A 115,343-nucleotide genomic window follows, 5' to 3' on the forward strand; every position below is an offset into this window, starting at 1 on the left:
CCGGCCCGTCGCGGCCGTCACCGCGCGGCTGAACTTCCAGTCGGCATTCGCGACGCGCATCGGGCAGCGACTGTCGGACGCCAAGCAGGACATCGAGCGGGAGGCGAGCGTCGACACGCCCGGGGCGGCCCTGGCGCTGCGCGACAAACAGATCGAGCTGCGGGACTTCTACCGCAGCACGTCCGAGGCGCGCGGCAGCTGGCGCGGACCCGCGACGGGGGTGGGACACTCGTCCGACGCCCGTCGTGCCGGGGACCGAGCGGGGCGGCAGGCGCGCCTGGGTACCGGCCCGGAACTGCCGGCCGCGGCCCCGAGGTTGCCGCGGTGACCCGGCTGCGCGACACCCAGAGGACCGCCGTCTACGAGGCGGAATCGTTGGTACGCACGATGTTCGACCGGGCCGACGAGCGCGGCCTGCGGGTGGTGGAGCTGGCCGGATCGCAGGTCACGCTGCCGGTGGAGCGGCGCTTCGCCTCCCTCGAGTCCGTCCAGGCGTATGTGGACTCGGTGCTGGCGCTGAACTGGGTGCGGGCCCGCTGGCCGCGGGCGTCGGTGCGAGCACGCGTCCGGGCACGCGCCGGAAATTCTGCCGCCCACTACGAAAGTGATTGCGCCACAATCGCACTCCCGGAGCACCACGCCAATACCGCGTGGGCGTTCCGGGAACTGGTGGTGTTGCACGAGCTGGCACACCATCTGGACCCGTCCGATCCGGACGACCCGACCGAACCGCCGCACGGGCCCGCGTTCGTCGACCGGTTCCTGACCCTGGTCGGCGAGATCGTCGGGCCCGAGGCGGCGTTCGCCCTGCGCGCCTGCGGCATCGCCGCCTGCGAATGACGGCTCAGCGGAGATCGGAGCGATGTGACCTGTTCTTGAATCGCCCTTGGGCATTCCTTACCGCGTGCGTGAGATTGTCACCGAACCCCTTGATTCGCCCGGAGACCTGGCCGCGCCGACCCACGCTCTGCAGGTTCTTGTTTCCGGTCCGCTTGCCCAGGTTGTAGCGGGTCTTGCCGACCATCTCCTCGGCCTTGTGCATCATCCTGTTGGCGAGGTGAGCCATGGTGCCCTCCTTGTGGATTCCGGCGAGGACGGAGCCGCGCCCCGTCGAGTGTTGCGATACCCGCGGCGCACCGCCCGGAAACGCCGCTTGGGCATACCGATCGGTTCGTTATCACACCCCTGTCGTGACGGATGGGCATTCCGGTCGATCGTCAGCGAATCGATGTTTGAAATGCGTAGTGTGGGCTACATCACATTCGAACCGCACCGCGGGCCCACCGCATCGGACGAGACACCGTGCGCGACCGGAAACCTGCCCGCAACCGCGGCCACGTGCAGGCGAAGGAGAATGGTCATGAAAGGTGGGGCACGAGTCGCCGCCGGGGTGAGTATCGGATACTTCCTCGGACGCACGCACAAGATGCGGCTGGCATTGATGCTCGCGGGGGCAGGCCTGACGGGACGCCTGCCCAGCAATCCGCAGGACATCCTCAAGCGTGGGGCCTCGATGGTCGGGTCCTCACCGGAACTGGTCAAGATCACCGATTCGGTGCGGGGTGAGCTGATGAGCGCCGCCCGCGCGGCCGCGGTCACCGCCGCGAGCAATCGGATCGACTCGCTCAACGAGCGACTCCAGCAGCGGGCCGCCGGGCGTCCCAAGGTTTCCGAGGAGGAGCCGGAGGAAGAGGAGTACGCCGGCGAGGAGCCCGAAGACGAGTACGCAGAAGGCGAATACGAGGAAGAACCGGCCGAGGAGTCCGCCGAGGAGGAGTACCCGGACGAGGAGTCCGAAGAGGAGGAAACGCCGGAAGAGGAAGAGGGCGCTCCGGAGGAGGCGGAGGAAGAGGAGGCTCCCAAGCCCGCGCGCCGACGGCCGGCCGCCAGGCGACGCACTGCCGAATCCGCGAGCCGTCCCAAGACATCCCGAGCCCGGAAGGCGAAGGAACCGGAGGAGTCCGGCGACGAGGACGAGGAGCCGGCGAAGCCCCGGCGCCGCAGCACCCGTGCCGAGGCATCCGCCACCGGGCGCGCTCCGGTCCGGCGCACGAGGAAGTGAGTCCGATGACGCGATCACTCGAAGACGCCACCCGCCGGCTGGGCAAGACCGCCAGGGAGACGGCCGGCAAGGCCGGGAAGACCGCCACCGGCACCGCGGGACGGGCGGGAAAGACGGCCACCGGGGCGGCCGGCAGCGCCGGCAAAGCGGCACAGGATCTCTCGCCCACCAAGCACCTGCAGAAGTCGCTGCAGGGCCTGGCCGGCACCTTTGCCGAGCGTGCCCTGTCGACGGTCTCCGACAAGGTGACCGGAACGGCGGGACGCCTCAACGACTATGCCGAGGGCGGCGGCGGGAATCTGCTCGGCGCGATAACCGGTGTGCAGAAGTCCGCCGAGGGCAAGTCGCCGATCACCGCGGCGCTGAGCGGCGGGTTCGAGAACGTCAAGCAGACCGCCAAGGACAAGTTCGACGACGTCAAGGAATCCCTCGGCGGCGGCGAAGGCAAGGGTAAGGGCGGCGGCAACAAGAAGCTCAAGCTCACCAACATCGTCGAGCAGATCGACGTCGGTGTTTCGATCGACCTCGCCTACGACCTGTGGACGCAATTCGCCGACTGGCCGAAGTTCATGAAGAAGGTCGAGCAGGTCGAGCAGGCCTCCGACGAGAAGCTGCAATGGACCGGGAAGGTCTTCTGGTCCCGGCGCAACTGGGAGTCGACGATCCTCGAGCAGGTTCCGTTCGATCGGATCGTGTGGCGCTCGAAGGGCGCCAAGGGCTACATCGACGGGGCGGTGACCTTCCACGAGCTCGCCGACAATCTGACCCGGATCATCATGGTGCTCGAGTACCACCCGCGGGGGTTGTTCGAGAAGACCGCCAACCTGTGGCGCGCTGTCGGTCGACGAGCGCGCTTGGAACTCAAGCACTTCGAGCGGCACGTGATGACAGAGGCAGTTCTGCACCCGGACGATGTCGTGGGCTGGCACGGGGAGATCCGTGAAAGCAAAGTCGTCAAGGACGACGAGACCGCCCGGCGCGAGGAGGAGGAACGGGAACAGGAAGAGCAGGAGCAGGACGCCGGAGAGGAAGGCGCCGAGGACGAAGGCCTGCAGGACGAGACCGAGGACGAGGCCGAGGACGAAGGCGCCGAGGACGAGGCCGAGGACGAACTCCCCGAGGAGCAGGACGAGGAGGACGAGGGTCTGCAGGACGACGAGGACGAAGGCCTGCAGGACGAGACCGAGGAGGAGCCCGAAGAGGAGGACGAGGAGGAGGCACCGGCACGGCGGCGGCGCACGGGCACACGTAGGGGCGCCAGGCGAGGAGCACGCACATGACCATCCAACCCGCCGGCGGCGGGGGCGGAGGAGGAGGCGGCGGCACGATGGCCCGGCCGAACTCCTCCGGCCTCGCCGACGTCATCGACACCATCCTGGACAAGGGACTCGTCATCGACGCGTTCGTGCGAGTGTCGCTGGTGGGCATCGAGCTGCTGACCATCGACGCACGCATCGTCGTGGCCAGCGTCGACACCTATCTGCGGTTTGCCGAGGCGGTGAACCGGCTGGAGATCTCCGACAACGAACCGAAGGGCCTGCCCGACCTCGTCGGTGACATCACCCAGGGCGGGGCGAAGCACAAGACCAAGGGCGCGCTCGAGGCCGCGGGCGAGAAGGTGATGGACTTCCTCGGCGACGTCGAGGACAAGCGGCAGACGGCGAGCCGACCGAAGCGAAGGGGGGATTGATGTCCACCGATCAGGCCGCAGAGGCACCCGAGAGCGAAGGCGGGCAGAGCACCGCGATGTACGTCTACGGCATCGTGCCGGCCGACGTGGAGCCCGAGGAGCACGCGAAGGGCGTGGGAAAGCCTCAGAGCGACGTCGCGGTGGTGCGCCACGGCGACATCGCCGCCCTCGTCAGCGAGATCTCGGTCGACCGGCCCCTCGGCACGCCCGACGATCTGAAGGCCCACGCGGAACTGCTGGACGGTTCCGCGGCCGTCGCGCCTGTGCTGCCGTTGCGGTTCGGGGCGGTGATGACGGACGCCGAGGCGGTGGAGAAGGAGCTGCTCGAGGAGAACCACGACGAGCTGAAGGCGGCCCTCGACGAGCTCGAGGGCCGGGCACAGTTCGTGATCAAGGGCCGCTATGTCGAGAATGCCCTCCTACGCGAGGTACTCGACGAGAACTCCGAGGCCGCCCGGTTGCGCGAGGAGATCCGCGACAAGTCGGAGGATGCCACCCGCGACGCCCGAATGGCGCTCGGGGAGATCATCAACCAGGCGATCGAGGCCAAACGCGCCGAGGACACCCGTCGGGTGATCGACGCCCTCGAGGCCCTCGAACCGATGGTCAACGAGCGGCAGCCCACCCACGAGGAGGACGCGGCGCACATCGCCGTCCTCGTCGAGCTCGACCGGCAGGACGAACTCGAGGAGGCGGTCGGCTCGCTCGCACAGGAATGGGACGGCCGCGTCGAGATGACGCTGCTGGGCCCGATGGCGGCGTACGACTTCGTGATGAAGCGGGAACCGGAGGGCTGACGCATGGGACTGATCTCGGCCATCCTCACGCTGCCGCTGGCGCCGGTCAAAGGTGTGCTCTGGCTCGGCGAAGTCATCCAGGACCAGGTCGAGCAGAAGATGCACGACCCCGCGACCATCCGCAAGGAACTCGAGGAGATCGACGAGGCGGCGGCGGCCGGACATCTGTCGGAAGAAGAGAAGGAGAAGGCACAGCAGGCGGTGCTGGACCGCATGATCCGGCCGGGCGGCGGCACGACACCCGCCGCGAGGGGGGAGTGACAACCCGTGAGCGCCAAGGCCACGCCCGAGGATTCCGGCGACGTCCACGACGACGAGGAAGCGGGCGAACTGCCGCCCCTGACGGCAGCGCAGGCCGCCGCGGCCGCCCTCGAGCACCTCGTGGAGCTGACGTCGAAGGAGCCGCAGGGGGCCACGTCGGTGGAACCCACGGATCACGGCTGGACCGTGGAGGTCGAGGTGCTCGAGGACCGGCGCATTCCGTCGTCGGCGGACATGCTGGCCCTCTACGAGGTGGAGATCGACCTGGACGGAAACCTGCTGGCGTACCGCCGGACCAAACGGTACGGCCGCGGCAGCAGTGACATCGGCGAAAGGGACCGACGATGACGGTGGTGGGGGGCAGTTCGTCGCCGCAGCCGTACGGGGGCGGCCATCAGTCGACGAACCTCGGCGACATCCTCGAGCGGGTCCTCGACAAGGGCCTCGTGATCGCCGGGGACATCCAGGTGAACCTGCTCGATATCGAGTTGCTCACCATCAAACTGCGGCTGGTGGTCGCGTCACTCGAGACGGCGAAGGCGGTGGGCATCGACTGGTGGGAGTCGGATCCGTGGCTCAGCAGCAAGGCCCGCAACCGCGAGCTCGACAGGGAGGACGACAAGCTGGAACTCGAGAACCGGCGGCTGCGCGAGCGGATCGCCGAACTCGAGGCCGGGCAGGACCGGCGCGCGGCCGTCGAGAGCGCCCGTGACGAAGAGGAGGACCGTGACTGACGGAACGGGAGTGTGGCTGTACGCCGTGACGGACGACCGGCTCGCCGAGAAGGACCTCGGCGAGCTGACGGGCGTCGCCGGTGAGGCGGTACGCGCCGTGGGGTCCGGGGGGCTCACGGCCGTCGTGGGTTCGGTGCCACTCGAGGTGTTCGGGGCGGAAGCGCTGAAACGCCACCTCGAGGACATGCCATGGCTCGAGGCGACGGCCCGGACGCACGACGCGGTCGTCTCGGCCGTCGCCCAGCGCGGCCCGGCGATCCCGCTGCGCCTGGCGACCGTCTACCTCGACGACGCCCGCGTGCGCGACCTGCTGGACGAGCGGCAGGCGGATTTCGAGTCGGCGCTGACCCTCGTGACCGGCCGCACCGAATGGGGTGTCAAGGCGTACGGCGACCGTCAGGCGCTCGCCGACGCCGTGGCGGAGGCGCAGATCGCGAGTAGCGCCAAGGGATCGGGCACGGCGTATCTGCTCCGCCGCCGCGCGCAGCTGGCCGCGCAGGAGTCCGTCGAACGCGACGCCGCGGCCCGCGCCGACGAGATCCACTCCCGGTTACTGCGGCAGGCCGCCGCCGGCCGGCGGCAGGCCGCGACGGATCCGGCGCTGAGCGGCCGCCGGGACTGGATGGTGCTCAACGGCACCTACCTGGTGGACGACGACCGCGCGGACGAGTTCGCCACCGCAGTCGAGGAACTCGGCAAGGAGTACCCGGGAATCCGGCTCGAGCTGACCGGGCCGTGGCCGCCCTACTCGTTCGCCGGCGTCGAACGGGAGACCACATGAAGCACGTCGACCCGTCCGTGGACGGCGAGCGCCGCATCGCCCTGATCGATCTGCTGGACCGGGTGCTCGCCGGCGGTGTCGTCATCACGGGCGACATCAAGCTCTCGATCGCGGACGTCGACATGGTGCAGATCTCGCTGCGAGCGCTCATCTCCTCCGTCAGCACACTGTCGGTCACGGCGATCGAGCCGCCCGTCCCGCGGGACGCGTTGGAGCTTCCGGCCGATGACTGAATTCGAGGGCATTCCGCCGCGTATCGACTCCGATCCCGAGTCGGTCGAGCGCGGGCTGGTCACGCTCGTGCTCACCCTCGTGGAGCTGCTGCGGCAACTGATGGAACGGCAGGCGCTGCGGCGCGTGGACGAGGGCGACCTGAGCGACGAGCAGATCGAGCGGATCGGCACCACCCTCATGCTGCTCGAGGAGCGCATGGGGGAGCTGCGCGACCATTTCGGGCTCACCCCCGAGGATCTCAACATCGACTTCGGACCGCTGGGGACGCTGCTGCCCCGGGAGTGAGCCCGCATCGTCACATGCCGGCGACCTCGATGCGGTCGTAGTCCGCGACGGACCCGGCGAGCACCCGCACGTGGTCCTCCATGGTGCCGAGCGTGTGCTCGATCGCGGTCAGCCGGCTCACGTAGTGGCCCACCGGGTATTCGGCGGTGATGCCGATACCGCCGTGCATCTGGATCGCCTCGTGCCCGAGCTTGCGCGCCGACCGGCCCACCTGGAGCTTCGCCCGCGACGCGATGGTCGGGTCGACGATGCCGTCGGCGAGAGCCATGGTGGCGTACAGACTCATGCTCGACGCCAGTTCGAGCAGCACGTACATGTCGGCCGCGCGGTGGGTCAGCGCCTGGAAACGGGCGAGCGGAGCACCGAACTGCTTGCGCTGCTTGAGGTAGTCGGTGGTCAGGCGGAGCGTCTCGGACAGCGCGCCGACGGCCTCCGCGCACAGCGCGGCCTGAGCCCGCACCTGGGCGGCGGTGATCGCCGCGGTGGCGTCCGCGGCCTCACCGAGCGGCACGGCAGCCGCCGAGTCGAGGACGAGTTGCGCGGCGCGGCGCTCGTCGTGGGTGCGGTACGCGGTGCGGGTGACGCCGGTCGCGTCGGCGTCGACGAGGAACAGCCCGACCCCACCGTCCGGCAGCTGCGCCGAGACCAGGAACGTCTCGGCGCAGTCCCCGTGCAGCACAGGGTTCTTGCGGCCGGTGAGGGCCCAGCCGTCATCGCTGCGGGCGGCGCTCGTGGCGACCTCGGCTGCCGGCCAGCGGCTGCCCGGCTCGTCGTGGGCGAACGCGAGCAGCAGCGCGCCCTCCGAGAGGCGCGGCAGGATGTCCGCGCGCTGCTCGTCGGTGCCGATCTCGGCGACGAGGCCGCCCGGCAGAAACACCGCGTTCAGGAGCGGTTCGGGGGCCAGCGCCCGGCCGATCTCGCCCATCACGGCCATGATCTCCACCGGGCCGGCACCCATTCCGCCGTGCTCCTCGGCGAACGGCAGGCCGAGCACGCCGAGTTCGGCGAGCTGGCGCCACACGTCGGCGCTCCAGCCGCGGTCGGTGTCGGCGACCTTGTTACGGGTCTCGGTGTCGTAGGTGCCCGAGAGCACGTCCCGGACCGTCTTGCGAAGCAGGTCCTGTTCGGTATCGAGTTCGAAGTTCATGACAGTGGCTCACAATCCGAGGATCGAGGAGGCAATGATCGAGCGCTGCACCTCACTCGATCCGCCGTAGATGGACACCTTGCGGTAGTTCAGGTAGGTCGGGGCGGTGCGCTGCGCCCACTCCGGCGAGTCGATACCCTCCGCGCCGACCGGCAGCGAGTCGGGACCGGCGATGTCGGTGAGCAGTTCGGTGACCGCCTGCTGCAGCTCCGAGCCGCGCAGCTTGAGCAGCGACGACGCCGGATTGGGCTTGCCGTCGGCGGAACCGGCGACCACCCGCAGCTGGGTGAGTTCGAGCGTGAGGAGCTCGTTCTCGATCTCGGCGAGGCGCGCGGCGAACAGCGGATCGTCGAGCAGGGTGCCGGATCCGGCCCGGGTCTGTGCGGCGAGCTGCTTGGCGCGGGCGAGCCGGACCTTGGTGGCCCCGACGCGGGCGATACCGGTGCGTTCGTTGCCGAGCAGGAACTTCGCGTAGCTCCAGCCCGCGTTCTCCTCGCCGACGAGGTTCTCGGCGGGGACGCGCACGTTCTCGAAGAAGACCTCGTTGACCTCGTAGCTGCCGTCGACGAGCTTGATCGGACGGACGGTCAGGCCGGGGGTGTTCATGTCGATGAGCAGCATCGAGATGCCGGCCTGTTTCTTCGGCGCATCCGGGTCGGTGCGCACCAGGCAGAAGATCCAGTCGGCGTGCTGGGCGAGGGTGGTCCACGTCTTCTGGCCGTTGACGATGTAGTCGTCACCATCGCGCACTGCGCGGGTCTTGAGGGAGGCCAGGTCGGAGCCGGCCTCGGGCTCCGAGAATCCCTGGCACCACCAGATGTCGAGGTTCGCGGTGGCGGGCAGGAAGCGTTCCTTGAGTTCCTGCGACCCGAAGTGCGCGATCACGGGACCGATCATGGATGCGTTGAACGGCAGCGGATCGGGCACGGAGGCGAGCTGCATCTCGTCGAGCCAGATGTGGCGCTGGACGGGGGTCCAGTCCTTGCCACCCCATTCGACCGGCCAGTTCGGCACCGCCAATCCCTTGGCGTTGAGGATCTGCTGACTCCGGACGACCTCGTCGCGTTCCAGGTGCCGGCCGGCAGCGACTTTCTCTCGGATCTCGGCGGGGAACTCGGTGGTGAAGAACGTGCGCAGTTCGTCGCGGAACGCGAGCTCTTCGTCGGTGAGCTTCAGGTTCATGGGGGCCTTCCGTCACGGTTGTGCCTGTGCGAGCGCAACACCGGCGACGACCGATCCCCGCGCCGCGCTACCCGATTCGCCGGGACGCGGGGATGGTTCGCTCTGGTGCTGCCTACTCCCCGACTGTAACCTGACGGTGTAAGGTTGTCCAGGTTCCGGATCCGAAGAGGAGGGAGCGCCGATGGCCCGGCCCCGCACCCCGCTGCTCAGCCGCCCGCTCATCCGCGATACCGCGCTGCGCCTCGTCGACGAGCACGGCCTCGACGAACTGTCCATGCGCAAGATCGCCGCGGAGCTCGGTGTCCGCGCCCCGTCGCTCTACAGCCACTACGCGAACAAGGACGAGCTGCTCGACGACATCGCCGACCGGATCGGCGAGTCCGTCGACGTCAGCGGGTTCGACACCGACGACTGGCAGGACGCGCTACGCCGCTGGGCGAGGTCCTATCGCGCAGCCCTCGCCGAGCATCCGAATCTCGTCCCGTTCCTCGCACGCAGCCCCGGCCGGCGGGAGCTCGCCCTCGACCACGCCAACGCCGTGCACGGCGGCCTCACCCGGTGCGGCTGGCCCCCACGCACCGCAACCCTGATCGGCGCGTCGATCAAGTACCTCGTCGTCGGCTCGGCCATCGCCTCGTTCTCCGGGGGCTTCCTGGACGATCTCGCCATCTACCGGGAACGCTATCCGCATCTGTCGCAGGCACACCGGCTGCGCGAACACGCGGACGAGATCGACCGCGACGGCTTCGAACTGGCACTCGAATCGTTCCTGCAGGGACTGGCACAGCGGTTCGCGAGCCGCGCCGGGGCAGACCGCTGACGCGCCTCAGGTACGCCGCAACCGCACGAACCGCAGATGCCGGCCCGCCTCCCGGTAGTCGGTCTCGCTGCCGTCGACCTCGAACCCCATCGCCGCGCACAGCCGCGGCGCGACCTTCGGGTGCCGGCGCCCGTACCTCGCCATGAACTCCGCGGCCTCCTCCGGACCGAGAAACTCCGCGGTCACCGCGACGCGCTCACGACCCGACTCGACCCGCGCCGCGGGATGTGCCCGCAGGTTCCGGTACCAGTCGGTCTGCTGCCCGAAACCGACGGCCACGACGAACCCGCCGGACGTGTCCTCGTGGTTCACCACCTCGAGCACCGCCTGCCGGGGCGCACCGCTCCGCCGGCCGACGTGGTGCAGCAGCAGGAATCTGCGGCCCAGCACTCGTCCCAGCCCGATCCGGTAGAGGTGGACCGGAGCGCGCAGGAATCGGCGGCGCAGCCCGGTCGGGGGTGCGGCAGGCTCGGTGAGGCGCATTCCTCCACTGTGCGCCCGAGCCGTCGGCTGCACCACCGGAACGCGGCCGCGGATCGGCTGCGAGACCTGCGCGACAGCCCTACCGTTGACCCATGCACCGTCCCATACGCATCGGCCTCCAACTCCAGCCCCAGCACCAGCCCGACTACGGCAGGATCCGCGACACCGTGCGCCGCGCCGAGGACGCGGGCGCCGACATCGTCTTCAACTGGGACCACTTCTATCCCCTCTCCGGAGACCCGGACGGCGCCCACTTCGAATGCTGGACGATGCTCGGAGCCTGGGCTGAACAGACCGAGCGCGTCGAGATCGGAGCACTCGTCACCGGCGGTGGCTACCGCAACCCCGATCTGCTCGCCGACATGGCCCGCACCGTCGACCACATCAGCGGTGGCCGGCTCATCCTCGGCATCGGCGCCGGCTGGTTCGAGAAGGACTACGTCGAGTACGGCTACGACTTCGGCACCAAGGGCTCCCGGCTGAAACTGCTCGGCGAGTACCTGCCCCGGATCACCGCCCGCCTCGGCAAGCTCGAGCCGCAGCCCACCCGGCACATCCCGCTGCTCATCGGCGGCGGCGGGCCGCGTAAGACCATCCCGCTGGTCGCGCAGTACGCGGACATCTGGCACAGCTTCGGCGACCTCGACACCCACCGGGAGAAGGCCGAGATCCTCGCCGCGCGCTGCGCCGACGTCGGCCGTTCGCCGAACCAGATCGAGCGGTCCGTGCCGTGGCGCGGCACGGAGAACGCGGCCGCGCTGGTCGACGCCGGCGTCACCCTGTTCACGGTGGGCGTGAGCGGACCCGACTACGACCTGACGGATCTCGTCGAGGCGATCGGGTGGCGGGACGAGAACTCCGCGCCGCCGCTCTCCGGCCTGGCCTGACAACGGGGGTTCGCACCGCCGGGGACGCGGCGGCCGGGTGCCCGGTTCCCGACGACGCACCGTTGCGCCGGACCAGTCACTCTGTTTACTGTAGTTGAAACCACGGACGGTCGAACCCAGGCGGTGAGCGGCGTGAACCCTGAAGGCGTATGGATCGCCGGTGGATACCAATCCGACTTCGCGCGGAACCTCACCAGGGAAAATCTGACCGTCGCGGACCTCGTCGCCGAGACGGTGACGGAAACGCTGCGCGACGCCCGCATCGACGCCGCCGACGTCGGGGTGATCCACGTCGGCAACGCCTTCGGACAGCTCTACACCGGTCAGGGGCACCTCGGCGGCATGCCGGCCTCCGTGCTGCCCGAACTGTGGGGAATCCCGGCCACCCGGCACGAGGGGGCCTGCGCGTCCGGCTCCTTGGCCGTGCTCGCCGCGACGGCCGATCTCGAGGCCGGGCGCTACGACTGCGCCCTCGTCCTCGGCGTCGAACTCGAGCGGTGCGTCCCCGGCGACGCCGCCACCCGGGTCATGGATGCCGCGGCCTGGGTGGGACAGGAGGGCGCCGAGGCGAAGTACATGTGGCCGTACATGTTCGACAAGATCGCCGACGAGTACGACCGCCGCTACGGCCTGGACGACGAGCACCTGTGGGCGATCGCGGAACTGAACATCCGCAATGCGCGCGCCAATCCGAATGCCCAGACCCGCAACCGGACATACGGACCCGGCAGCTTCGGCCCGGACGAGACCGCCAATCCGGTGGTCGAAGGACGACTCCGCAGGGCCGACTGCAGTCCGCTGACGGACGGGGCCGCGGGCGTGGTGCTGCTGAGCAACCGCTACCTGAGCCGGCACCCCCGCACCGTCGACGACATGACCCGCATCCTCGGGTGGGGACATCGCACGGTCGGACTGTCCTTGTCCGGCAAGCTCACCCGCGGCGGCGACGATCCCCTCGTCATGCCGCACGTGCGCGCCACGATCGTCGACGCGTTCGAGCGGAGCGGCATCGGCGGCGTCCGGGACCTCGACCTGATCGAAACACACGACTGCTTCACCGTCGGCGAATACCTCGCCGTCGACCACTTCGGGATCACCGCCCCCGGACAGAGCTGGCGGGCGATCGAGAACGGCGACCTCGAGATCGGCGGCCGCATCCCCGTGAACCCCAGCGGCGGTCTCCTCGGCGGCGGACACCCGGTCGGCGCCACCGGAGTCCGGATGCTGCTCGACTGCCACCGCCAGATCACCGGGCGCGCCGGCGACTACCAGGTCCCCGGCGCCGCACGAGCCGCGACCCTGAACATCGGCGGAAGCACGACCACCACGGTCAGTTTCGTCGTCGGCTGAAAGGACATCCATGGAACTCGAGATCCTGGGACGGGCACTGTCCACCCTGCCCGCGGACGACGACCACCCGTACCGCACCGGTCCGTGGCGTCCGCAGCACACCGAGCATCGCGCCGACGACCTCGAGGTGGTCGGCGACCTGCCGGCCGATCTGGACGGCGTCTACCTGCGCAACACCGAGAACCCGGCGCACCCGGCACTCGAAGGTCTCTACCATCCGTTCGACGGGGACGGCATGGTGCACGTCGTCGGCTTCCGAGACGGAAAGGCCTTCTACCGAAACAGATTCGTGAGGACCGACGGTTTCCTGGCCGAGCAGGAGGCCGGCGGCCCGTTGTGGGCGGGCATCGCCGAACGGCCACAGAACTCGATCCGCCAGGACGGCTGGGGCGCTCGCGGCCGCATGAAGGATGCCTCCAGCACGGACGTCACCGTGCACCGCGGCGTCGCCCTGACCAGTTTCTGGCAGTGCGGCGACCTCTACCGCCTCGACCCGACCACGCTCGAGACCCTCGGCAAGGCCACATGGGACGGCCGGTTCCCCTCCGACTGGGGCGTTTCCGCGCATCCGAAGGCCGACGCCCGCACCGGCGAACTGCTGTTCTTCAACTACGGCACCGACGCCCCGTACATGCACTACGGCGTGGTCGATGCCGAGGATCGGCTGGTGCACTACGTCGACGTTCCCCTGCCCGGCCCGCGCCTGCCCCACGACATGGCGTTCACCGAGAACTACGCGATCCTCAACGACTGCCCCCTGTTCTGGATCCCGGAGGCTCTCGCATGCGGTAAGTACGTGCCGCGCTACCACCCCGACCTGCCGATGCGGCTCGGCGTCGTACCCCGGCGCGGCCGTGCGGACCAGGTCACCTGGTTCGACGCCGATCCGACCTACGTGCTGCACTGGACCAACGCCTACGAGGACGGCGACGAGATCGTGCTCGAGGGATTCCATCAGGAGACGCCGGAACCGCCGGACGACGGCACCGGAACGATCTACCGGCGGCTGTTCCGTTCGCTGGCGCTCGACCGCATGGGCACCCACCTGCACCGCTGGCGGTTGAACCTGCGCACCGGTTCGCTCACCGAGGAGCGGCTGTCCGAGTCCGTCACCGAATTCGGAATGATCAATCCGCATCACGGCGGCGTCCGTCACCGCTACACCTACGCCGCGACGGGGGTACCGGGCTGGTTCCTCTTCGACGGGCTCGTCAAACACGACGTGCAGACCGGTGCAGAGGAGCACTACTCGTTCGGCGAGGGCGTCTTCGGCAGCGAGACGGTGATGGCGCCCCGCACCGGGTCCGCGGGCGAGGACGACGGCTACCTGATCACGATCACCACCGACATGAACCGGGACCGGTCCGAATGCCTGGTCTTCGACGCACAGCGACCCGCGGACGGACCGCTCGCGCGGATCCGACTGCCCGAACGGGTCTCGAGCGGCACCCACTCGACGTGGGCGGCGGGGTCGGACCTCCCGGGATGGCGGGACGCGGACCGGGCCGGCGACGTCCTGAACCTATGATCATGTGTCGATGGCAGGTTCCGGCACGGTCACCGAACTCGAGCCGGGCGGTGACAACGCGATCGCGGTCACCCTCGGCATCCTCGGCGACGAATGGAACCTGTGGATCCTGCGGTACGCGTTGCAGGGCGACCGCCGCTACCGGGACTGGATCGAGCGGGGGGAGATCTCCAACGCGGTGCTGACCGCGCGGCTGACCCGCCTCACCGACTCGGAACTCCTCGAGCGGGTGCAGTACCAGACGCGGCCGGCCCGGCACGAGTACCGGTTGACGGCGCGCGGCCACGGCGTGTGGCCGGTCCTGCTCACCATGTGGGCGTGGGAACAGCAGTGGGCGCCGGACGACAGGGGGCAGCTCCCGGCCCGGAGGCACACGGTCTGCGCCGCCCGCTTCACCCCGGTCCTCGTCTGCGGCCACTGCGACCGTCCCGTCGGCGCACCCGACGTCGAGGCGCAGCTCGGCCCCAGCGGGCAGTGGTCGCGGAGCGTGCCGGCCGCGACCGGGCGCCGCCGGTCCGGCCGCGCCCGCTCGCCGGAGATCCTGCCGCACACGATGGAACTGCTCGGCGACCGGTGGTCGGCGGCACTGCTCGGGGCGGCGTTCCTCGGCGCCACCCGCTACGGGCAGTTCGCCGAGCGCATGGGTGCGCCGCCGACGGTGGTCGCCGGCCGGCTCCGGCGCTTCACCGAACTCGGCGTGCTTCAGGAACTGCCCAATCCCGCCCGCCCGGCGTGGGTGACCTACCACCTGACCGACAAGGGGCGCGCGTTCTTCCCCGTCGTCGCCTGCATGATCGACTGGGGGCTGCGCTGGTTCCGCGCACCGGAGGGACCGGCGATCGTCCTGTGTCACCGCGAGTGCGACCACACCTTCACCCCCGTCCTGGCGTGCAGTCACTGCGGGGAGCGGCTGCGGGCCTCCACGGTCTCGATCGAGCCGTCCGGCGGCTGACCCGCCCGGCGCCTCGATTCGGATTAGGCTCCCACCATGCCCGAATCCGTGATCGCGAAACGGAGCACCGTGGCAGCGCTGCTCCTGGCGGTGCTCCTGGCGCTGACCATGACGGCCTGCTCGTCGGGCGGTGATCGCTCGTCTGCTCCGCAAGACCTGTGTTCCCCGCCCGGAGTCGGCTCGGCGTCCGCGGCACCGGCGAACCTGGACACGTCGGCCGCCGCCGCGGAGGACCGGTACACGACGCCGGACGTGGTGCCCCTGGACTCGATCGACGTCGCGCGGCTGAACCTCATCACCCCCGGGGTGCTCACCGTCGGTACGCTCTCCGATGCGCCGCCGAGCATCTGCGTGAACTCGAGCGGCGAATTCACGGGCTACGACAACGAACTGCTGAAGGCGATCGCGGAAAAGCTCGGCCTGCGTGTGCAGTTCGTGGGCACCGAATTCGCGGGCCTGCTCGCCCAGGTGGCCGGCCGGCGCTTCGACGTCGGCTCGTCGTCGATCACCACCACCGACGAACGCCGCCAGTTGGTCGGCTTCACCAACGGCTACGACTTCGGGTACTTCTCGCTGGTCGTGCAGAACGGCAGCCCGATCCGCGGGTTCGGCGACCTGAACGCCGCCACGCGCGTGGGGGTCGTGCAGGGCACCGTGCAGGACGACTACGTCGTCAACACCCTCGGCCTCGATCCGGTGAAGTTCCCGGACTACAACACCGCCTACGCGAACCTGAAGACCGGCCAGATCGACGCGTGGGTGGCGCCGTCGCAGCAGGCCGAGGGTGCCATCGCCCCCGGCGATCCCACATCGATCGTGCAGAACACCTTCAGCCTCAACAACTTCGTCGGCTGGGCCGTCGCGAGGGAGAACCAACCGCTGATCGACGCCCTGAACTCCGGGCTCGACGCGCTGATCGCCGACGGCACCTGGGCCGAGCTGTACACCCAATGGGTGCCCAGGGAACTGCCCGAAGGCTGGAAACCCGGCAGCAGGGCCGCGCCGGAACCGGACCTACCGGACTTCGCGGCGCTGGCCGCCGAGAATGCCGCCACCGGCGAGGAACCGGCGTCGACTGAACCGAAGTCCACGCTCGAGCAGCTGCGCGAGACGTTCTTCTCGTGGGAGCTGTACCGGGATGCCTTCCCGGATCTGTTGAAGACCGGGTTGCCCAACACGCTGATCCTCGCCGTCACCTCGGGCGTCGCCGGGACGATCCTCGGCATGCTGCTCGCCATGGCCGGGATCTCCCGCACCCGCTGGCTGCGCTGGCCCGCCCGCGTCTACACCGACATCTTCCGCGGCCTGCCCGCCGTGGTGATCATCCTCCTCGTCGGCCTCGGCGCCGGACCGGTGGTGCAGGGCCTGACGGGCAACAACCCGTACTGGCTCGGCGCCGCCGCCCTGGCGCTGCTCGCGGCCGCCTACATCGGGGAGATCTTCCGGTCGGGCATCCAGTCGGTCGAACCGGGACAGATGGAGGCTGCCCGCGCTCTGGGCTTCAGCTACCGCCGGGCGCTGACGCTGGTGGTGATCCCCCAGGGCGTGCGGCGCGTGCTGCCCGCGCTGATGAACCAGTTCATCTCGCTCATCAAGGACTCGTCGCTCATCTACTTCCTCGGCCTGCTGGCCACCCAGCGGGAACTGTTCGCCGTCGGCCGCGACCTGAACGCCCAGACCGGCAATCTCTCCCCGCTCGTCGCGGCGGGCCTGTTCTATCTGATCCTCACGGTGCCGCTGACGCACCTCGTGAACTACATCGACCACCGCCTGCGCACCGGCCGGCCCGAGGCCACCCTCGACCCGCTCGAACAGGAACTCGTCGTGGAGAGGGGCTGACCGATGCCGACCACCGTCCCCGAGAGCGTGTCCCTCACCGGGACCGGGCTGCACCTGGCCTTCGGAACCAACCGCGTGCTGCGCGGCGTCGATATCCACGTCGACGCCGGGAAGACCGTCACCGTGGTCGGCCCGTCCGGCTCGGGCAAGTCGACGCTGCTGCGCGTGCTCAACCGGCTGCACGAACCCGACGCCGGCGACATCCTCCTCGACGGCCGCTCGGTGCTGAAGGACAACCCCGACGAGCTGCGGCAGCGGATCGGGATGGTGTTCCAGCACTTCAACCTCTTCCCGCACAAGACGGTGGCCGAGAACATCGCGCTCGGCCCGCACAAGCTCAAGGGGCTGTCGAAGGAACGGGCCCGGGCACTCGCCCTCGAACAACTCGATCTGGTCGGCCTGAAACACAAGGCCGACTCCCGTCCCGGCAACCTGTCCGGCGGGCAGCAGCAGCGCGTCGCGATCGCCCGCGCCCTCGCGATGGCCCCGCAGGTGATGTTCTTCGACGAGGCCACCTCGGCGCTCGATCCGGAACTCGTCAAGGGCGTGCTCGCCCTCATGGCCGACCTCGCATCGGGCGGCATGACGATGGTGGTCGTCACCCACGAGATGGGCTTCGCCCGCTCGGTGTCGGACACCGTGGTGTTCATGGACCACGGCGCGGTAGTCGAGACCGGCGCGCCCGAGGAACTGTTCGACGCCCCGAAAACCGAGCGCCTGCAGCAGTTCCTGTCCCAGGTGCTGTAGACCGCTCCGCGGCCGGTGTGTCCTTTGGGCGGCTGGGGCAGCCCAAAGGGCACACCGGACGTTCACCTCGTCTTTCCCTTCGCCTGGTTTCGGTCTCCTACGGTGCCCGCGTTGAACCGATTCGACGAGGGAGTACCTGTGAGTCCGAATTTCCTGCCGCTGATCGTCACGCACGACGGCAAGTCGTCACGCGCCGCCGTCACCTGTCGCTACAAGTGTGGCAACGCGTGTTCCCACGCCGTTCCCAACACCTCCGGCGGCGAGTACTTCGGTGACGTCGTGCGCACCGCCATGAGCCGGCGCGGCGTGCTGCGCGGCGGCGCGATGGCAGTGCTCGCGGTCGGAGCGGGCGGCGTGCTCGCCGCGTGTTCCGACGATGCGGGTAGCACCGGCGGCGCCGGCGCCACGTCGGGTCCGGCCGATCTCGGTCCTGTCCCCACCGGCACGGATTTCGTCGCGGTCGCGCCGAACACCGACGACGTCGTGACCGTTCCCGAAGGCTACGACCAGGCCGTCGTCATCCGGTGGGGCGACCCGGTGCTGCCCGACGCGCCCGCCTTCGACATCGGCAACCAGAGCGCGGCGGCGCAGGAGAAGCAGTTCGGCTACAACAACGACTTCGCCGGGTTGCTACCCGTCGACGGCGTGCCGAACACCTACCTGCTGGTGGTCAATCACGAGTACACGTCCGAGCCGTTCATGTTCGCCGGCTACGATCCCGACAACCCCACCGAGGAGCAGGTGCGCATCGGATGGGCCAATCACGGGCTGTCCGTCGTGCAGGTCAAGGGCGAATCCGGATCCGGTCGTCTCACACCGGAATTCGGTCCGTACAACCGCCGCATCACCGGTCTGACCGAGTTCCTCCTCACCGGTCCCGCCGCGGGCAGCGACCTGGTCCGGACCGCCGCCGACCCGACCGGCACCCGCGTGCTCGGCACCCTGAACAACTGCGCCGGCGGTCTCACCCCGTGGGGCACCGTGCTCTCCGGTGAGGAGAACTTCAACCAGTACTTCGCCAACGCCGAGAACGTCACCGACCCCGTCGCCGCCGAGCGACTCGCTCGCTACGGCCTCGAGGGCGGCGCGTCGGAACGCCTGTGGGAGCGCTTCGACCCGCGTTTCGACATCGTCGCCACCCCCAACGAGGTCAACCGGTTCGGGTGGGTCGTCGAGGTCAACCCCTGGGACGCGACGTCCGTGCCGGTCAAGCACACCGCGCTCGGTCGGTTCAAGCACGAGGCCGCGACGATCCACGTCACGGCCGACGGAACCGTCGTCTCCTACAGCGGCGACGACGAACGCTTCGACTACATGTACAAGTTCGTCTCCTCCCGCACGATGCAGCCCGGCACGTCGCAGGCGGCGATGCGGCACAACATGACGCTGCTCGACGCCGGAACCCTGTACGTGGCCAAGCTGACCGGTGATGCGCCGGACGAGATCGACGGCAGCGGTGCGCTTCCCGCATCCGGAGCGTTCACCGGCACGGGGGAGTGGATCCCGCTGCTGCGCACGGCCGAAGACGGCCGCGGCGAGTCCCTGGTCGACGGCATGACCGCCGAGGAGGTCGCGGTGTTCACCCGCCTGGCCGGGGACAAGGTCGGGGCCACGAAGATGGATCGGCCCGAGGACTTCGAGCCGAACCCCGTCACCGGCAAGGTCTACGTCGCATTGACCAACAACACCAAGCGCGGCGAGGACGGCAAGGCCGCGGCCGACGTGGCGAACCCCCGCAACAACAACAAGAACGGGCAGGTACTCGAGATCGACGACGATCACGCGGGCACGTCGTTCACCTGGAGCCTGCTGCTGGTCTGCGGCGATCCGGAGGCCGCCGACACCTACTTCGGTGGTTTCGACAAAGCGCAGGTCAGCCCGATCTCGTGCCCGGACAACCTCGCCTTCGATCCGCACGGCAACCTGTGGATCTCCACCGACGGCAACGCCCTGAAGTCCAACGACGGGCTGTTCAGCGTCGCACTCGACGGTCCGCGCCGCGGGGAGACCAAGCAGTTCCTCACCGTGCCCGTCGGTGCGGAGACGTGCGGTCCGATCGTGCAGGAGAACCGCGTCGTCGTGTGTGTGCAGCACCCGGGCGAGACCGACGACGCCACGTGGGACGCCCCGTCGTCGCACTGGCCCGACGGCGGCACCGCCCAGCCGCGCCCCGCGGTCGTCGCGGCCTGGAAGTCCGACGGCCTGATCGGCGCCTGACCCCGTGCGCGCTTTTGGTAGCAGCCGCTACCAAAAGCGCGCACGGGCGCCGTCAGGCGTCGAGGCGGCGGGCGAGGTCGATCAGGTCGTCGGCGATCACGTCCCAGTCCTGTTCCGCGTGCAGATCCGTGGCCTGGTCCGGGCCGTGCTCGGTGGGTCGCGCGAAGAACGCGGTCCGCAGGCCGCAGGCCCGCGCGGCCGCGAGGTCCCCGTTGTGGGCGGCGCACATGCACACCTCGCCCGGCTCCAGGCCGAGAACCTCGGCCGTGCGCAGGTACGCCTCGGGCATGGGCTTGTAGGCGCGCGCGACCTCGGCACCGAGGACGGCGTCCCAGGGCAGACCCGCGCGCTTGGCGATGTCCACCATCATGCCGATGTTGCCGTTCGACAGCGGCGCGACGACGAAACGCCGCTTCAGCCGGGTCAGTCCCTCGACCGCGTCGGGCCACGGGTCGAGCCGGTGCCACGCGAGGTTGAGCCGATCGAGCTCGTCCCCCGGGATGCCGGCCGGATCGACGCCGACCTCGCGCAGGGCGTCCTCGAGGTTCTCCCGATGCAGCACGTCCAGGCGGACGAACGGCCGCGCGCCCGCCCGCACCGCCTCCATCGCCGGTTGATAGCGGGCCCGCCACGCGTCGGCGAACACGGCCGGGTCGGCGGCACTTCCGTGGCGGGCCAGGAACGGCGCCGCCTCCCGCGCGATGCTGGTGCGCCAGTCCACCACAGTGCCGAACACGTCGAAGACCAGTGCCTTCACCCCGAAGATGCTCATACGACGCATCCTCCCAGAACCGCCGGGCCGGTGCGCGTCAGCGCAGCACCGCATTTCCGAGGAACTCGCACGCCTGCAGCGCCAACGCGATGTCCAGCTTGTCGTGCACCGCAGGTGCACTGGTCGGGTCGCCGAGCGCCTTGTTGATCCGGTACTTGACGGTGTTGCGGTGCAGGTTCAGTCGCTCCGCGGTGTGCAGGTGGCTCTCACCGGTGGCGAAGTAGGTGCCGAGGGTGACCCTCAGCATCGCGGCCTGCTCGGTGTCGTCAGCGAGCGGACCGAGGATCTCGCCCACCCACGCGCGCGCGGCGTCGAGGTTGCGGGCGAGCAGCGACACCACCGCGACCCCGCGGTCCCCGAAGCCGACAACCCGCCGGGTGCACGTGGCCTGAGCCACCGCAATCGAATACGCGGCCTGGGCCTGCTCGTGGGAACGCCGGAAGCCGGCCAGGCCGGAGCCGGGCAGACCGACCGCCAGGCGGCCGGCCGGATGGGAGCGCACGACGGCGTCGAGTGCCGCCGTATCGATTGCCGGCCGGCGCCGATCGAACGGGAGCCACGCCCACACCGTGCGCCGGTCGATGGCGGTGAGGATCGGCGGTGCGTCCGAGCCGAGATGCACTGCCACCGCGCGCACCAGCCGGTCCAGCGGATTGAGGGCGCCGTCTGTGGATTCGGCTGTGGTCCAAGCAATCACCGCGACGTGACAGCGGCCGAGCCGGTACCGGGTCTCCGCCTCGAACGCCGCGGCGTCGGTCTCGGACCCGTCGACGAGACCGTGGATGAGGGCCGAGTGCACGTTGCCGCGCACGGCCGACCACCGGCGACGTTCCTTCTCGTACGCGTCGAACACGTACAGGGTAATCCAGTCGATGTACCGGTAGACCACCGCGGAGATGTACTCGACGACGTCGAGCGTCACCTGCGGCGGCAGGTTCATCGACCGCACCTCGTCGAAGCACAGCCGCATGAGGTCGTTCTGCCCCATGTGGTACGCCCGGACGAGGGAATGCGACGGCACGTCGCGCTGCGCGAGCCGGAGCGCGTATTCCACTGCTGCCGTGGTGGGTTGGAGGTGGTCGGCGGGGATCTCGTTGGTGAGCACGTGGATGATCGTCGCGATGTTGCCGTGCACGCTCGCCTCGAGGAGTTCGACGAGTTGCGGATCCTCGTCGAGGTGGGCGATCTCGCGCGCCATCATCGCGGTCATGGACCGGGTGATCTCCCGCTGGCGGGCGTCGAACCGCCGCGCGACCTCGGCGACGACGCGCCGGACCTCGTCGGCGGCCGACGCTGCGCCCGCCGGCTGCCCCGAGAGCACCGGCTCAGTCACGGCCCGTGCTCCGCAGGTGCTGCAGCGCCGACTCGGCGGCGTTGTAGCCGCACATCCCGTGCGCGCCCGCCCCGGGCGGGGTGGAAGCCGAGCACAGGTACACCCCCGGAACCCCGGTGCTGTAGGGGTCCAGGGCAATCCGTGGCCGGAAGACCACCTGCAGGTCCGCGTTGGCGCCGCCGACGATGTCGCCGCCGATCTGGTTGGGGTTCTGCCGCGCGAGATCGGCCGGTGTGGTCGTCGAGGTCGCGACGACGCGGTCCCGGAACCCCGGCGCGAACCGCTCGATCTGCGCGACGATCGCGTCCGTCGCGTCACTGGTGTAGCCGGCCGGGACGTGGGCGTAGGCGTACACCGGGTTCAGGCCGCCCACCGAGCGGGTCGGGTCGGCGACGTACTGCTGGCCGAGCAGCACGAAGGGCTTGTCCGGCATGCGTCCCGTCGCGACGTCGCGTTCGGCCCGGGCGATCTCGGCGAACTCGCCGCCGAGGTGGACGGTCCCGGCCCGCCCGCAGTCCGGATCGGCCCACGGGATCGGACCGTCGATCGCGAAATCGACCTTGAAGGCGCCGGGCGCATGCCGGAACCTGCGGTAGGACTTGGCGATCCGCGGCGGCATCTTGTCGCCGAGGATGTCGAGGGCAGCGCCGGGCGCGACGTCGAGTAGGACGACGTCCGCCGGCGGCAGGTCCGCGGCGCGACGGACCCGGACGCCGGTGTGCACCTTGCCGCCGTGCTCGGCGAGCTGGGCTGTCAGGGCGCGCGCGATCGCGACGGAACCACCCTCGGCGACCGGCCACCCGTAGCGGTGTCCCGCGGCGGTGATCATCAGGCCCACGGCGGACGTCGCCGGGCGGTCCAGCCGGTGGTAGGCGTGGGCGGCGATGCCGCCGAACAGGGCTCGCCCCTTCGGGGTCCGGAACCAGCGGGCCGCGGCCGTCGCGGGCAGCAGGGCCCGCGGCCCGAACGCCGCCAGCCGCAGCGGATGCCGGGGGACGTTCAGCACCGGTCGCATCAGGTCCGCGGCCAGTGCGTCGAAGCCGGATGCGAGATCGGTGAACATCCGCCGCCACCGTGGGCCGTCCGCGCCGAGGCCCGCCGCGGTGACGTCGAGGGAGCGGTGCAGCAGAGCAGCCTCGCCCCCGTCGAGGGGATGGGCACAGTCGATCTCCGGCCACCGCCACCGCAGGCCGTACCGTTCGAGGCCGAGGGTCTGCAGGTAGGGGGAGCCGGCGCCCATCGGATGGAAGGCCGAGCAGTGGTCGTGGACCAGGCCGGGGACGGTGAGCTCGCCGGAGCGGGTACCGCCGCCGATCTCCTCGGCTGCCTCGAGGACCTGGACGTCCACACCGCGACGGGCGAGGTGGACGGCGGCGGCGAGCCCGTTGGGCCCGCTGCCGACCACGACCGCTGTACTCACGCCTTCACCTCCAGCTGCCCGTCGTCTGTGCGGTCCATTGTCCACTGCACGTCGAACGGGATGGGTCCGTTGGGCAACCAGGGCTGCTCGGCGACGGCGTCGGCCACCCGGTAGGTGCCGCGTTCGATCACGCCGAGGGCCGCGTCGATCACCTTGTACTCCTGGGTGCCCTTGTGGATGGGCTGCGATTCGATCCACGCGACGACGAACTCGCCGGGGGCGAAGTTGCAGCGGCGCTGGATGGCGGCGATGAGGTGCTCGTTGTGCAGGTGCCCGTCACCGAAGTTGAAGGCGACGATCGAGTTGCAGGAGAACTCGGCCTCGCGCAGGTCGTAGGTGTCGATGTCGTCCCCGAGGTGCCGCATCATCAGGGAGAACAGGGCCCGGCCCTGACTGTGCAGGGACCGCCAGCCGAGCAGCTGGTGCATCACCACGTCCGCGACGTCCTCCGGGTAGGTGGCGAGCAGCTGGGTGCGGGTGTTCTGCGCACCACGGACGATGTGCCGGTTCAGCTTCTCCTCGGCGCCCGGCGCGAACGCCCAGGTGGCCGACGCCCAGTTGCCGGCGTACTGCCGCATCGACGGCAGGAACGACACCAGGTCGGGCCGCAGGTTGCCCAGCACCGGGAAGAAGCACAACGCGGCGGTGATCGCACCGGCCAGCCACAGCGACGACATGTCGGTCACGGCGTAACCGTCCCAGGCGGGGAAGCCCCAGAACAGGAAGACCGTGGCGTAGGCGAACAGCAGGTTCCATTCCAGCGGCACCGCGAGCGGGAAGGTCGACGCGATGAAGAAGTGGAACGCCACCATCAGCAGCACGGCGAGCAGCGTGAGGGTGCGGTTCGTGGAGAACAGCAGCACGAGCGGGGTGGCGATCTCGACGAGGGTGCCCAGGACGTGCCCGACGCCGCCGGCCAGCACGGACGGGCGCAGATCGTTCGGGAAGTTGCGGTAGTGCGCGCGCTTGACCGTCTTGGACAGCATCCACGGCGTGTTGCTGATCATCGGCGGGATCACCATGGAGAAGTGGTGGCCGAATTTCGAGACGCCGGCGCCGACCCAGACGGTGACGATGAGCAGCTTGAGGGCGACGATCATGTCGACGAACGGCAGGAAGGTGAAGAACACGAGCGCGGGCAGGTACTGCTCGCTGCGCGCGGCGATGAAGATCACCTTGTCGCGCAGGCCGATCAGGACGAGCAGCACGACGACCGGTGCCACGACGGCGGGCCGGACCAGTCCCGCATTGTCGGCGACCACCGCGTCGATCGAAGCGGTGTGGACACCCGGAAGAACAATGGCGACAAGAAGAGTGACGATCAGCACGGCGTAGAGCGCGACGTCGCCGACGGTGCGGCGGTCACCGGCCGTGCCCGGCACCTTGTCCGGCCACGGTGGGAGCCGGATCGTGTCCGGCTTCAGCCAGGAATGGAATCCGCCGGTCATCGGCTTGAAGTGCCCGGCGAGCGGGCCCCACGAGCCGCCGACGCCGAGCCCCTCCACCAGCACCGTCCACAGGATCAGCTTCTGGTAGACGATCGGCTGGTTCCACCACGACGCCACGTCGAGCCAGGACAGGCCCGAGGTCAGCGTCGCGAGGGCGGTGCCGGCGCCGACGTAGAGGAACAGCAGCTTGAGGATGTAGACGGTGTGCACCATCTTCGGGGTGCCGAATCCGTGGTCGACCCAGTGGGTCGCCATGGCCCGCAACCGATCCCGGAACGGGAGCTGACGGAAGGTGGCGGAATCCACTTCCGGGAAGTGGCCGGTCTTGAAACCCATGGGAATTCGCCTTTCGGGTAGGGGAGGCCGCCCCACCGGCCCGGGGCCGGCGAGTCGGAGCGTGTGGTGTCTTCGGGAGCGATCAGGCGTGCACGGGAGCGTGGCTGCGCCGCAGGCCGGGCTTGTCGATCTTGCCGACGGGGTTGCGCGGCAGGGAGTCGACGACGTGTACCTCAGTGGGCACCTTGACCCTCGTCAGCCGTTCGGCGACGTGGGTGAGCAGTTCGGTCCCGGTGACGGCCCGGCCGGGGCAGGCCACGACGTACGCGACGGGGACCTCGCCGTACACCTCGTGCGGCGCGCCGATCACGGCGGACTCGAGGACCGCGGGGTGGGTGGCGAGCGCGTTCTCGATCTCCTTGGGGTACAGGTTCTCCCCGCCGCGGATGATCATGTCCTTGATGCGGTCGACGAGGATGAGGTAGCCGTCCTCGTCGAGGCGGCCGACGTCGCCGGTGTGCAACCAGCCGTCGACGACGGTGCGGGCCGTCTCCTCGGGCCGGCCGAGGTAGCCGCGCATCACGTTGGGGCCCTTGATGATCACTTCGCCGGCGACGCCGGGCGGCAGGTGTCGGCCGTCGGGTCCGGCGACGGCGATCTGCTGACCGGGCAGCGCGGGACCGACCGTGCCGAGTTTGCGGGGGCCGTCGACGGGGTTGCACGCCGACGCACAGGTACCCTCGGTGAGCCCGTAGCCCTCGACGACGACGAGCCCGAAGCGCTGCTCGACGCGGTCGAGGAGTTCCTTCGAGATCGGGGCCGCGCCGCAGATCGCGAAGCGCAGCGACGAGGTGTCCACCGGGGTGTCCTGCGGCTGGGAGACCAGCAGGGCGTAGATGGTGGGCACGGCCGAGAAGTAGGTCGGTCGGAGCCGGGCCACGTCGTGGAAGAAGCGATCCGGGGAGAACCTGCCGGTGATGCTGAGCTGCGCCCCGGCCAGCAGGGGTGCGAGGAAGCTGACCGCGATCGCGTTGACGTGGAACAGCGGCAGGATCAGCAGGCAGTGGTCGGTCTCGGTCAGCCGCAGGTGCGTGCGGAAGGAGTCCGCCATGAACTGCAGGTTCGCGTGGGTGAGCTGCACGCCCTTCGGGCGGCCCGTGGAGCCGGAGGTGTAGATCAGCAGGGCGGTGTCGTCGGGTTCCGGGTCGGCGCCGGCCGCCCATCCGGCGGGAGCGGCGACGGCCATGTCGTCCACGTGGATCACCGGGCGGCCGCCCGACGGGGCGCCGGGACCGGCGTTCACGACGAGTGCGGCTCCGGCGTCGGCGATCTGGTATCCGGCCTCGCTCGCGGTGAACGCCGGATTGACGGGGGTGGCCGTCGCGCGCAGCCGCCACGCCGCCATGAGGGCGACGAGCAGTTCGGCCCGGTTGGGCAGCATCACCGCGACGACGTCACCGGCCGCGATGCCGTGTTGCTGGAGCTGTGACGCGAAACCGTCTACTCTGCGGGCGAATTCGGCGTAGGTGAGCTGCCGGTTGTCGTCCCGCACGCAGGGCCGGTCCGATTCGTGGTGCCACACCAGATATTCGATCGTCACTACCGTCGGTCCTCTCCTTTTCGGCTGACTACGACGGTAGTGACGGGGATCACGTCCCGGCTACGGCCTCGCGGGCTCGAGTTCCGGCCGGGTGTTGTCCTCCGAGCACAACACCGCGCCGCCGGCTGCGGAAGGCAGCCGGCGGCGCGGAGCGGATCGTCAGTGGGCCGGATCGCCCGAGGAGGCAGGTTGCGGTGCCGCCTCGACGTGCATCGCCCGGGCCAGTGCCACCTCCTCGGGCGGAGTGGTGCGTGCACCGCCGCGCCGGCGCAGATACCGGGTCTTGAGGTGGTACGCGGCGAGGATGACGGCGAGCGCGATCAGCGACTGCACCAGTTCGGCACGGGCGCCGGTGAACCACATGCCGACGAGGATCGCGACGATGCCGGCCGTCACGACGACGGGCAGGGCCGGGTAGAGCCACACCCGGAACTGCAGGATCTCCGGCGACGTGCGCTCCCAGCGGCGGCGCAGCACCAGTTCCGACAGGCAGATCATGATGTACACGAACAGGCAGATCGCACCGGACGACGTGACCAGGTACAGGAAGATGGTGTCGGGCCAGACGTACGCGGCGACGATGCACACGTATCCGACGAACGTGCACGAGAGCACGCCCTTGAGCGGAACGCCCTTGGAGTTGACCGCCGTCATCCAGGCCGGGGCGTCACGATGCGCGCCGAGCACGAACAGCATCCGCGATGCGGTGTAGAGCCCGGAGTTCAGGCACGAGAGCACGGCGACGAGGACGACGAAGTTGAGGATCTCGGCCGCTCCGGGGATGCCCAGCAGGTCGAGGGCGGAGACGAAGGGGGATTCGCCGACGACATAGCTGTCCCACGGCTGCATGGTGACGAGCAGGAACGTCGCACCGACGAAGAACGCGAGGATCCGGAACACGACGGTGCTGGTGGCGCGGCGGATCGCCGCGGCCGGCTCCTTCGACTCGGCCGCGGCGATCGTGACCAGCTCGGCGCCGGTCATCGAGAAGATGACGGCGACCACCCCGACCAGGACGGGGGTGAAGCCGTTCGGCAGGAAGCCGCCGTGGGCGGTCAGGTTGCCGAACGACAGGTCGGCCCCCGGCCAGACGCCCAGCACGTAGAGACCGGCCAGGACGAGGAACGCGATGATCACCGCGACCTTGATTCCGGCGAACCAGTACTCGGCCTCACCGAAGTTGCCGACCGACAACAGGTTCACCACGGTCATGATCAACAGTAGACCGGCCGCCATCAGCCACAGCGGAACACCGGGGAGCCAGCGGCCGAGCAGGGTGGCCCCGACCACGGCCTCGATTCCGACGACGACCACCCAGAAGTACCAGAACAGCCAGCCGGTGGCGAAGCCCGCCCAGTTGCCCATGGCGTCGCGGGCGTACTCGGTGAACGAGCCGGTGCAGGGTTTGGCGACGGCCATCTCCCCGAGCATCCGCATGACGAGGAAGACGATGAGCCCGCAGATCAGGCAGGTGAGGATGGCTCCGGGGCCGGCTTGGCCGATGATCGCGCTGATGCCCACGAAGAACCCCGCGCCGATCACCCCGCCCATGGACAGCATGGTGAGATGGCGCCTCTTCAGCGCATGACCCAGGGTGTCGGACCTGTCGGCCGGTGAATCGGTGTGCACGGCACTCCCTTCGAGACCTGGTGTGCGGCGCCGTGGGGTGCCGGTTCCGGCGTCCCGGCGGCGCTGTCGCTCGGATGGGAGAACACTAAGACCACAATGTGACCCACGACATGTCCGCGATGTACACGTCTGTGGGTCACATTGGCCGCCGGGGCGATTGTCGGCCGGATTCAGACCGGTTGTGCCTCGTCCGGCGCCGCCTCGGGTTCCTGCGACACCTCGGGCTTCTGCGACGCCTCGGGCTTCTGCGACGGCTCGGGCTTCTGCGACGACTCGGGTTCCGAGGGCGCACGATCCGTCGGTGTGAGCAGCATGTAGCTGCCCGCGGCCAGCAGCACCGTCACCACCGGGGCGAGCTGCGCCCACGTCGCGCTGACCTCCTGCACGGTGAGCACGATGCCCGCGACGGAGGAGATCAGCCACGCCAGTGCGCCGCCGGACGCGGTGCGGGGCATGACGCGACGCCGATCGCGCAGCACGTAGACCACCGCGATCGCCACCCACGCGGTGATGAGCACACCCTGCCAGGCGAGGGCCTGCAGCAGGTATCCCAGCACGTCGGTGAGCATGAGCAGGTAGGCGAGCACGGCGGTGACCACCACCCACACCGCCCGGGGCACGTCGAGGCGCAGGGCCCGGTGGACGAACACCTGCAGGTTGGTGGAGGCGAGGTAGAAGTTGGCCGAGTTGATGCGGGTCTGGGACACGATGATCAGCAGCACGCCGGCGAAGCCGAGGGAGCCGACGACCGCCTCGACCACGCCGGTCTCGGTGCCGGCGATGTCCCAGGCGCCGAGGAGGTAGAGCCCGACGAGTCCGTTGACGCCGAAGGTCAGCGCGTAGAACACCCAGCCGAAGGTGACGGTGCCGTGGAAGCCGGCGTCGGCGCGGCGACCGAGCCGCGCGTAGTCGAAGGTGTACATCATCAGCACCCAGACACCCATGTAGACGAGGTAGGCGGTGAGCCAGCCCGGAAGCGGACCCGACGCCACCGTGGCGGTGAGCCACCCGGTGGGGTAGCCCTGTTGCACGGTCGCGGCCACCACCACGGCGACCATGCCGACGAGGTAGAACGGCAGCAGGATCCCGTTGAGCTTGTCGAGCCATGCGGCCACGCCGCCGATCACCACGGGGATCATGTACACCGTGCACAGCAGGTACCACAGCCTGATGTCGCCGCCGAAGTACTCCTGCAGGGCCACGGCGACGATGGATCCTTCGAAGACCCCGTAGTAGAGCGCGGTGGCGGCGAACAGGGCCGGGGCGAGCAGTGAGCCGACGGCACCGAACATGCGCCGCGACAGCAGCTCGACGGACAGGCCGGTGTGGATCGCATAGCGGGAGAGCAGCAGATTGACGACGCCGAAGGTGGCGACGGAGGCGGCCATACCGACGAGGGTCGCCGGCACCCCGACCGCGCCGGCCGAGGCGACCGCGACGTAGAGCCAGAACATGGCGCTGAACATGGCCCACCAGGCCATCGTCAACGACCATCGGGACAGCCGGCCGGATTCGGGCACGCGTTCGTGTTCCGCGGAGGATTCGGGGGCGGAGTCGGTGAGGTGATCGGACATGGGGTCGCCTCTCGAGGGGAGGGAATCCGAACCGGCGCAGGGGCGCACGACCGCCCGCGGCACGGGAGGTTCGGCAGGGGGAGTCTTCGGGGAGGGGAGAGCGGAAACCGAGGCGGGGCAGCGGGATTGCTGCCCCGCCTCAGGTCTCAGGACCAGTGCGCGACGGAACGGGTCTGCAGCAGGTCGCGGAACTGGGCGGTGGTGGTGGGCAGCAGCTCGCCGGTGCCCCAGTCGACGATCACGCCGTAACGGCGCACGAGGTCGAGCATGGACAGCTCACCGGTGCGGTAGCGGGCCGCGACGGATTCGGGGTCCTCGTCGAGCCAGTCCCGGCGTGCCGACCGGATCTCGGTCCGCATCCGGTCCGTCGCGTCCACGTCCAGCTCGTAGCGGTCGATCTCCGGGTCGACGGGGACGATCACCACGCCGTAGTCCAGGGCGGCGCGCTCGACGGAGACGTAGCCGTCGATCACGTCCTCGAGGACGGCCTCCGGGTCCCGCTGCAGCGGATCCCCGTAGCCCCCACCGCCCGCGGACGGCCGATCGAACGAATCACCTGATTGGACAGGAACATTGGAGAACACCGATCCGAGGAAACGCTCCTCGGGGGTGCCGCGGTTGAGCCAGACGCCGTGCGGGATGGACGGCAGACCACCTTCGATGCCCCAGGTGACCGAGCGGGAACGGTCACAGCAGTACGACATCACGCTGTTGTCACTGTCGGTGAGGACGCCACCCTTGGACAGGCCGCACCCACCACGGTATTCGCCGGGCCCACCGGAATCGGTGATGATGGCGTGCTCGGTGGTGAGCACGGGGGTGAGGCGTTCCTGTCCTTCGCAGGGCTGCACGGCCAGGCCGATGCCGAACACCGGTGCGGTGGCGCTCGATCCGTCCTTCGAGCTGCGGCCTCCCCAGCCGCCGGCCATCCAGTCGTACCACATGAAGAACGGCCGCTCCTCGGTGCGGGCGTCGCGCCCACCGACGAGCAGGTACTCGAGGTTGAACGAGCAGGCGATGGCCCGGGAGGGCACGACCTTCGACCACAGTTCGAAGATCGCGTTCATGATCTTCTCGTAGGGGCCGGAGCAGAACCCGGTCACCGCGTGCGGCCAGCCGGCGTTGACGACGGTGCCTTCCGGCCCGAGGTCGGTGTGAATCGCGTTGTACAGGCCCGAGTTCAGCGGCACGTCGGGGAAGAAGGACTTGGTGCCCGCCACGATTCCGGAGAAGGCGGTGCCGTAGCCGCTGTTGAGGAAGCTGGCGACGGCGGGTGCGCTGCCGGTCAGGTCGTAGCTGAGCTGGTCGCCCTCGATCGTCATGGTGACGCGGATCGGGACGAGGCCCTCGGGACGCGCCGGATCGGAGTCGAGGTAGTCCTCGGTGGTCCAGGTGCCGTCCGGCAGGTCGGCGACCCGGCTGCGCACGATGCGCTCGACGTAGTCCTGGACCTCGCGCATCGCATCGGTGACGGTGCCGCGACCGTATTTGTCCACCAGCCGGTGGATTTCGCGTTCACACACGCCCGTCGCCTCGGCCTGGGCATGCAAGTCGCCCATGCTGATCTCCGGCGACCGGGTGTTCGCGACGAGCAGTTTCGCGACGTCGGCGAGGAAGCGGCCCTCGTGCCACACCCGCACCGGGGTGATCCGCAGGCCCTCACCGAAATGTTCGGTGGCGGTCACGTCGAACGAGCCGGGGACGCTGCCGCCGATGTCGGCCCAGTGTCCCTTGTTCTGCGCGAAGGCGATGAGGACCCCGTCCGCGAAGATGGGCCGGATGAAGCTGACGTCGTTGAGGTGGGTGCCGCCCCGGTAGGGGTCGTTGACCATGAAGATGTCGCCGGGGTTGATGTCGGAGCCGAATTCCTCCAGCACGGCCTTGCACTGGAAGTGGAGGGTGCCGACGTGGACGGCGATGTCCTGGCTGCCCTGCATCACGGTGTTGCCCTCGGCGTCGCAGAGCGCGGAGGAGAAGTCCCGCGAGTAGATGACGAACGAGTAGCAGGTGCGCAGGATCTGCTCGGACATCAGGTCGACGGACGTGGCGAACGCGTTCTTGAGGACCTCGAACGTGACCGGATCGAGGGTGGGGGAGGTGGTGGTCATCAGGACTCCTGGATGTCGATGCGGATGTTCGCCCACTCGTCGATGGTGGCGGTGGTCCCCGGGGGGACGACGGTGGTGGAGTCGAGCTGGGTGATCACGGCAGGGCCGGGGATGCGCGTACCGAACTCCAGGGTGTCGCGGTCGAAGACGGGTGTGTCGAGCCGTCCGTGCGCCTCGTCGAAGTAGACGCTGCGCCGTTCCACGGGCACCGGCTCCGCCGTGGTGGGTTCGGAGGTGCGCGGGAAGTTCGGCTTCGGTGTGGTGCCCACCGCGCGCAGGCCGATCTGGTAGATCTCCACGGGCGTGTCGTCGCGCCGGAACGAGTAGTCCCGCTCGTGCTCCTCGTGGAATCGTTCGACCGCCTCCGCGAGGAAGCCGGGACCGCTGCCGGCGGTGACGGTGAGCGACCGCCACTGTCCCGCGTAGCGCATGCTGATGTGACGGTCGAGCACCATCCGATCGGGTGCGACCCCCTCGTGCCGAAGACGCTGTGTGCCCTCCTGCTCGAGGCGTAAGAACTCGCGTTCGAGTGCGGTCGTGTCGATCTCGTCGACCCGGCCCTGGAACATCGCCGACAGGTCGTGCCGGATGTCGACGAGCAGGCACCCCTGCGCCGAGGTGATGCCCGGGTGGGGCGGCACCACGACGGTGGGAATGGACAGCTCCTTCGCGAGGGCCGCGCCGTGCAGGGCGCCCGCGCCGCCGCAGACGACGAGGACGAAGTCACGCGGATCGTAGCCCCGGCGAATCGACAACAGCCGCACCGCATCCGCCATGTTGGCGTTGGCCACCTGGATGATGTTGCTCGCCGCGGTGTCGGCGTCGAGGCCGAGGGGTCCGGCCACGCTCTGCTTGATCGCGTTCTCCGCGGCCGCCACGTCCAGGGTGAGTCCACCGCCGATGAGGGCGGTGCCCAGGCGACCGAGCAGCACATTGGCGTCGGTGTTGGTCGGCTCGGTGCCGCCGCGCAGGTAGCAGGCCGGCCCAGGGGAGGCACCCGCGGACTGCGGCCCGTTGCGCAGCGAGCCCGCCTCGTCGAGCCAGGCCAGCGATCCGCCGCCCGCACCGATCGTGAGCACCTCGATGCTGGGGAAGGAGATCGGGAAGCCGTACTCGACCTGCCACTGCTTGGTGGTGCGGACCTCGCCGTCGTAGACGAGCGAGATGTCGGTGCTGGTGCCGCCCATGTCCAGGCCGATCGCGTTGGGGTATCCGCAGCGGGTCGCGATGTCGGCCACGGCGATCGCGCCGGCGGCGATGCCCGAGGCGGCGAGGCGGACGGGGTACTTCTCCACCATCGCGGGGGTCATGGAACCGCCGCCGGAATGGAGCAGGAGCAGGTCGCCGTCGTACCCGTCGGTGCGCAACTGCGCTTCGAGCCGGTTGACGTATCCACTGACCAGCGGTGCGAGCACGGCGTTGGCCACGGTGGTGGAGGCGCGGTCGTACTCGAAGATCTCGGGAAGGATCTCGCTCGAGGTCGACACGGTGACGTCGGGCAGCTCGGCCTCGAGCAGGGCCCGTACGCGCTCCTCGTGAGCGCTGTTGACGTAGCTGTTGATCAGGCACACCGCCACGGTCTTGATGTTCTTGCGGCGCAGGATCCGGGCGATCTCGCGGACCTCCGCCTCGTCGAGGGGGGTGACGACCTCGCCGGCGTAGTCGATGCGCTCGGTGACCTCGTACCGGTCACGGCGGCGGATGTAGGGGGTGCCGACGTCGACATACGTGTCCCACAGCTCGTCCTTGGTGCCGTCGCGGATCTCGAGCACGTCGCGGAACCCCCGGGTGGTGACCAGGGCCGCGGGCGGGAAGTTGCGGGTGATGAGCGCGTTGGTCGCGACGGTGGTGCCGTGGGAGAACAGAGTCACCTCGGCCAGGTCGATACCCGCGGTGCGCACACCGTCGATGACGGCACGCATGGGATCGTCGGGGGTCGAGGGGACCTTCGCGATGCGGGTGGTCGATGCGCTCTCGTCGAAGATGCACACGTCCGTGAAGGTGCCGCCGACGTCCACGGCGACGCGCAGGTGGGGGTTGCGAGATGTGATCATCGTCATACTCCTGAATCGGGTGGACTCAGTATTCGACCTGGTCGGCAACCCATCAATTGGAGAAAGTGAATCGAGTTCCCCGAACCATTGGAGATTCTCACAGTGAAGAGAGAATGATGTCGGGCATGCTTCCGGACCGTTTCCGGCTCGTCGACCTGCTGCTCGAACCCGACCTCGGGCTCCGGCTGGTGACCGACGCCGACCCCAATGTGGGAATCACCGGGGCGCACCCGATCGAGATCGAGAACCCGACCCGATGGTTGCGGCCGGGATCGATGATGCTCACCACCGGCTCGCGCTTTCCCGCCCTCGAGCACCCGCAACAGGCCTGCCGCGAGCTGATCCGCGAACTCGTCGGGGCCGGCATCACCGCACTCGGGTACGGCGTGGGAGTGATCACCGGCGACATCCCCCGGTCCCTGCTCGACGAGGCCGAACGCCATCGGTTCGCCGTGGTGGCGATCCCGCCGGAACTGCCGTTCATGGAAGTGGTCGGACGCGTCAACGCGGCAGTACAGGCGCAGGACTCGATGCTGCTGCGACGTACGCTGCAGATGCAGAACCACCTGCTCGAGGCGATGACCGCCGAGTCCCCCGAGGCCGACCTCGTGGCCCGTCTCACCGGACTGCTCCGCAGCAGCGTGGTTCTCTACAACGAGGTCGGCGACGTCGTGGCCTCGGCCGGCGGCGCGCCCGTGCACCTGATCCGCAATCAGTTGCGCGGCCGGGACGGGCGGCTGCTGTTCCGGGTGGGCCGCTGGTCGGTGAGCGCGCACTCGATCTCGCCGGGCGACCAGCACTACTGGCTGGCCCTCGCGTCCAAGAGCAACGAACTCGCCGACCCGCTCACCGCACCCGCGGTCGAGGTGTCGCTGCGGCTGCTCAACACGATCGAACGCACCCGCCAGCGCGCCACCGTCGAGAACCGTGCGCGGCACGCCGCACTGGTGCGGGCACTGGCGTCGGGCGATCCATCCGACACCGACACCGTCCTGGATCAGCTCGAGATGCTCCGATTCGGCCCCGAACCCGACATGCGGATGCTGGTCCTGTCCGCCGCCCCCGACTACGACAACCGCCGATGGGTGTTCCGGGCGAACTCCCTGCTCGACGCCGTCGAGTCGGACGTGTCCGGTCTGGCCCGCGACATCGGGCTGACCCTGCTGCTCGCCCGCGGCGACGACGGCCTGGTCGGAGTGGTCCCGGCGCGGGCCGAGGCCTTCGAGTCGTGGTCCCACAACCTCCCGCAGGGATTGACGTGCGGCTCGAGCGAGCCGTTCACCGATCCCGCGCGCGGGCCCGGCAAACTGCGGGAGGCGCGCTGGGCGCGACGGTCCGCCGAGCGGCTCGGCAGAACCGCACAGCGCTTCGAGGACGTGAGCCTCGCCGACTGGCTGCTGGCGGGCCGCGACCCGGAGCAGGCCCTCGGGCGTGCCACCGCGGTGCTGGGCCCCCTGCTCGACGGTCACGACGACCTCGTCGACTTCCTCGTGCTGCACCTGGCCCGGGACCTGGACGTGGGGCGCACGGCACGGGAGCTGAACCTGCATCCGAACACCGTGCGGCACCGGGTGAAACGCGTCGAGGACCTGCTGGGCCGGTCCCTGCGTTCCCCGCGCGACGTCACCGACCTCCATTTGGCCCTCGAAGTACTCGCCGAACGCCCCACCTCATAGCCGCCCGGTGCGGGGAAGGATCGTCCTCATGGCCATCACCGTGCGTCGGCTCACGACGCTGCCGGAACTCGGGCTCACCCTCGTGGCGGGTCGCGACGGCGCCGACCGTGTCATCGAGTGGGCCCATCCGATCGAGCTTCCCGACCCCACCCCGTGGCTCTCGGGCGGAGAGCTCGTCATGACCACCGGCCTGGAGATCGGTGCCGACGCCGACGCGCAGTTCGCGTACCTCCAGGGCCTGGTCGGGGCCGGATGCGTGGCTTTGGCGTTCGACACCGGCACCCGGTTCGACCGCGTGCCCGACGGTCTTCGCGCCGCGGGTGACGCGCTCGGGTTCCCGGTACTCGCCGTGCCCGCCTCGACGCCGTTCATCGCCATCACCCGGGCGGTCATCGACGAACTGACCGCCGATCAGGTTCGCGCGGTGCAGCGGGTCGTCGATCAGCAGGAGCGGCTGGCCCGGGCCACGCTGCGCGGGGGCGTGCCCGCGGTGGTGACCGCGCTCGGCCAGGCACTCGCCGGCGTCGTCGCCGTCGTCGACCCCGATGATCGCGTGCTCGCGGAGTACGGCTCGGACACGAGCCGGGCGATCCGGCACGCCCGCGCGGTGTCGGAGTCGGCGTCCCGGTCGCCGCGGCGGCGGCAGCTGAGCAAGGTGCTGGCCGACGACGGCGGCCACTACACCGTGCAGAGCATCGCGGCCGCCCAGGACCTCTACGGATACCTCGCCGTCGGCACCGCGGAACCCCTCCCGCCGGCCGACCGCCTGCTCCTCGCGCACGCCGTGTCGCTGATCTCCATCGAACTCGGCAAGCCCGCGAAGGTGCAGAGCGCGGAGCAGCGGCTGCGGGCCGTCGTCACCCGGACGCTCTTCGACGCACCCGAACGCATGGACGCCGGCCTGCTCCGGTACTTCGGATTCGAGCCGGCCGACACCGTCGCGGTCGCCGTGCTGACCGAGGTCGGTCCGCTGCTGCCGGCGGAACGGCAGGTCGGCGCAGCCCTCGCCGCCGAGGGGATCCCCCACCTGACGGCCTCGGTCGGTGCGGATGTCACGGTGGTCCTGCCGGCCGACCGGGCACGCGAGATCGCGGCCCGGGTCCAGGACCGCGTCCGCGCGCAGCTCGGCCGCCCGGTCCGCTGCGGGCTGGGCGGTCCGTGCGCCGTGACGGACGCGAACACCAGTGTCCGTCAAGCGCTCTCGGCTGCCCGCGCGGTGCGGGACGGGGGCGGGGCACCGGTGGTGTTCGCCGAACTGGGCACCTTCTCCGTCTTGCTGGGCATGCAGGATCCGGATGCGCTGCAGGCCATCGCCCGCACCGGACTCGAAGCGCTCGATGCCTACGACGAGAAGAACGGGGCGAGCGGACGATTGGTCGAGACCCTTGCCGCGTACCTCGAGCACAACGGCCAGGCCGAGAGCACCGCCGTCGCGCTCGGCATCCACCGGCACACCCTGCGTAACCGGCTCGCCCGCATCGCCGAACTCACCGGGCGCGACCTCGACTCGATCCACACCCGGGTGGAGTGGTGGCTGGCCGTCAAGGCACGCGAAATGCTCAACGGTCGTGGCGGATAGGTACCTGCATCCGGTCACAGCGCCTCGCCCCCAGGTTGCGCCCGGGAAGAGTCAGGTGCGGTACGCGTCGGCGTGATAGGAGATCGCGGTGACTCGGACCTGGCGGGTGCTGTCGTCGATCAGGTACAGCACCCGGTAGGACCCGCGGCGGGCGGAGTAGGCCGACGCCAACGGTGGCGCGAGTTCCTTGCCGACCCGGCGCGGGTTCTCGAGGAGGGGTCCGGTGATGAACTCGTACACCGCGGCGGCGACCTTCTCGGGCAGGGTCCGCTCGAGCGCACGGGCAGCGGTACGGGCCACGATCAGGGTGTAGAGCTCGCCGGGGGCCCTCACTCGTCGTCGGGCTTGTCCGCCGACATGAGCTCGGCGAGGGATGCGGCGTCGAGGCTGTCCCCGGCCTCGATCTCGGCCATTCCCGTGAGGTGGTCGGCAAGCAGGGACCTCTCGGCCAGCACGGCAATGGTCTCGCGCAGCGCGTCGTAGTCGTCGGCACCGAGCAGCACTGCGGCCCGGTGCCCGTTTCGGGTGATCTCGAACCGCTCGTGGGTGCGTTCGGCCTCGTCGACCAGGCGTGAGAACTGCGCTCTCGACCCGATCCACACCCAGGTGGAGTCGTGGCCGGCCATCGAAGCGCGGGAGATGCCGGACGGTTGTGGGGGAGATCCGAACGGGGATGCAACGTGGCGCAACGGTTGTGACGCGCGATCGTTTCGAGTGTGCTCCGAGTCACATTCTTACGAGTCGCATCCTCACGGGAAGGACACTCCGACGCCCCACGCTCCCGCGGCGGGTCCCGAACTGCGCCGCCGGAGCTGACGAAGAACCGTCGAGGACAGGGTCTGTGATCCGGCAGCCGAGTGCGGCCACCACGCCCCTCACCGATCTCCTCGGCCGACGTCCCCCTCACCCCTCGATTCGAGGGCATCACAGAAGGTTCCGGTATCCCCATGTCCGAACGCTCGCACGCCGGCACGTCCCCGGGGTGGCTCGGATTCGGTGTCGTCAACACCGCCGTAGTCGTCACCGCTTCCGTCGCGGCGTGGTATCTGCTCGCCGACCCGCAGTTCAGTCCGTTCGATCTGTATCCGCTACCGTTCAATGCCTTCCTGTTCTGGGCTCTCCTGTTCGTCGTGTGGGCCGGATTCAACCTCGAGTTCTGGGGATTCGATCGGCTATGGCAGCCGTGGCGTGGACTGGTGTTCCTCGGCGCCACCTCGGTTTTCGCCGTCGTCGTCACCTATGTCCTCGCGAGCGGGATCGGCCACCTGTATCCCGACTTCGCGGCCGACCGTCCCGACGGCCTGGGCTACTTCACGGGTGCGCTGTTCGTCCTGTTCGGTTTCTCCACGTGGGTTCTGGTGGTGCTCAACTGGGGGCACTGGCCGTGGACCGATCTGGGTCTGAAACAGCCGTGGGTCGGTGCCTGCGAGGTCGTCACCCTCCTCGTCCCGACCGCCCTGCTCTATTTCGTACTGGGTGTACCCGCGGTCTCGGACACCGTCCGGGAGGGGGCGGCGCTGTTCGACGTCGACACACTGCTCGGCTGGTACTACTCGATCATCGTCGCGATCGTGCTCACCGGGCAGACCCTGGAGAACTGGCCGTGGCGGCTGGCCGGGAGCCGCATGCGGATCGCGCTGGTCTCGACGATCGGCAACATCGCGCTCGGCACCATGTTGTTCGCGGCACTGCGCGCCGTGTGCACGGTGCTCGTCGGCGCCGGCACGGCCGCCGATCCGGGCTTCCCGATCGATCAGTTCCCGGCCCAGCTGGGCGTGTGCTGGGTGGCATGGATGATTCTGTGGGCCAACGCTTTCGGAAACAAGCCGACGGAGGCCGGGGCCGTGGCGAATCTGGTGTCCCGCGTGGCGATCACGTTCGCTCTCGCCGTGATCACGTTCGTCCTCTACTACTACGTGGTCGCCGAGATCGTGCTGCACGAGCCAGCTGTCGCCGACGGCCTGCACGGCAACGCCCTCGGGTTCATGGACCTGTTCGCGTTGGTGACGCTTCTGTACGTCGTCGGCTTCGAGTCCTTCGGGATCCGACGACCCCCTGTTCCCGCACCCGAGGATCGCGTCGTCGCGCATCCTTGATCCGACGGTCCCGCCGCCGTGCGACGCCCGTCCCGCCGCGGCCGGACGCGACGGGACGGGCACTCCTCCGGGCAGCTCCGGTCAGTCCGCGGCTCCACCCAGGGGTGGTGGAGCCGACCGGTACCGGACTGGAGTCCTGGAGGAGGTCAACGGGTTTCCGACCTGCGGCGTGGCACTTCCGGGCACGGACACCACGGCGTCGAGACCGAGTCGGCAGAATCGCCGGCTCAGCTCTGCGTGGCGTCGAAGGCTGCCCGATCCGAGTGGGCAGCGCAACTCGGTGCGGACGTCGATGGTGGCGCGGAACTATCGAGCGAGGTGGTTGTCGGTGGCCAGACCCGGAGGCGTGCGAGGCGGACAGACTTCCTTTGAACTTGTCGGGGGCGATCAGACCCCCCACCGGGGACTTCTTCCTTCGTGGGTGCCTTCGAGGTTGTCGGTAAGCAGGAAGAGCGCTCACCGCGTCCATGCTTCGGGATTGACCACGTGCGGTGGGAGGTCACCACGGGCCATGGCGATCGCATTTTCTGCGCACAGTCGAGCCATCTCGGCGCGCACGGACACGGTTGCACTTCCTACATGGGGGAGGAAGCCGAGTCCGGTGGAGGCGTCGGCGAGGACCGGAAAGGCCGATAGGGCGGCGAGTCGGTTGTAGAGTCCTACCGCCGTGTAGTCGATACGATGCCGATTGGCGAGGGTGGTGATCCTGCCGGCGGCGATGGCGCGGGTGCGGCGCTGTCTTCGGCGATCACCGTGGGCACCGGTACGGCGATCTCGGCCGGGCGGACATGACGGTTACTTCGCGGTACATGTCGTGGGCGGTGCTCAGGACACGGTCGAGCGGTGGGCGGTGTGAGCCGTCGAGACAACAAATTGGAAGCCCGACGCCGTCAGCTTCGACTGGTCGACGGGCGCTCGGTCATGGTGTGACCGAGGGAGCGGCGGCAGCGTGGCTCTCGGGTGGTGGCTGGGGTCGGTCGAAACTGCGACCGAGGTCGTAGGCCTGCCGAAGGTACTGTTGCACCTTTTCGGGCGTCGCCGCTGTGGCGGCGTAGAAGTACACGTGTTCGACGTCCTGGATGCCGGGGAACCGGAAGCCCCACTCGTCGAGGACCTTGCCGATGGCGTCCCGGACTCCGGTGTCGTAGGAGTCCTTGTCGAAGATCGTGGAGGTCATGATGAGTACCCGTCTGTGCTCGAGCAGCGGGATCCGACCGTTGACGTCGCCGTGCCAGCCCTCGGAGGTGAGACCGAAGGCAAAGTCCAGCGTCCAGACCCGGTCGATCCAGCCTTTGAGTATCGAGGGGAAGTTGCAGTAGTGAATCGGTGCGATGAAGGCCAGGGCGTCGGCGGCGGCGACCTTGGCCTGCTGCGCGAGGACGTCTTTGGGCATGCGGCTGCGGATCAACGCGGCGATCTCGGCCGGTGACTTGCCCCTGAGTGCCCGCTGGGCCAGCCACCGCTGCCCAGGCCATCGGCAGGAGTCCAGCACGCGGCTGCGTAGATCCATCTGCTCGAGGATGTCGGCAGGGATGTCGGGGCTGGTGTAGCTGGCTACGTCCCGGTCTCTGAATACGGGGTCGAACTTGATTGCGTACAGGTCGATGACCTCACTGGTGTGCCCGGCTCCCTGGAGGCCCGCGGTGAACCGATCGAGCACGCCGTGGCAGAACGAGTGTGGGTCGTGGTGTGCGTAGATGGTCAGCACCTTCATGACAGGGTCCTTCCCGTTCGGTCCTGCTGTGACCGGATGTCCTTCGGTCCGTAGGCCGACTGTGGGCCTTGTCCGGTCGTGCGGACAGAGCCAAAGGTCCTCTCGTCCCGACCGAACGAGGGTCGATGTCCGTCGGGCAAGCCTGCGAGGGACCCCTTCGGGGCGCCCTGGGGTGACGAGGCGGCACCGCAGAAACCGCGACTTCCTGATCTCGATCGTCGGGAAGCCGTGACCGCGCAGCGCTGTGCGTCATGAGCCAGCCGACGAGGAATTACGACTGCGAAAGCTCCCCTGATGACGACGAGCATCGACCGTGAGGCGCTCCGTAGGACGTATGCGAATGAGCGCGACAAGCGAATTCGGCCGGACGGTTGCGATCAGTACATTCGTCTCGATCGCGTGCACGGGGATCGCGTGACCCCTACCTGCCGGTCACGGCGACGGCAAGGCGGGCGCGGTGATCGCCGCCGCCCTGTCCCGTCGCCGATTCGCCCTGCCGATGCCGATCATGTGGTCCGGTCCAGAGTTGGCCGGCATGGGCTCCGAGGGCTGCCCGGATGCCACAGCGACGCCGGGAGACAGTGGATACTCCGCCACCGGGGTCACGCGCTGACGCCGTGCGACGCCCGTCCCGCCGCGGCCGGACGCGACGGGACGGGCACTCCTCCAGGCCTCTGTGGTCAGTCCGCGGCCCCACCCAGGGGTGGCGGAGCCGACCGGTACCGGACCGGAGTCCTGGAGAAGGTCAACGGGTTTCCGACCTGCGGCGTGGCACTTCCGGGCACCGACACCACGGCGTCGAGACCGAGACGCCGGGCGAACTCGAAGGCCTCGGCGACATCGTTGATGGGCCCGGCCGGAACACCCACGCGGGAGAGTTCGTCGTACCAGTGGTCGGCGCCGGCCGTAGTAAGGATCGAGGTGATCTCCTCGCTCAGTTCCTCGCGATGCGCGACACGCAGCGGGTTGCTGCAGAACCGCGGGTCGGTGGCCAACTCCGGCGCACCGATCGTCTCGGCGAGCCGGGCGAACTGCTTGTCGTTGCCCACCGCCAGCGCCAGCGGCCGGTCCTTGGTCGGGAACACCTCGTACGGGGCGATGCTGGGGTGCCGGTTTCCGATGATGCCCGGCACCACCCCGGCACCGAGGTACGCCGAGCCCTGATTGACGAGCGAGGACAGCAGCGCGGCAAGGAGGTTCGTCTCGACGCGCTGCCCCTCGCCGGTGCGCTCGCGGTGGTGCAGCGCAGCGAGGATCCCGGCGAGGGCGTGCAGGCCCGTGAGCACGTCGACGACCGCGACGCCCACCTTCGTGGGCGTGCCGGCCTCGGGTCCGGTGATGCTCATAAGCCCACCGACGGCCTGCACGAGCAGGTCGTAGCCCGGCAGGGCCGCTCCGTCTCCGCTTCCGAATCCGGTGACGGAGCAGTAGATCAATCCCGGGTTGACGTCGAGCAGGTCGTCGTAGCCGAGGCCGAGACGCTCCATGGTGCCCGCGCGGAAGTTCTCGACCACGATGTCCGCGCGCGCGACGAGCCGCCGGGCCTCGGCCCGGCCCTGCTCCGACGCGAGGTCGAGGACCACGGAGGTCTTGTTGCGGTTGACCGAGTTGAAGTACGTGGCCGTGCCGGCATCGTCGTAGGGGGGTCCCCATGCCCGGGTGTCGTCGCCGGTGCCGGGGCGTTCGATCTTGACGACCTCGGCGCCCATGTCCGCGAGCATCATCGTCGCGTAGGGGCCGGCGAGGACCCGGGTGAAATCGGCGACGACGATGCCGTCGAGTGCGCCCTGGCTCATGCGATCGGCCTCCCGCCGCGGAGGTAGACGGTCGTGGTGTGGGTGAAGAACTCCCGTGCGGCGCGGCCCTGTTCCTTGGGCCCGTATCCGCTCTTCTTCGCGCCGCCGAACGGGACGTGCGGATCGGCGCCGGCGGATTCGGAGTTGATGTGCAGGATGCCCACGTCCAGGTCCTCGAGCGCCCCGAGCGCGCGGGTGAGGTCCTGGGTGAACACCGCCGCCGACAAGCCGTAGTCGCTGTCGTCGGCGAGCGCGAACGCCGCCTCGGCGTCCGTCGCGCGGCACACGGCCAGGACGGGTCCGAACAACTCCTCCCGCCACACGTCGAGCCCGGTGCCGGGCAGCTCGAGCACGGTGGGCGGCACGTAGAACCCGGCCGCGAGTTCACCGTCCTCGTACGGTCGCCCGCCGAACAGCACCCGGGCACCCTGCCGGACCGCCTCGTCGACACCTGCCTGGATCGACGTCCGCGCCGCAGCGTCGACCACCGGACCCATGTGGACCTGCTCGTCCAGGGGGTTGCCGACGGTCCACTTCCCGATCCGGGCGACGAGTTCACCGACGAACTCGTCGGCGACGTCGTCGGTGACGATCAGCCGCGAGGTCGCCGTGCACTTCTGTCCCGACGACCGGAACGCGCCGAGCAGCACCTGCTCGGCGGCGAGATCGAGGTCCGCGTCACCGAGCACGACGGCCGCGTTCTTGCCGCCCATCTCCGCCTGCACCGGCACGCCCCGCGCCGCCCCGGCCGCCGCGAGGCTGCGGCCGACCGCCGTCGAACCGGTGAAGGTCAGCGCGTCGATCCCCGGATGACCGGCGATGCCGGCACCGACCGCCCGGCCGCCGACGACGAGGTTGAGCACCCCGGGCGGCAGGCCCGCGTCGGCGAGGGCCTGCGCGAGCCGCATCGCCAGCAGCGGCACGGTGCCCGCCGGCTTCCACACCACGGTGTTGCCGTAGGTCAGTGCCGGGGCGATCTTCCAGGCGGGTATGGCGATGGGGAAGTTGAAGGGGGTGATGACACCGACCACGCCGACGGGCTTGCGCGCGACCAGGATCTGTTCCCCGCGCCGCGGGGAGGCGAACACCTCACCGGCCTCCCGGTCGCCCTCGCCCCCGTAGAAGCGCAGGATCTGGGCGGCGCGGAGCACCTCGGCCACGCCCTCGCCGCGCGTCTTGCCCTCCTCGCGGGCGAGTTCCGCGCCCCACTGCGAGGCGGACGATTCGACGACGGCGGCCGCCCGGGCCAGGACGGCACCGCGTTCGTGCGCCGGGGTCTTCGCCCAGTGCCGGGCCGCGGCGCGCGCGGCGGCGACGGCCCGGTCGACATCGTCGCCGGTGGCCGCGCGGCCGTGGGCGACGGTGACGTCCGGTTCGGCGGGGCTGATGCTGGTCAGGGTCTCGGCCCCGCCGTCGAACCACTCACCGTCGATGTAGTGTTGCAGCAGAACGGGTGTCGTCATGGCGTGTCCCTTCGACGCGTCGACGGTGCGGATCAGCGGAATGCGGCGTGACCGGTCAGCGCGCGACCGATCGAGAGCAGGTGCATCTCGCTGGTGCCCTCGTAGGTCAGCACCGATTCGAGGTTGTTGGCGTGCCGCAGCGGCGAGTACTCGAGGGTGATTCCGCTGGCGCCGAGGATGGTCCGGCATTCGCGGGCGATGGCCAGGGCCTCGCGGACGTTGTTGAGCTTGCCGAGGCTGATCTGCTCGGGAGTGACCCCGGATTCGTCCTTGAGGCGGCCGAGGTGCAGCGCGAGCAGGAATCCCTTGCCGAGCTCGAGCGTCATGTCGGCCAGCTTCTCCTGGGTGAGCTGGTAGGAGGCGAGCGGACGATCGAAGACCTCGCGGGAGGCGGCGTAGTCCAACGCGGTCTCGAGGCTGTTGCGGGCGGCGCCGAGCGCGCCGAACACGATCCCGAACCGGGCCTCGTTGAGGCAGGACAGGGGAGCGCCGAGTCCGCGGGCGAGCGGCAGCTCGGCCGACGCCGGCAGGCGCACGTTGTCGAGCACCAGCTCGGAGGTCACCGAGGCCCGCAGCGACAGCTTCCGGTGGATCGGGTTGGCGGTGAAGCCGGGGGTGTCGGTGGGCACGACGAATCCGCGCACGCCCTCGTCGGTCTGCGCCCACACCGTGGCGACGTCCGCGAGATTGCCGTTGGTGATCCACATCTTGGTGCCGGTGAGGATCCAGTCCGACCCGTCCCGGCGGGCGCGGGTGCGCATTCCCCCGGGGTTGGAACCGAAGTCGGGTTCCGTCAGCCCGAAGCACCCGATGGCGTCGCCGGAGGCGAGCCGGGGCAGCCAGTGCTCCTTCTGCTCGTCGGATCCGTAGCGGTGGATCGAGAACATCGACAGCGAGCCCTGCACCGAGACGAAGCTGCGGAATCCGCTGTCGCCGGCCTCGAGTTCCAGGCAGGCCAGGCCGTAGCTGACGGCGTTGGTGCCGGCACACCCGTATCCGTCCAGATGCATGCCGAGGACGCCGAGGGCACCGAACTCCTTCGCCAGTTCCTTGGGCAGCGTGGCGGATTCGAACCAGTTGCCGACCTCGGGGGTGAGCCGGGTCTCGACGAAGCGCCGGACGGTGGCGGCGATGTCGCGTTCGTCGGCGTCGAGCAGGGTGTCGGCGCCGAGGAGTTCGAGCGGCCGCAGGGGGCCGGTCGTGCGTGCGGGTGCGGTGGTGGTCATGTGCTGGTCCTCGGAGGTAGAAGAGCGGGGGTGGTCAGAGGGCGGCGAACGCGTCGCGCAGCACCGAGAACGCCTCGGTGAGCAGCGCATCGGAGATCGACAGCGGCGGCAGGAACCGGAGCACGTTCCCGAAGGTGCCGGCGGTCAGGGTGAGGACGCCGTGGGCCTGGCAGTACCGGGCGATCTCCGCGACGGCCTCGCGGTTGGGGGTGGTCGTACCGGGCTCGACGAGCTCGACGGCGACCATGGCACCGCGGCCCCGGACCTCGCCGACGACGGGGTGGCGGGTGCCGATCTCGCGCAGTTCCCGCAGCATCAGCGCGCCGATCTCCTGAGCGCGGTCGAGCAGGTGCTCGGCCTCGATCGTCTCGAAGACGCCGAGCGCCGCGGCACATGCGGCGGGGTTGCCGCTGTAGGTGCCGCCGATGCCGCCCGGATGGGCGCGGTCCATGATCTCGGCCCGGCCGGTGACGGCCGCGAGCGGGAATCCGCCGGCGAGTCCCTTCGCCGTGACGATCAGATCCGGCACGAGGCCCTCGTGCTCGCACGCGAACCAGGCTCCGGTGCGGGCGATTCCGGTCTGGACCTCGTCGGCGACGACGAGGATGCCGCGGTCCCGGCAGAAGTCGGCGATGCGCCGCAGGAATCCGTCGGCGGGAACGATGAACCCGCCCTCGCCCTGGATGGGTTCGACGACGACGCACGCCACCTGGTCCGCGCCGATCTGGGCGTCGACGAGCAGCCGGAATTGCTCGAACGCCTCGTCCGCGGCGCGGTCGGGCCCGCTCGGCCACCGGTAGGGGTAGGCCATCGGCGCGCGGTAGACCTCCGGGGCGAACGGACCGAAGGAGTGCTTGTAGGGCTGGTTCTTCGCCGTCATGGTCATCGTCATCAGCGTGCGGCCGTGGAAGGCGTGGTCGAACGTGACCACGGCGGACCGGCCGGTCGCTGCGCGGGCGTACTTCACGGCGTTCTCGACGGCCTCGCTGCCGGTGTTGAACAGGGCCGTGCGCTTGGCGTGCGTGCCCGGGGTCAGGCGGTTGAGGGCTTCGGCGACCTCGATGTACGGCTCGTAGGGGGTGGCGAGGAAGCAGGTGTGGGTGAACTGCTGCAGCTGCGCGGTGGCGCGTTCGACGACCCGCGGCGCGGAGTTGCCGACGGTGGTGACGGCGATCCCGGAGCCGAGGTCGATGAAGGAGTTCCCGTCCACGTCGACGAGCACACCCCCGCCCCCGGCTGCCGCGTAGATCTCGGCGCCACTCGTCAGGCCCGCCGGCAGCGCGTCGGCGCGGCGCTGCGCCAGCTCCCGCGACCGGGGTCCCGGGATGTCCGTCACGATGCGACGAGCCTGCTCGAGCCCGGGGCCACCCCGTACGAGTTCGACTGCGGTCATGTCCTTCTCCCTCCGTCGGTTTCCTCGAACTGTAGGAGCGCGGACGCCGGGTCCCTGATGGACCTCGAGTACAAGTTCTGCGATCTGCATGGACATCGCGTACATGTCCGTCCTGGGCGGCCCGCCGCAGACTGACGGCACACCACGGCCCACACCGGGTGACCGAAAGGACAGACCGATGACCACCGCCCCCACGCACCCGTACGAACCGGCGCCCACCGACGTCGCCGGGGCAGCGCGGCATCTCGCGCACGCGCAGGATGCCGGACCGGCCCTGCTGTTCGTGGAGGACTCGTCCTCCGACGGCACCGCCTGTGCCGTCATGCGATGGCCGGGACGGGACCCGCTGCTCGCCGACTCCGTCCACACGTTCGAGCACTTCGGACTGCGGATCGACGATCACGAGCTCCTGACGGCCGGCGATCCGGACCGCCGGGTGCATCGGTTCGCGTTCGTCACGCCCCCGGAGTGGGAACCGGATTCGCCGCGCCGGGTGGCGGCGGTCTTCGACGCCCATGCGCAGGGCCGCACCGTCGTCGACGGGTACTCCCGCCTCGCCGTCGTCGCCGACGTGGACGTGCGGGACATCGCCCTGGTCCGCGCCGCCGCCCGCTTCGCCCGCCAGGCGGGACTGATCATGTCGGAACGGTACGTCGTCGACACGCTCTGCCGGCATGCCGGATTCGTCGAGGCCCTCGTCGCCTGCTTCGCCGCGCGCTTCGACCCGGACCGGCACGACCGGGACGACGCCGCCGAACAGGCGCTCACCGAGCGGCGCGGCGCGGCGGAAAGCCTCGACGAGGACCGCATCCTGCGCAGCCTGGAGTCGTTCGTCACCGCCACCGTACGCACCAACTGGTACCAGCGCGACGAACACGGCGCGGCGAAACCGTACGGGTCGTTCATGCTCGAGTCCGCTCGCCTCGCCGACCCCGGACCGGTCGTTCCGCACCGCGAGATCTTCGTCCACTCCGACGACGTGGAGGGCATCCACGTGCGGAGCGGCACCGTCGCCCGGGGTGGGCTACGGTTCTCGGACCGGCCGGAGGACTACCGCACCGAGGTCCTCGGCCTGATGAAGACCCAGGTCGTGAAGAACGCTCCCATCGTCCCCGTCGGCGCCAAGGGCGCGTTCGTCCGCACGAGCCCAGATATTTCGCCCGCCCAGGCCTATTCGACGTTCGTCCGGGGCATGCTCGACCTCGCCGACAACATCGTCGACGGACGGATCGTGCACCCGGGCCGCACCGTCGTCCACGGCGGGGACGACGCCTATCTGGTGGTGGCCGCCGACAAGGGCACCGCCCGGTTCTCCGACCTGGCGAACTCCATCGCCGCGGAGTACGACTACTGGCTCGGCGACGCCTTCGCCTCGGGCGGATCGAGCGGATACGACCACAAGGCGATGGGCATCACCGCGCGCGGCGCGTGGGTCGCGGTCCGCGAGCACTTCGCCGACCTCGGCGTCGACGTCGACACCACCGAGGTAACGGCGGTGGGGATCGGGGACATGTCCGGCGACGTCTTCGGCAACGGGATGCTGCTCTCCCCGCACCTGCGCCTCGTCGGCGCCTTCGACCACCGGCACATCTTCCTCGATCCCGACCCCGACCCGGCTCGCGCCCACGCGGAGCGCCGCCGGCTGTTCGAGCTCCCCGGATCGAGCTGGGACGACTACGACCGCGACGTCCTCTCCGCCGGGGGCGGCGTGTGGCCCCGCTCCGCGAAATCCGTCACCGTCCCGGAACCGGCACGGCGCCTGCTCGGACTGCCCCACCCGACCACCACTCCGGACGAATTGATCAAGGCGCTGCTGACGGCGCCGGTGGATCTGCTCTGGAACGGCGGTGTCGGCACCTACGTCAAGGCCTCCTCCGAAAGCCACACGGATGCAGCCGATCCGGCAAACGACCCCGTCCGTGTCGATGCCTCGCAGCTGCGGTGTCGCGTGGTCGGCGAGGGCGGCAACCTCGGCTTCACGCAGCGGGCCCGCATCGAGTTCGCGGCTGCGGGCGGGCGTGTCAATGCGGACTTCATCGACAACGCGGCCGGTGTGGCCACCTCCGACGCCGAGGTGAATCTGAAGATTGCTCTCGAATCTGCCCGGCGCAGAGGAGGTCTGACCCTCGAGGAGCGCAACCGGCTGCTCGACGACGCCCGCGACGAGGTGGCCCGGACGGTGCTGCGCACGAACCGGGACCAGTCGGTGGCGCTCGGCCTCGCCGTCTCGCGCGCGGCCCGGCTGCTCGGCAGGCACGAGCGGCTCATCATTCACCTCGAGACCGGTGGCGGTCTCCGGCGCAGCACCGAGGTGCTGCCCACCGTGCAGGAACTGGCCGCGCGAGCGGGCGCCGGCCGGGGGTTGACCAGGCCGGAGATCGCGGTGCTGCTCGCCCGGTCGAAGAACGTCGTCTGCCGGGATCTGCTCGAGTCGGATGTGCCCGACGACCCCGTCTTCGCGGGCGTCGCCCTCGAGTACTTCCCCACCGGCATGCGCGACGTGCTGCGGGACGAGATCCGGGACCATCCCCTGCGCCGCGAGATCGTCGCGACCCGGATCGCCTCCGATCTCGTCGATCACGTCGGTCCGGGGATGATCTATCAGCTCGAGGAACGGCTCGGGGTGCGCACGCCGGCGGTCGCCCGGGCCTACGCGGTGATCCGGGCGGTGTTCGACACCGACCGGTTGTGGGCCGAGGCACGCGACGGCGCCGGGTCCGGCGCCGAGCGCTGGGAACGCCTCGGCGCCGTACAGGGATTCGTCGAGCATGCCGCCTCGTGGATCCTGCGGCTGCGGCCGTCGCCGCTCGACGTGACCGCCGAGATCACGCGGCTGCGTGCCGGGGTCGAGGATCTGCTCGCAGATGCCGTGGCCGGCGACGGACCCGACTTCCGGCTTCTCGGCGAGTGTCCGGCCCTGGTCGACACCGCGCACACGCTGGACTGCCCGGCCCGCCTCGTCGCCCGGGTGCACACCGCCACGGGCTCGCTGCTCGGGATCGACGGGCTGTCACCGGATCTGTCCACCGGATCCCACACCTGGTGGGACAGCACGGCGATCGCTACCGTGCGGGACGAACTCGCCGACCGTCACCACGGTCTCGTCGCCGCGATCCTGCGCCGGGACGGCGCGCCGACCGGTCCGGCGGACGTCGACGAGGTCCTGGCGCGGTGGCAGGAGCGGGTCCCGGACGCGATCGCCCGGGTCACGCGCCTGACCACCGAACTTCGCGAGAACGGACTCGTCGATCTGCCGCGGGCATGCACGCTCGGTGCGGAACTGCGCCTGCTCGTGCGCGCGACGGAGCGGTGAACGCGTGGTGCCCCTTCGGACGGGGAGATCCGAAGGGGCACCACGGCGGCGAGCCGCCCGAGTGTGACGGCGGCGAGCCGCCCGAATGTGACGGCGGCGAGCCGCCCGAATGTGACCGCGGCGAGCCGCCCGAATGTGACGGCGGCGAGCCGTGTCAGCCGACCGTCTCGAGTTCACCCATGCGGGCCCACTCGACGCCGGGGAGCTCGGTGTTGAGGATCCTCGGCGTCTCGCTCAGTGCGGGGCGCATGGCGTCGAGCCCTTTGCGGAAGTGGTCGGCATTGACGTGGGCGGCGCCGGCCTCGCCGTCTCGGAACGCCTCGACGAGCACGTACTCGGCGGGATCGTCGACGCTGCGGGACCACTCGAACCACAGATTGCCCGGCTCGGTCCTCGTCGCCTCGGTGAATTCTCTTGTGAGCGAGAGCCAGTCGTCCTGATACTCGGGACGGACCCGGAACTTGACCACGATGAAGATCATTGCGCACTCCGATTCTGTCGAGCAGTGATGGACACGGCGGCGGCCGGTCGCCCCGGAGGGAAGCGACCGACGGGACCCGGCCGCCGCCGAGACCGTCCCCCGGCGATCAGTAGATGTTGGACGGGCGGACCATGCCCTCGGCCAGGTCCCCGAAGCCGGGCGCATGGATGGCGCCGGGATTGCCGACGACCTCCTCCACGATCGCGGTCTCGGTGGTGATGAGCAGCGCCGCGATGGACGCGGCGCTCTCGAGCGCGGCGCGGGTGACCTTGAGGGGGTCGACGACCCCCTCTGCGAACATGTCGCCGTACTCGCCGGTGAGGGCATCGAACCCGTGCCCCGACGGCAGGCCCGCGACAACCTCGACGACCTCGTCGCCGTCGAAGCCGGCGTTGATCGCGATCCACCGCAGAGGCTCGGGCAACGCCCGCCGCACGACGTCCCGGCCGATGCCCTCGTCGCCCGGCAGCTCGAGGTCGGCCAGCGCGCGGTGTGCCTGGCCGAGCGCGGTGCCGCCGCCGGCCACGATGCCGTCCTCGAGGGCGGCCCGGGTGGCGGCGAGGGCGTCCTCGACGCGCAGCATGCGCTCCTTGAGTTCGACGCTCGTGGCGCCGCCGACCCGGATCACGGCGACCCGGCCGGTGAGCCGGGCGATACGCAGCTGGAGGCTGTCCTGGTCGGCATCGATCCGGGCCCGGCCCAGCTGCGCCTCGAGCTGCGCGACCCGGGCCTCGAGCAGCTTCGCATCGCCGTGGCCGCCGACGATGGTCGTGTCGTTCTCGGTGACGGTGATGCGGTCGCAGGACCCGAGGTGCTCGCGCGTCACCTCGGACAGCTCGACGCCGGTGTCCTTGGCGATGACGTGCCCGCCCAGGGCCACCGCGAGGTCCTGCAGCTCGGCGACCCGCCGGTGCCCGAAGCCGGGCGCGCGCACGACGACGGACTGCATCGTCTTGTGCATGTTGCCGCCGACGAGCAGCTGCAGCGCCGGGCCGTCGACGTCCTCGGCGAGCACGACGAGGGGCCGGTCGGCGCGTTTGGCGGCCTCGATGCTCGGCATGATGTCCTGCACCTGGTTGATCTTCTTGTTGGTGAGCAGGATCAACGGATTGTCGTGGACCGCTTCCATGCGTTCCGGGTCGGTGACCATGTAGCCGGAGATGTAGCCGTGGTCGAATTCGATGCCGTCGACGACGGTCACCGACATCCCGAGGGTGTCGCTCTCCTCGGTGGTGACGATGCCGGATCTGCCGACGTACGAGACGGCCTCGGCGATGGCCTCGCCGATTGTCTCGTCGTCACTGGCGGCGAGCGTCGCGACGCGCTGCAGGTCCGCGCGGTCCTCGACCGGCACGGACCGGTCGCGCAGCGCCTCGACCACGACGGGCACGGTGCGTTCGATGCCGCGGCGCACCCGCATCGGGTTGGCACCGGCGTCGACGGCGCGCAGGCCCTCGCGGACCATGGCCTGCGCGAGCACCGTCGCGGTCGTGGTGCCGTCACCGACCACGCCGTTGGTCTTCATCGCCACTTCCTTGACCAGTTGCGCACCCATGTTGGCGAACGGGTCCCGCAGCTGGATCTCCCGGGCGATCGTGACGCCGTCGTTGGTGATGGTGGGCGGGCCGGTGAGCTTTTCGAGCACCGCGTTGCGGCCCTTCGGACCGAGCGTCACCTTGACCGCGTCCGCGAGGGCGTTGACCCCGTACTCGAGCAGGGTGCGTGCTTCCTGGGCGAACCGCAGATCCTTTGCCATGATCGGGTTCCTTTCGTGTCGAGTGTGGGATGCGGTTCAGGGGATCAGGATCGCGCGGCCACGGACCCGTCCCGCGTCGAGGTCGTCGATCGCCTGCTGGAACTGCTCGAGCGGGTATTTCGTGGTGTGCAGGGTGACCTTTCCGCCGGCGGCGAGGGCCATGAGTTCCTGCAGGTCGTTGTAGGAGCCGACGAGATTGCCGATGAAGTTGATCTCGGTGGAGACCACGTCGATCGTGGGCACGTCGATGTTCTCGCCGTAACCGACGACGTAGTAGTTGCCGGCGCGGCGCAGCATCGCGACACCGTCCTTCGTGGCGCCGCCCTCACCGACGAAGTCCACGACGGCTTCGGCGCCGCGCCCACCGGTGAGTTCCAGGATCTGCTGCACGTGGGTGCCGTCGGCGACGATGCCGTGGTCGGCGCCGATCTCGACGGCCAGGGCGACCGCAGCGGGATTGCGGTCCACCACGACGAGAGTGACCGCCGACATCGCCTTCAGCACCTGGATGCCGATGTGGCCGAGGCCGCCCGCGCCGATCATGACGCACACGTCGCCCGGCCGCGTCGCGCGCGCCGCCTTGGCGACGGCGTGGTAGGCCGTGAGCCCGGCGTCGGCGAGCGCCGCGACGTCGGACGGCTCGAGCGAATCGTCGATCCGGACCACGCTGCGTGCGGTGGTGCGCAGGTACTCGGCGTAGCCGCCGTTGGTGTCGATGCCTGGGAACTGGCTGTTCTCGCAGTGCACGTCGTCGCCGAACCGGCACGCGCGGCAGAGCCCGCACGTGATGAGGGGATGGAGGATGACCTTGTCGCCGACGGCCACGTTCGTGACCGCGTCACCCACGGCATGCACCCAGCCGGCGTTCTCGTGGCCGATCGTGTACGGCAGGGCGACGCCGCTCTTCTCGGCCCACTGCCCCTCGAGGATGTGGATGTCGGTGCGGCACACCCCAGCCCCACCGATGCGGACAACGACGTCGAGCGGACCCTCGACCTTCGGCTCGGGGATGTCTTCGAGCTGGAGCTTGGTGTGGTAGCCCACCACCTGCACGGCCTTCATGAAGCCCTCCTGACGGGTGCAAAAGAACTGGTCCGGGTGTCGACCACCCGCGGTGTTGCCGATGCGCCGTCGTCGTCGGCGTACCGGGTGGCGAGCAGGCCCCGGCAGAAGTGCGAATTCCCCTCCATCGAGATCCGCACGGACTTCGCGAAACGCAGCCGCATCGGCACCGCCTCGCGGGGGATCGGGTGCCCGTCGTCGTCGACGAACACCCGGCCGGCCGGGCACAGGCTCAGGCCGATGTCGAACCGTCGCCGCATCAGCGCCGACTTGTGCCGGCCGGGCGGCAGGTCGCTCAGCGTCAGCGACGGGATGTCGTCGACGGTGAGCGACGAGTGCTGCAACAGGGATTCGAGGCAGCGCTCCAGCGCGGCGAGGTGTGCCTTGCGCCGGAACGTGCGGCGCAGCTCGTCGAGGTTCTCCTCCGCCTCGGAGCCGAAGGTGCCCCGGTAGCCGGCGTCGGCGGCGAGCCCCGCGTTGATCTTGCCGCTGTCGTGGTGGTCGTCCAGCAGGATCCGCACCTCGCCGATGCCCTCGATCGCCCGAAGGGCGTCCTGGGCGTCGGAGGCCATGAGGTACGCGAAGTTCGGTGAACAGAACGCGGTGGGTAGCCGCAGATGCACGGTGACCCCGTCGTCGTCGAGAACCACCGACCGCACGAAACCGAGATCGGTGATCGGCTCGTCCAGTTCGGGGTCGACCACCGTGCCGAGCGCGGCGAGCACGTCGTCGCCGGCCACCGGCGCGGCGGTCACGACGACACCGCCTGCTGTGCTCCCGCCGCCACCTCCACGCCTTCCTGGCCGGCCGGCTCGGGCAGCCGCAGGTGTTCCGGAACGTCGATGTCGTAGAGCGCCGCGGCGTTGAGGCCGAGGATCTTCTTCTTCTGTTCGATCGTGATCGGCGCGTATTCGGTCATGTCCTCGGGGATCTGGAAGTCGACGAACTTCTCGATCAGCCACTTCGGTGTCCACAGCGCGTAGTCGCTGGAGAACAGGATCTTGTCCTCGCCGAGCCAGTAGAGCAGTTCGCCGATGATCTGCGCGAAGTAGCGGGGGCGGGTGTGGATGAACGGAATTGCCACGGCCAGACCGCCGTACACGTTGGATTCCTGGGTCGCGATCCAGCAGAAGTCCTCGAGCCGGGGCAAGCCCACGTGCTCGACGACGAACCGCAGCTCGAGGTAGTCGGTGGCGACCTTGTCGACGTCGGCGACGTCGAAGGCGTCCCGGTCGAGCGGGCGGATGGTCGGGCCCTTGTGCACGTGGATGTTCTCGATGCCCAGCTCGATGCACTCCTCGAGGTAGCGCCGGGACCACGGGTCGTCGAGCTTGTAGCCGCGGGAGTCACCGTGCCATTCGGCGGTGTACAGCTTGACGCCCTGGAGGTTCATCCGTTCGGCGTCCCGGCGTAGCTGCTCGAGTCCGGCCTCGCCGTGGCGCGGGTCGTAGGCGTGGTTGTAGGTGAGCTTGTCCGGGTGCTTGCGGGTGAGCTCGAACGCCTCCTCGGTCTGCCCGAAGCCCTTGTGGTAGAACTCGCTCAGCAGGGTGGCCTGGAAGATCGCGTGATCCACGTGCCCGTCCACGAAGAGGTCCTTCATGAGGCGTTCGCCCCCGTAGTAGGTGTAGGTGTCGTAGTCCCACACCTCCTCCTCGGGGCTGAGGTTCTTGTGGTAGTCGTAGAAGCAGTCGATGAACTGCCGTCCGTGCACGTTCTTCTGGTTCGACTCGCGGCCGTCCCAGATGTGCACGTGGCCGTCCACGACGAAGTACTGCTGGCCGTCCTTCTCGTACATCGCTTCCCTCGTTCTGTCGTGTGCCGGTGGTGGATCGGGAACCGTCCGGGCCCGGCGGGCGGGCCCGGACGGCCGGGGTCAGTGCGCCGTGAGATCGAATCCGATGTACTCGGCGGCGTCCTCGGGACTGGCGAAGAGCATGGTCTTGTCGTCGAGGTGCACCATGCGCCCGTAGTGGGTGGAGCTGATCTCCTCGAAGATCGATCCGTCGAAGTCCTCACCGAGGGCGTCGGTGAGCTCGGCGTAGTCGAACTCGAGACGGTTCACGCCGTCGACGCGGATCATCGACGGGTACTCCGTCAGCTCCACGCCCTCCTTGGTGCCCATGACGTCGGCGACGACGCGTCCGATCGGGGTGTTCATCAGGGTGACGCCACACATATTGGAGAACTCGGTGGCCGATCCGAATTGCATGCTCACTGGTCCAACTCCTTCGGGATGTCGAGCCCGAGATCCTCGAGCAGGGAACGGAACTTGGCTTCGGCGGCGTCGAGGCTGGAGGCGAACGTGACCGCCTTGTCCGCCGGCTGGGACCAGATCGGCTGCAGGGCGCGCGCGGCGTCGAGGCAGCGCGGCACCCACGTCGCCAGCCACGTCCCGAACAATTCCTTGTTCGACTCCCCGTGCTGCTCGTCGCGGACGAGCATCCGGAAGAGGTTGCGCGTGTAGGCGAGATCCCGGTCGTAGTCGTGCTCCCCGGTGCCGACGATCGTCGGGGTGATGTAGTCACCGTTGCGGGCGGCGATCTGCATGATCAGTTCGGTGCGGAACAGCGAGCCGACGAGCTGCTCGAAGACGATGTTGGTGGCGAAGAGCAGCTCGCACCAGTCCGGCACCGCGGTCAGCCGCTCGACGACCTCGCGGGTGGGCTGCCATTCCGGTGCGGACTGCCAGACCTCCCGGTGGGCGGCTCCGTCGAACGGGATCCCGGCCTCGGACAGGTCGAGGTTGAACAGCGCCAGGTCCTGCGCGAACCGCATCTTGTGTGCCGCATTGACCGCCACCGCGGTGTTGATCATGTTCGTGGGGCCGGAGCGCTGGATGGAGGTGAACACGTGCAGCGCCAGACCGTTCTCCGCGTGCATCCAGGCGCCGAGATTGCGCTCGATGAACTTCAGCCACGGCGTGTTCCAGCCGTCGTAGGCGCGGGCCCGCTTGGCGTTCTGCAGGCACAGGTCGACCTGACGCACGACCGCCGCGTTGTTGCGGTAGATCGTCTGGTCCCACTCCTCGTTGGGGTCGAGGAAGGCATGCCAGTTCGACGACTTCGCGGTCGTCCATTCCTTGGGGTATCCGCCCGGCCCGTCGCCGAAGCCGTAGATCCAGCCCTGCGACAGGTGCCGCTCAGGATCGGGCTGCACGTCGACGGTGACGTCCTCGTACATCGTCGAACGCTTCTTGGCCGGCGTGTAGTAGGTGAAGGTGCGGCTGCGGGAGCTGGGGAATTCCAGCGCGCCGGCTTCGGAGTCGGTGAACTCGATCTTCGGGAAGCTTCGGTGCTTGGATTCGGTGGTTGCGGTCATCTCGTTTCTCACTTCTGTCGGTGAAGGAGCGGTGTGGTTTCCTGCGGCGGCTACTCGAAGGCCGGGCTGGTGAACTTGTCGTAGAAGATCTGGTCCTTCGGGGTGTTGTGCACCTCGAGCAGTTCCAGAGCCGCATCGACCATGGGCGGTGGCCCGCACAGGTAGACCTCGCACCGGTGGATCTCCGGCTCGCGGCGGCCCACGACGTCGGTGACGTTGCCCTCCTCGACGTCCGGCAGGCCGGACGGTGCCGGCTCCGCCGACTCCGAGAGGCAGGGTGTGAACACGAAGTCCGTCAGCGTCTTTCCCAATTCGAGAATCTCGTCGAGGTAGAACAGATCCGCCGGCGTGCGGGCACCGTAGTAGAACCGGACGGGCCGGGTGCTGCCGGTCTCGCTCAGGTGCCGCAGGAGCGAGAGGATCGGGGCCATGCCGGCGCCGCCGCCGATGAAGACGATCGGCAGGACGTGGCCGTCCTTGATGGTGAAGGATCCGTAGGGCCCGGTGAGCGCGATCTCGTCGCCCACCGAGATACCGTCCTCGAGCAGGCCGGCGAACTTGCCGCCGGGGTACTTCTTGACGAGGAACTCGACATGCCCCGGCGTCGATCGGGTCGTCGCCATGGAGAAGGACCGGTGTTCCTCGGTTCCCGGTATCTGCAGGTCGGAGTACTGACCGGGTTTGAAGTCGTACTCCGCAGGCTCGACGGGCTGCAATTGCAGCGACACGATGTCCTTGGTCATCGGCTCGATCGCGGTGATTCGGGTGCGCACTTCCTGGATGGGGATACCACCCAGGAGCTCGTCCTCGTCGAAATTGAGCAGTTCGATGGTGCAGTCACTGTAGGCCGTCGAGCGGCAGAGCAGAACGTGCCCTTCGTCGGTCTCGGCGTCGTTGCAGGCGAACGTCGAGTAGTCCTCCATCTGGATATCACCGTCGAGGACAAAGGATTTGCAGGCCGAGCAGCGACCCTCCCGGCAGCCGTGCATCAGGTGGATGCCCTGCCGGAAGGCGGCGTCGAGGATGTACTCGTCCTCGCCGACCTCCATCTCGATGTCGACGGGCTCGAAGTTGATACGGTGCGTGTCGGCCACGGGGGTGTCTCCTGGGCTCGTGAATTGCTGTGCTGGTGGTATCGGCGGGCGGCGCCGGGATGCGGCTCGGCGCCGCCCGCCGGGCCCGGTGTCAGAGCGGCGTGGCGCCGGCGCGGTACTCCGCGATGTGCGCTGCGCGCTCCTCGTCCGTCATCTGGTTCAACAGGACGTTCGGACTCTGGAAGGTGTTGCCCCGCACGTCGTCGAGGGTCCACATCTTCTTCGGGTCGAGATCGAGGTGCGGCTGACCGACGAGGGTCTTGCCGTCGTCGCGCACATACCCGAGGTCCTGCACGATGTCGGCGAGATCCTTGTCGTGGTGCAGGGTCTCCCATTCCCGGAAACCGGTGAGGCGACCCATGTTCGGCGTCGGCCGACCTTCGTACTCACCGCGGAACGCGACGGCGTCGGTCCAGTAGCACGTCTCCGAGCAGTAGGTCCGCCACTGGTCGTCGACCTTCTCCACGACCATGTCCTCGCGGACGAGGGCCGGCACCATGCAGGTCCAGCAGCGGTGCGGGTACTGGTATCCGACTTCCTCGAACGCGATCGGCTTGTTGCGGCCGGGGTAGGCGAGACGGTTGTAGTTCTCCCACCACTTGCCGAACTTGGAGTACCAGCCGGGGTACTTCTCCTCGAACCATTCGAAGTCCGCGTCGGTCATGGCGTCGATCCGCCAGTAGTTCACCGGCCAGCCCGTCGCGAAGAACCGGGCCACCTCGTGGACGTAGCCCTTCTCGGTGATGCGCTTCCACGCCTCCTCGACGAGGTCGTGCGGAATGGTCAGCCCGTACTTCTCGAGGGGGAGCAGATAGCTGCGGTAGTAGTCGTCGTAGATCCACCGCCGCCACATCTCGGCGTAACTCTCACGGTCCTTGCGGCGGTCCTTGGTGCCGTACTCGATGAACGTGCCGATCGCGGCGTCGACCACGCAGTGGTTGTTCCACCAGGCGTAGCGCAGGTCGCGCTCGAGCAGTGGCCGGTTCCGCTCGTCGGCCAGGGCCATGAGCAGGATCGAGTATCCGTTGGAGATGTGCCGCGACTCGTCGGACTGCACCGAGTGGAACACGGTGGGCAGCAGGTAGTCACCATTGGCGGCGGCCTCGTCGGGCATCGCCACGAACAGGGTGTTCGTAAAGGCGGTCTCCGCGACCACGGTCAGGTAGATGTTGGCCGCGGTGATCGCGTCACCGGTGATGAAGCCCTCCCCGAACTGCCGGCCGATGGTGCCCGCATAGTTGTTCGCGAACGCCTTCTCGGTCATGTCGAACCCGGCGGGATCGATGTAGTTGTTCATGTAGAGCTTCTTGAGGTTCATCTGGATCGTCGAGTGCCGGACCTCGTCGATCATCTGCACCGCGAGCCCGTTGTGGATCTCGGGATTGGGCACCGCGTCGATGGCCATCGGCATCGCACGGGCCGCGGAGATCTCCGGGAACGGGATGATCGAGAGGAACAGCTTCTGCCACTCCAGCCAGCGCTGCTGGACCTGGCGGAACATGTTGCCGCGGATCGCGCCGTCCATCGCGCCGTAGACCCGGTTGTCCTTCTCCTCCTCCATGGGGAAGTAGGACCGCATGATCTGCTTGAGAGGGTCCTTCTTGGGGGCCTTCTCGAACGTGTAGTCGGTGCCGAAGCGGGTGGCCGGCGTCGCGAACGTCGGTTCCCACGTCAGCTCGGTGATCTTTGCATGGGCCTTGGTCAGGCTCTGCCTACTCAATGTGCGCCTCCTGGATCGGGAGCCGGCTCTGTGCCAGCCGTGGACGGTGGGTGTGGGTGCAGATACAACCCCCGTGTGCAACCCGGATCTGTCTCAATGTGAGACTCAGGTCACAATCGATGTGATTACCTTTGCTCTTGCGGGACCCGAGGAGAAGGTGGCGTGACAACTCCGGACGACCGGGAGATCGAAGTGGGCGAACACAACCGGAGCGGTTCCCAGGACGGGCATTCGCTTCAGGAAGCGGGCAATTCGGTCCGTGCGGGCGACTTCCCCGATCTCGGCGACCGGCGGGTCCGCAACTGGTTGCGGGTGTCCTGGTTGCGTTCCCGGGAAGCCAAGGTCGACGCCGATCGCCCGGCCGCGGACTACGTCGAATCCCTCCCCACCGACACCGTCCTCACCCGGGCGGCCCGGCCGGTGCTGCGCGCGTTGGCGGCGGAGATCGAGAACGAACCTGTGAGCCTGATCCTCACCGACGGCAAAGGCACCGTACTCAGCCGCTACGGCGGCGACCGTCGCCTGCTCGGCGCGCTGGACCGGGTCCAGCTCGCGCCGGGTTTCCGGTATTCCGAGTCCCAGGTCGGCACCAACGGCATCGGCACCGCGCTCGAGGTCGGCGCGCCGCTGCTCATCCGGGGCGATGAGCACTACAGCGGGCATCTGCGCAGGTTCTCCTGCGCGGGCGCACTCGTGACCCATCCGATCACCGGGGCCCTGCTGGGCGTGGTGGACCTGACCACCGAGGCGGAGAACACGAACTCGCTGCTGCTCTCGTTCGCCAAGCTCGCCGCCACCCGCATCCGGGAGCGGATCCTCGAGGAGGCCAACGAACTGGACCGGGCGCTGCTGCACGACTACCACGCCGCGTGCCAGCACTCGGGTCGTCCGGTCATCGCGATCGGCGACGAGGTCCTGATGATGAACGCCCTCACCCAGCAGCGGTTCGACTCGCGCGACCAGGCCGCGATCATCGACCGGACCCGCGACGCGCGGGGACGGCACGAGCCGTTCACCCTGCTCGCCGACCTGCCGAGCGGGATCACGGCCCGCCTGTCCTACCAGCCCACCTTCGTCGACGACCGGCTCGCCGGGGGCGTCGTGCGGATCAAGGAGCAGCTTGCCCGGAGCCGGGCGACCCGGACCGTCGCCCCGCCCGCGCCCCGCGCCCTGGCCGGCCGCAGCGCCCAGTGGCAGCGGACCGTCGAAGGTGTCGTCGAGGCGTGCCGGCGCAGCGAATGGCTCGTCCTCGACGGTGAGCCGGGCGTCGGGAAGACCGCCCTGATCCGGGCGGCGCACGACCACGTCCGGCCCGAGCGCACCCTGACGGTCCTCGACGCGGCCCGGCTCGACGGCGACGAGCTGTCCGAACGCGCGGGCGCCACCCTCGACGACGGCGGCGACCTCGCCGTGCTGCACGCCCACGTCCTCGGCGACGACCAGCTCGCGGCGCTCGCATCGTTCCTGCAGACCGTCGCCCAGGACACGCGTGCGCCCGCGCCGTGGGTCGCCCTGACCATGCAGTCACCGCAGGAGGAGAGCGACACCCACTCCGTGCTGCGGTTGTTCCCGAAGACGATCTCGGTACCGCCGTTGCGGCACCACCTCGAGGACGTTCCCGACCTCGTGCGGTTCCTCCTCGATGCCGCCGGCGCCACCGAACTCACGCTGTCCCCGGCCGCGGCGAACCAGCTCATGCGGCTGTCGTGGGGCGGCAACGTGACCCATCTGCGCAGCGTCCTCGACGAGCTCTGCCGGCGTCGGCGCTCCGGGACCGTCGAGCCGGCCGACCTGCCCGCCGAGTGCCGGGCGACGACCCGCCGGAGCCTGACCCGGCTCGAGTCGCTCGAGCGGGACGCGATCGTGGAGGCACTGGCGCTGCACGGTGGCGACAAGGTGGCCGCCGCGAAGGCCCTCGGCATGTCGCGAGCGACGATCTACCGCAAGATCCGCGAATTCGGCATCACTCTCTGATTCCGAGTGTGCGTGTCAAATTGAGACGACCGGACCCGGCCCCGCGCGAAACACTCCTGAGCGCAGAGACGTTCACCCCACCGGGGTGACCAGACAGGAGTGATCGATGACCGACCACAACGGACTCACCACCGCTGCCGGCGCACCGGTGCCGGACAACCAGAACAGTCTCACGGCCGGGGCCCGCGGACCCATGCTCCTCCAGGACGTGTGGTTCCTCGAGAAGCTCGCGCACTTCGACCGCGAGGTGATCCCCGAACGGCGCATGCACGCAAAGGGTTCCGGCGCGTTCGGCACCTTCCGCGTCACCCACGACATCACCCGGCACAGCCGGGCCGCGCTGTTCTCCGAGATCGGCAAGCAGACCGAGGTGTTCGTCCGGTTCTCCACCGTCGCCGGTGAGCGCGGCGCCGCCGACGCGGAGCGCGACATCCGCGGCTTCGCCGTGCGCTTCTACACCGAGGAGGGCAACTGGGACGTCGTCGGCAACAACACCCCGGTGTTCTTCTTCCGCGATCCGCTCAAGTTCCCCGACCTCAACCATGCCGTGAAGCGCGATCCGCGGACCAACCTTCGCGACCCCGAGAACAACTGGGACTTCTGGACCAACCTGCCGGAAGCCCTGCACCAGATCACGATCGTGATGTCCGACCGCGGCATCCCCGACGGCTACCGGCACATGCACGGGTTCGGTTCGCACACTTTCTCGTTCGTCGACGCCGCGGGCACCCGATCGTGGGTGAAGTTTCATTTCCGCACCCAGCAGGGCATCCGGAACCTCACCGACGACGAGGCCGCGGCCGTGATCGCCGGCGACCGCGAATCCGCCCAGCGGGACCTGTACGAGGCGATCGAGACCGGGAACTACCCGAAATGGACGCTGTACGTGCAGATCATGCCCGAGGCCGACGCGGCGACCTACCGGTACCACCCCTTCGACCTGACCAAGGTGTGGTCCAAGAAGGACTACCCGCTCATCGAGGTGGGGGAGCTGGAGCTGAACCGCAACCCGGACAACTACCACGCCGACGTCGAGCAGGCCGCGTTCTCCCCTGCGAACGTCGTTCCGGGCATCGGGTTCTCGCCCGACCGGATGCTGCAGGGCCGGCTCTTCTCGTACGGGGACGCCGCACGATACCGGCTCGGCGTCAACCACCATCAGATCCCGGTGAACTGCCCCCGGGCCGCCGCCCACGTGAACTCCTTCCACCGCGACGGCGCGATGCGGGTGGACGGCAACCAGGGCAGCGTCCCGAGCATCGAGCCGAACTCGTACGGCCGGTTCCAGGAACAACGCGGGTACGCCGAGCCGCCGCTGACCGTCGGTGCCGTCGCGGACCGGTTCGACTACCGCGCAGACGACGACAACTATTTCGAGCAGCCCGGAATCCTGTTCCGGAACATGACCGCCGAGCAGCAGACCGTACTGTTCGAGAACACCGCACGCGCGATCACCGGGGCATCGGTGACGACGATCGAACGGCACATCGCCAACTGCACCCAGGCCGATCCGGCCTACGGTGAGGGGGTTCGCAAGGCCTGCGAGGCACTGGGGGCGTTGTGAGCGGCCGGTGATCCGTCCGGCGCGGCAGGCAGCCGCGCGCCCCTGGGTCGTTCGCCGCGTCGATTGCCTGCGCGGCCGACCGGGGGGCGCGCGGCTGTCGGCGCGGCCGGATCAGCCCAGCCAGTCCAGCACCGCGGCCGCGGTCCACGACTGCTGCATGCTGCCGAGCGGCTCGCCGGTGAACGGCTCGTAGTACTCGGCGAACGAGCCGTCGCTCGCCTGCCGCAGGCCCTCCGCCCGCAGCAGATGGGCGCGCTCCGCCCAGCCGCGGCGGGCGAACGTCCAGGAGAACAGCCAGGTCATCACCGGCCACACCGGTCCGCGCCAGTACTCGCGCGGACGGAAGTCCCGGGAGACGGGGGAAGTGGAGGGTGGCACGGCGTAGCGCAGGTCGGGGTGCCCGCAGAACTTCGGGCCCTCGAAGGTGCGAACCAGGGTCCGTTCGGTGCCGGGCGGCAGACCGCCGCACAGCAACGGCGCGAACATCGCGATCGTGTCGGTGGCCATCCAGCGGCCGCTGCGCAGATCGAAGTCCTTGGCGGCGCCGGTACGCGGATCGGTGGTGTCGAGCACGCCGCGACGGAACCGGTCCGCGTACTCGTGCAGCTCACGCACGTCCGCATTCGGGCACGAATGCTCCTCCCCGATGACGGCGAGCACCTCGCACGCCAGCGCGAACACGGCGGTGACGAACACGTCCTCGACGGCGAAGCTCATGGCCGTGGCCAAGGCGTCGTCGTCGTAGCGCACTTCCTTCATCTCCTCGAGCAGCCACAGGTAGCGGGCGTACTCGGCGTCGGTGGGCCGCTGACTCGCGTCGCCGACATGGGCGAGATCCTCGCGCCGGAACGTCGGCACCGCCCCCGCGACGACGTTGGCGTACGCCGCGTCCCACCGGGGCGAGTTGTCCATGCCGGATTCCCAGCCGTGGTAGAGCGCGATCCGGCCGTTGCCGTCGAGGTCGCGGGCCCGGGCCAGCCACCGGTGCCAGCGCACCAGGTCGGGCCAGCGACGGTCCAGGAACTCCTCGGCGACGGCACGGGTGGTGCGCCCGTGCCGGCGGCTGTGGTCGAGGATCCGCTGCACCGCGATCGCGTGCACGGGTGGCTGGGTGATGCCGGAGGTCTGTGGGCCCCGCGGGGCAGCGGCGGCCAGGTCGGTGCAGGCCCACCGCGCCGGTCCCGGAAAGTAGCCGTCCACCCCGCTCGCGAACACGATGTGCGGGATCATGCCGTTGCGCCACTGCGCCGACAGCAGGGTGTCGAGCTCGACGACGGCCCGCTCGACGCTCAGCGGGGCCAGCCCCACGGCGACGAACGCCGCGTCCCAGCTCCACATGTGCGGATACAGCTTCGGGGCGGCGCTGGTCATCGTGCCGAGGTCGTTGCCGCGCAGCAGATAGGCAGCCCGCGCGGCGAGCTGGGTGTGGGTGAATCCGCGGTCCGGCATCGCATCATTGTGCGACCGGTCCGGCGTGGGCGCGCGCCGAGGGGCAGCCGGACCACCGGAAATCGGACAGCCACACACGTGCCGACCGGTGTCGATGTCCGGAACCCTGCGCTCGGTGCCGACCCCGGTCCCCGCACGAGAACTACGGTGGATTCCGGAACCACCCCCGAGACCCGAGGAGTACCGGAGCATGAGGATCACCGGCGCAGTCCTGGAGGAGATCGGCCGGCCGCGACCGTTCGCCGAGTCGAAGCCGATCAGCCTGTCGGAACTCGAGCTCGACCCGCCGGGACCGACCGAGCTTCTGGTACGGATCGAGGCGGCCGGGGTGTGTCACTCCGATCTGAGCGTCGTGGACGGCAACCGGGTGCGTCCCGTGCCGATGCTGCTCGGACACGAGGCGGCCGGACGGGTCGTCGAGGTGGGTTCGGCCGTCGACGACTTCCGGGTGGGGCAGCGGGTGGTCATGTCGTTCCTGCCACGGTGCGAGGCGTGCGACAACTGCGCCGAGGACGGCCGGTTGCCCTGCACCGCCGGGTCCGCCACCAACAACGCCGGGGAACTGCTGCACGGGGGCCGGCGCCTGCACCGTGACGGTCACCCGGTGCACCATCACCTCGGCGTCTCGGGTTTCGCGACGCACGCGGTGATCGACCGCGCGTCGGCCGTCGCAGTCGACGACGACGTGCCACCCGACGTCGCCGCGGTGCTCGGCTGTGCCGTGCTCACCGGCGGGGGTGCCGTCCTCAACGCGGCCCGGCCGCGGCCGCAGGACAGCATCGCGATCGTCGGGCTCGGTGGTGTCGGCATGGCCGCTCTCCTCACGGCTGTCGCGCAGGGTGTCTCGCGCATCGTCGCGATCGATACTCTCGACGACAAGCTCGCCCGTGCTCGCGAACTGGGGGCACACGAGACCTACACGCCGGCCGAGGCGCTCGAGCGGGGCGTCGCCGCCCGGTACGTCGTCGAGTGTGCCGGCAGCGCACGCGCGTTCGAAACCGCGTTCGCTCTCACGGCACCCGGCGGCACGACCGTGACGGTCGGTCTGCCCGCTCCGACCGCGACGGCCGTGATCTCTCCGTTGACGGTGACCGCGGAGGCTCGCACGATCGTCGGCAGCTACCTGGGCTCGGCCGTGCCGCGCCGCGACATCCCCGAGTACGCGCGCATGTGGCGCGATGGCCGGCTCCCGGTGGAGGAACTGATCTCCTCCCGGATCCCCCTCTCGCGCATCAACGAGGCCATGGACCAGCTCGCGGACGGGCTGGCCGTACGTCAGGTCGTCTTGTTCGACGACTGAGCCCGGACGCCGGCCGGTCCGGGACCAAGGTCCCGGACCGGATGTCTTGTGGGAACCGATTTCTCCCGACGGCCGAGCCGCCGGGGACGTCGTGCCCGGGCGTCCCCGCCACTCGGTCCCCCGCTCGGCACCGGACTGCTCCGGCCGATGGGCGCATGCGACGGGAGTCTTCGGACCCTTTTCTCCGAGCCCACGGTCCCTCCGGCCGTGCCGGAGCCGACGTGTGATTCTCGTTTCGCCGGTGCGCGGCGGGTGCCTGGACCGCTCGCGGGCGCGCGTATCCACAGCTGTGGAAAAACCTGTTGATCAGTAATTTTCGGCCCGGCCGACGACGACCTCGGCACCCGAAACGGTCCCGTCCGTCCGGTGCAGCCGCCGTTGCCCGGCGCGTCTCGCCGAGACCACGCCGGGTCGTGTACGTGCTCCACGTCTCATTGCCGATGTCGATGCGGCGGTGCAAGAGTCAGCGCGCCGACGGTCGGCGGCTCCGCTCCGGGCGCCTGCGCCGCCGGTCGAACGGGAGGTCGCGAATCCAGCCTCTCGCGGCAGCAGTTCGGAACTCGATGCCCCGCCGGACGGCGGGCCCGAAGGCAGGAGTCGTGGTCATGGTCGATGTCGCGCCGATACTGAGGACGCCGGACGCGCAGCGGCCGTATCCACCCACCCACCGCCCGAAAGGCTCGAGGATCCTCGAGGTCGTCACCTCCACCGACCACAAGGTGATCGGTGTGATGTACATCGTGGCGGCCTTCGCGTGGTTCCTCGTCGGCGGTCTCATGGCGCTGCTCATCCGGGGTGAGCTCGCCGTGCCCGGCCTGCAGTTCCTGTCGAACGAGCAGTACAACCAGCTGTTCACGATGCACGGCACGATCATGCTGCTGCTCTATGCGACCCCGGTGTTCTTCGGCTTCGCCAATTATCTTCTGCCCCTGCAGATCGGGGCGCCGGACGTGGCCTTCCCCCGGCTGAACGCGGTGGGCTTCTGGCTCTACGTCTTCGGCGGGCTCATGGCCGCGGGCGGTTTCCTCACCCCCGGCGGGGCCGCGGACTTCGGGTGGACGGCGTATGTGCCGCTGACGAATTCACTGCATTCGCCCGGAGTCGGGGCGGACCTGTGGATCCTCGGTCTCACCGTCGGCGGCCTGGGCACGATTCTCGGCGCGGTCAATCTCATCACCACCATCGTGTGCCTGCGCGCCCCCGGCATGACCATGTTCCGGATGCCCATCTTCACCTGGAACACCTTCATCGCCTCGCTGCTGATCCTGCTGATCTTCCCGCTGCTGGCCGCGGCGCTGATCGCCCTGTTCGTCGACCGGCAGTTCGGCGCTCACGTCTTCGATCCCGGCACGGGCGGTGTCATGTTGTGGCAGCACCTGTTCTGGTTCTTCGGCCATCCCGAGGTGTACGTGCTGGCGCTGCCGTTCTTCGGCATCGTCTCGGAGATCTTCCCGGTCTTCTCCCGCAAGCCGATCTTCGGTTACACCGGCCTGGTCTACGCGACCCTGGCGATCGCGGCGCTCTCGATCGCGGTGTGGGCGCACCACATGTACGCCACCGGCGCCGTGCTGCTGCCGTACTTCTCCTTCATGACGTTCCTGATCGCGGTGCCCACCGGCGTGAAGTTCTTCAACTGGATCGGCACCATGTGGAAGGGGCAGCTGACGTTCGAGTCGCCGATGCTGTTCTCGGTGGGCTTCATCGTCACCTTCCTGTTCGGCGGCCTGTCCGGCGTCATCCTCGCCAGCCCGCCGCTCGACTTCCAGCTGCACGAGTCGTATTTCGTCGTGGCGCACTTCCACTACGTGCTCTTCGGGACGATCGCCTTCGCCACCTACGCCGGCATCTACTTCTGGTTCCCGAAGATGACCGGGCGCATGCTCGACGAGCGCCTCGCCAAGTGGCACTTCTGGCTGACCTTCGCCGGTTTCCACACCACGTTCCTGGTGCAGCACTGGCTGGGCAACGAGGGCATGCCGCGTCGCTACGCCGACTACCTGCCGTCGGACGGGTTCACCACCTTGAACATCGTCTCGACCATCGGTGCCTTCGTGCTCGGCGCCTCGACCCTGCCGTTCCTGTGGAACGTGTTCAAGAGCTACCGGTACGGGCAGGTCGTCACCGTCGACGACCCGTGGGGCTACGGCAACTCCCTCGAGTGGGCGACGAGCTGCCCGCCGCCGCGGCACAACTTCACCGAGCTGCCGCGCATCCGCTCCGAACGGCCCGCGTTCGAGCTGCACTACCCGCACATGAGCGAGAAGATGCGCTCCGAGGCCCACGTGGGCTGGGGTTCGCACGCCCAGACCGCCCGCGCGCTCGAGGGGACGCGCTGACATGGAGGACGGACGCCGGTTCCGCCGGTACGCGACGCTCGGCGAGACCCGTACCCGGCCCGACCCGACGGCCCTGCTGGTCGCGATGCTGGTGCTGGCGGTGCTGCTCGCGTCCCCGTGGTGGCTGTCACCGGTCCCGGCCGTGCTGCTGATCGTCGCGGCCGCCGCCGGCACGGTCGCGGTCGGCGCCACGAGCCGCAGAACCATCGTGCCGACCCGCTGGTCGTAGCTGCACAGTCGGTCAGCCGGACCTGCCGGCCGGGCCCCGACGGTTCCCGGCGGTCCGGCTACCCTCGATGCCATGGGCAGGCAGCGGGAGCGTCGGGCCGCGGCGGGGTCCGGTCGCGGTCCGGCCGAGGGCATCCACGACATCGACACCGGCACCTGTGAACTCGTCAAGGATCGGTACCGGCCCGACGGCTGGGTGCTCGAGGTCAACGGCGTGCCCAGCTCCCACATCGATCTCACCGATCCCACGCTGCTCGAGTTCGAGTACATGCGGTGGATCGCTCACCTGCTCGAGTCGCAACGGCCGCGCGACGAACGGCTGCGGGTCCTGCACCTCGGCGGCGGGGCCTGCACGATGGCCCGCTACCTCGCCGCCACCTACCCGGACGCGCGGCAGGTGGTGGTCGAGATCGACGGCCGACTCGCCGAATTGGTGCGGGACTGGTTCGACCTGCCCCGCGCCCCGCTGCTGCGGATTCGGGTGGGGGAGGCCCGCGCGGTCCTGACCTCCCTGACCGACGCGACCCGCGACGTGATCATCCGCGACGTCTTCGCGATCAACCGCACGCCCGTCGCGCTGACCACCGTCGAGTTCACCCGGCACGCCCGCCGGGTCCTCGATGCGGGCGGTGTCTACGTCGTCAACTGCGGTGACACCCGGGATCTGACCACCGCCCGGCGGGAAGCAGCCACCATCGGCAGCGTCTTCGCGCACACCGCGATCATCGCCGATCCAGCGATGCTCAAGGGCCGGCGCTACGGCAACATCGTCATCGCCGGCAGCGACGCACCGCTCGGCGAGTCACCGGCACTCGCCCGCGAACTGCTCGGCGGCGGCGTGCCCGCCCAGGTGTGGACCGACGCGCAGGTCCGCCGGTTCGCCGCCGACGCCCGCGTCCTTCTCGACGCCGAGTGCCGCCCGGACGGCGAAGTCGCGGCCGGCTGACCTCGTCACCGGGACCGGCCCGCGGTCCAGGCGAGCAGGTCGTCGACCGGCCAGGCGTTGACCACGTCCTCGGGTTCCACCCCGCGTTCGGCGGCGCGTTCACAGCCGTACCCGATCCAGTCCAGCTGACCGGGCGCGTGCGCGTCGGTGTCGATCGCGAAGCGGCAGCCGAGATTCAGCGCCAGGTCGATCAGCCGCTCCGGCGGGTCCTGCCGCTCGGGGCGGGCGTTGATCTCCACCGCCGTGCCGTGATCGCGGCACGCCGAGAACACCGCCTCGGCGTCGAAACGCGACTCCGGGCGGGTGCCGCGACCGCCCTGCACCAGCCGGCCCGTGCAGTGCCCGAGCACGTCGACGTGTGGATTCTGCACCGCCTTCAGCATCCGCTTCGTCATGACCGACCGGTCGGCCCGCAGATTCGAGTGCACGCTGGCCACCACGATGTCGAGTTCGGCCAACAGTCCCTCGTCCTGGTCGAGCGTGCCGTCGTCGAGGATGTCCACCTCGATCCCGGTGAGAATGCGGAAGGAGCTGCCGCTGTCGGCGAAGACCCGATTGAGATCGGCGACGACTCCCAGCTGGTTGCGCAGCCGCTCGGCGGTGAGACCGTTGGCCACCTTCAGCCGGGGTGAGTGGTCGGTCAGCGCGCAGTACCGGCGTCCGAGCGCTGCGGCGGTCCGCATCATCTCGGCGATCGGGCTGCCGCCGTCCGACCAGTCCGAGTGCACGTGGAGATCGCCCTGCAGGGCCTCGAGCAGGCCCACGCCGCCGCGGCCGATCGGCTCGGCCTCCTCGCGCAGTTGTCGCAGGTAGGCGGGTACGCCGTCGGAGGATTCGCGGATCACGGTGGCGGTCTTCGGCCCGATTCCGGACAGGGCCGTCCAGCTGTCCGCCCGGCGCCTCGCGGCACGTTCGTCCGGGTCGAGCCGGGCGACGATGTCGGCGGCGTGGCGGTACGCCTTCACGCGGTAGCTCTCGGCGCGGTCGCGTTCGAGCCAGAACGCGACCTCCCGCAGGGCGTCCACCGGGTCCATGCGTCCATTCTCGCCACGGTGGTCCGTAGCGTGGGGCGCATGCGCACAAATGCGAGGTGGCGACGGACACTGGCCGGAACCGCGATGGGGGTGGCCGGCGGGACGCTGGTACTGGCCGGCGTCGCCGCCCGGGTCGCGACGCCCGCGGCCGGCCGGTTGTACACCGTCGCCGATGCGCCGAGCGCGCCGATGGTGATCGTGCCGGGTGCCCGCGTCCGGAACGGATGGCCCATGGCGATGCTGCGCGGACGCCTCGACGTGGCTGTCGCGCTGCTCGCGGACGGCCGCGCCTGCCGCGTGCTCGTCTCGGGCGACGCGGCAGGCCGCTCCGGGGACGAGATCGCGGCGATGACCGGCTATCTGGTGGAGCACGGCGTGGGACGGGAAGTGATCGCCACCGACCCGTACGGGCTCGACACATACGACACCTGCCTGCGCGCCGCGCAGGTCTACGGGGTGACGACGGCGGTGATCGCCACCCAGGGATTCCATCTGCCGCGGGCCGTCGCGCTGGGGAGGCGGGCGGGGATCGACATGGCCGGGGTGATCGCGGAGTGCGACTGCCGGCTGCGCACCCGGGTGCGCAACGTCCTGCGTGAGTATGTGCTGTCGCGTCCGAAAGCACTTGTGGAGATGTATTTTCCGCGCCCTCCGCGCGTGACGGCGACCGCGGGCGAGGCGTCGGCCGGGATCCTCGCCTAGGGTCGTCGCATGCGACCTTCAGCCCTGATCACCGGTGGCAGCCGCGGCGTCGGCGCCGCCATCGCCCGGGAACTCGCCCCCAGCCACGACCTGCTGCTCGGCGGCCGCCGCGCGGAGTCGCTCCGGGCGATCTGCGCGGAGCTTCCGCAGGCGGCCCCGTGGCCGGTCGACCTGCTCGACCACGAGGCGGTGGCCGCGGCCTGCTCGGGAATCGACCGGTTGGACGTGCTGGTGCACAACGCGGGGCTCGCCGAACTCGGGACGATCGCCGACGGCGGAATCGCGCAGTGGCGGGAGATGTTCGAGGCGAACGTGGTGGCGGTGGTGGAGCTGACGCGGCTGCTCCTGCCGGCGCTCCGGGCTGCGAAAGGCCATGTCGTGCTGCTCAATTCGGGGGCCGGGCTGAACGCGAAGGCCGGCTGGGGCGCATACGCCGCCAGCAAGTTCGCGTTGCGGGCCTTCGCCGACGTCCTGCGGCAGGAGGAACCGGCGCTGCGGGTGACGTCGGTGCATCCGGGCCGGATCGACACCGACATGCAGCGTGCGGTCGTTGAGAGCGAGGGCCGGACCTACGAACCGGAGCGCTTCCTGAAGGCGTCGACCGTGGCACTGGCGGTGGGGCAGGCCGTTCGGACCCCGTCGGACGCGCACCCGACCGAGATCGTACTGCGGCCCCGCTAGCCGTCGGCGCCGGAACGACAGCGTCGGCGTCAGAACGGCAGTGGAATCACGACCGGCGCCCCGTTCGGCAACTGGATGCGGATCTGGGGTGGCGGCGGTGGGGCAGGGGCCGGTACCGGGGCAGGGGCCGGTGCCGGAGGAGGTGGCTCCGGCGCAGGCGGTGGGGAAGGTGGTGGTGGGGGTGGCGGCGGTGGAGGCGGCGGCGGCGGTGGTTCCGGTGGCGGCGCCGGTGCCCGCGGCGCGGGCGCTGCGATCTCCTCGTCCGGCGCCGGCGGTACGGGTGCCGGTTCCGGTGCGGGCGGCGGTAGCGGGTCGGCAGCCCCGGGCGCCGGCTGCTTGGGACCGGCACCGATGGGCACCGCCAGCAGATTCCCGGTGGTGACGTCGACGACGGTCAGTTCGCCGACCGGCGCGGCTCCCGGCTGCACGACGAACAACCGCTCCTCGTCGAGGCCGGACCAGCGTTCCCCTTCGATCTCCTGACCCGAGGACAGAACGGGGGAGAGCAGGGGACTGCCCGGCGCACATCGCACGCGGGGCACTCCCCGGTCGTCGACCAGCACGACGGTTCCGGTCTCGAGGACCGACTGCACGGGCACCGCACGTCCCTCGCGGTACTCGTGATCGGTGACCCGGGTGTCCGCCCGCAGCAGCACCGGTGTCAGGGTGCGGAGGTATCCGCGGGCGTCGGCGATGTCGAACACGTCGAGCCAGGCCTCCCGCTTGACCGGGTCCTGCTCGAGCGTGCCGACGAGCCGCTCCCGGTCGCACAGCTCACGTTCGAGGCTGCCGCCGTAGAGCCCGGTCCGGTCCCCGGACACCGTCACCGGGCCACCGTCGGGCACGGGAAGCTCGGCCTGCGGTGCCGGTGGAACGGCGACCGGCACCTGATCCGGCAGGAGCAGACCGCTCCACGGATGCTCGCCCCGCGAGGTCGCCAGGTCCAGGCGAACCAGCTCGGTCCGCGACGGACCGTCCGTGGAGCATCCCCCCACGGCGAGCGCAGTCAGCGCGAGTACCATCCCGAATCCGCGCGCAGCGGTGCCGGCGGCCACCCGCCCATGGTAGGCGGAACCCCTCCGCGCCTCGGGTGCTTTCGGTCGGCTTCAGCCGTCGGACGTCAGGCGCACGCGGGCGATCCGGTGGCCGTCCAGTTCGCTCACGGTGAGACGGTGACCGTCGAGGGTGATGCTGTCGCCGAGTCGTGGCAGCCGCTGGAGACGGTGGACCACGCACCCCGCGACGGTCTCGTAGGGGCCCTTCGGCAGCCCGATCCCGGTGGCGCGTTCGAAGTCCTCGACGATCAGCAGACCGTCCACCTGCTGCGTGCCGGCCTGCGCCGGCGCGGACGGGGGCGCAGCCTGCTGGGGGGGTTCGAATTCGTCGCCGATCTCGCCGACGATCTCCTCGACGATGTCTTCGAGTGTCGCGATTCCGGCGGTGCCGCCGTACTCGTCGACGACTTGGACGATCTGGTCGTTGGTGTGTCGCATCAGCGACAGTGTCGCGAGCGCCGGTTTGGAGGCGGGCAGCGAGAGGATGGGCCGGCACACGTCGGCGACGGTCGGGGCGGTCGCCGGATCGGCGAGCAGCAGGTCACGCAGGTGCACGAAGCCCACGACGTCGTCGAGCGACGTGCCGACGACCGGATACCGGCTGTGCGCGCCTGCCAGTGCCTGTTCGCACGCCGCCGGGAGCGGGGTGTCGGCGGGCAGGAAGTCGACCTCGGTGCGCGGGCGCATCACCTCGAGCAGCGATCGCTGTCCGGCGTCGAACACCTCGGCGAGCACCGTGCGCTCGTCCTCCGGCACCGCCGAATGGCTGAGCAACAGATCGCGCAACTCCTCGTGGGTGATCTCCTCGGTCCGGCGCGCCGGATCGGCTCCGAGCAGCCGGACGAGCCCGTCCGTGGAGACCGACAACAGCCAGATCACCGGTCGCATCAGGGTGGCGAACCGGTCCAGGGCCGGTGCGGTCAGCAACGACACCCCGGTGGACCGTTGCAGGGCGATGCGCTTGGGGACAAGTTCACCGAGGACCAGGGAGAGGTAGGCGATCACCAGCGTGGTGCCGGTCAAGGCGACGGCGCTCGCCGCTGCGGCGGGCAGCCCCCACGATTCGAGCGAGGGGACGAGATCGGGGGCGATGGTGGAGGCACCGTAGGCGGCGGAGAAGAATCCGGCCACGGTGACGCCGATCTGCACCGCGGACAGGAAGCGGTTGGGGTTCTTCGCCAGCTCGGCCGTCCGGCGACCCCGCCGGCCCCGCTCCTCGAGCGCACGGATCTGGCTCTCCCGCAGAGACACCAGGGCCAGCTCGGTGCCGGCGAAGACGCCGCCGATCAGGACGAACACCAGGACCAGGAGGATGTCGGCGAACGCGGTCATGGCGGCCACCCGGGACCGTCGGCCATGTCGTGTCACCTCAGCGGGAAGACGCGGGATACGACTTCCAGTCTAGGAGAGCCCCGACTGTTCGGACACCGGCCGCACCTCGGGGCGGATGTTCCACGTGAAACAGCTCAGGAGGCGGGGACGGTCTGCATGTCCTCCTGGCTCCAGTAGGCCTTCATGCTGGTGATCCGGGCGTCGTCGTCGAACGTCATGACGTCGACGACCTCCATGACGAGGTCCTGCTCGCCGAGATGCGTGGTCAGCCGGAAGAGAAAGGCGGCGTTGCCGCCGGCGATCTTCAGGGTGAGCAGCTCGCCGGTCTGGTTGAGCGGCTCGATCATCGCGTAGAACTCGCGCAGGGCCGCCTCGGTGGTGCGCACGTCGGTGCCCACCGGGTCCTCGACCGTGGCTCCGGGAGCGTAGAGGGCGAGCACCTCGTCGGTGGTCCCCTTGGCCACCGACCTGATGTAGGACTCGACGGTGGCGCGGATCGCGGCGGGAGTGGGGGCCATGCGGAAACCTCCGTTGCTAGAACGCGTTCTAGCAACGGAGGTTAGCAGCGCACGCCGGGACTGGGAATGCCCCGGCGTGCGCCGCTGCCTCGCGGCTGTGGGCCCGAACGGCTCAGGGGCCCGGAACGACTCAGGGGCCCGGAACGGCTCAGGCGTCCGCGTCGGCGGTCGGCAGCAGCCGTTCGAGGACGTCGGCGAGGGTGATCAACCCGACCACCTGTCCGTCGTCGGTGACGGTGGCCAGGTGGTTGCGGGTCTCGCGCATGGTGCGCAGCGCCTCGTACACCGGCACCGTCGCCTCGAGCGTCAGCGCCGGGCGCATCAACTCGGCGGCGGTGATCCCCGCCGCGGCGTGCAGACTGTCCCGCACGTGCACCACCCCGTCCACATGTCCGTTGCCGCGCACGAGCAGGCGCAGGTGCCCGGTGCGCCGGGCGGTGTCCTGGATCTGCGCGGCGTCCGCGTCGGGCCGGACACTGCTCGGGCGGGCGTTGGGGCGGACGATGTCGCCGACGGTCAGCGCCTCGAGTTCGAGGGCGCTGGTCAGGTGGCCGTGGTAGCGCTCGTCGAGGGTGCCCACGGTGGCCGAGTGCTCGACCAGGTGCCGCAACGCATCCGGGTCCTGTCCGGTACCGACCTGGTCGACCGGGACGACACCGACCCGCCGCAGGCACCAGTTGGCCAGGTGGTTGAGCTGCACGATGACCGGGCGGGTGACCCACATGAACGCCCGCATCGGAAGCGCGAGCAGGGTCGCCGACTTCTCCGGGTGCGCGATCGCCCAGGACTTCGGGGCCATCTCGCCGACCACCAGGTGCAGGAACGTCACGATGATCAGCGCAAGGACGAACCCGGCGACGTCCGCCAGCCACAGCGGCGCACCCCAGTTCTCGAAGGCCGGGGTGAGCCAATGGTGCACGGCGGGCTTGGTCACCGCGCCGAGGGCCAGGGTGCACACGGTGATGCCGAGCTGGGACCCGGCGAGCAGGACCGACAGTTCCGAGGCGCTGCGCAGCGCCGCACGGGCCGAGCGGCTGTGCGGGGCGGCGTCCTCGAGGCGGTGCCGGCGCGCGGCGATGAGCGCGAACTCCACCGCGACGAAGAAGGCACTCGCCGCGATCAGGCCGACCGTCACCGCGAGCACGATCCAGGGGTTACTCATCGTCGCTCACCTCGTGATCGGTTCGTACGGTCACCAGCACCGACGCCGGCACGTGCCGGTCGATCCCACGGACCTCCGCGAGCAGCGTCCGCGTCGGGGGCGAGTTCCCGTGCGCCAGTTCGGCCGGATCGGGTTCGAGCGGGATCGCGACGGTGTCGCCGACGGCGGGCAGGCCGCCGAACTCGGCGATGACCAGCCCGGCGAGGGTCTCGAAGTCGCCCTCCGGCAGCTCGTGGCCGAGGGTGCGGGCGACCTCGTCGAGGTGCACGTCGCCGCGGATCACCCAACCCTCACCCTGACGGGTGATCACCTGTGTCTCGACGGCGGTGTCGTGTTCGTCGGCGATCTCCCCGACGAGTTCCTCGGCCATGTCCTCGACGGTGACGATGCCGGCAAAGCCGCCGTACTCGTCGACCACCAGGGCCATCTCCTCGTGCCCCTCGGTGAGCCGGGCCAGCACGTCCGGCAGCGGCAGGGTAGTGGGCACGATCACCGCGGGCCGGCACACCGCCTCGGCCGTCCCGGCCGAGGTGTCGCGTGCGAGCAGATCGTGCAGGTGCACGACCCCGCGCAGATCGTCGGCGGACTCACCGACCACCGGGTACCGGGTGTGCCCCGCGCTCATCCGTGTCAGCACCTGCGTGATCGGCTCCCCGGCCCGGACGTAGTCCACCCGCGCCCGCGGGATCATGGCGTGCTCGGCGGTGCGGGTCGGGAAGTCGAGGATCCGGTCGAGCAGCGTCGACAACTCCTTGGGCAGCTCGCCGGCCTCCCGGGATTCGGCCACGATGTGCTCGAGGTCGCGGACGGTGGCCGAGTGCTCCACGTCGTGCACCGGTTCGATCCGCAGCGCGCGCAGCAGCAGGTTCGACGAGGCGTCGAACAACTTGATCAGCCAGCCGAACAGTTTCAGATACAGCGTGGTCGACAGCGCCAGCCACCGCGCGACCGGCTCGGGCCGGGCGATGGCCAGGTTCTTCGGGAACAGCTCACCGAACACCATCTGCACCACGGTCGAGAACAGCACCGCCAGCACCGTGCCGACCGCCACTCCGACTGCGGTGGGGATCCCGACACCGCCGAGGAGTTCGCCGAGGCCGCTGCCGATGAGCGGTTCGGCGACGTAGCCGACGAGCAGGCCGGTGACCGTGATGCCCAGCTGAGCGCCGGAGAGCATGAAGGAGGTGCGGCGGGTGACCGACAGGGCGCGGGCAGCGGCAGTGTCACCGGCTTCGGCACGCGCCTTGAGCCGGGACCGGTCCACGGCCATGTAGGCGAATTCCTGGGCCACGAAATAGCCGGTCAGGGCCGTGATGGCCAGGACCACGAGGATGCCGAGTGCGATACCGAGGGCGGTCAGCACGGTCGGCTCCGATGGGCGGTGACGGGCGGGCCGTCACTCGGGGGCGGGGAGGGTCTTCGAGGTTTGCGCTTGGCGCGTCTCATGGCTCTCTCTGCGATAGACGACGAATTCCTGTCACAGAATACGACGAACCGGGCCGCGGACGAGTTCCCGCGTGCGAGGCCGACCCGGTCACAGCGTCCGGCGTCGAGGCCCGACACCCGGCGCGGATACCGCGCCGGAGCCGCCGGTAGTGCTTGGCTGTCCTGGCACACGGCCACACCACGAGGAGCCTCGATGAGCGAGACCACCACCTTCCCCCTGCCCGGGCACGCCGGCACCCTGGACGCCCGGTGCTGGTACCACGACCACCCGCGGTACGTCGTGCTGCTGTGCCACGGCTACGGCGAGCACGCCGGTCGCTACGAGTACGTGGCGACCCGGCTGGTCGCCGACGGTGCCGTGGTCTACGCCGTCGACCATGCAGGGCACGGGCTCAGCGACGGCGAACGCGTCCTGATCGAGGATTTCGAGAGGGTCGTCGACGACTTCCGCCTGCTCCACGCCAAAGCCCGCAGCGAGCATCCCGGCCTGCCCGTGGTGCTCGTCGGGCACTCGATGGGCGGGATGATCGCCGCCCGGTACGCGCAGCGCTACGGCTCCGAACTCGCCGCGGTGGTCCTGTCCGGCCCGGTGCTGGGCCGCTGGCCCGCGCTCGAAGCGATGCTCGCGGCGGAGGAGATCCCGGACGCCCCCATCGACCCGTCGACGCTGTCACGCGATCCGGAGGTGGGCCGCGCATACGTGGAGGATCCGCTCGTGTGGCACGGCCCGTTCAAGCGGCCGACCGTCGAGGCGCTGCAGTACTGTCTCGACGCGATCACCGCCGCCGGTGCTGTCGGCGACGTGCCCGTGCTGTGGCTGCACGGCGAGGACGACCTGCTCGTCCCGATCGCGGGCAGTCGCGAGGGCTGGGCCACGTTTGCCGGACCGCGGTCGACGTCGAAGGTGTATCCCGGTGCGCGGCACGAGATCTTCAACGAGACCAACCGCGACGAGGTGCTCGACGACGTGGTCGATTTCGTGCGTGGTGTCCTTCCGGATCGGAGGTGATCCGGAAGGACACCGTGTCACAGCGCGTCAGCGCACCGTGTCACAGCGCGTCAGCGCACCGTGTCACAGCGCGTCAGCGCACCGTGTCACAGCGCGTCAGCGCACCGTGTCACAGCGCGTCAGCGCACCACGTTCACCATCTTGCCCGGCACGACGATCACCTTCCGGGGCGCCGCACCCTCGAGGAGAGCGGTGATCTTCTCGTCCGCGAGGGCGGCGGCCTCGATCGCCTCCCGAGCCGCGTCCGCCGGCACGGTGATGCGGCTGCGCACCTTGCCGTTGACCTGGATCGGGTACTCGACCGTGTCCTCGACGAGCCACTTCTCGTCCGCGACGGGGAAGGGGCCGTGCGCGAGCGACTCGGTGTGCCCGAGCCGGGACCACAGTTCCTCGGCGAGGTGCGGGGCGACGGGCGCCAGCATGAGCACGAGCGGTTCCACCGCCGTCCGCGGCGCACCGTCCGGGTACGCCTTGGTGAGGTGGTTGGTGTACTCGATCAGCTTGGCGATGGCAGTGTTGTCGCGCAGGCCCGCGTAGTCGTCGGACACCCCCGCGATCGCCTTGTTGAGGGCGCGCAGGGTCTCGTCGGTCGGCTCGGCGTCGGTGACCCGCAGCGTGCCGGTCTCCTCGTCGATCGCGGCTCGCCACACCCGCTGCAGGAACCGCTGCGCGCCGACGACGTCCTTGGTCGCCCACGGCCGGGACTGGTCCAGCGGGCCCATCGACATCTCGTACACCCGCAGCGTGTCGGCGCCGTAGTCGTCGCAGATCTGGTCCGGCCCGACGGAGTTCTTCAGGGACTTGCCCATCTTGCCGTACTCGCGGTGCACTTCCTCGCCCTGGTAGAGGAACTTCCCGTCGCGCTCCTCGACCTCCTCGGCGGGCACGTACACGCCACGCGAATCGGTGTAGGCGTACGCCTGGATGTAGCCCTGGTTGAACAGACGCCGGTACGGCTCGGACGAGGTGACATAGCCGAGGTCGAACAGCACCTTGTGCCAGAACCGCGCGTAGAGCAGGTGCAGCACGGCGTGCTCGACACCGCCGACGTACAGGTCGACGCCGCCGGGGTCGTGCGGACCGTGGATCTGCGGACGCGGACCGGTCCAGTACGCCTCGTTCTCCTTGGCGCAGAACTCGTCGCTGTTCGTCGGGTCGATGTAGCGGAGCTGGTACCACGAGCTGCCGGCCCACTGCGGCATCACGTTGGTGTCGCGCGTGTAGTGCTGCAGCCCGTCACCGAGGTCGAGCTCGACGTTCACCCACTCCTCGGCCTTGGCCAGCGGCGGCGACGGCTCCGAGCTCGCGTCCTCGGGATCGAACGACACCGGCGCGTAGTCCTCGACGTCCGGAAGTTCCACCGGCAGAGCCGATTCCGGCAGGGCGTGCGGGTTGCCGTCGGCGTCGTAGACGATGGGGAACGGCTCGCCCCAATACCGCTGTCGCGCGAACAGCCAGTCCCGCAGCTTGTACTGGATGGTGCCGGTGCCCGCGCCGGACTCCTCGAGCGTCGCGATGATCGCCTTCTTCGCGTCCGCGACGCTCAGCCCGTTCAGCTCACCGGAGTTCACGAGGGTTCCGTCGCCGGTGTACGCCTCTTGCGAGATATCGCCGCCCGCAATCACTTCCACGATCGGCAGACCGAACTCGGTGGCGAACTCCCAGTCGCGCTGATCGTGACCGGGCACGGCCATGATCGCGCCCGTGCCGTACCCGGTGAGCACGTAGTCCGCGATGAACACCGGCAGCGCCTGCCCGTTCACCGGGTTGACGGCGTAGGCGCCGAGGAAGACGCCGGTCTTCTCCTTGCTCTCCTGCCGCTCGAGATCGGACTTCGCGGCGATCGACGCCCGGTAGCCGGCGACGGCCTCGGCCGGGGTGGCAGCGCCACCGGTCCAGCGCTCGTCGACCCCCTCCGGCCACGCGCCCGCGACGATCTCGTCGACGAGCGCGTGCTCGGGCGCCAGCGTGACGTAGGTGGCGCCGAACAGAGTGTCGGGGCGGGTGGTGAACACCTCGATGTCGTGGCCGGTCTTTGCATCGCCCGCGCCCCGCACCGCGAACTTCACCTGCGCCCCGTGCGAGCGCCCGATCCAGTTGCGCTGCATGGTCTTGACCTTCTCGGGCCAGTCCAGGTACTCGAGGTCGTCGATGAGCCGGTCGGAGTAGGCGGTGATCCGCATCATCCACTGCTGCAGGTGCTTGCGGAACACCGGGAAGTTGCCGCGCTCGGAGCGGCCGTCGGCGGTGACCTCCTCGTTGGCCAGCACCGTGCCCAGACCCGGGCACCAGTTGACGAGGGAGTCCGAGCGGTACACCAGCCGGTACTCGTCGAGGGCGGCGAGCCGCTCGGCCTTCGACAGCGACGCCCAGTCGCGTCCGTCCGCGAGCGTGCGGGTGCCGGCGTCGAGCTCGGCGGCGAGCTCGTCGATGCGGCGCGCCCGGTTCTGCTCCGGGTCGTACCAGGCGTTGTAGATGGTCAGGAAGATCCACTGGGTCCAGTGGTAGAACTCGACGTCCGTCGTCGCGACCGAGCGGCGCTCGTCGTGGCCCAGCCCCAGCCGGCGCAGCTGCCGCTGCATGTTCTCGATGTTGGCCTCGGTCGTGGTGCGCGGGTGCGTGCCGGTCTGCACCGCGTACTGCTCGGCCGGCAGTCCGAACGCGTCGTAGCCGAGCGTGTGCAGGACGTTGTGGCCCAGCATGCGGTGATACCGGGCGTAGACGTCGGTGGCGATGTAACCGAGCGGATGCCCGACGTGCAGGCCGGACCCCGAGGGGTAGGGGAACATGTCCTGCACGAACAGCTTGTCGTCGGGGACGTCGCCGGCGAGCGGGCCGACCGGGTTCGGCGCGTTGAACGTGCCACGCTCGCGCCACTGATCCTGCCACCGCTGCTCGATCCGACCGGCGAGATCGGCGGTGTATCGGTGCTGCGGGGTGGCGTCGGACGACGAGGTGGAGGGCTGCACAGGACGAGTCACGGTGGTCGCTATCTACTTGGCTGACGTCGGTTACCTCCGACCAGGGTAGAGCGTGGCCTGCCCCGGCCCGACCAGCGGCTGCGTCTCCCACGTATCCTCGAGGGGTGTTGATCGTCGCCCTCGTACTGTTCGTGCTCTCTCTCGTCGTCGCCGGGGTCGCCGCCGCGGGTCTGACCGGACGGCTGCCGCGCAACCGCTGGGCGGGTGTGCGTACTGCGGAGGCCCTGCGCGACGAGAAGACGTTCGCCCTGGCCAACAAGGTCGCCGCTCCCAGCCAGCTCGGTGCGGCGGGCCTGCTCGTCCTCGGCGGCGTGGGCGCGCTCACGCTCGACACTGTCCCGGGCCTGATCGCCGTCGTGGGCGCCGGTATCGCCGCCTTCTTCACCGCCGGTGTCGGCGGTTCCATCGGTGCCCGCGTCGCGGCCGCCAGCGTGCCGGCCGAGACCGCCGGCTGCGGCACGTCGTGCGGGGCGTGCAGCCTGCGCGGCGCCTGCGAGCCGACCGCCTGAGCAAGGCCACCGCCTGAGCGCAGCGGCAGGCGCAGCGACACCGCCCGAGCGCAGCGGCAGGCGCAGCGACACCGCCCGAGCGCAAGGATCTGCGGGAGGGTTCCCGAGCGCGCGTTCGGGCGCGATACTGACAGGGTGACCCCGGCACTGGCCGGCGCCCGATTGAGGTCCACGATCCGCGATGCGGCCGCCGCGGCGACGGACTCGACCGAGTTCCGGGAGGTCGTCCTGGACGCGATCCGCGCCCGGGTGCCCTACGACGGTGTCTGCCTGGCCACCATCGATCCCGCCGTGCTGATCCCCACCGCGCTGACGACTCGCGGTTACGAGACACCGCGGGTGTACGCGACGGCCCTGGAACTCGAGTACGGTCCCGATCCGGAGCCGAGCCGCTTCGGCTCGCTGGTGGGGCGGGCGGTCCCCATCCGCACCCTCCGGGAGGTGACGGGCGACCATGTGACGAGCAGCCGCCACTACGCCGACCTGCTCGCGCCGAGCGGCCTGCACGACGAAGTCCGCATGCTCTTCCGCGGTCGCGACGGCGCGTGCTGGGGCGCGTGCACGATGGCCAGGCGGCCGGGTTCTGAGTTCGCCGACGAGGAACTCGACACTCTGGGCGCTGTCCTCGTCGACATCGGGGAAGGGTTGCGCACCACGTTGTTCCGTAGCAGCGCGCATGTCCCGGCCCCGGGCCCGGACGGCCCGGCGGTGGCGATCGTCGGACCCGACGACGAGTTCGAGTCGGTCACCGCTTCCGCCCTCGAGTACTTCGAACGACTCGGCTGGGGCCCGCGCGGCAATCCCGAGACCGGTGCGCCCGCGGTGTCTGCAGCATTGTGGCTGCGGCGCTCGGGGGCGGATGCCACCGTCCTGCGGGCCCGTACCCTCGACGGGGAATGGCTCGTGATCCGCGTCGGACGATTCGACAGCGAGCATCCGCCCCGGCGGGTGCTGATGACCGTGGAACGGGCGCAGCTACCCGAGATCGTCACCCTGGTGGCGGCGGCACACGGACTGACGCGGCGTGAGTCCGAGGTTCTCGCCTTGCTTCTCGCCGGCAAGACCCGTCACGAGATCGCCCGCTCGCTGGGCATCAGCCCGTACACCGTGCAGGACCATCTGAAGGCGGTGTTCGCCAAGACCGGCGTCAACAGCCGCGCGACCCTGGTCGCCAAGCTCGCACAAACCGAGTACGTGCCCCGTCTGGGCACCCCCGTCGGCGCCGACGGCTTCTTCGAGCAGCCGCAGCAGCCGGACCCGGTGAACTGAAGCCGGCGCCTCGGGGGCGGCCGTCACCCCCAGCGGCGTACGCGCTGGTAGCGCGGGTTCCACCAGAAGCGGTGGACGAGCCGCAGCGGCACGGGCAATTCGCTCAGCACCCGGCGCGCCTGCTCGGGGGTGGCGCCCTCGACGACGTACGGCCCCAGCTGCGCGATGTCGCTGTAGGCAAGTTCCTTCACCGAGGCCTTGGAGAGCGCGCGCCATTCCGGGACGGTGATCACCTCCCGGATGAGCGGGAACGCGTCGCGCTCCTCGTGCGCGAGGTGCGACCGCAGCAGTCCGACGAGGTCGTCGATGCGATGAGGCACCTGCTCCGGCCCGTGCTCCCGATCGTCGAACGCCGCCTCGAGCGCGGCGAGCGTCGGATCGATAAGAGAGTGCTCGGCCTCCATGTCGTCGAGCACCGCGAGATCGTCCGGCCGGTCGGCGAGTTTGCGGCGCATCAGCGGCCAGATGTGCGTGTCCTCGATCCGGTGATGGTGGTGCAGTTCCCGGCTGAAACCGTGCCAGCCGACCAGCAGCGCATCGTGGACCTCGTCGGTCTCGGTGCCGTAGGTCTGTGCCACGTTCGCCAGGCGTCCGACGTCGCGCCGGAACGCCGCGTGCAGCAATGTCATCACGTCCATGTCGTCGTCGGTCAGGGCAGTGGACTTGGTGGTGGTCATGTCGGCCTCGATCCTGTCGTGCTCGAGTTCTCTCTACGAGCCTGCAGCCCCGGGCACAGGCCCTCAATCCCCCGTTCGTGGGGGTGGTCGACGACGCCGTTTCCTACGCTGGGGCCGTGACCACCCGCCGCGTGATCGACCCCGCCGGGGCCCTGTTCGGACTGGGCCTGCCCCTCGTCGCCGCCGCGGCGACACTGCTGCTGACCCGGGTGTGGGAATCGCGGCTGCCCCCGCGGATCGCGACGCACTGGTCCGGGTCCGCACCGGACGGATTCTCGGACCCGGTCTCGTTCTCGTGGACGATGGCGCTGGTGATCCTGCTGGTCGGCGGCGGCTGCAGCGCGATCGCGGCGCTGGCCCCCGCGATGCTGCTGATGCGCCGCTACATGCTGGTGCTCGGTCTCTGCGTGACCGGCCTGCTGTCCACCCTGGGTGCGACGGTGCTCGCGAGCCAACTGGACACCCCGGCCGAACAGGCACGGCTGCCGATGTGGAGTATCGGCGCGGGCGTCGCGCTCGGCGTCGCCGTCGGGGTGCTCGGCGCGTCCCGGTTGCGGGATCACCGGGTCCGGCGGCCGGCAACCGGCCGCCCGGATCCGGCGCTGCCGCGGGGGCCGGTCGAGCTGCCGATCGTCGAGCAGGTCGGTACCGGGACGCGCACCACTGTGGCGCTCGCGGCGCTGGTGGTGGCACCTGCCGTCGTCGTGTGCGGTGCGGCGCGCAGCTGGTGGCCGCTGGCGATCTTCCTGCCGGTCGCCGCGCTCGTGCTGAGCCTGCTGCGCTTCCGCGTCGTCGTCGACGGCGCGGGCGTGCGGGTGCAGAACCTGGGAATGACGGCGGTGGACTACGACCTCGACGAGATCGTCGGCGCGAGGGTCGCGCACGTGCGTCCCTTCCAGGACTGGGGTGGGTGGGGACTGCGCACCAAGGGGCGGGGCCGGTACGGCCTCGTCACGATCACGGGTCCCGCGCTGGTGCTCATCGTCGCCGGCGGGCAGGAGTTCACCGTCACCGCGGCGCAGGCGGAACGCATGGCCGGCGCGCTGAACGCGCTCGCCGACCGTCGCTGACCGACCGCAGCGGATGCCGCTTCCCGAACACGCCGCAAGTCCGCGGCCGATCCGGTCTAATGGGAGCGATTGCCGACGAGTACAGCGATAGCCGACGAGTACGGAGGCCGACGTGAGCCATCGGAAGCGGTTGCACCCGGACGGAGTCCTCGCACCGGCGTACACCGGGCGCCTCGACAGCGAGCCGGTTCCGGCGCTACGGTTGCCGGCGCACTCGATGGACCCGGCGGAGGCGTACCGGTACATCCACGACGAACTGATGCTCGACGGCAGTTCGCGGCTGAACCTCGCCACATTCGTCACCACGTGGATGGAGCCGCAGGCCGGCGTGCTCATGGCCGAGACGTTCGACAAGAACCTCATCGACAAGGACGAGTATCCGGCGACGTCGGCGATGGAGGAGCGCTGCGTGGCGATGGTCGCCGAGCTGTTCCACGCGCCGGGCCTGTCCGACGTCGACCCGGGTACGGCGACGGGCGTGTCCACGATCGGCTCGAGCGAGGCGGTGATGCTCGCCGGGCTGGCGCTCAAATGGCGCTGGCGGGCCCGGCGGCAGGCCGCGGGACAGGACACAGCACGCCCGAACCTGGTGCTGGGCAGCAACGTTCAGGTGGTGTGGGAGAAGTTCTGCCGCTACTTCGACGTGGAGGCGAAGTATCTGCCGATGGAACCCGGACGGTACGTCGTCACCCCGGAGCAGGTGCGAGAGGCGGTGGACGAGAACACGATCGGGGTGGTCGCGATCCTCGGCACGACGTACACCGGTGAGCTGGAGCCGGTCGCCGAGATCGCCGCCACGCTCGACGACGTGGCCGCCTCGGGAGGTCCCGACGTGCCGCTGCACGTGGATGCGGCCAGTGGGGGCTTCGTCGTGCCGTTCCTGCAGCCGAAACTGAAGTGGGACTTCCGGGTGCCGCGCGTGGTGTCGATCAACGTCAGCGGCCACAAGTACGGACTGACCTATCCGGGCATCGGATTCGTGGTGTGGCGCGACAAGGAACACCTGCCCGAGGACCTGGTCTTCCGGGTCAACTATCTCGGCGGCGACATGCCCACCTTCACCCTGAACTTCTCGCGGCCGGGAAACCAGATCGTCGGCCAGTACTACAACTTCCTGCGGCTCGGCCGCGACGGGTATCGCCGGGTGATGGAGACGCTGCGCTCCACCGCCAGCCGCCTGGCCGAGCAGCTCGCCGGGCTGGAGGGGATGCGCGTGATCTCCGACGGTACCGCCATCCCGGTGATCGCATTCGAGCTGACCGGCGATCCGGGGTTCACCGTGTTCGACATCTCGCACGAGCTGCGGGCGGGCGGCTGGCAGGTGCCCGCGTACACCATGCCGGCCGACGCCGAGGAGGTTGCGGTCCTGCGGATCGTGGTCCGGGAGGGGTTCAGTGCCGACCTCGCGCGACAGCTGTTCGCCGACATCGAACGGGTGTGTACCGAATTGCGCAAGGAGGGTCCGCTCCGGCACTCCAGCGAGCAGCACTTCGCGCACTGAACTCTCACTTCGCGCACTGAACTCTCACTTCGCGCACCGGGCCCTCACTTCGCACACCGAGCCCTGGAGCGTTCAGTTCCGTTCGACCTCGATGGGGTGGGTGGCCAGCAGCGCGAGCGGCAGCGGCTGCCGGCGCAGCACCCGTGCCCACAGGTCGACCCGGGGCGGCCCGAGGATGTCCTGGGGGAGGGCGGAGATGACCATCCAGTCGTCGTTGCCGAGCTCGCCGTCGAGCTGCCCGGCGCTCCATCCGGCGTAGCCGGCGAAGATGCGGATGCCTTCGACGAGCGGGGCGATGACGGCTGGATCGGAGTCGAGGTCGATCATGACCACCCGCCCGTCGATCCGGCGCACCCCCGGCACCCCGTCGACCGAGACGCCGACGCGCAGCGTACCCAGGCACAGAGCAGAGTCCCGCCGGACGGGACCGCCGACGTAGAGCGCCTTGGGCGCGGCGCTGAGCTCCGTCCACTGCGGCAACACGGCTTGGACCGCGGTGTCGCTGGTGCGGTTGAGCACCACGCCGAGACTGCCCACGTCCCCGTGCTCGACGATGTAGACGACGGTGCGCCGGAAGGTCGGCTCGACGAGGTCGGTGGCCGACACGAGCAGCGTTCCGGGTCGGACGGCCGGTGTCGCCGGTGCCGTGCGGTCCTCGGGTTCGTCCTGATGCTGCGCCACCCCGACATCATCCCACCGTCGCCGACGCGGCGTGGCGGCAAGGCGGGGAGACGTTCAGGAGAGACCGGCGGTCTCGGCGAGTACCGCGAGGTGATGGTCGAACAACTGCTCGGGGTCGGTGAAGGAGTCGGTGCCGTACTGGCCGAAGACCTCGAAGTTCACGGCCCCGAACAGGGCAGCCCAGACCAGCACACCGCGGGCCAGGGCCGCGTCGGGGACACCGGAACCGAGTGCGGCGCGGATCCGGCCGAGATCGGTGGTGAGGCTGTCCGGCACGGCGACGGTGGCCGGGACGCGGAGGGCGCCGGCGGCGTACGCGGCGTCGAGGATACGGAGGAGCCGGACGACGACGCGGGTGCCCGGGCCCGTGGTCTGCTCTGCGGGAGCGTGGTACCCGGGAACCGGACTGCCGAACAACAGGGCGTAGCGCGCGGGTTCGCGTAGCGCCCAGGTCCGCACCGCGCGGCCGAGGACGCGGAACTGCTCGGCGTGGGCGTCGACGGCGACGTCGGCGAGCGCGTCGTCGACGGTGTCGGCGAGTTCGGTGTAGCCGTCGACGACGAGGAGGGTGAGCAGTTCGTCGCGGCTCGCGACGTAGCGGTACACCGCCGAGGAGACGACGCCGAGGTCGCGGGCGACGGCGCGCAACGACAGGGCGGCGGCGCCGTGGGTGGCGAGATGTTCGCGGCCGATCCGCAGGATGTCGGCCATCGTCTGCCGGCGGGCGCGGGCGCGGGGGGTTCCGGTCATGGCTTTCACCCTGCCAGATCCGTGAGCACTGTCAACAAAAGTGAGCACTGCTCTTGACTTTCCCCGCCGCGGCGCGCATTGTTGTCCCGAACAGAGAGCAGTGCTCACACTTCGAAGGAGCTGCACACCATGTCGAATCTGCAGGTCGTCACCGGCGCCGGTCCCGTCGGCTGGACCGTCGCCGAACAACTCGCCGGCCGGGGCCACCGCGTCCGCGTCCTCACCCGGTCCGGCAGTGGTCCGGAGCATCCGCTCGTCGAGCGCCGCCGGGTCGACGTCTCCGATCCCGCCCGGCTCGGTCCCGCCCTCGAGGGCGCCGGGGCCGTGTACCACTGCATCCACGGCTCCGCCTACCGCGCCGACACCTGGGAACGCGAACTGCCGGCCGCGGAGCACACCGTTCTCGAGTTGGCCGGGCGCACGGGCGCAGTCGTGGTCTTCCCCGAGAGCCTGTACTCGTACAGCGAACCCGAGCGGGTCATGACCGAGGCGTCGCCGCGCGCGAGCACCACCGGCAAGCGGGGGGTACGGGCCCGGTTGCTGGACCGCCGTGCCGAGAGCGACACCCCGACCGTCAGCGTGGTCGCGTCCGACTTCTTCGGACCCCACGCCCGCAACGCCCACGCGGGCGAGCGGATGGTGCCGACCGTCCTGGCCGGGCGCAGCCCCCGCGTACTCGGCTCACCCGACGTCCCGCACTCGTTCACCTACGTGCCGGACCTGGCGGCCGCCATGATCGCGGCCGCGTCGAATCCGGCGGCGTGGAACCGCGTCCTGCACGCCCCCACCGGCCCGGCCGGCACCCAGCGCGAACTCGTCGCCGCGTTCGCCGCCGCGGCGCAGATGCCGGCTCCGAAGGTGGGCACGATCCCCACCTGGCTGCTGCGTGCCGCCGCACTGGTGAACCGCGACGCCCGCGAACTGGCCGAGATGCTCTACCAGTTCACCGATCCGTTCGTCATGGACTCCACGTACAGCGAGGAACTCCTCGGCCTGCGCCCGACGCCGCTGCCCGAGGCCGCGGCCGCGACGGTGCAGTGGTGGCGCGAGCAGTGAAGCTCACTTCCCGGTCTGGGACGCGGCCGCCCGCTCGTCGAGGTCCGCAAGGGTGATCGGGTGCCGCGGGGGCTCGTCGACGACGACGGTGCGGGTCACCCGGAGTTCGCCGTCGACGTGCAGCAACTCCCCGCTGCGCAGGTCCGACCAACCCGGATCCTCGTCCATGCGCTCGCTGGCGACCACGACCGCCGGTTGCCGCGCCAGGTGGCCCGAACGCACGCGGACCGTGCCGGCCTCGCTGGCATGCTCGAGGTGGCGGCCTCCGTGCGGGCCACCGGCGGGACGCTCGAGGACGAACAGGTCGTGGGTGTCCGGATACCGCAGCGCCCACAGCTCCGTCGCGGTCGTCAGGACCACGTTCAATGCGTAGACGGGCAGATTTTCGGCGGCCCACCGGACCGCGGCCGTCAGGCCGGCACCGACGTCGCCGCCGTGCTCGTCGATGCGGCGGGTGACGAGCGCGAAGAACCGCTCCGAGTCCGTCTCGCCCGCCACGAGATCGCGGTACGGGCCGAGTTCGGCCTCGAGCCGCGGCAGGTCGCCGAGGACACCGTTGTGGGCGAACAGCCGCCCGCGCTGCTCGAACGGATGCGTGTTGCCCACGTCGAGACCCCCGGTCGAGGCGAACCGGATGTGCGCGACGAACGTCTGGGAACGCCGCTCCTTCGCCTCGGTGGCGAACGCGCGGTCCTCGTACGCCGCCAGCGGTTGCTTCTCCACCACCGGGCGGCCGTCGTCGGCGAACGTTCCGAGACCGGTGCCGTCGGGTTCGCGCCGGCTCTGGCGGGCCAGCGAATCGGACGCGTCGAGCAGCCAGAACGTGGCGTGTACCCGGTGCGGCGCGGCGGTCAGCCCGAACAGTCGGCACATGGCGGTGGGTCCCCTCTTCCGGAAGTTGCCGGTTGCGCCGAGGGTAGGCCGGGGGACGTGGCGGGGGAGGCAGAACCGTCGCAGCGAGACGACCCGCGCCGGACGGATAGTGTCGGACACTGTGCGGGAGTCGAGGCGGCAGGCGTGGCGCTCCACGGCGACGGCGCTGCGCCGGTCGCCCGGACTGGCCCGCCTGACGACCGTCCGTTTCGCCAGTCAGTTCGGCGACGGGCTGTTCCAGGCTGCGCTCGGTGGGGCGATCCTGTTCAATCCCGAGCGCCAGACCGATCCCGCCGCGATAGCGGCCGGATTCGCGGTGCTGCTGCTGCCGTACTCGGTGGTCGGACCGTTCGCCGGCGCCCTGCTCGACCGGTGGGACCGTCGCCTGGTGCTGGTCGTCGCCAACGCCCTGCGCGGCGTGCTCATCCTCGCGATGTCGGCGCTGCTGCTCACCGGTGGCGGTTCCACCCCACTGCTGCTGCTCGCCCTCGCCGCCGTCGGTGTCAGTCGCTTCGTGCTCGCCGGGGTCTCGGCGTCCGTCCCGCATGTGGTGCGTCAATCATGGCTGGTGCCGGTCAATTCCGTGCTCGCCACGGTGGGCTCGGGAATCTCCGCGGTCGGGGCCGGCGTCGCGGTCACCGCGATCGGTCTCGTGGGGGAGGGCGACTTCGGTTCCGGGGTGGCTGTGGCCCTCGGCGTCAGCGGATCCGTGGTTGCCGCGCTCGCCGCCGGCGGCTTCGCCCGTCACGCGCTCGGTCCCGACCGGGCCGTGCAGCGTCACCCGATCCGCGCCGTCGCCGCCGGCCTGCACACCGGCGCCACGGCGGTGTGGGAGGCGCCGGGCGTCACCGTCGCGATGATCGGCATCGGCGCGCACCGCATCGTCTTCGGCATCGACACGCTCGTCATGGTGCTGGTGCTGCGCGACCCCGACGGTGCCACGCTGCCGGGCGGGCTCGTCGGGTTCGGTGTCGCCGTCGGAGCCACCGCCACCGGGATGCTCGTCGCGGCGGTCGCCGCCCCGCTCGTCATCCCCCGCCTCGGCCGGCCCCGCACCATCGTCACGGCACTGGCGTGTGCGGGCATCGTCCAGCTCGTCCTGGTCACCGGGTTCGACGAGACGGCACTGCTCGCCGCCGCGTTCCTGCTGGGTCTCGTCGGTCAGACCGTCAAGCTCACCGGGGACGCCGCGATGCAGATCGAGATCGACGACGCCCGGCGCGGACAGGTGTTCGCCCTGCAGGACACCGTGTTCAACATGGCATTTCTCGCGGCGATCGTCGCGGCCGCCCTGGTCGTCGCGCCGGACGGCCGCAGCCCGCTGCTCGCGCTCGCCGGAGTGGCGGTGTATGCCGGCGGGCTCGTCGCGGCAACGGCGGTTCGCCGCCTGCGCATGTGAGTCTCCACGGTTTCGGGCGCCGGATTTGTTAGGTTCGCGGGGCATTTTCCCGAGCATCCCGGAGGAGAACGCCATGGCACGCAGGCACCGCACACCGCTGTCGGCGCTCGCCCTGGTCTCGTTGGCTCTGCCGCTGCTCGCGGTGCCCGGCCACGCATCGGCCGCCCCGCCGGTCAACTCGTGCGGGGAACAGGGCTTCGACCCGGCCGTGGAGCCGCCGGACCCCGGCGCGCCGCAGCTGCCGCGGATCGACATCCCGCCCGTCGTGAAGATTCCCCTGCCGTACCCCGAGATCGTCCCGGTCCCGGTCCCCGGACCGGAACCCGACGACACCCGCGTGCCGCAGGAGCCGTTACCCGCCGATCCGTGCGCCGACCCGTGCCCGGATCCGGGTCTCGCGCCGGACGCTCCCGATGCCCTCTCGAGTGGCTCGAGTGGGTCCGCCGGCTCGAGCGGATCCTCGAGTTTCCTGCCGCGCGTCGAACTCGATCCGCAGCCGGAGACGATCCCGATCCCCGTGCCCGGCCCGCCGGGGGCACCCGTCCCGCCGGCCCCGCCCCGGGAGAATCCGCCGTTCGAGCCGGGCACGGTCACCGCCCGTCCGCCCGCGCCCGTCGTCGGCGACGTCGAACTGGTTTCCCAGCTCACCGGTCCCGGCTCGGAGAATCGCACCGACGCGCGCTGGGCCGTGCACGGCACCGATCTCGGCATCGTGTGGGAGACGCGCCCCGGCGAGGTGGCCCTCGCCTTCGGCGACACCTTCGGTGCGCAATGGTCCCCGCCGGGCGGGGCCGGCGGCGACTGGCGCAGCAACGTCCTGGCGTTCAGCCGCGATGCGGACCTGTCGGACGGCCTCACCATCGACGCGATGGTGCAGGACAGCCCGTGCCACGCCGCGGAGATCCTCGATGCGCGGCATGTGAAGAACTTCGAGACCACCGTCATCCCCACCTCCGGCTTCGCGATCGGCGACCGCCAGTACCTGAGTTACATGTCCGTGCGACGGTGGAGCGTCGTGCCGGGCATGTGGTACACGAACCACGGCGGCATCGCCTACTCCGACGACCACGGGCAGACATGGGTGAAGGATCCACATGCCCGCTGGGACAACGTGTTCGGACTGGGCCGGTTCCAGGTGGCGACGATGGTGCCGCACGGCGACCACGTCTACATGTTCGGCACTCCGAACGGCCGCATCGGATCGGTGGGCCTGGCCCGCGTGCCGGTCGACGGCGTGCTCAACCCTTCCGCGTACCAGTACTGGGTACACGACCGCTGGATGCCGGTCTTCGAGCAGCTCGCCACCCCGCTCGCCGACGGAGCGGCGAGCGAACTGTCGGTGCGGTTCGACGCCGCGCGGGGCCGCTGGCAGATGAGCTACCTGGACCCGATCGCCGGCAACATCGTGCTGCGCGAATCGGATTCACCTCAGGGCCACTGGTCCGATGCCACACCGCTGGTACGGACGACCGACTACCCGAAAGCCTACGGCGGCTTCATGCACCCCTGGTCCGACGGCACGGACCTGTACTTCACCGTGTCGGAGTGGGACAGTTACAACGTCTACCTGATGCGCGCCCGCCTGGGCTGAATCCGGCTGCGCCGCAGCGGCGCCGAGCGAACGTACTGTTCCCCTCCGCAACCCGGCGGAACGGTCCGTTCGCCCGGTCAGCGGGCGGCGTGGATGCGGACTTCGGTGGCCTTGACGACGAACCACACCGTCGCACCGGGTGCGAGGGCGAGATCGGCTGCTGCGGACGTGGTGACCTCGGCGGAGATCCCGGACTCGGCGGCGCGGACGAGGACGGTGGCACCGCGGACCTCCAGTTCGTCGACGACGACGGCGAACGAGTTGCGGGGGCTGCCGTGCGGCTCGTCGGCATAGACCGCGACGGCCGCGGGGGTGAACACCGCGACCGCCGAATCCCCCGGCACGCAGTCGTCGTCGGGCACACCCCGCACCCGGCCGACGACGGTGTCGACGCCGTCCGCGGTGAGGGTGCCGGCGAGCAGGTTCAGTCCCGCGATGCGGGCCGCGAACGCGCTGCGCGGCCGGGACAGCACGTCGCGCACCGTGCCTGCCTCGACGATCCGGCCCCGGTCGACGACGACGGCACGATCCGCGAGGGCGAGGGCGTCGAGCGGGTCGTGGGTGACCACGAGTGCCGTGCGTCCGGCGTCCTTCAGGACCGTGCGCAGCAGCGACCGCACGGCCGGGGCGGCCGTCACGTCGAGGGCGGCCAACGGTTCGTCCAGCAGCAGCAGCCGTGGGTCGGCGGCCAGGGCGCGGGCGATCGCGACGCGCTGGGCCTGGCCGCCCGAGAGCTGGTGCGGCTTCCGGTCGGCGAGGTCCGTCGCGCCGACGGCGGCGAGTTGCCGCCACGCCGCCGCGCGGGCGGCCGATCGGCCGCGGCCGGTGCTGCGGGGAGCGAATGCGACGTTGTCGAGGACGCTCAGGTGCGGGAACAGCAGGGGCTGCTGGGCGAGCAGCGCCACCGCGCGACGGTGCGGCGGCACGGCCACGCCCGTCGCCGTGTCGGTGAGAACCCGCCCGTCGACTTCGACGCGGCCGTCGTCGGGCTGCAGCAGCCCCGCGATCACGTTCAGCACGGTCGACTTCCCCGCACCGTTGGGTCCCAGGACGGCGAGCACGGTCCCGGACTCCGCGGCGACTGCGAGGTCGACGTCGCGGGACTCGACCCGGGCCCGCAACTGCAGTCCGGTCACAGCCCACCCGCTGTCCGTCGCCCCCGCGCGGCCACGACGATCACGAGCGCGACGACGACGAGCAGCAGCGACAGCGCCACCGCGGCGTCGGCGTCGGTCTCGCGCTGGAGGTAGATCTCGAGCGGCAACGTGCGGGTGACGCCCTGGAGGCTGCCGGCGAAGGTGAGGGTGGCGCCGAATTCGCCGAGTGCCCGGGCGAAGGCGAGGACGGTGCCGGACGCGAGTCCCGGCAGCACGAGAGGGAGGGTGACCCGCCGGAAGACGGTGGTCGGTCGTGCCCCCAGCGTTGCGGCGACCGCCTCGTACCGGGTGCCGGCGGTGCGCAGAGCACCCTCGAGACTGATCACCAGGAACGGTAGCGCGACGAACGTCTGCGCGAGGACCACAGCCGTGGTGGAGAACGCGATCCGGATTCCGAGCAGCTCGAGGTACTCGCCGATCAGTCCCCGGCGACCGAAGGTGTAGAGCAGCGCGATGCCACCGACGACGGGCGGCAGCACGAGTGGCAGCAGCACGATCGAGCGCAGCACCGGAAGGCCGCGAAAGGTGCTGCGTGCGAGCACAGTCGCCATCGGCACGCCGAGCATGACGCACAGCACCGTAGCGGCACCCGCGGTGCGCATGCTCAGGGTCAGGGCCTGCAGGGAGGCCTCCGATGTCACCAGATCCGGGAAGTGCCGCCAGTCGACGGCGAGGATCAGCGACAACAGCGGCACGGCGACGAACAGTCCGCCGACGAGCGCGGGGACGTAGATCCACGCCGGCAGCCCCGCCGGACGGACGCGCGTCACGGGGCCGCGAATCCGTACTCGGACAGGATTCGTCGCCCGTCCGGACCGGTGACGTACGCGACGAACGCCGCCGCCGGGGCATTCTCGGCATCGGCGAGGACGGCGACGGGGTAGGTGTTGACGGCCGCGGCGGACTCGGGGAACGGCACGGTGGTCACGGCGTCACCGACCTGTCGGGCGTCGGTGACGTACACCAACCCGGCGTCGGCCTGGCCGCTGGTCACCTTGCCCAGCACGTCCGTCACCGACGACTCCTCGCTGACCGGAGCGAGGTCGACACCCGTGGCCTGCTCGATACGGGCCGTCGCCGCGCCGCACGGCACCTGCGGCGCGCACACGACGACGTCGGCTCCGGGCCGGCTCAGGTCCGCGAAACCGGTGGTGCCGAGCGGGTTGCCCGGCTCGGTGACGATGGTGAGGGTGTTGGCCGCGAAGTCCACGGGATCGCCCGCGACGAGACCGGCGTCGACGGCCTCGGTCATGTTGGCGGTGTCGGCGGTGGCGAGGACGTCCGCCTCGGCCCCCTGCGACAGGCGGGCGACGAGATCCGACGAGCCCGCGAAGTCGAACACGACGCGGGTGCCCGGATTGCGGGCCTCGAAGTCCGCACCGATCTCCCGGAAGGGAGCCTGCAGCGACGCGGCTGCGTACACGGTGAGCTCCCCCGCGGCCCCGGACGGTGACGCCGGGTCGCCGCCGATCTCCCCGGCGCATCCGGCGAGGGCGAGCGCGGCGACGACAACTGCGAGAGCGCGTGTCACGATGTCCCTCCGGGAGTCTCGACGATGACGGTCGTGGCCTTGACGACGGCGACCGCGAGGCTGCCCGGTTCGAGGCCGAGTTCCCGGACGGCCTCGCTGCTCATCAGCGAGACGACGCGGTGCGGGCCACACTGCATCTCCACCTGCGCCATGACGGTGTCGGCGACCACCCGGGTGACGATCCCTGCGAACCGGTTGCGGGCGGAGCTGCCCACGCCGAGCAGATCGGGCGCCTCGTCCGCCTGCCGCCGGGCGAACTCGGCGAGGTCGGCTCCCTCGACGATCTTGCGCCCGGCCCCGTCCTTGCCGGCCGGCAGGGTGCCCTGGTCGATCCATCGGCGGACGGTGTCGTCGCTGACGCCGAGCAGCCGCGCGGCGTCCTTGATGCGAATCTGCGTCACGATGCAGACATTACTTCCGCATCTGCGGACCTATCAACCGATGGAGTAACGAATCTGCGGATCAGTACACGTCGCGCACGTAGCGCTTCTCCGCGGCGAGCTGCTCGACGTACGACTCGGCGTCCGTCTCGCCGAGCCGGCCGTGCACCTGCACCACCTCGCGCAGCGTCTCGTCGACGTCCTTCGCCATCCGGCTCGCGTCGCCGCACACGTAGAAGTGGGCGCCGTCCTGCAACCACTTCCACAGCTGCGCTCCGTGCTCGCGCATCCGGTCCTGCACGTAGATCTTCTGTCGCTGGTCGCGGGAGAAGGCGAGATCGAGCCGGGTCAGGAAGCCGTCGGCGTGCATCGCCTCGATCTCGTCCCGGTACAGGTAGTCGGTCGACGACCGCTGATCGCCGAAGAACAGCCAGTTCCGGCCGGTGTGGCCCAGCTCGCGGCGATCGTGCAGAAAGGCCCGGAACGGTGCGATACCCGTACCGGGTCCGACCATGATCATCGGGGTGTCCGGTGTCCGGGGCGGCCGGAAGTGCGTGCTGCGCTGGACGAAGATGGGAATGTCGACGCCGTGACTGTGGTCGGCGAGGAAGCTCGAGCACACCCCCGCCCGGGCGATGCCCTCGTAGTTGTACCGCACCACCGAGACGGTCAGCTGCACCTCGCGGGGGTTGGTCCGCGGGCTCGACGAGATCGAGTACAGGCGGGGCTGCAACCGCTTGAGCACGGGCAGCCATTCCGCGATCGGCGCCTTGAACGGATACGCCGCGATCACGTCCATCGCCTGCTTGCCCCACAACCACCGTTGCAACTCGATCTTGTTGCCCGGCCGCAGCAGCTTCGCCAGTTCCGCGCTCTGGGTCTGCTCGTGGACGAACCGCAGCAGCTCGGGGGTCACGCGAGCGATCTCGAGGTGCCGGGTCACGGCCTCGCGCAGCGGAATGGTCGGCAGATCGGGGAATTCCACGGGTGTTTCCGGATCGAGCGCCGTGACCTGGAGCCACTCGTCGACCGCCTCGGGGCCGTTGGTGGGCATGACACCCAGCGCGTCGCCCGCCTCGTACCCGAAATCCGGGTCGTACAGCTCGAATCCGAACTGGCGCACATCCTTCGACGAACCCGACCCGCTGAGCGGCACGTTCCGGGTCAGCCGGGTGACGAGCGGTGCCTTCCGGCTGTAGGCGGGTCCGGACGTCGCCGGCGGTCCCGGGGCGGCCGGGACCGGCACGGTCCCGTCGAGGCGCACGAGTTGCTCGACCGTGGCGAGCCATTCGCCGGCCGGTCCCTCGTAGTCGGGTTCGCAGTCCACCCGCTGCGTGAGCCGGGTGGCCCCGAGTTCGGCGAGGCGCTCGTCGATGCGGCGGCCGTGGCCGCAGAAGTCGTCGTAGCTCGAGTCTCCGAATGCCAGCACAGCGTAACGGGTGTCGGGGAGGCGGGGGGTGTCGTCCTGGTCGAGAGCGTTCCAGAACGCGGCGCCGTTGTCCGGCGCGTCACCGTCGCCGAACGTACTGGTGACGACGAGCAGATCGCGCACCCCGGTCAGCGTGGACACGTCGACGTCGTTCATCCCGGTCAGGGTGACCGACCTGCCCGCGGCGCGCAGCCGCTCGGCGCACAGCCGGGCGAACTCCTCGGCGTTGCCGGTCTGCGAGGCCCACACCACGACCACCGGCGCCGCCTCGTCGGTCTCGATCCCGTCGGACTCGTCGCGGTCCTCCGCGGTGTGCGAGAAGTGACCCGCCAGCATCCCGTCCACCCAGGCGCGGGTGGCGGCCGGCAACGGAGCGGACGCCGGGAGCACGGGGACACCCGCCTGCCCGGACTCCCGGAAACCCGCCAGAAATCCGGTCAGATAGTGCTTTCCGACCTCGTCGAGCACCGGCCGTGCCGTATCTCCCAGCCCGAGTGCGGAGGCGAGACGGTCGGCCGAGGCGTCCGGCGAGTCGTCCCCGGCCGACGTCGCGACCTTGGTCAGCGACACCGCGCACACCTTGAACTCCGGCTGCAGCGACGCGGGATCGACGGCGTCGTTGGTGACCGCGTTGACCGCCAGGTTCTCCCCGAACATGTCGTTCCAGTGGAACGGGGCGAAGCAGCATCCCGGCCGGACCCGGTCGGTGACCACGGCCGGCAGCACCGCCCGGCCGCGACGGGACGCGATCTCCACCTGGTCGCCGTCGGATATCGAGAGTCGCTGCGCGTCGGCAGGATTGACTTCGACGAAGGGACCGGGGTTCAGTTTCCCGAGCTTGGCGACCTTTCCCGTCTTGGTGAGGGTGTGCCACTGGTGCTGGACGCGGCCGGTGTTGAGAACGACGGGGAAGTCGTCGTCGGGCATCTCGGCCGGCGGCATGTGGGGACGGGCATGGAACACGGCCTTGCCGGTGGCGGTGGCGAACCGCAACCGGGGGAGAGAGCCGTCCCCGGACCTGAGCAGGGTCTGGCTCACGCCGTCGTTGAGATAGCGGATCGGGTTCCGGTCGGTCGCGCCGTCCGGCGGGCACGGCCACTGCACGGGGGTCTCGCGCAGCCGGTCGTAGGTGATTCCGCGCAGGTCGTATCCGGTCTTCGGGTTCCGGAAACGCCTGATCTCCTCGAAGACCTCTTCGGAGCAGGAGTAGGTGAACGCCTCGGCGTAGCCCATCGCGCAGGCGACGCGCGCGATGATCTGCCAGTCCGGCAGGGCCTGCCCGACCGGGTCGATTGCCTGTCGCAACAGCGTCAGGTTGCGCTCGGAGTTGACCATCACCCCCTCCGACTCCGCCCACAGGGCTCCCGGCAGCAGGATGTCGGCGTACGCGGTGGTCTCGGTCTCGAGGAAGACGTCCTGTGCGACGACGACCTCCGCCCGCTCGAGCGCTTCGACGACGGTGCGTCGATTGGCTACGGACGCAACCGGATTGGTGCAGATGATCCAGCAGGCCCGGATGTCACCGGCGGCCATCTGCTCGAACATGTCGATCGTGCCCTTGCCGACGGTGGTGGGGATGGCACCGGCCGGCAGCCCCCACTGCTGTTCGACGAAGGCTCGCTCGGCGTCGTCGAGAACGGACCGCTGCCCCGGCAGACCGGGTCCCATGTACCCCATCTCGCGCCCGCCCATGGCGTTGGGCTGACCGGTGAGCGAGAAGGGGCCGCTGCCGGTGCGGCAGATCGCGCCGGTGGCCAGGTGCAGGTTGCAGATCGCATTGGTGTTCCAGGTGCCGTGCGTGCTCTGGTTCAGGCCCATCGTCCAGCACGACATCCAGTTGCCCGCCTCGCCGATCCACCGCGCGGCCGTGCGGATGTCGTCCTCGGCCAGTCCGGTGATCTCCGCGACCCGCTCGGGCGTGTAGTCCCCGAGGAAGGCCGTCATGGCCTCCCAGCCTTCGGTGAACTCCGCCACGAAGGCCCGGTCGACGTGCCCGTTCTCGACGATCAGGTGCAACAGGCCGTTGAGCAGCGCCAGATCGGTCCCGGGCGCGATCTGCAGGAACAGGTCCGCCTTCTCCGCGGTGGGGGTGCGCCGGGGGTCGACGACGACGAGTCTGGCACCGGCCTTGACCCGGTTCATCATCCTGAGGAAGAGGATGGGATGGCAGTCGGCCATGTTCGCGCCGCTGACGAAGAACAGGTCGGCGTGGTCGAAGTCCTGGTAGGAGCCGGGCGGGCCGTCCGCGCCGAGCGACTGCTTGTAGCCGGTGCCGGCGCCGGCCATGCACAACCGGGAGTTGGACTCGATGTTGTTGGTACCGACGAATCCCTTCGCGAGCTTGGTCACCAGGTACTGCGCCTCGAGCGACATCTGTCCGGAGACGTAGAAGGACAGGGCGTCGGGGCCGTGCTCGTCGAGCACCCCCCGCAACCGGCGGGCGGTGTCGGCGATCGCGGCGTCGACGTCCACGGGCACCGGGGTGGCCCCGCGTTCGGTGCGACGGTACGCGGTCTCCATGCGTCCGCCGGCGGCCATCATCTCCGCGCTGGTCGCCCCCTTCGTGCAGAGGCGCCCGAAGTTGGTGGGGTGGTCCTTGTCGCCGTACGCGTCGAGCACGCGGCGGGCACCGCTGGCGGGATCGAGGCCGACCTCGAGCACCATGCCGCAGCCCACGCCGCAGTATGAGCAGGCGGTCTTGACCTTCGTGATCTCGCCCTGCATCGAACCGCTCCTCACCTGGGTCGGCCACGTTCCTCCGGCCGGGTCTCATGCTCCCGACCCCGTGTTTCGTGGGCATTAACCGTGGTGAGTCCCCGGTGACATCTGGCTCACGATTCGCCGTCCGGACCGGTGAGAGGGTGCGCGCGCACTCCGAACGCGCGGCATCCCGCCGGCTGACACAGCCGGCGGGATGCCGCCCCAGGTGTGGAGGATCGGCCGGGGAAGGCCGATCCTCGAGGATCAGGTGAGGTCGAACCGGTCGAGGTTCATCACCTTGTTCCATGCCGCGACGAAGTCCTGGACGAACTTCTGCTGCGCGTCGGCGCTGCCGTAGACCTCGGCGATTCCACGCAACTGCGAGTTCGAACCGAAGACCAGGTCGACGGCCGTGGCTGTCCACCTGACCTCACCCGAAGCCCGGTCGCGGCCCTCGTAGACGTTCTCGGTCGACTCGGACACCTTCCACTCCGTGCGCATGTCGAGCAGGTTCACGAAGAAGTCGGTGGTCAGTGCCTCGGGCCGATCGGTGAACACGCCGTGGGCGGATTGCCCGAAGTTGGCGTTCAGGGCCCGGAGTCCGCCGACGAGCACCGTCATCTCCGGAGCGGTCAGCGTCAACAGGTTCGCCCGGTCCAGCAGCAACCGTTCCGGCGGCTGCTTCTCACCGTCGCGCAGGTAGTTGCGGAACCCGTCGGCCCGGGGCTCGAGTACGGCGAACGACTCCGTATCGGTCTGTTCCTGCGAGGCATCGGTGCGGCCCGGCGAGAACGGGACCGTGATCTCGACACCGGCGTTCTTCGCCGCCTGTTCGACTGCGGCGCAGCCGGCCAGGACGATCAGATCGGCGAGCGAGACCTTCTTCGCGGACTGACCGCTGTCGAAGTCCTGCCGGATCTGCTCGAGGGCCTGCAGTACCTCGGCCACCCGGCCGGGTTCGTTGATCTCCCAGTTCTTCTGCGGCTCGAGGCGGATGCGGGCACCGTTGGCCCCGCCGCGCTTGTCGGTGCCACGGAAGCTCGCCGCCGACGCCCACGCGGTGGCGACCAGCTGCGGGATGGACAGTCCCGACTCGAGGATCTTGGTCTTCAGGGCGGCGATGTCGTCCGCGCCGATCAGTTCGTGATCGACCGCGGGAACCGGGTCCTGCCACAGCTGCGCCTCGGGGACCCACGGTCCGAGGTAGCGCGTGACCGGCCCCATGTCGCGGTGCAGCAGCTTGTACCAGGCCTTGGCGAACTCCTCCTCGAATTCCTTCGGGTTGTCCAGCCAGCGACGGGTGATCGGCCCGTAGATCGGGTCGAACCGCAGCGACAGATCCGTGGTCAGCATCACCGGTGTGTGACGCTTGGACGCATCGTGGGCGTCGGGGACGGCGTCGGCGGCGGCCCCGTCCTTCGGGATCCACTGCCACGCGCCGGCGGGGCTCTTGGTCTTCTCCCACTCGTAGCCGTACAGGGTTTCGAGGTAGGTGTTGTCCCATTGCCGCGGGGTGGGGGTCCAGGCGCCCTCGAGCCCGCTGGTGATCGCGTCCCCGCCGACGCCGGTGCCGTAGGAGTTCTTCCAGCCCAGGCCCATCTGCTCGATGGGGGCGGCCTCGGGCTCGGGACCGACGTGGTCGGCGGTCGCGGCACCGTGGGTCTTGCCGATGGTGTGCCCGCCCGCGATGAGTGCCGCCGTCTCGATGTCGTTCATCGCCATCCGGCCGAACGTCTCCCGGATGTCGATGGCCGCGGCGAGCGGATCCGGATTACCGTTGGGCCCTTCGGGATTGACGTAGATCAACCCCATCTGCACGGCGCCGAGCGGGCCGGACAGTTCCCGCTCGCCGCTGTACCGCTCGTCCCCGAGCCAGGTGTCCTCGGGGCCCCAGAACACCTCGTCGGGCTCCCAGATGTCCTCGCGGCCGAAGGCGAAACCGAACGTCTCGAATCCCATGGATTCGTACGCGCAGTTGCCGGCGAAGATCAGCAGATCCGCCCAGGAGAGCTTGCGGCCGTACTTCTGCTTGATCGGCCACAGCAGCCGGCGCGCCTTGTCGAGGCTCGCGTTGTCGGGCCAGCTGTTGAGGGGAGCGAAGCGCTGGGCGCCCTTGCCGCCACCGCCCCGGCCGTCGGCGATGCGGTACGTGCCCGCGGCATGCCAGCTCATCCGGATGAACAGCGGGCCGTAGTGGCCGTAGTCGGCCGGCCACCACGGCTGCGACGTCGTCATCAGCGCGAAGATGTCCTGTTTGAGGGCCTCGACGTCGAGGCTTGCGAACTCGTCGGCGTAGTTGTAGTCCGGTCCCATCGGATTGGACAGGGGCGAATGCTGGTGGAGGACCTGCAGATCCAGCTGGTTGGGCCACCAGTCCCGGTTGGTCCTGGGCCGATGCGGCTTCGGCTCGGGAGACGGGATTACCGGATTTTCGCTTTCACTGTTGGACACGTCGGCCCTTCCTTCCGGATGCGGTGAATCTGACGGTGATCACGGATGTGACCGCGAAGCGTGAGCTGCCGAGCAGTCGGGGCACGTGCCCCAGTAGATGACCTCCGCCTCGTCGACGTGGAAGCCGCTGTGGTCGGACGCCGTCAGACAGGGCGCCTCGCCGACGGCACAGTCGACGTCGACGATGGCCCCGCAGGACCGGCAGACGAGGTGGTGGTGGTTGTCCCCGACCCGCGACTCGTAGCGTGCGACGGAACCGGACGGCTGGATCCGCCGCACCAGACCTGCACCGGTCAGGGCGTGCAGCACGTCGTACACGGTCTGCCGGGACACGTCCGGCAGACCGGTGCGCACGGCCCCGAAGATCGTCTCCGTGTCGGCATGCGGGTGCTCGTGCACCGCCTCCAGCACTGCGATCCGGGGCCGGGTCACGCGCAGCTCCGCCGTACGCAATTGCTCCACGAATTCCTGCGTCGAGGGCACGGGGATACTATGACGCACTTTTCTGGAATGAGTCATGACTTTGACGCAATCGCAGCATGATCAGAATTCGCGCGTATGCCCGGGGCGGCCGCGGCTACCCGGCCGCTAGGACTTCGGTTGCTGCGACCACCACTTCAACAGCTCGGCCTCGGCCTCGTCGCGATCGAGGGGTCCACGGTCGAGCCGCAGCTCCTTGAGGAACTTCCACGCCTGCCCCACCTGCGGGCCGGGCTTCAGGCCGAGCAGTTCCATGATGGCGTTGCCGTCGAGGTCGGGCCGGACCTTCGCCAGGTCCTCCTGCTCGGCGATCCGCTCGATGCGTGTCTCGAGATCGTCGTACGTGGCCTGCAGCGCCGCGGCCCGGCGCTTGTTGCGGGTGGTGCAGTCCGCCCGGACCAGCTTGTGCAGCCGGGGCAGCAGATCACCGGCGTCGTGCACGTAGCGACGGACCGCCGAATCCGTCCACTGGCCCTTGCCGTAGCCGTGGAACCGCAGGTGCAGGAACACGAGCTGACCGACGTCGTCGATCATCTGCTTGGAGTACTTCAGCGCCCGCATCCGTTTGCGGACGAGCTTGGCGCCGACGACCTCGTGGTGGTGGAAGCTGACCCCACCGCCCGGCTCGTTGCGCTTCGTCGCGGGCTTGCCGATGTCGTGCAGCAGGGCTGCCCAGCGCAGCACGAGGTCGGGGTCGCCGTCCTCGAGGTCGATGGCCTGCCGGAGCACGGTCAGCGAATGCCAGTACACGTCCTTGTGCTGATGGTGCTCGTCGATCTCGAGCTTCATCGCCGGGATCTCCGGGATCACCCGCTCGGCGAGGCCCGTCTCGACCATGATGTCGATGCCCTCGATGGGGTAGTCACCGAGGATCAGCTTGTCGAGTTCGGCCTGCACCCGCTCGGCGCTGATCCGCAGGATCTCGTCGGCCATGGCCACGATCGCGTCGTGCACGCGTTCGGCCAGCCCGAACCCCAGCTGGGAGACGAACCGCGCCGCGCGCAGCATCCGCAGCGGGTCGTCGTGGAACGACTCGCTCGGCAGCGCGGGAGTGTCGATGACCCCGGCGATCAGGGCATCCATTCCGCCGAGCGGATCGACGAAGTCCTCCGCGCCGGTCGGGCCGATGCGCACGGCCATGGCGTTGACGGTGAAGTCGCGCCGGACGAGGTCGTCCTCGAGGCGGGTGCCGTACTCGACGATCGGATGGCGGGTGACGCGGTCGTACGCGTCGCTGCGGAACGTGGTGATCTCGATCTGCTCCGGTCCCTTGACCGCGCTGATCGTGCCGAAGTCGATGCCGGTGTCCCACTGGTGGTCGGCCCAGCCGCGCAGCAACGCCTGCACCTGCTCGGGTCGCGCGTCGGTGGTGAAGTCGAGATCGGTGCCGAGGCGACCGAGGACCGCGTCCCGGACGCTCCCTCCCACCAGGTAGAGCTCGTGACCGGCGGCGGTGAAGCGCGCACCGAGCGGCGCCAGGATGTCCGACAGCGCACGCAGCGTCGCGTCGGCCCCGGCGAGCAGTCGGGCGCGCCGCTCGGTGTCGGTGGAGGGAGAGTTCACGTCTTCGAACCTTACCGAGGTGGCCGAACGCACCGGTGCGCGCTCCGGACGTGCCTGGTTGAACCGCCGGGCGCGTCCCGCCAACTAGTATCGATGAGGTGTCGCCCGCAGAACGTGCCAACCGCAACCGCCGCACCTCGCGGCGGCGTGGCGCGGGCGCCAAGTCCGGTGGCCGGCCCACCTCCGACACGTCGAAGCCTCACCTGCGCACGGTCCGCGAGACCTCGGCCGGGGGACTGGTGGTCGACGGCCTCGGCGGACCCCCCGAGAAATTGTGCGCGGCGTTGATCGGACGCACCGACCGGCGGGGCCGGCTGCTGTGGTCGCTGCCGAAGGGACACATCGAGAAGGGCGAGACCGCCGAGCAGACGGCGATGCGCGAGGTCCACGAGGAGACCGGCATCCACGGCACCGTCCTCGCCACCCTCGGCAGCATCGACTACTGGTTCGTCACCGAGGGCCGGCGCGTCCACAAGACCGTGCACCACTACCTGCTGCGCTACCTGGACGGCGAGCTCTCCGACGCCGACGTCGAGGTCACCGAGGTGGCCTGGGTCCCGCTGCCGGAGCTGCGCTCACGCCTGGCGTACGCGGACGAGCGCAGGCTCGCCGACGTCGCCGACCAGTTGATCGCCGAGATGGATCCGTCGATGCTGCTCGGACCCGGCGGACCGGAGGCCCGTCTCGGATGACGTCGGCAGCTCGCCGGGCCGCGGCGGCCGTTCTCGCCGTGCTCGCGCTCGTCCTGACGACGGCGGGCGTGTCCGTCGCCCAGCCGCGCAGCGACGCGTCCGATGCGCCGCGCTTCCTGGAACTGCGCATCGACTCGGTGACGCCGACGACGGTGTCCACCAGCAGCGAGCCGGTGGTGACGGTGAGCGGCACGCTCGAGAACGTCGGGGACCGCGACGTCGAGGACATCGCCGTGCGGCTGCAGCGTGCCCCGGCGGCCGGCTCGGCCGAGGAGCTGCGCACCGCGCTGACCTGGGATCAGACCGCCTACGACCGCACGGGCCCGTTCGAGCCGGTCGCCGACGTCCTCGAGCAGGGTGAGCAGCGGCAGTTCCGTCTCGAACTGGCGCTGCGCTCGGCGCAGGACCCGTCGCTGGAAATCGATACGCCCGGGGTGTACCCGCTGCTCGTCAACGTCAACGGCGCTCCCGAGTACGGCGGTCAGGCCCGGCTCGACGACGCCCGGTTCCTGCTGCCCGTGCTCGGAGTGCCCCCGAGCGAGAACCGGACGGACCGCCCCGTGCCGCCGGACACGTCCGCCCCCGTAGGAGTCACGATGATGTGGCCGCTCGCGGACCGGCCACGCCTCGCGGCGGGGGTGCCCGGCTCGGCGACGGACCCGGTCCGCCTCGTCGACGACGACCTCGCGACGTCGCTCGCCGACGGCGGTCGCCTCGACGGATTGCTCGACGCCGCCGAGCGGGCGGTCACCGCCGAGGACCGCCGCGTCGCCGACGCGCTGTGCCTGGCCGTCGACCCCGACCTGCTCGTCACCGTCGCCAACATGACCCGCGGCTATCTGGTGGTCGAGGACCCCGCCGAGCCGATGGGCGAGGCCCGTGACGGGGAGGGGGCGGCGGCGGCCGCCGCATGGCTGGAACGGTTGCGTGCCGTCGCCGGCTCGATGTGCACGGTGGCGGTGCCGTTCGCCCAGGTCGATACCGCCGCCCTCGCCGAACTCGACGACGCATCACTGGCCGGACCCGCCCTCGCCGCCCCCACCGGGATCGTGAACACGATCCTCGGGATCACGACGACCCGTAGCGACGTGGTCTGGCCCGATGCCGGGGTCCTGACCGAGAAGGCGGGGGCGTTGCTCGCCGCCGACGGCCCGGTGACGGCCCTGCTCGCCGACACCGCGGTCGACGCCGCGGACTCGGCCGCGGGCACGGGTCCCGTGCCCGTGCGGGGGGTGGACGGTCTGTCCACCGTCCTGTTCGACAGCGCCGCCGCGACCGCGCTCGCGGCGCTCGGTGACGCACCGCAGACGCCGTCGTTCACCGCCGAGGACGCCCGCTACGACCTCACCGAGGACTCCCCGGCCGCCCGTCTGCAGGATGCGCTGGGCGCCCTGAGCTGGCCCACGCTGCGCACCGGGGACGACGCCACCCGGACCGTGTCCACCGGCGCGCCCGCGGTCCCGGAATCCGTGCTGTTCGTGCCGCCGCAGTCGTGGAGCGCCTCCGGCGACGACGCCGCCGCGGTCCTGTCGATGGTCGGCACGCTGATCCGCTCGGGCCTGGCCACCGCGCGTCCGTTCGACACCCTGTTCGCACCGGTGCCCGGCGACGCCCCCACCGTCGCGCTGTCCTACCCGGAGCAGGCCATCGTCGACGGCGCCTCGGCCGAGGTGCTGGACACGGCCCGCGAGCAGGCGCCCCGGCTGGATGCGTTCGAGGAGGCGCTCGTCGAGGATCCCCAGGCACAGCTGACACCGCAGCAGTTCACCGCGCCGTTGCGCGAGGATCTGCTGCGGGCGATGAGTCTGGCGGGCCGGCGCGGGCCCGACCCCGGTGCCGCAGCACGCGACGCGGTGCGGCGCGGCGACGAGGTCCGCGACGCCGTCGACGGGATGTTCGCGGGAGTGACCGTGCTCTCACCGGGTGGTGTCTACACGCTGACCTCGGAACAGAGTCCCCTACTGTTGGTCGCGCGCAACGATCTGCCGGTGGGCATCACCGTGCGGCTGCACGTGGACGCCCCGTCGGCGATGAAGATCACCGACATCGGACCCACGCAGCTGCCGCCGCGGGGCAGCCGCACCCTCACGGTGCCGGCGCAGATCAGCGATTCGCGGAAGATCGGTGTCGAGTTCGCCCTGACCACGGAGTCCGGGCTGCCGCTCGGCACCCCGACGAACGTGACGGTACGGTCCAACGCGTACGGCCAGGTTCTCGCGATCGTCACCGGCTGTGCGGGAGCGCTGCTGCTGTTCCTGGCGGGCCGTCGTCTCCTGCACCGCTTCCGCGGCGAGCCCGATCCAGCCGACGAAGGGTACGAGAAGAAATGACCGGGAATCCGACCCGTGAGGACGTCGCCCCGCCCGCCCCCGCGGCGGCGGAGCCGGCCCCGCGCAAGAACCCCGGCCTCCTCGCCGCGACCGGCTCGATCGCCTTCGCCACCCTGATCAGCCGCATCACCGGCTTCGTCAAGCAGGTGCTGCTGCTGACCCTGCTCGGTGCCGCCGTCGCCAGCTCCTACACGGTCGCCGCCCAGATCCCGAACATGATCTCCGAGCTGGTGCTCGGTGCCGTCCTCACCTCGATCGTCGTGCCGGTGCTGGTCCGCGCCGAACGCGAGGATCCGGACGGCGGTACGGCCTTCGTCCGGCGCCTGTTCACCGTCTCCGTCACCGTGCTCGGGCTCGCCGCGCTGCTGGCCACCGCCGCCGCGCCGGTCCTCGTCACCCGGTTCTTCCTCGACGACACGGGCAAGGTGTCGACGACTCTGACCACGGCGCTGACGTATCTGCTGTTGCCGGCCATCCTGTTCTACGGCCTGTCGGCGCTGCTCACCGCCATCCTGAACACCCGGCAGGTGTTCAAACCGGGCGCGTGGGCGCCGGTGCTGAACAACGTCGTCGTCATCACGGTTCTCGTCCTGTACTTCCTGCTGCCCGGGGAGATCACCCTCGACCCGGTGCGGATGAGCGACCCGCATCTGCTGCTGCTCGGCTGCGGCGTCACCCTCGGTGTGGTGACCCAGGCGATGTCCCTGGTGCCGGCGCTGCGCCGCGAGGGGATCAGCATCAAGCCGCTGTGGGGACTCGACGACCGGCTGCGCCAGTTCGGCGGCATGGCCGCGGCCATCGTGCTGTACGTGCTCATCAGCCAGGCGGGCATGGTGTTCGCGACCCACGTCTCGTCGAGTGCCGACGCGGCCGGCCCGGCGATCTACAACAACGCGTGGCTGCTGCTGCAGCTGCCGTACGGCGTGCTCGGCGTCACGGTGCTCACGGCGATCATGCCGCGGCTGAGCCGCAATGCCGCCGCGGAGGACACCCCCGCCGTGGTGGACGACCTGTCGGTCGCGACCCGGCTGACGATGATCGCGCTCATCCCGATCGTCGTGTTCTTCACGGTTGCCGGCCCGCAGATCGGCACGGCCCTGTACGGCTACGGCAGCTTCGGCGAGGGCAACGCCGAACGGCTCGGCCAGGCCGTCAGCTGGTCGGCGTTCACCCTGATCCCGTACGCCCTCGTCCTCATCCATCTGCGCGTGTTCTACGCGCGCGAGCAGGCGTGGACCCCCACGTGGATCATCCTCGGCATCACCGCCGTGAAGATCGCCCTGTCCGCCCTCGCGCCCGTCGTCGCCCGTAACGACGACCAGGTGGTGCTGCTGCTGGGCGTGGCGACGGGCCTGGCGTTCACGGTCGGGGCGGGCATCGGTGGGTTCCTGCTGCACCGCGCCCTCGGCGATCTGCGGATGGCGAACGTGGGCCGGACCCTGTGGCACGTGGTGACCGCGTCGGCCGCAGGCGTGGTGGCGATGCTGATCGCCGATCGGCTGCTGCGGCTCGGTGCGCTCAGCGACCGGTTCGGCGGCGTCGGTTCGATGGTGCGGGTCGCGATCACCGGCGCACTGATGCTGCTGGTGACCCTCACGGTCATGTGGCTGCTGAAGGTGCCCGAGATCCTGGCGATCACCGCGGCGGTCCGGCGCAAGGTCGACGCGCTGCGCGGTCGCACGCCCGTCGAACCGGAGATCGCCGAGACCGACGCCGACGAGATCGCCGAACTCGAGGCGAACCGGGAGTCCGAGGCGGAGAAGACCATCGTGTTGCCACGTCTGGACTACGGCGACTACGGGGTGGCTCCCTACGACGCGGTCACCGAGGTGATTCCCGCGCTCCGGGACCTGCCGAGCCACATCGATGCACACGGGCAACTCCCGTACCCTGGTCGACGGCAGGTTCGGACCGCCCGGGACGGATCGCGCCGGTTCGCGGATGCCGGACGGCCTCCCGGTTACCTCCGGGGCGGGCGAGTCGAACAAGAAGGAGTGAGGGTGAGCGACGATCACGCTACCGGTAAGTCCACGGTCGATGAGTCCGCATCGACCGATCCGGGTTCGGTGTCCACGGACGCCGACGGCACCCGGTCCCCGCAGGCCGGCACGCCCGATCGTTCCACCTCGTCCCAGAAGTCCGTCGGCGGGACGGCCGACGGCCGGTCCGGTTCCGGTCGGCCGCGGCGCGATCCCCACGTCGACACCGGCGTCGTCCCCGTCGGCTCACCCCAGCTGCCGCCCCTGCGGGTGCCCGGGTCCGCGCCGCGCACTCCGATGCGCGGGCCGAAGCTGATCCCCGGCGCGTCGGTCGCCGGCGGTCGCTACCGTCTGCTCGCGCCGCACGGCGGCGCGCGCGGTCTGCGCTTCTGGCAGGCCCAGGACGTCAAACTCGACCGTGAGGTGGCGCTGACGTTCGTCGACGCCGAGCAGCGCGCCGGGGACGTGACCGGCCCCGACGGCCCGCAGGCGATCCTGTCGCGCACGCTGCGGCTGGGCCGGATCAACTCACCGGGGCTCGCCCGGGTACTCGACGTGGTCCGCGGCAGTTCGGGCGGCATCGTCGTCTCGGAGTGGACGCCCGGCCGTTCGCTGCGCGAGATGTCCGGCACCGAGCCGTCCCCGCTCGGTGCGGCACGCGCGGTGCAGGCCCTCGCGGCCGCGGCCGAGGCTGCGCACCGCGGCGGCGGTGCCCTCTCGATCGACCACCCCGACCGGATCCGCATCAGTGTCGCCGGCGACGCGGTGCTGGCCTTCCCCGCCACCTTCGCCGACGCGGACGTGACCTCCGACGTCCGGGGCCTCGGCGCGAGCCTCTACGGCCTGATCACCGCGCGCTGGCCGCTACCCGAGCAGGCCGCGCCCGGGCAGCAGCCCCCGGTCCAGACCGGCGGCACGATCGGCGGGATGCGTCCCGCGGACCTGACCGCCGAGGGCATCCCGGTAGAACCCCGCGCGCTGCGGCCGGAGGTGCCGTTCGAGATCTCTGCGGTCGCGGTGCGCGCGCTCGCGGCCGACGGCGGCATCCGGACGGCGGCCACCGTGCAGCACATCCTCGGCCAAGCCTCGGTCGTGGACCAGAAGACCGACATGATCCCGGCGCTGCGGCTCGGGCAGCGCACTGCCGGTGCCACCAACCACGCGCTCGCGGACCCGGAGGCCCTCGCCGAGGAGAAGAAGCGGTCCGAGCGGATGCTGTTCGCGCTCGTCGGTCTCGGCATCACCACCGTGGTGCTCCTCGCCCTGATCGGCTGGTGGATCGCGAACCTGCTCGCGGGGGGCAGCTCCGACGAGCCGCTCACAAGTCAGGACTTCGGACTCACCCCGACCACCGAGGCCCCGTCGGAACCGGTGGCCCAGGCACCGGCGCCGGCCGCAGCCGCGGGACCGGTGGCGGCCTCGGCGGTGTCGGTGTTCTCCCCTCAGGGCACTCCGGACTCGCCGGCGACGGCGCGATTGGCGATCGACGGCGATCCCTCGACGGAGTGGAGCACCGACGCCTACTTCCAGCCGTTCCCCGCGCTGAAGAACGGAGTGGGCCTGATGGTGGCGCTGGCCGAGCCGGCGGCGCTGTCGTCGGTGTCGGTGACGTCGGACAGCCCGGGCACGAAGGTCGAGATCCGCAGCGCGCCGTCGGACCAGGCGTCCCTGGACCAGACCCAGGTGATCGGTTCGGCGACACTGCGTTCCGGCGTCACGGAGATCCCTGTCGAGTCCGAGGGACGCACCTCCGACGTGCTGGTGTGGATCACGGGCCTGAGCACGTCCGGTGGCGGCAACAAGAGCTCGATCGCCGAGGTGACGTTCACCGCCGCCGAGTAGCCCGGCGCTCGCACCCCCGGTAGCCCACCTCGATCGGCTACCATCCGCGCGTGCGAATTTTGGGGGGGATCGCAGGAATTGCCATGTCCGACGCCGAATTGCTGGCGGCGCACGTGGCGGGGGACCGACGTGCGTTCGCGCACCTGCTCGAACGGCACTACGACCATCTGTGGCAGGTGGCGCGCCGCACCAGCTACTCGCCGGAGGATGCGGCGGACGCCCTGCAGGAGGCGTTGCTGTCGGCGCATCGTACGGCGGGGAAATTCCGGAACAACGCGGCGGTGCGCAGCTGGCTGCACACCATCGTGGTGAACGCATGCCTGGACCGTATCCGGCGCAACCGGGCACGACCTACGGTTCCGCTGTACGACGACCACACCGACGTCCGTGACGAACGAAATCGCATCGCGGAGCGGGAGATTGCGCTCGACATCGAGGCGGCGCTGGGCGCCTTGCCGCCGGACCAGCGTGCCGCAGTCGTCGCGGTCGACGTGGAAGGCCGGTCGGTGAGCGAGGCGGCCCGGCGGCTCGGCGTCCCCGAGGGCACCGTCAAGAGCCGGTGCGCGCGGGGGCGTCGTCGGCTTGCGGTGCTTCTCGGCGACCTGCGAGAGACGGGGAACCGATCGTGATCGGTGACCGTCTTATCCTGGTGAGGGCACCCGAGGAGGCGGAGAGGACAGCGGATGACCGAGGACGAGCTGCCGCAGCCGCCGTATTCTGCCGACCTGCTCGCCGATCTGCACGCCGGGGTTCTGGACGACGATGTGGCCGCCCGGTTGTGGCCGGCGGTGCGACGGGATCCGGACGCCATGACGGTGATCGCCGCGCTCGACTCCGTCGGCCGCCGCCTGCGGGCTCTGGGTGAAGCCGAAGACGCCGGGGGGCCGTCGATCCCGCCGGACGTCGCGGCCCGGATCGATGCGGCGCTGACCGCCGAGGCCGCCGCGCGCCGCCGCCGACGACTCGCTGCGGCCGGCGCCGGGATCGCCGCCGCGGCCGCGGTGGCGATCGGATTCGCCGTCGTCGCCCACGGCGCGGACCGTCCCGGGCTTCCGGCGTCGACAGCTGCGCCTGCCGTCATCGCACCCGACACCGACGTACTCGATCCGGCGACGTGGCGCGCGATGATCGGCTCCGCGGACACCGGGCCTCTGTCGGACCGGAATTCCCTCCGGGAATGCCTCGCGGCCAACGGAATCGACGAGTCACGACCGCTACTGGGGGCGCGCACGATCCGCTTCGACGGCCGGGAGGCGGTGGCACTGCTCCTCGGTGACCCCGCGTCGCCGCGGTTGACGGCGCTGGTGGTGGGCACCGGGTGCGGCGCCTCCGACCCGGCCACTCTGGTGGTCCATGGGATCGGTTGAGCCGCAAGAAGTTCAATCGTCGGCGACAGGGATCAGCAGGTCGAGGATCCGTGCCCGCAGGGCGGCCGTATCGTCCTCGGCGGCAACGATGCTCGCGAACATCGCCGCACCCGCGGCAAGGACGAGCACGGCACGCGCGTCGAGGTCGGCGCGGGAGGAGCCGTCGGAGAACAGGGCCGTGCTCGGGCCGCTGAAGTTGCGCCACAGCGTGTTCCGCAGATCTTCGTGATCGCGGAGCGCCCCGATCAGCCCGGGCAGGGCAGCTCGGACGTCGGGGCGGGCGAACAGGTCCGCACTGCCCTGAACCACCCATTCGATCCAGCCGCGACGGTCCGTCCCCTCGATCGGTGCCAGGTCCGGTGCGGAACCGAGAATCGAGTCGAGCACGAGGTGCGCCTTGGACGGCCACCGCCGGGCCAGCGCCGCCCGGCTCACCCCGGCGCGGGCTGCGATACCGCGCAGGCTCAGGCGCTCCCAGCCGACCTCGAGCAGCATCTCACGGGTCACGGCGAGGACCTCGGTGTCGATACGTGGATCGCGGGGGCGGCCGGCGGGCGCGGGGGAGCGGTCGAATGTGGTCATCACCGGTGATTGTGGCGCACGGCACGTCGCCGCACTATAGTTGCAACACGTTACAGAACCACTGGCATCGAAAGTAGGGGCATGACCTCGTCGCGACCTGCCGTGTTCGAGCCCGCCCGGCTCGGGCCGCTCACCCTGCGCAACCGCATCCTCAAGGCCGCGACCTTCGAAGGCGTCATGCCCGGCGGCCGCGTCACCGACGAACTCGTCGAGTTCCATGCCGAGGTCGCTCGCGGTGGCACCGCCCTGACCACCGTCGCATACTGCGCCGTCGCACCCGGCGGACGCGTGCATCGCAACACCGTCGTCCTCGACCGCGACACCGTCCCGGGCCTGCGGCGGCTCACCGACGCCGTGCACGCCGAGGGCGCGCTCGCCTCGGCGCAGATCGGTCATGCCGGCCTCGTCGCCAACCAGATCTCCAACGGTACGAAGACCCTCGCTCCGTCCACCCGCGTCAGCGCCCCCGCGATGGGCCTGGTGCGGGGCGCGAGCCTCGAGCAACTCGATCAGGTCGTCGCCGACTTCGAGAACGCGACCCGCTACGCCGTCGAGGCCGGATTCGACGCGCTCGAGGTGCATCTGGGGCACAACTATCTGCTCAGCTCGTTCCTCAGCCCGAATCTCAACAAGCGCGGCGATCGCTACGGCGGCAGTCTCGAGAAGCGAACCGCGTTTCCCCGGCGCGTTCTCGAGGCCGTCCGAAAAGCAGCCGGCGACTCGGTCGCCGTCATCGTCAAGTTCAACATGACGGACGGCGTCCCGAAGGGACTGTGGCTGCACGAGAGCCTGCCGATGGCGCGACTGATCGAATCCGACGGTCACGTCGACGCAATGGAACTCACGGGCGGCAGCTCGCTGCTCAACGGCATGTACTTCTTCCGCGGCGACGTCCCGATGGCCGAGTTCGTCGCGTCCCAGCCCCGACTCGTCGGACTGGGGCTACGGTTCTACGGGCCGAGGCTCTTCCCGGCCTACCCCTTCGAGGAAGCGTTCTTCCTCCCGATGGCCCGGCAGTTCCGGGCGGAACTGAGCATGCCGCTCATCCTCCTCGGCGGCATCAACCGGATCGACACCATCGAGAACGCGCTCGACGAGGGATTCGATTTCGTCGCGATGGGCCGAGCGCTGTTGCGCGACCCGTACCTCGTCAACAGGTTCCGGGACGAACACGTGCGCGAGGGGCTGTGCATCCACTGCAACAAGTGCATGCCGACCATCTACACCGGAACCCGCTGCGTCGTGCGCGAAGCCCTGCGCGAGGTGGAACACCCCGCCTGACGCACGCGGGATCCTCACGCGGACCGAGGCTCCGCGGCGTTCAGGCACGAGATACGCGCTCCCTGAGTCGAACCCGGTGCGGTCCCTGCCCGGCGCCGATCGCGACGCTCGTGCGTCACACCGCTCGGCCGGAGCACACGGACGATTCGCGCGCCCGGGCTCCCGGCGGGCGTGGCCGGGGCCGTCGACATGCCGGGCATCGGCCCGGACGCGCGTGGGGGAGGGGACCGGATGCCGGGACGACACGGCACGGCTTCGACGGTCATATCGTCAACGTGACGATTCGACCTCCGGGGCCGGGGCTCCCGCCCCAGCCCGGCTGACAGCGGGGCAGAATACGCCGCACTGTGGCGTGACGCACGGCACGCGAGGAACAACACCCCTTACCCTGTTGTTGACCCATGTTGTGGACCACTGACGTTGTGGACCGCTGACGTCCCGGTCACGGGCCTTCAGGCTCGTCCGTCAAGTACCAGCAGGCAGAAGTACCAGCAGACACGGAAGGCTCGCATGACCACTGATTCCACGATCCACGACCTTGTCATCGTCGGTTCGGGTCCGGCCGGATACACCGCCGGGATCTATGCCG

At 70.0% G+C, this 115,343-nt stretch carries 97 protein-coding genes and 1 pseudogene (2 of these 98 cut by a window edge); 47 read left to right on the forward strand and 51 right to left on the reverse strand.

What is annotated here, in order from left to right:
- Positions 1-328: the 3' portion of a DUF2786 domain-containing protein gene (locus AC2IPW_RS24630; protein WP_486375914.1), read on the forward strand. Its footprint begins 482 nt before the window's first position; 328 of the gene's 810 nt are visible here — the last part of the coding sequence; the start codon falls outside the window, past its left edge; the stop codon is at positions 326-328.
- Positions 325-840 carry a TIGR04338 family metallohydrolase gene (locus AC2IPW_RS24635; RefSeq protein ID WP_486375915.1) on the forward strand — a complete coding sequence of 172 codons (516 nt, stop codon included), beginning with the start codon at positions 325-327 and terminating at the stop codon, positions 838-840. Before AC2IPW_RS24630 ends, AC2IPW_RS24635 begins: the two co-directional genes overlap by 4 nt.
- Before the next feature lie 4 nt (positions 841-844).
- On the opposite strand, the gene AC2IPW_RS24640 is transcribed toward AC2IPW_RS24635, so the two are convergent.
- Complete coding sequence (locus AC2IPW_RS24640) at positions 845-1,066, reverse strand: CsbD family protein (protein WP_450120911.1); 222 nt, start codon at positions 1,064-1,066, stop codon at positions 845-847.
- Positions 1,067-1,360: 294 nt separating this feature from the next.
- On the opposite strand from AC2IPW_RS24640, the gene AC2IPW_RS24645 reads away from it, so the two are divergent.
- Genes AC2IPW_RS24645 through AC2IPW_RS24690 form a run of 10 tightly spaced genes read left to right on the forward strand, consistent with a single transcriptional unit; the run spans position 1,361 to position 6,844 of the window.
- Positions 1,361-2,062: a hypothetical protein gene (locus tag AC2IPW_RS24645; RefSeq protein ID WP_486375916.1), complete on the forward strand. Its 702-nt coding sequence runs from the start codon at positions 1,361-1,363 to the stop codon at positions 2,060-2,062.
- A gap of 5 nt (positions 2,063-2,067) precedes the next feature.
- Positions 2,068-3,342, forward strand: coding sequence for an SRPBCC family protein (locus AC2IPW_RS24650; RefSeq protein ID WP_450120913.1), 1,275 nt, complete (start codon positions 2,068-2,070; stop codon positions 3,340-3,342).
- Positions 3,339-3,752, forward strand: coding sequence for a gas vesicle protein GvpJ (gene gvpJ, locus AC2IPW_RS24655; protein ID WP_017681635.1), 414 nt, complete (start codon positions 3,339-3,341; stop codon positions 3,750-3,752). Before AC2IPW_RS24650 ends, gvpJ begins: the two co-directional genes overlap by 4 nt.
- Positions 3,752-4,549, forward strand: a complete 798-nt coding sequence (locus AC2IPW_RS24660) for a GvpL/GvpF family gas vesicle protein (RefSeq protein ID WP_486375917.1) — start codon at positions 3,752-3,754, stop codon at positions 4,547-4,549. Before gvpJ ends, AC2IPW_RS24660 begins: the two co-directional genes overlap by 1 nt.
- Positions 4,550-4,552: 3 nt before the next feature.
- Positions 4,553-4,810, forward strand: a complete 258-nt coding sequence (locus tag AC2IPW_RS24665; RefSeq protein ID WP_003934957.1) for a gas vesicle protein GvpG — start codon at positions 4,553-4,555, stop codon at positions 4,808-4,810.
- Positions 4,811-4,816: 6 nt separating this feature from the next.
- A complete protein-coding gene (gene gvpO, locus AC2IPW_RS24670) occupies positions 4,817-5,158 on the forward strand; it encodes a gas vesicle protein GvpO (protein WP_289381776.1) in 342 nt (113 codons plus the stop codon).
- Entirely contained in the window at positions 5,155-5,544 is a 390-nt protein-coding gene (locus AC2IPW_RS24675; RefSeq protein ID WP_003934959.1) for a gas vesicle protein, read from the forward strand. Before gvpO ends, AC2IPW_RS24675 begins: the two co-directional genes overlap by 4 nt.
- The gene (locus AC2IPW_RS24680) at positions 5,537-6,325 is read left to right on the forward strand and encodes a GvpL/GvpF family gas vesicle protein (RefSeq protein ID WP_054371771.1); all 789 of its coding nucleotides are present in this window, start codon (positions 5,537-5,539) and stop codon (positions 6,323-6,325) included. The genes AC2IPW_RS24675 and AC2IPW_RS24680 overlap by 8 nt, the downstream gene beginning before the upstream one ends.
- Positions 6,322-6,558 (forward strand): gas vesicle protein, encoded by a 237-nt coding sequence (locus AC2IPW_RS24685; protein WP_003934961.1) that lies wholly within the window; start codon positions 6,322-6,324, stop codon positions 6,556-6,558. The genes AC2IPW_RS24680 and AC2IPW_RS24685 overlap by 4 nt, the downstream gene beginning before the upstream one ends.
- Positions 6,551-6,844, forward strand: a complete 294-nt coding sequence (locus AC2IPW_RS24690) for a gas vesicle protein K (protein ID WP_486375918.1) — start codon at positions 6,551-6,553, stop codon at positions 6,842-6,844. Before AC2IPW_RS24685 ends, AC2IPW_RS24690 begins: the two co-directional genes overlap by 8 nt.
- 10 nt (positions 6,845-6,854) lie before the next feature.
- On the opposite strand, the gene AC2IPW_RS24695 is transcribed toward AC2IPW_RS24690, so the two are convergent.
- Entirely contained in the window at positions 6,855-7,991 is a 1,137-nt protein-coding gene (locus AC2IPW_RS24695) for an acyl-CoA dehydrogenase family protein (RefSeq protein ID WP_124258481.1), read from the reverse strand.
- 9 nt (positions 7,992-8,000) lie between these two features.
- Positions 8,001-9,173, reverse strand: a complete 1,173-nt coding sequence (locus AC2IPW_RS24700; RefSeq protein WP_003934964.1) for an acyl-CoA dehydrogenase family protein — start codon at positions 9,171-9,173, stop codon at positions 8,001-8,003.
- A 181-nt stretch (positions 9,174-9,354) separates the two neighbouring features.
- Between AC2IPW_RS24700 and AC2IPW_RS24705 the strand changes: the two genes are divergently transcribed.
- Positions 9,355-9,993 (forward strand): TetR/AcrR family transcriptional regulator, encoded by a 639-nt coding sequence (locus AC2IPW_RS24705; protein WP_054371767.1) that lies wholly within the window; start codon positions 9,355-9,357, stop codon positions 9,991-9,993.
- A 6-nt stretch (positions 9,994-9,999) separates the two neighbouring features.
- On the opposite strand, the gene AC2IPW_RS24710 is transcribed toward AC2IPW_RS24705, so the two are convergent.
- Positions 10,000-10,476 carry a nitroreductase family deazaflavin-dependent oxidoreductase gene (locus AC2IPW_RS24710; RefSeq protein WP_486375919.1) on the reverse strand — a complete coding sequence of 159 codons (477 nt, stop codon included), beginning with the start codon at positions 10,474-10,476 and terminating at the stop codon, positions 10,000-10,002.
- Between the two features lie 92 nt (positions 10,477-10,568).
- Between AC2IPW_RS24710 and AC2IPW_RS24715 the strand changes: the two genes are divergently transcribed.
- The 7 genes from AC2IPW_RS24715 (at position 10,569) to AC2IPW_RS24745 (ending at position 19,996) form a co-directional block, all read left to right on the forward strand.
- Positions 10,569-11,363, forward strand: coding sequence for an LLM class F420-dependent oxidoreductase (locus tag AC2IPW_RS24715; protein WP_416062232.1), 795 nt, complete (start codon positions 10,569-10,571; stop codon positions 11,361-11,363).
- Positions 11,364-11,486: 123 nt separating this feature from the next.
- Positions 11,487-12,713: an acetyl-CoA acetyltransferase gene (locus AC2IPW_RS24720; RefSeq protein WP_486375920.1), complete on the forward strand. Its 1,227-nt coding sequence runs from the start codon at positions 11,487-11,489 to the stop codon at positions 12,711-12,713.
- Between the two features lie 10 nt (positions 12,714-12,723).
- Positions 12,724-14,241, forward strand: coding sequence for a carotenoid oxygenase family protein (locus AC2IPW_RS24725; RefSeq protein WP_486375921.1), 1,518 nt, complete (start codon positions 12,724-12,726; stop codon positions 14,239-14,241).
- Positions 14,242-14,251: 10 nt separating this feature from the next.
- Positions 14,252-15,193 carry a winged helix-turn-helix transcriptional regulator gene (locus AC2IPW_RS24730; protein WP_486375922.1) on the forward strand — a complete coding sequence of 314 codons (942 nt, stop codon included), beginning with the start codon at positions 14,252-14,254 and terminating at the stop codon, positions 15,191-15,193.
- A gap of 36 nt (positions 15,194-15,229) precedes the next feature.
- Positions 15,230-17,032 carry an ABC transporter substrate-binding protein/permease gene (locus tag AC2IPW_RS24735; RefSeq protein ID WP_003934971.1) on the forward strand — a complete coding sequence of 601 codons (1,803 nt, stop codon included), beginning with the start codon at positions 15,230-15,232 and terminating at the stop codon, positions 17,030-17,032.
- 3 nt (positions 17,033-17,035) lie between these two features.
- Positions 17,036-17,779: an amino acid ABC transporter ATP-binding protein gene (locus AC2IPW_RS24740; protein WP_003934972.1), complete on the forward strand. Its 744-nt coding sequence runs from the start codon at positions 17,036-17,038 to the stop codon at positions 17,777-17,779.
- Between the two features lie 138 nt (positions 17,780-17,917).
- Positions 17,918-19,996 carry a PhoX family protein gene (locus AC2IPW_RS24745; RefSeq protein WP_450120918.1) on the forward strand — a complete coding sequence of 693 codons (2,079 nt, stop codon included), beginning with the start codon at positions 17,918-17,920 and terminating at the stop codon, positions 19,994-19,996.
- Between the two features lie 52 nt (positions 19,997-20,048).
- Here the strand turns inward: AC2IPW_RS24745 and AC2IPW_RS24750 are convergent, their stop codons facing one another.
- From AC2IPW_RS24750 to AC2IPW_RS24790, 9 genes are all read right to left on the reverse strand, one after another.
- Positions 20,049-20,768: a haloacid dehalogenase type II gene (locus AC2IPW_RS24750; protein ID WP_450120919.1), complete on the reverse strand. Its 720-nt coding sequence runs from the start codon at positions 20,766-20,768 to the stop codon at positions 20,049-20,051.
- Between the two features lie 37 nt (positions 20,769-20,805).
- The gene (locus tag AC2IPW_RS24755; protein ID WP_486375923.1) at positions 20,806-22,101 is read right to left on the reverse strand and encodes a PucR family transcriptional regulator; all 1,296 of its coding nucleotides are present in this window, start codon (positions 22,099-22,101) and stop codon (positions 20,806-20,808) included.
- Positions 22,094-23,521: a phytoene desaturase family protein gene (locus AC2IPW_RS24760; RefSeq protein ID WP_486375924.1), complete on the reverse strand. Its 1,428-nt coding sequence runs from the start codon at positions 23,519-23,521 to the stop codon at positions 22,094-22,096. The genes AC2IPW_RS24755 and AC2IPW_RS24760 overlap by 8 nt, the downstream gene beginning before the upstream one ends.
- Complete coding sequence (locus tag AC2IPW_RS24765) at positions 23,518-25,305, reverse strand: DUF3556 domain-containing protein (RefSeq protein ID WP_486375925.1); 1,788 nt, start codon at positions 25,303-25,305, stop codon at positions 23,518-23,520. Before AC2IPW_RS24765 ends, AC2IPW_RS24760 begins: the two co-directional genes overlap by 4 nt.
- A gap of 82 nt (positions 25,306-25,387) precedes the next feature.
- Entirely contained in the window at positions 25,388-26,845 is a 1,458-nt protein-coding gene (locus AC2IPW_RS24770) for a class I adenylate-forming enzyme family protein (protein ID WP_486375926.1), read from the reverse strand.
- A 159-nt stretch (positions 26,846-27,004) separates the two neighbouring features.
- Positions 27,005-28,474: an amino acid permease gene (locus AC2IPW_RS24775; protein ID WP_416062241.1), complete on the reverse strand. Its 1,470-nt coding sequence runs from the start codon at positions 28,472-28,474 to the stop codon at positions 27,005-27,007.
- Positions 28,475-28,644: 170 nt separating this feature from the next.
- Entirely contained in the window at positions 28,645-30,048 is a 1,404-nt protein-coding gene (locus AC2IPW_RS24780) for a purine-cytosine permease family protein (protein ID WP_486375927.1), read from the reverse strand.
- A 146-nt stretch (positions 30,049-30,194) separates the two neighbouring features.
- Positions 30,195-32,156, reverse strand: coding sequence for a hydantoinase B/oxoprolinase family protein (locus AC2IPW_RS24785; RefSeq protein ID WP_486375928.1), 1,962 nt, complete (start codon positions 32,154-32,156; stop codon positions 30,195-30,197).
- Positions 32,156-34,216, reverse strand: a complete 2,061-nt coding sequence (locus tag AC2IPW_RS24790; protein WP_486375929.1) for a hydantoinase/oxoprolinase family protein — start codon at positions 34,214-34,216, stop codon at positions 32,156-32,158. The genes AC2IPW_RS24785 and AC2IPW_RS24790 overlap by 1 nt, the downstream gene beginning before the upstream one ends.
- 110 nt (positions 34,217-34,326) lie before the next feature.
- On the opposite strand from AC2IPW_RS24790, the gene AC2IPW_RS24795 reads away from it, so the two are divergent.
- Both AC2IPW_RS24795 and AC2IPW_RS24800 read left to right on the forward strand, forming a co-directional pair.
- Entirely contained in the window at positions 34,327-35,886 is a 1,560-nt protein-coding gene (locus tag AC2IPW_RS24795) for a PucR family transcriptional regulator (RefSeq protein WP_486377065.1), read from the forward strand.
- A gap of 28 nt (positions 35,887-35,914) precedes the next feature.
- Positions 35,915-37,465 carry a PucR family transcriptional regulator gene (locus AC2IPW_RS24800; RefSeq protein ID WP_486375930.1) on the forward strand — a complete coding sequence of 517 codons (1,551 nt, stop codon included), beginning with the start codon at positions 35,915-35,917 and terminating at the stop codon, positions 37,463-37,465.
- 51 nt (positions 37,466-37,516) lie between these two features.
- On the opposite strand, the gene AC2IPW_RS24805 is transcribed toward AC2IPW_RS24800, so the two are convergent.
- Together AC2IPW_RS24805 and AC2IPW_RS24810 are read right to left on the reverse strand one after the other, a co-directional pair.
- On the reverse strand, positions 37,517-37,765 hold the full coding sequence (locus tag AC2IPW_RS24805) for a type II toxin-antitoxin system RelE family toxin (protein WP_486375931.1): 249 nt from the start codon (positions 37,763-37,765) through the stop codon (positions 37,517-37,519).
- Between the two features lie 29 nt (positions 37,766-37,794).
- On the reverse strand, positions 37,795-38,091 hold the full coding sequence (locus AC2IPW_RS24810; RefSeq protein ID WP_486375932.1) for a type II toxin-antitoxin system Phd/YefM family antitoxin: 297 nt from the start codon (positions 38,089-38,091) through the stop codon (positions 37,795-37,797).
- A gap of 321 nt (positions 38,092-38,412) precedes the next feature.
- On the opposite strand from AC2IPW_RS24810, the gene AC2IPW_RS24815 reads away from it, so the two are divergent.
- The gene (locus AC2IPW_RS24815) at positions 38,413-39,561 is read left to right on the forward strand and encodes a hypothetical protein (RefSeq protein ID WP_486375933.1); all 1,149 of its coding nucleotides are present in this window, start codon (positions 38,413-38,415) and stop codon (positions 39,559-39,561) included.
- A gap of 456 nt (positions 39,562-40,017) precedes the next feature.
- Here the strand turns inward: AC2IPW_RS24815 and AC2IPW_RS24820 are convergent.
- The 6 genes and pseudogenes from AC2IPW_RS24820 to gabT form a co-directional block, all read right to left on the reverse strand.
- Positions 40,018-40,185 (reverse strand): annotated as a pseudogene (locus AC2IPW_RS24820) (D-glycerate dehydrogenase); the annotation flags it as partial.
- A gap of 295 nt (positions 40,186-40,480) precedes the next feature.
- A complete protein-coding gene (locus tag AC2IPW_RS24825) occupies positions 40,481-41,275 on the reverse strand; it encodes an NAD(P)H-dependent oxidoreductase (RefSeq protein ID WP_486375934.1) in 795 nt (264 codons plus the stop codon).
- A gap of 680 nt (positions 41,276-41,955) precedes the next feature.
- The gene (locus AC2IPW_RS24830) at positions 41,956-43,071 is read right to left on the reverse strand and encodes a CaiB/BaiF CoA transferase family protein (RefSeq protein ID WP_486375935.1); all 1,116 of its coding nucleotides are present in this window, start codon (positions 43,069-43,071) and stop codon (positions 41,956-41,958) included.
- Entirely contained in the window at positions 43,068-44,534 is a 1,467-nt protein-coding gene (locus AC2IPW_RS24835) for an aldehyde dehydrogenase family protein (protein ID WP_486375936.1), read from the reverse strand. Before AC2IPW_RS24835 ends, AC2IPW_RS24830 begins: the two co-directional genes overlap by 4 nt.
- Positions 44,535-44,566: 32 nt before the next feature.
- Entirely contained in the window at positions 44,567-45,760 is a 1,194-nt protein-coding gene (locus tag AC2IPW_RS24840; RefSeq protein ID WP_289378503.1) for an acyl-CoA dehydrogenase family protein, read from the reverse strand.
- Positions 45,761-45,794: 34 nt separating this feature from the next.
- Positions 45,795-47,153, reverse strand: coding sequence for a 4-aminobutyrate--2-oxoglutarate transaminase (gene gabT, locus AC2IPW_RS24845; RefSeq protein WP_003934994.1), 1,359 nt, complete (start codon positions 47,151-47,153; stop codon positions 45,795-45,797).
- 178 nt (positions 47,154-47,331) lie between these two features.
- Here gabT and AC2IPW_RS24850 point away from each other — a divergent pair, with 178 nt between their 5' ends.
- Positions 47,332-50,466 carry an NAD-glutamate dehydrogenase domain-containing protein gene (locus AC2IPW_RS24850; protein WP_486375937.1) on the forward strand — a complete coding sequence of 1,045 codons (3,135 nt, stop codon included), beginning with the start codon at positions 47,332-47,334 and terminating at the stop codon, positions 50,464-50,466.
- Positions 50,467-50,620: 154 nt separating this feature from the next.
- Here AC2IPW_RS24850 and AC2IPW_RS24855 read toward each other — a convergent pair whose 3' ends face one another.
- The 9 genes from AC2IPW_RS24855 to AC2IPW_RS24895 form a co-directional block, all read right to left on the reverse strand.
- Positions 50,621-50,947, reverse strand: a complete 327-nt coding sequence (locus AC2IPW_RS24855; RefSeq protein WP_416062275.1) for a putative quinol monooxygenase — start codon at positions 50,945-50,947, stop codon at positions 50,621-50,623.
- 106 nt (positions 50,948-51,053) lie between these two features.
- Positions 51,054-52,703 carry a chaperonin GroEL gene (gene groL / locus AC2IPW_RS24860; RefSeq protein WP_003934997.1) on the reverse strand — a complete coding sequence of 550 codons (1,650 nt, stop codon included), beginning with the start codon at positions 52,701-52,703 and terminating at the stop codon, positions 51,054-51,056.
- Positions 52,704-52,739: 36 nt separating this feature from the next.
- Entirely contained in the window at positions 52,740-53,765 is a 1,026-nt protein-coding gene (locus tag AC2IPW_RS24865; RefSeq protein WP_289378509.1) for an NAD(P)-dependent alcohol dehydrogenase, read from the reverse strand.
- A complete protein-coding gene (locus tag AC2IPW_RS24870; RefSeq protein ID WP_486375938.1) occupies positions 53,762-54,520 on the reverse strand; it encodes an iron-sulfur cluster assembly protein in 759 nt (252 codons plus the stop codon). Before AC2IPW_RS24870 ends, AC2IPW_RS24865 begins: the two co-directional genes overlap by 4 nt.
- Positions 54,517-55,560 (reverse strand): amidohydrolase family protein, encoded by a 1,044-nt coding sequence (locus AC2IPW_RS24875; RefSeq protein WP_486375939.1) that lies wholly within the window; start codon positions 55,558-55,560, stop codon positions 54,517-54,519. Before AC2IPW_RS24875 ends, AC2IPW_RS24870 begins: the two co-directional genes overlap by 4 nt.
- Before the next feature lie 78 nt (positions 55,561-55,638).
- On the reverse strand, positions 55,639-55,974 hold the full coding sequence (mimD, locus tag AC2IPW_RS24880) for a propane 2-monooxygenase effector subunit MimD (protein WP_085999772.1): 336 nt from the start codon (positions 55,972-55,974) through the stop codon (positions 55,639-55,641).
- Between the two features lie 2 nt (positions 55,975-55,976).
- Positions 55,977-57,083 carry an aromatic/alkene monooxygenase hydroxylase subunit beta gene (locus AC2IPW_RS24885; RefSeq protein ID WP_003935002.1) on the reverse strand — a complete coding sequence of 369 codons (1,107 nt, stop codon included), beginning with the start codon at positions 57,081-57,083 and terminating at the stop codon, positions 55,977-55,979.
- Between the two features lie 50 nt (positions 57,084-57,133).
- Positions 57,134-58,177: a 2Fe-2S iron-sulfur cluster-binding protein gene (locus tag AC2IPW_RS24890; protein WP_486375940.1), complete on the reverse strand. Its 1,044-nt coding sequence runs from the start codon at positions 58,175-58,177 to the stop codon at positions 57,134-57,136.
- 91 nt (positions 58,178-58,268) lie between these two features.
- Complete coding sequence (locus AC2IPW_RS24895) at positions 58,269-59,897, reverse strand: ferritin family protein (RefSeq protein ID WP_010596327.1); 1,629 nt, start codon at positions 59,895-59,897, stop codon at positions 58,269-58,271.
- A 162-nt stretch (positions 59,898-60,059) separates the two neighbouring features.
- Here AC2IPW_RS24895 and AC2IPW_RS24900 point away from each other — a divergent pair, with 162 nt between their 5' ends.
- On the forward strand, positions 60,060-61,871 hold the full coding sequence (locus AC2IPW_RS24900; RefSeq protein WP_486375941.1) for a sigma-54-dependent Fis family transcriptional regulator: 1,812 nt from the start codon (positions 60,060-60,062) through the stop codon (positions 61,869-61,871).
- Between the two features lie 106 nt (positions 61,872-61,977).
- On the forward strand, positions 61,978-63,435 hold the full coding sequence (locus tag AC2IPW_RS24905; RefSeq protein WP_486375942.1) for a catalase: 1,458 nt from the start codon (positions 61,978-61,980) through the stop codon (positions 63,433-63,435).
- A 111-nt stretch (positions 63,436-63,546) separates the two neighbouring features.
- On the opposite strand, the gene ggh is transcribed toward AC2IPW_RS24905, so the two are convergent.
- A complete protein-coding gene (ggh, locus tag AC2IPW_RS24910; RefSeq protein WP_003935007.1) occupies positions 63,547-64,884 on the reverse strand; it encodes a glucosylglycerate hydrolase in 1,338 nt (445 codons plus the stop codon).
- Between the two features lie 190 nt (positions 64,885-65,074).
- On the opposite strand from ggh, the gene AC2IPW_RS24915 reads away from it, so the two are divergent.
- The 4 genes from AC2IPW_RS24915 (at position 65,075) to AC2IPW_RS24930 (ending at position 69,694) form a co-directional block, all read left to right on the forward strand.
- A complete protein-coding gene (locus tag AC2IPW_RS24915; RefSeq protein ID WP_371382792.1) occupies positions 65,075-66,184 on the forward strand; it encodes an alcohol dehydrogenase catalytic domain-containing protein in 1,110 nt (369 codons plus the stop codon).
- A 605-nt stretch (positions 66,185-66,789) separates the two neighbouring features.
- Entirely contained in the window at positions 66,790-68,520 is a 1,731-nt protein-coding gene (ctaD, locus tag AC2IPW_RS24920) for an aa3-type cytochrome oxidase subunit I (protein WP_486375943.1), read from the forward strand.
- A 1-nt stretch (position 68,521) separates the two neighbouring features.
- Positions 68,522-68,749 (forward strand): hypothetical protein, encoded by a 228-nt coding sequence (locus tag AC2IPW_RS24925; protein WP_054370770.1) that lies wholly within the window; start codon positions 68,522-68,524, stop codon positions 68,747-68,749.
- A gap of 72 nt (positions 68,750-68,821) precedes the next feature.
- Positions 68,822-69,694, forward strand: a complete 873-nt coding sequence (locus AC2IPW_RS24930) for a spermidine synthase (protein WP_416062285.1) — start codon at positions 68,822-68,824, stop codon at positions 69,692-69,694.
- A gap of 5 nt (positions 69,695-69,699) precedes the next feature.
- Here the strand turns inward: AC2IPW_RS24930 and AC2IPW_RS24935 are convergent, their stop codons facing one another.
- Complete coding sequence (locus AC2IPW_RS24935) at positions 69,700-70,728, reverse strand: PHP domain-containing protein (RefSeq protein WP_450121841.1); 1,029 nt, start codon at positions 70,726-70,728, stop codon at positions 69,700-69,702.
- A gap of 39 nt (positions 70,729-70,767) precedes the next feature.
- On the opposite strand from AC2IPW_RS24935, the gene AC2IPW_RS24940 reads away from it, so the two are divergent.
- Positions 70,768-71,430, forward strand: coding sequence for a SanA/YdcF family protein (locus AC2IPW_RS24940; protein WP_486375944.1), 663 nt, complete (start codon positions 70,768-70,770; stop codon positions 71,428-71,430).
- Positions 71,431-71,439: 9 nt separating this feature from the next.
- Positions 71,440-72,111, forward strand: coding sequence for an SDR family oxidoreductase (locus tag AC2IPW_RS24945; RefSeq protein ID WP_486375945.1), 672 nt, complete (start codon positions 71,440-71,442; stop codon positions 72,109-72,111).
- Positions 72,112-72,140: 29 nt separating this feature from the next.
- On the opposite strand, the gene AC2IPW_RS24950 is transcribed toward AC2IPW_RS24945, so the two are convergent.
- From AC2IPW_RS24950 to AC2IPW_RS24970, 5 genes are all read right to left on the reverse strand, one after another.
- Positions 72,141-73,166, reverse strand: coding sequence for a DUF6777 domain-containing protein (locus AC2IPW_RS24950; protein WP_486375946.1), 1,026 nt, complete (start codon positions 73,164-73,166; stop codon positions 72,141-72,143).
- Positions 73,167-73,217: 51 nt separating this feature from the next.
- Complete coding sequence (locus tag AC2IPW_RS24955; protein ID WP_486375947.1) at positions 73,218-74,498, reverse strand: hemolysin family protein; 1,281 nt, start codon at positions 74,496-74,498, stop codon at positions 73,218-73,220.
- 134 nt (positions 74,499-74,632) lie between these two features.
- A complete protein-coding gene (locus AC2IPW_RS24960; RefSeq protein WP_416062290.1) occupies positions 74,633-75,016 on the reverse strand; it encodes a nuclear transport factor 2 family protein in 384 nt (127 codons plus the stop codon).
- Between the two features lie 148 nt (positions 75,017-75,164).
- A complete protein-coding gene (locus AC2IPW_RS24965; protein WP_486375948.1) occupies positions 75,165-76,178 on the reverse strand; it encodes a hemolysin family protein in 1,014 nt (337 codons plus the stop codon).
- A complete protein-coding gene (locus AC2IPW_RS24970) occupies positions 76,171-77,541 on the reverse strand; it encodes a hemolysin family protein (RefSeq protein WP_486375949.1) in 1,371 nt (456 codons plus the stop codon). Before AC2IPW_RS24970 ends, AC2IPW_RS24965 begins: the two co-directional genes overlap by 8 nt.
- Positions 77,542-77,817: 276 nt before the next feature.
- Between AC2IPW_RS24970 and AC2IPW_RS24975 the strand changes: the two genes are divergently transcribed.
- Entirely contained in the window at positions 77,818-78,633 is an 816-nt protein-coding gene (locus AC2IPW_RS24975; protein WP_003936687.1) for an alpha/beta hydrolase, read from the forward strand.
- A gap of 119 nt (positions 78,634-78,752) precedes the next feature.
- Here the strand turns inward: AC2IPW_RS24975 and leuS are convergent, their stop codons facing one another.
- Positions 78,753-81,614 carry a leucine--tRNA ligase gene (gene leuS, locus AC2IPW_RS24980; RefSeq protein ID WP_486375950.1) on the reverse strand — a complete coding sequence of 954 codons (2,862 nt, stop codon included), beginning with the start codon at positions 81,612-81,614 and terminating at the stop codon, positions 78,753-78,755.
- 104 nt (positions 81,615-81,718) lie between these two features.
- Here leuS and AC2IPW_RS24985 point away from each other — a divergent pair, with 104 nt between their 5' ends.
- Positions 81,719-82,123, forward strand: a complete 405-nt coding sequence (locus AC2IPW_RS24985) for an SdpI family protein (protein WP_486375951.1) — start codon at positions 81,719-81,721, stop codon at positions 82,121-82,123.
- A 135-nt stretch (positions 82,124-82,258) separates the two neighbouring features.
- Positions 82,259-83,392, forward strand: a complete 1,134-nt coding sequence (locus AC2IPW_RS24990) for a response regulator transcription factor (RefSeq protein WP_119700235.1) — start codon at positions 82,259-82,261, stop codon at positions 83,390-83,392.
- A gap of 23 nt (positions 83,393-83,415) precedes the next feature.
- Here AC2IPW_RS24990 and AC2IPW_RS24995 read toward each other — a convergent pair whose 3' ends face one another.
- Positions 83,416-84,069 (reverse strand): hemerythrin domain-containing protein, encoded by a 654-nt coding sequence (locus tag AC2IPW_RS24995; protein ID WP_119700236.1) that lies wholly within the window; start codon positions 84,067-84,069, stop codon positions 83,416-83,418.
- Between the two features lie 116 nt (positions 84,070-84,185).
- Between AC2IPW_RS24995 and AC2IPW_RS25000 the strand changes: the two genes are divergently transcribed.
- Positions 84,186-85,139, forward strand: a complete 954-nt coding sequence (locus AC2IPW_RS25000; protein ID WP_486375952.1) for a DUF1648 domain-containing protein — start codon at positions 84,186-84,188, stop codon at positions 85,137-85,139.
- Positions 85,140-85,251: 112 nt separating this feature from the next.
- Entirely contained in the window at positions 85,252-86,640 is a 1,389-nt protein-coding gene (gene gad / locus AC2IPW_RS25005; protein WP_486375953.1) for a glutamate decarboxylase, read from the forward strand.
- 72 nt (positions 86,641-86,712) lie between these two features.
- Here the strand turns inward: gad and AC2IPW_RS25010 are convergent, their stop codons facing one another.
- Together AC2IPW_RS25010 and AC2IPW_RS25015 are read right to left on the reverse strand one after the other, a co-directional pair.
- Positions 86,713-87,321, reverse strand: coding sequence for a YqgE/AlgH family protein (locus AC2IPW_RS25010; protein WP_054370794.1), 609 nt, complete (start codon positions 87,319-87,321; stop codon positions 86,713-86,715).
- Positions 87,322-87,375: 54 nt separating this feature from the next.
- Positions 87,376-88,071 (reverse strand): TetR/AcrR family transcriptional regulator, encoded by a 696-nt coding sequence (locus tag AC2IPW_RS25015; protein ID WP_003936679.1) that lies wholly within the window; start codon positions 88,069-88,071, stop codon positions 87,376-87,378.
- 129 nt (positions 88,072-88,200) lie between these two features.
- Here AC2IPW_RS25015 and AC2IPW_RS25020 point away from each other — a divergent pair, with 129 nt between their 5' ends.
- Positions 88,201-89,127: an NAD-dependent epimerase/dehydratase family protein gene (locus tag AC2IPW_RS25020; RefSeq protein WP_486375954.1), complete on the forward strand. Its 927-nt coding sequence runs from the start codon at positions 88,201-88,203 to the stop codon at positions 89,125-89,127.
- Positions 89,128-89,130: 3 nt separating this feature from the next.
- On the opposite strand, the gene AC2IPW_RS25025 is transcribed toward AC2IPW_RS25020, so the two are convergent.
- Positions 89,131-90,000 (reverse strand): class II glutamine amidotransferase, encoded by an 870-nt coding sequence (locus tag AC2IPW_RS25025; protein ID WP_003936677.1) that lies wholly within the window; start codon positions 89,998-90,000, stop codon positions 89,131-89,133.
- 121 nt (positions 90,001-90,121) lie between these two features.
- Here AC2IPW_RS25025 and AC2IPW_RS25030 point away from each other — a divergent pair, with 121 nt between their 5' ends.
- Positions 90,122-91,399: an MFS transporter gene (locus AC2IPW_RS25030; protein WP_486375955.1), complete on the forward strand. Its 1,278-nt coding sequence runs from the start codon at positions 90,122-90,124 to the stop codon at positions 91,397-91,399.
- A gap of 73 nt (positions 91,400-91,472) precedes the next feature.
- A complete protein-coding gene (locus AC2IPW_RS25035) occupies positions 91,473-92,990 on the forward strand; it encodes a glycoside hydrolase family 183 protein (RefSeq protein ID WP_486375956.1) in 1,518 nt (505 codons plus the stop codon).
- A 77-nt stretch (positions 92,991-93,067) separates the two neighbouring features.
- Here the strand turns inward: AC2IPW_RS25035 and AC2IPW_RS25040 are convergent, their stop codons facing one another.
- The 8 genes from AC2IPW_RS25040 to AC2IPW_RS25075 form a co-directional block, all read right to left on the reverse strand.
- Positions 93,068-94,126, reverse strand: coding sequence for a sulfate/molybdate ABC transporter ATP-binding protein (locus tag AC2IPW_RS25040; RefSeq protein WP_486375957.1), 1,059 nt, complete (start codon positions 94,124-94,126; stop codon positions 93,068-93,070).
- The gene (locus AC2IPW_RS25045) at positions 94,123-94,917 is read right to left on the reverse strand and encodes an ABC transporter permease (protein WP_486375958.1); all 795 of its coding nucleotides are present in this window, start codon (positions 94,915-94,917) and stop codon (positions 94,123-94,125) included. Before AC2IPW_RS25045 ends, AC2IPW_RS25040 begins: the two co-directional genes overlap by 4 nt.
- Positions 94,914-95,678: a molybdate ABC transporter substrate-binding protein gene (modA, locus tag AC2IPW_RS25050; RefSeq protein WP_486375959.1), complete on the reverse strand. Its 765-nt coding sequence runs from the start codon at positions 95,676-95,678 to the stop codon at positions 94,914-94,916. The genes AC2IPW_RS25045 and modA overlap by 4 nt, the downstream gene beginning before the upstream one ends.
- Positions 95,675-96,079: a TOBE domain-containing protein gene (locus tag AC2IPW_RS25055; protein WP_124258689.1), complete on the reverse strand. Its 405-nt coding sequence runs from the start codon at positions 96,077-96,079 to the stop codon at positions 95,675-95,677. Before AC2IPW_RS25055 ends, modA begins: the two co-directional genes overlap by 4 nt.
- Before the next feature lie 61 nt (positions 96,080-96,140).
- On the reverse strand, positions 96,141-100,211 hold the full coding sequence (locus AC2IPW_RS25060) for a bifunctional nitrate reductase/sulfite reductase flavoprotein subunit alpha (protein WP_486375960.1): 4,071 nt from the start codon (positions 100,209-100,211) through the stop codon (positions 96,141-96,143).
- 240 nt (positions 100,212-100,451) lie between these two features.
- The gene (gene katG, locus AC2IPW_RS25065; RefSeq protein ID WP_010595419.1) at positions 100,452-102,638 is read right to left on the reverse strand and encodes a catalase/peroxidase HPI; all 2,187 of its coding nucleotides are present in this window, start codon (positions 102,636-102,638) and stop codon (positions 100,452-100,454) included.
- 39 nt (positions 102,639-102,677) lie between these two features.
- Entirely contained in the window at positions 102,678-103,121 is a 444-nt protein-coding gene (locus AC2IPW_RS25070; RefSeq protein WP_010595420.1) for a Fur family transcriptional regulator, read from the reverse strand.
- Positions 103,122-103,226: 105 nt separating this feature from the next.
- Positions 103,227-104,681 carry a CCA tRNA nucleotidyltransferase gene (locus AC2IPW_RS25075; protein ID WP_003936667.1) on the reverse strand — a complete coding sequence of 485 codons (1,455 nt, stop codon included), beginning with the start codon at positions 104,679-104,681 and terminating at the stop codon, positions 103,227-103,229.
- Between the two features lie 98 nt (positions 104,682-104,779).
- On the opposite strand from AC2IPW_RS25075, the gene AC2IPW_RS25080 reads away from it, so the two are divergent.
- The 5 genes from AC2IPW_RS25080 (at position 104,780) to AC2IPW_RS25100 (ending at position 112,891) form a co-directional block, all read left to right on the forward strand.
- Complete coding sequence (locus tag AC2IPW_RS25080) at positions 104,780-105,373, forward strand: NUDIX hydrolase (protein ID WP_003936666.1); 594 nt, start codon at positions 104,780-104,782, stop codon at positions 105,371-105,373.
- Positions 105,370-107,703: a glycoprotein gene (locus tag AC2IPW_RS25085; RefSeq protein WP_416062305.1), complete on the forward strand. Its 2,334-nt coding sequence runs from the start codon at positions 105,370-105,372 to the stop codon at positions 107,701-107,703. The genes AC2IPW_RS25080 and AC2IPW_RS25085 overlap by 4 nt, the downstream gene beginning before the upstream one ends.
- Positions 107,700-111,524, forward strand: a complete 3,825-nt coding sequence (gene murJ / locus AC2IPW_RS25090) for a murein biosynthesis integral membrane protein MurJ (RefSeq protein ID WP_486375961.1) — start codon at positions 107,700-107,702, stop codon at positions 111,522-111,524. The genes AC2IPW_RS25085 and murJ overlap by 4 nt, the downstream gene beginning before the upstream one ends.
- Positions 111,525-111,607: 83 nt before the next feature.
- Positions 111,608-112,153, forward strand: coding sequence for an RNA polymerase sigma factor SigM (gene sigM, locus AC2IPW_RS25095; RefSeq protein ID WP_003936663.1), 546 nt, complete (start codon positions 111,608-111,610; stop codon positions 112,151-112,153).
- Positions 112,154-112,207: 54 nt separating this feature from the next.
- Positions 112,208-112,891 carry a hypothetical protein gene (locus AC2IPW_RS25100; RefSeq protein ID WP_486375962.1) on the forward strand — a complete coding sequence of 228 codons (684 nt, stop codon included), beginning with the start codon at positions 112,208-112,210 and terminating at the stop codon, positions 112,889-112,891.
- 12 nt (positions 112,892-112,903) lie between these two features.
- On the opposite strand, the gene AC2IPW_RS25105 is transcribed toward AC2IPW_RS25100, so the two are convergent.
- Positions 112,904-113,473, reverse strand: coding sequence for a TetR/AcrR family transcriptional regulator (locus AC2IPW_RS25105; protein ID WP_003936661.1), 570 nt, complete (start codon positions 113,471-113,473; stop codon positions 112,904-112,906).
- A gap of 81 nt (positions 113,474-113,554) precedes the next feature.
- On the opposite strand from AC2IPW_RS25105, the gene AC2IPW_RS25110 reads away from it, so the two are divergent.
- Positions 113,555-114,754, forward strand: a complete 1,200-nt coding sequence (locus AC2IPW_RS25110; RefSeq protein ID WP_416062307.1) for an NADH:flavin oxidoreductase — start codon at positions 113,555-113,557, stop codon at positions 114,752-114,754.
- Between the two features lie 510 nt (positions 114,755-115,264).
- A protein-coding gene (gene trxB / locus AC2IPW_RS25115) for a thioredoxin-disulfide reductase (RefSeq protein ID WP_486375963.1) crosses the window boundary here: on the forward strand, positions 115,265-115,343 show its 5' end (the start). It continues 890 nt past the right edge of the window; 79 of the gene's 969 nt are visible here — the first part of the coding sequence; it begins with the start codon at positions 115,265-115,267; its stop codon lies off the right edge, out of view.

This window comes from Rhodococcus sp. NS-SX18 (genome assembly GCF_057367935.1).

Bases quoted from the DNA above. Each gene is read 5' to 3' on its own strand.
- AC2IPW_RS24640 (WP_450120911.1), bottom strand. From the start codon at position 1,066: ATGGCTCACCTCGCCAACAGGATGATGCACAAGGCCGAGGAGATGGTC.
- AC2IPW_RS24645 (WP_486375916.1), top strand. From the start codon at position 1,361: ATGAAAGGTGGGGCACGAGTCGCCGCCGGGGTGAGTATCGGATACTTC.
- AC2IPW_RS24650 (WP_450120913.1), top strand. From the start codon at position 2,068: ATGACGCGATCACTCGAAGACGCCACCCGCCGGCTGGGCAAGACCGCC.
- gvpJ (WP_017681635.1), top strand. From the start codon at position 3,339: ATGACCATCCAACCCGCCGGCGGCGGGGGCGGAGGAGGAGGCGGCGGC.
- AC2IPW_RS24660 (WP_486375917.1), top strand. From the start codon at position 3,752: ATGTCCACCGATCAGGCCGCAGAGGCACCCGAGAGCGAAGGCGGGCAG.
- AC2IPW_RS24665 (WP_003934957.1), top strand. From the start codon at position 4,553: ATGGGACTGATCTCGGCCATCCTCACGCTGCCGCTGGCGCCGGTCAAA.
- AC2IPW_RS24675 (WP_003934959.1), top strand. From the start codon at position 5,155: ATGACGGTGGTGGGGGGCAGTTCGTCGCCGCAGCCGTACGGGGGCGGC.
- AC2IPW_RS24685 (WP_003934961.1), top strand. From the start codon at position 6,322: ATGAAGCACGTCGACCCGTCCGTGGACGGCGAGCGCCGCATCGCCCTG.
- AC2IPW_RS24690 (WP_486375918.1), top strand. From the start codon at position 6,551: ATGACTGAATTCGAGGGCATTCCGCCGCGTATCGACTCCGATCCCGAG.
- AC2IPW_RS24695 (WP_124258481.1), bottom strand. From the start codon at position 7,991: ATGAACTTCGAACTCGATACCGAACAGGACCTGCTTCGCAAGACGGTC.
- AC2IPW_RS24700 (WP_003934964.1), bottom strand. From the start codon at position 9,173: ATGAACCTGAAGCTCACCGACGAAGAGCTCGCGTTCCGCGACGAACTG.
- AC2IPW_RS24705 (WP_054371767.1), top strand. From the start codon at position 9,355: ATGGCCCGGCCCCGCACCCCGCTGCTCAGCCGCCCGCTCATCCGCGAT.
- AC2IPW_RS24710 (WP_486375919.1), bottom strand. From the start codon at position 10,476: ATGCGCCTCACCGAGCCTGCCGCACCCCCGACCGGGCTGCGCCGCCGA.
- AC2IPW_RS24715 (WP_416062232.1), top strand. From the start codon at position 10,569: ATGCACCGTCCCATACGCATCGGCCTCCAACTCCAGCCCCAGCACCAG.
- AC2IPW_RS24725 (WP_486375921.1), top strand. From the start codon at position 12,724: ATGGAACTCGAGATCCTGGGACGGGCACTGTCCACCCTGCCCGCGGAC.
- AC2IPW_RS24730 (WP_486375922.1), top strand. From the start codon at position 14,252: ATGGCAGGTTCCGGCACGGTCACCGAACTCGAGCCGGGCGGTGACAAC.
- AC2IPW_RS24735 (WP_003934971.1), top strand. From the start codon at position 15,230: ATGCCCGAATCCGTGATCGCGAAACGGAGCACCGTGGCAGCGCTGCTC.
- AC2IPW_RS24740 (WP_003934972.1), top strand. From the start codon at position 17,036: ATGCCGACCACCGTCCCCGAGAGCGTGTCCCTCACCGGGACCGGGCTG.
- AC2IPW_RS24750 (WP_450120919.1), bottom strand. From the start codon at position 20,768: ATGAGCATCTTCGGGGTGAAGGCACTGGTCTTCGACGTGTTCGGCACT.
- AC2IPW_RS24765 (WP_486375925.1), bottom strand. From the start codon at position 25,305: ATGGGTTTCAAGACCGGCCACTTCCCGGAAGTGGATTCCGCCACCTTC.
- AC2IPW_RS24780 (WP_486375927.1), bottom strand. From the start codon at position 30,048: ATGTCCGATCACCTCACCGACTCCGCCCCCGAATCCTCCGCGGAACAC.
- AC2IPW_RS24785 (WP_486375928.1), bottom strand. From the start codon at position 32,156: ATGACCACCACCTCCCCCACCCTCGATCCGGTCACGTTCGAGGTCCTC.
- AC2IPW_RS24790 (WP_486375929.1), bottom strand. From the start codon at position 34,216: ATGACGATGATCACATCTCGCAACCCCCACCTGCGCGTCGCCGTGGAC.
- AC2IPW_RS24795 (WP_486377065.1), top strand. From the start codon at position 34,327: ATGTCGGGCATGCTTCCGGACCGTTTCCGGCTCGTCGACCTGCTGCTC.
- AC2IPW_RS24800 (WP_486375930.1), top strand. From the start codon at position 35,915: ATGGCCATCACCGTGCGTCGGCTCACGACGCTGCCGGAACTCGGGCTC.
- AC2IPW_RS24810 (WP_486375932.1), bottom strand. From the start codon at position 38,091: ATGGCCGGCCACGACTCCACCTGGGTGTGGATCGGGTCGAGAGCGCAG.
- AC2IPW_RS24815 (WP_486375933.1), top strand. From the start codon at position 38,413: ATGTCCGAACGCTCGCACGCCGGCACGTCCCCGGGGTGGCTCGGATTC.
- AC2IPW_RS24825 (WP_486375934.1), bottom strand. From the start codon at position 41,275: ATGAAGGTGCTGACCATCTACGCACACCACGACCCACACTCGTTCTGC.
- AC2IPW_RS24830 (WP_486375935.1), bottom strand. From the start codon at position 43,071: ATGAGCCAGGGCGCACTCGACGGCATCGTCGTCGCCGATTTCACCCGG.
- AC2IPW_RS24835 (WP_486375936.1), bottom strand. From the start codon at position 44,534: ATGACGACACCCGTTCTGCTGCAACACTACATCGACGGTGAGTGGTTC.
- AC2IPW_RS24840 (WP_289378503.1), bottom strand. From the start codon at position 45,760: ATGACCACCACCGCACCCGCACGCACGACCGGCCCCCTGCGGCCGCTC.
- gabT (WP_003934994.1), bottom strand. From the start codon at position 47,153: ATGACCGCAGTCGAACTCGTACGGGGTGGCCCCGGGCTCGAGCAGGCT.
- AC2IPW_RS24850 (WP_486375937.1), top strand. From the start codon at position 47,332: ATGACCACCGCCCCCACGCACCCGTACGAACCGGCGCCCACCGACGTC.
- AC2IPW_RS24855 (WP_416062275.1), bottom strand. From the start codon at position 50,947: ATGATCTTCATCGTGGTCAAGTTCCGGGTCCGTCCCGAGTATCAGGAC.
- groL (WP_003934997.1), bottom strand. From the start codon at position 52,703: ATGGCAAAGGATCTGCGGTTCGCCCAGGAAGCACGCACCCTGCTCGAG.
- AC2IPW_RS24865 (WP_289378509.1), bottom strand. From the start codon at position 53,765: ATGAAGGCCGTGCAGGTGGTGGGCTACCACACCAAGCTCCAGCTCGAA.
- AC2IPW_RS24875 (WP_486375939.1), bottom strand. From the start codon at position 55,560: ATGTACGAGAAGGACGGCCAGCAGTACTTCGTCGTGGACGGCCACGTG.
- mimD (WP_085999772.1), bottom strand. From the start codon at position 55,974: ATGCAATTCGGATCGGCCACCGAGTTCTCCAATATGTGTGGCGTCACC.
- AC2IPW_RS24885 (WP_003935002.1), bottom strand. From the start codon at position 57,083: ATGACCGCAACCACCGAATCCAAGCACCGAAGCTTCCCGAAGATCGAG.
- AC2IPW_RS24905 (WP_486375942.1), top strand. From the start codon at position 61,978: ATGACCGACCACAACGGACTCACCACCGCTGCCGGCGCACCGGTGCCG.
- ggh (WP_003935007.1), bottom strand. From the start codon at position 64,884: ATGCCGGACCGCGGATTCACCCACACCCAGCTCGCCGCGCGGGCTGCC.
- AC2IPW_RS24915 (WP_371382792.1), top strand. From the start codon at position 65,075: ATGAGGATCACCGGCGCAGTCCTGGAGGAGATCGGCCGGCCGCGACCG.
- ctaD (WP_486375943.1), top strand. From the start codon at position 66,790: ATGGTCGATGTCGCGCCGATACTGAGGACGCCGGACGCGCAGCGGCCG.
- AC2IPW_RS24925 (WP_054370770.1), top strand. From the start codon at position 68,522: ATGGAGGACGGACGCCGGTTCCGCCGGTACGCGACGCTCGGCGAGACC.
- AC2IPW_RS24930 (WP_416062285.1), top strand. From the start codon at position 68,822: ATGGGCAGGCAGCGGGAGCGTCGGGCCGCGGCGGGGTCCGGTCGCGGT.
- AC2IPW_RS24935 (WP_450121841.1), bottom strand. From the start codon at position 70,728: ATGGACCCGGTGGACGCCCTGCGGGAGGTCGCGTTCTGGCTCGAACGC.
- AC2IPW_RS24940 (WP_486375944.1), top strand. From the start codon at position 70,768: ATGCGCACAAATGCGAGGTGGCGACGGACACTGGCCGGAACCGCGATG.
- AC2IPW_RS24945 (WP_486375945.1), top strand. From the start codon at position 71,440: ATGCGACCTTCAGCCCTGATCACCGGTGGCAGCCGCGGCGTCGGCGCC.
- AC2IPW_RS24955 (WP_486375947.1), bottom strand. From the start codon at position 74,498: ATGACCGCGTTCGCCGACATCCTCCTGGTCCTGGTGTTCGTCCTGATC.
- AC2IPW_RS24960 (WP_416062290.1), bottom strand. From the start codon at position 75,016: ATGGCCCCCACTCCCGCCGCGATCCGCGCCACCGTCGAGTCCTACATC.
- AC2IPW_RS24965 (WP_486375948.1), bottom strand. From the start codon at position 76,178: ATGAGTAACCCCTGGATCGTGCTCGCGGTGACGGTCGGCCTGATCGCG.
- AC2IPW_RS24975 (WP_003936687.1), top strand. From the start codon at position 77,818: ATGAGCGAGACCACCACCTTCCCCCTGCCCGGGCACGCCGGCACCCTG.
- AC2IPW_RS24995 (WP_119700236.1), bottom strand. From the start codon at position 84,069: ATGACCACCACCAAGTCCACTGCCCTGACCGACGACGACATGGACGTG.
- AC2IPW_RS25015 (WP_003936679.1), bottom strand. From the start codon at position 88,071: ATGACCGGAACCCCCCGCGCCCGCGCCCGCCGGCAGACGATGGCCGAC.
- AC2IPW_RS25020 (WP_486375954.1), top strand. From the start codon at position 88,201: ATGTCGAATCTGCAGGTCGTCACCGGCGCCGGTCCCGTCGGCTGGACC.
- AC2IPW_RS25025 (WP_003936677.1), bottom strand. From the start codon at position 90,000: ATGTGCCGACTGTTCGGGCTGACCGCCGCGCCGCACCGGGTACACGCC.
- AC2IPW_RS25035 (WP_486375956.1), top strand. From the start codon at position 91,473: ATGGCACGCAGGCACCGCACACCGCTGTCGGCGCTCGCCCTGGTCTCG.
- AC2IPW_RS25060 (WP_486375960.1), bottom strand. From the start codon at position 100,211: ATGCAGGGCGAGATCACGAAGGTCAAGACCGCCTGCTCATACTGCGGC.
- AC2IPW_RS25085 (WP_416062305.1), top strand. From the start codon at position 105,370: ATGACGTCGGCAGCTCGCCGGGCCGCGGCGGCCGTTCTCGCCGTGCTC.
- murJ (WP_486375961.1), top strand. From the start codon at position 107,700: ATGACCGGGAATCCGACCCGTGAGGACGTCGCCCCGCCCGCCCCCGCG.
- sigM (WP_003936663.1), top strand. From the start codon at position 111,608: ATGTCCGACGCCGAATTGCTGGCGGCGCACGTGGCGGGGGACCGACGT.
- AC2IPW_RS25100 (WP_486375962.1), top strand. From the start codon at position 112,208: ATGACCGAGGACGAGCTGCCGCAGCCGCCGTATTCTGCCGACCTGCTC.
- AC2IPW_RS25105 (WP_003936661.1), bottom strand. From the start codon at position 113,473: ATGACCACATTCGACCGCTCCCCCGCGCCCGCCGGCCGCCCCCGCGAT.
- AC2IPW_RS25110 (WP_416062307.1), top strand. From the start codon at position 113,555: ATGACCTCGTCGCGACCTGCCGTGTTCGAGCCCGCCCGGCTCGGGCCG.